The sequence below is a fragment of the Bacillus sp. Au-Bac7 genome (genome assembly GCF_021341655.1).
Lineage (GTDB): Bacteria > Bacillota > Bacilli > Bacillales > Cytobacillaceae > Niallia.
Genome location: NZ_JAJTTG010000010.1, coordinates 1 through 115,343, shown reverse-complemented (window position 1 = coordinate 115,343; position 115,343 = coordinate 1). Strand labels below are relative to the sequence as shown.

Below are 115,343 nucleotides of genomic sequence, written 5' to 3'. Positions count from 1 at the left end.
ATACTAGAAAAAAGAAGTGAAAACACAGTTATTATGTTAATTGAAAACAATGAAGAATTTTATAAAATTTTGAAGAAAAAGTACAATAAGCAAAGAAACATAATTATCATTCATGGATCTGCAGAGCATGTTCAACAATATCTATTGGAATATGGAATTCCTTATGCGGATTATATTGTTTCTGGTCTTCCATTTGCGAGCTTACCTAATTCTGTATCAAAAGGGATATTATCAAATACCTTGAAAGTGTTAAAAACAGGTGGGGAGTTTGTGACTTTTCAATATACTAAGGTTAAAATACCTTTTATGAGAAATTATTTTCCCAATATTACGCTAAAAAGAGAATTAAGAAATTTACCACCAGCTTATGTTCTTCAGTGTAAATTATAAGGGATATAAAAAGGAGTTAATTAATGCAACCCAAAATACTAATAATCGATGATGATAAAGAAATAAGGAATCTTATTGGTATCTACCTAGAAAATGAAGGTATGTTAACGCAAAAATTTGAAGATGCCATTGAAGCATTAAATTACTTACAAAGTGATGAAGTAGACCTTATTATTTTGGACATTATGTTACCTAAAATGGATGGAATTCAAGCATGTATGAAAATTAGAGAAGAAAGAAATATGCCAATAATCATGTTGTCGGCAAAGTCTGAGGATATGGATAAAATACAGGGACTTATGTCAGGTGCAGACGACTATTTATCAAAGCCTTTTAATCCATTAGAATTAATTGCAAGAGTGAAATCTCAATTAAGAAGAACGAATAAATATAATACGCAACCAAGTAAAGATAAAAAAATGATGGAAATAGGAGAATTAAAAATAAATTTTGATACGAGACAAGTCCATGTGCAGAATCAAGAAGTTAGACTTACTCCTAAAGAATTTGATATTTTAGAGTTCCTTGCTCGAAATAAAGGAATGGTAATGAGTGTGCAAAAAATATATGAAGCAGTTTGGAAGGAAGAATTCTTTCGATCAGATAATAATGTAATGGTACATATAACAAAAATACGAGATAAAATTGAACAAGATCCTAAACATCCTATTTATGTGAAAACGATATGGGGTGTGGGTTATAAAATATGAGGAATGTTAAAAGGATAAATAAGTTATCTACCCAATTACTGGGTGCAATTACTCTTAGCCTAATTGTGTCTTTCCTTGCTATTATGCTAGTTTCACGTTTAATCGGATACTTTATAGATAAACATAATCCTGAGAATCTAAGTATTGCTGTTTATTCCTCACTAGCTGTAATTATATTTTTAGTGTTGATTGTAACATTTATAGTTACTTTTATTATTTTAATTAGTAAAAAATTACGCTACCTTAAATTAATTTCCAACAAGATAGATAAAATTGCAAATGGAGAGATGGGGCTTACAATAGAATTGAGAGGTAAAGATGAATTGACACAACTTACTGAGAACGTCAATTATATGTCTAGAGAGTTACATCACAAATTTGAAAAAGAAAGAACGTTGGAACAAGAAAAGAACGAACTAATTACGAATATTTCTCATGATTTACGAACACCGTTAACATCCATTATCGGTTACATTGATCTTTTAAAAAAAGGTCATTATTCCAACCAACAACAGTTGCAGGAGTATTTAGAAATAACATATCAAAAATCAAATAGACTTAAAATGTTAATTGATGAGTTATTCGAATATACTCGATTATCCAATCAGGATTTTACTTTAAATAAAAATGTAGTGGATTTCGGCGATTTATTAGAACAAATAGTAGGTGAATACTTACCAATTATAGAAAAAGAACAATTACTTGTGAATAAATCAATTGAAGATGCTGCATTTCCAGTGTTAATGGACGTAGATAGGTTAGTTCGTGTGTTTGACAATCTTATAAGTAATGCTATTAAATATAGCGTTAAACCTTCAGTCATTATGATTAGCCTACAAAAAAAGGGGAATCATTCTTTATTTCAAATCATAAATAAAGTAGAAAAACCTCCTAGTGAGGATATCAATAAGTTATTTGAGCGATTTTATGTGGGTGATAAGGCGAGAATGGAGAAAAATGGATCCGGACTTGGACTTGCTATATCAAAAAGAATTTTAGAATTACATTCTGGGCAAATATCGGCAGATTTTCAAGATAACACAATCAGTTTTCAAGTTGAATTACCATTAGTTACGGATTATGAAACGAACCTTAAGAATTCTTAATAATTATCTGAAGTAATTCTTCATTTTTTTCTCTTATAATACTAGCATCGTTAATATTAGGAGATGTGAAAAAATGAAAAGAAAATTTACCTTTATTACCATTTTGATATTAGTCCTTTTATCTTTAGTATACTTTGACGTATTACATGTCGATATAGATACCATAAAACATTTTATTTCAGAGAAAAATGAATACGCATCATTGTTCTTCATTGGAGCATGGATAGTTAGACTGCTATTTCTTATACCAGGAACTCCTTTAATGATACTAGGAGGGGCTTCCTTTGGCCCTTTACAAGGTTCTATTTTATCAACTGTTGGATTAGTATTAAGCGCTAGCTTAATTTATTTTTTGTCTAGAAGCATTGTTGGAAAAGAAGTAAATATTTATATGCTTAAAAAGCATAAAGATTTAAATCAATTATTAAAAGTATATAATTTTAAAATTCTCGCTTTAGGAATGGTTTGTCCGATTGTTCCTTCAGATGTACTTTGTTTTTTATCAGCTGCCACTGGAATAAAATATTCTACTTACATCCTAACTCTAATTATTGCCAATGCACCACTAAGACTTTTGTATAGTTATATCGGGATTAATTTTGCCAAATCAACAGTTGGCTTAAGTTTAACATGTATATCTATAGGGTTAATTTTTATTGTGTCACTAAGAATTTGGAATACGTTAAAAACAAACATATCCATTCAACAATAAATAAAATTGCTTAGAAATAAATTAATAATGATTGGATCAGAGCTTTCCTTATATTAGGAAAAGCTTTTTTTTACCTTATTATAGTGTAAAAACAAGTATAAAAAGATTATATTTTGTGAAGCATTACACTTAAACTAACAGGGGCTTTCCTTAAATATAAGGTGCCTTTTCTTATGTTGCTAAAGAGGCAGGTTTGTGAAAGAAGGAATTACAAAAAACTAGGTAGGATTTTGTAAATATCAAAGGTGTATTGTCTAATTAATTTCTTTCTATGGGAAATTTTGTTGTCTTATTAGTTCCATTCCTTGATAATTAATGGGAAATGGAGATGTATTATGGGAAAAGAAATTAAAATAAATATTAAGTTTTTTGATTTGGATTTAAATAAAGAAATTTACTTTGCAGAAGAAATACTTTTGGCTGCTAATCCCTTATTAACTCCACAATTAATAATTAAAGATGGAACTAATTTGAATGGGTTACTTTTAACCTTCAAAAGTGTAGTAAAAAAAATAGTTGGAATAAAGGTTGAATTTGAAGATCATTTTTCTAGAATAGAGCGAACTATTACGATTGAGATAAAAGAAGAGCAATAAAGAATCTGAAAATATTTAAAGGAAAGTGCTCATAATTTTGAGTGCTTTTTATTTTGGAGAAAGAAGGATGATGAAATAAAGGGGCAGCTTCTTACCTCACATTTTCAGGAGATACTTATAGCGAGAAGTAAAGGTAATCAATTCGATTAGGTTTCTACATATCTTAAATTGTCCAATAAATAAAATGACATACGTATATATAATAAAAGAAGGATTAAGTAAAACTATCAATGCTAACTATTGATGGTTTTACTTAATCCTATAAATGATTGATTTTTGTCTAACTAAAAAAATAGAGTTTGTATCAGGATCTATGATTTCTAATAATCCATTTTCATGATTAAAGAAACAAAAGTGTATTTTACTGTTGTATATAACTTTTTGACCGAACGAGATATTACTAATATGGTCTAAATTCTTGGCTGTTGACATGACTATATTTTCTTAGCCCCCCTTCACTGTATAAAGGGAAGGTGACTAAGAAAAGTCTAATAGGACCCAATATAATATGTGATGTATTAAAACGGTAACATAGTACTTGCCTATAAGTAAATCCCGTTTTACTTATCAACTGATAGAAATTAAACTAACAAATAGTCTCGCATTTAGAATTATTTTTTACAAAAATGTGCAGTTTAGTGTGAAAAAATTCAAACATTTATAGTTTTAGTAAGTGTTTATGGAATGAAGTTAATATAAGAAAATACCCGACTCATGCTCTGAAGCTGCCTAGTGAGATAACTATGTCTATATTTAGTGGGTCAATTCAAAAAAAAGAACCCCCACTTAGATAGTGAGGGTTTCACGTGGAAAGGAATTTCCAATCAAACCTTCTATAACTTTCCTCACCTGTTCAGAAATATACTAAAATTATGGTTGGAAATTGTCTCTATGGCAGAAATGTGGCAGTTTTGTTTAAGTACATTTATTCACAAACTTTAATATGGTACTAAACGCATCGATGCTTATGAAGCATTTTTCCAGTAAAATAAAAATTTATTCATAATATTTACTAATGAGTTTTCTTTGTGATATGTAGTTATTTGAAAAGTAATAATGTTTGTCCATCAGTATTAAGCACACAGAGAGATTCTTAAGCAGGTTATATAAAAATTCTTGTCTAATATAAAGGGGAATATTTAGTATAAGTGTACAACCTTACTTATGGGAACAAAGCAAAAAGGTGTACATTTTAGTACACCTTTTTGAAAAGAAAATAAATGAGTTTACAGGATATAATATGTACATATAAGTATGTTGAACTGATTATTTAATCCATTTTAATAACTTTAAAAACCACTGATATTTACAGTGGTTTTTTATTTCTATCTTAACTGCTTCAAAAATGTGCTATTAACTAGAACATTATATAGAGTAGTGCTCAGACAATTTAATTAAAAACTCATATTATATTCGTATATAAAATACTTCCGAAAGGAGTAGATAGATGAGTTTATTAAATTTAATTACTAATAGTGGATTTGAAACAGGAAATTTAAATGGTTGGGTTTTCCCTGGGAATTCCACTGTTACAAATCAGTATTCTCATTCGGGAACATATTCTGCTTTGCTTGAACAGGGAATTGAACCGGCCTATATTGGACAATTTGTCCCTGCCGGAACAGGGGAGAATATAGAACTTATTGTATCTTTAGCTAAGGATAGTAATTTACAGGCTCCTGCAGTGTTAATTCAAGTTTTCTTTTTTGGACAAAATTTTGAGCTTATAGGAACTGGTTTATCGACCTATCTTCCGGCTAACAGGCTACCAAATGCACAAACTAGCGATTGGCAAGAAGTATATTTAACAACTAGTACAGCACCTGCGGGTACTACTCAAGCATATTTGCTTATAAACTTAATACCGTTAGCAGGTGCTTCTAATATTTTAATTGATGATGTAGCGCTGTTAACTGCCACTGGAATAATAGGACCAACAGGTCCAACGGGTCCAGCGGGATTAACAGGAGCAACAGGCCCAGCAGGAGTAGCGGGACCAACAGGAGCAACGGGTCCAGCAGGAGTAGCGGGGCCAACAGGAGCAACAGGTCCAGCAGGAGAAACGGGACCAACAGGAGCAACGGGTCCAGCAGGACCAACAGGCCCAGCGGGAGCAACAGGTCCAGCAGGAGCAGTGGGGCCAACAGGCCCAGCAGGAGTAGCAGGCCCAATAGGAGCAACAGGCCCAGCAGGAGTAGCAGGACCAACAGGAGCAACAGGTCCAGCAGGAGTAGCGGGGCCAACAGGAGCAACAGGTCCAGCAGGAGTAGCGGGACCAACAGGAGCAACGGGTCCAGCAGGACCAACAGGAGCAACAGGCCCAGCGGGAGCAACAGGTCCAGCAGGAGCAGTGGGACCAACAGGCCCAGCAGGAGTAGCAGGCCCAACAGGAGCAACAGGCCCAGCGGGAGCAACAGGTCCAGCAGGAGCAGTGGGGCCAACAGGCCCAGCAGGAGCAGTGGGACCAACAGGAGCAACGGGTCCAGCGGGAGTAGCAGGACCAACAGGAGCAACAGGTCCAGCAGGAGTAGCGGGACCAACAGGAGCAACGGGTCCAGCAGGAGTAGCGGGGCCAACAGGAGCAACAGGTCCAGCAGGAGTAACGGGACCAACAGGAGCAACGGGTCCAGCAGGACCAACAGGAGCAACAGGCCCAGCGGGAGCAACAGGTCCAGCAGGAGCAGTGGGACCAACAGGCCCAGCAGGAGTAGCAGGCCCAACAGGAGCAACAGGCCCAGCGGGAGCAACAGGTCCAGCAGGAGCAGTGGGGCCAACAGGCCCAGCAGGAGCAGTGGGACCAACAGGAGCAACGGGTCCAGCAGGAGTAGCGGGGCCAACAGGAGCAACAGGTCCAGCAGGAGTAACGGGACCAACAGGAGCAACGGGTCCAGCGGGAGTAGCAGGACCAACAGGAGCAACAGGTCCAGCAGGAGTAGCGGGACCAACAGGACCAACAGGACCAACAGGACCAGCCGGAGCAGTGGGACCAACAGGACCAAGTGGTCAACCATCTGCAACTGCATTATTTTTTGATCAGCCTGCTGCAACACTAGTAATTCCTGTAGGTGTAGAAACTACAATTAATACAGTAACACTCCCAGTGGCTGTAGGTAATGAAATAAAGATTGAGAATACTCAACAAATTGCTGTAATTACAGGAGCAAACTGGACTATTAATTTCAATGTTATAATTAGAAGAAATGGGACAATTATAAATACACTAACTGTAAGCAGAACAGGAAATAATTCAGGAACACAAAGATTTAATGTTGCTAATATCTATATCGACGTACCAACTACAACTTCGACAGATACCTATACAGTTAGTATCCTTACTACGACTTTAACCAGTGTCACTTCTGTTACAGCAGAAGTAAGACAATCTAGTGTCACTCGGTTTGTATAAGTTTGATGTATAAAACTTTTGTAATGGGGGCTTTAAGAATAGTCATCTTTTTCTTAACTTCTGAATAAGAGAAGCGCTAAATACGGAAGTATTTGCGAGTAAGGAGGAATAATATATAAGAGAGCATTAATCTATTAATGGTTAATGCTCTATTTTTCTGCAACCGTAATGTACATAAGCTTTTTTTATCAAACAGAGTCAGGTTGTTTTTCAAACCATCCATTTTTAACCGTAATATTGTAAGAAACGGAACCGTCCTCCATTACATTTGTAAATACTTTAGAATAGTTTACGATTAAATCTGTTCTGAAACTGGCACCTAACGAAGCTCCATAGTAAGTAAGGGCTGTTGTATATTCTATTTTTGCAGCATATCAGTAATAATTTAAGAGATCTTATTTATGTCAAAATCAGGGCAGCAATACTGTAATAATAGAAAACATAGCTTATGGAAGAAACGAGGCAGGTTTACTATAAGTACACTATTTCACAAACTAATGAATTTTTAGAATGAAAATCACTGAATAATAAAGTTATTAACTATTCAAACTGAAATATGAAACAAAACAAAACCATCAATGCTTAAATATTGATGGTTTTACTTAATCCTATAAATGAGCGATTTTTGTATAACTAAAAAAATAGAGTTTGTATCTGGATCTATTATTTCTAAAAATCCATTTTCATGATTAAAGAAACAAAAGTGTATTTTACTGTTGTATATAACTTTTTGACCGAAGGAGATATTACTAATATGGTCTAAATTCTTGGCTGTTGACATTACTATACCTTCTTAGCCCCCCTTCAATTTATAAAGGGAAGGTGACTAAGAAAAGTCTAATAGGACCCAATATAATAAGTGATGTATTAAAACGGTAACATAGTACTTGCCTATAAGTAAATTCCATTTTACTTATCAACTGATAGAAATTAAACTAAAAAAATAGACTCGCATTTAGATGTTACTAAAGTGGGAGGATAACTAAATAACATTTAAAAACAAAGAAAACCCTCGCTTAAATAGTGAGGGTTTTACGTGATAAGGAACAAAATCCAATCAAACCTTTTATAACTTACCCAACCTGGTCAAAATTATTCTATAATCACGATGCTTATAATTGAAAATCCTCCATATGGTAGAAACATGGCAGCATTCCTGTAAGAAATGAAAAAACTCTTATGGGGGAAACGAGGCAGTTTACTTTAAGTGCATCTATTCACAAAGTAGCTAAAAAAACCAGAAAGTACTGCTGTTTTAATGGGTGGATTCATTTTTATCAAGTGAGTAGAGAAAGTTGAATTTGGCTTAATAATTATATGTTAAAATATAGAAAAAAAGGTAGGGATGTGATGTAACTGGTTAATTATAAGATTTGGACAGTCGTAATGATTCAAAATGGGAACAAAGTTTTATTATTGGATCGACAACATGATAATTTCAAAGGTTTTCTTCCTCCTGGTGGTAAGGTGGAGTTTCCAGAGAGTTTTATAGAAAGCGCTATCAGAGAAGTGAGAGAAGAAACAGGACTAGAAATTATTAATTTAGTTTTTAAAGGGATTTCCGAGTTTGTAAATCCTACGAAGAAAGATCGTTACATAATGATGAATTATTGGACTAAGGACTTTACAGGGGAATTGATAAAAAATCCTCCTGAAGGTGAGTTGCATTGGGTAGATATTAATGAAGCAAAAGATTTACCGATGCAAGAGGATATAAAAATTAGATTTGATCTTTTTTTTGCACCTGGTACATTTGAAATTCAAACAGTATGGAATGAAGAAAAGAATCAACCAGAACAAGTTGTCATCAAAAAATCATAATAAACGAAGATTAAAGGAGCCAGCCATGTCGATACGTGTACAAGTATCTTGCATTGCACTAAGAGATAATAAAATTGCATTTATAAAAAAAACGAGTCGGAAGGACTTAGCAACAAACAATATGTTAATACCACCTGGAGGACATGTTGAACTACATGAATCTTTGGAGGAAGCATGTTATAGAGAGATGTCAGAAGAAACAGGTTTAATCGTGTCTGAATTAGAATTGAAAGGTGTTATCACATTTATTAAACATACAAGTGATTATCATTCAGTTTGTTTCTTTTACATTTCTAAAAATGTAAAAGGGGATATTGTTCAAATGGAAGAGAATATCTTTCCATGTTGGATAGATATTGATGAAATAAATTTAAATGAGTTAATTCCAGATTACCATAAGGGATTTCTAAACGAAGTTATTAATGGAGATAAGTTTGTAAATGCAAAAGTGGAATGGCTAAAACCAGATAACAGAGTTATTTGGACATTAAATTCGTAATAGATTAACATAACAATACTTATTAATTTGCTACGTTTAAGTAGCTTTTTGTTTCAAACATTCCTAAACATGGATTTTTTAAAGTCTTACTACAAATTAGAGGTACCAGAAAAGTAATATTTTCTAAATTATTCTATAGGATGGTTAAATTCTGGATAAATACGAAAAATCGTCTCTACAGTAGAAACGAGGCAGTTTTGTTGAAGAAGAATTAGCCGTATTTAAAAGGAGGGCTTTATATGAATATTACCATACGTAAGATGCACTACGATGATACAAAAAAAGTTCAAAGTATAGCGAAAACAACTTGGAATGCAACATATGAGGGCATTATTCCAATAGAAGTACAAAATAACTTCTTAAAATTAAATTACAGTGATAAAAGTATGAAACAACGTATAGAACGTTCTATTATTTATGTTGCAGAAGTTGAGGGTGAAATTGTCGGTTTTGCAAACTATTCCACAGTAAGGGTAGGTGGAAAGGTTGAATTGGCGGCTATTTATCTTCATCCGGAATTCCAAGGAAAAGGGATAGGTAGTGCTTTAATACAACAGGCTGTTAAAGAATTAATAGGTATAAAGGAAATTTATATAAATGTCGAAAAAGATAATAAGATTGGGATGAACTTTTATGAAGCTAAAGGATTCGAAATAGTTAAAGAATCTGATGTAGAGTTTGATGGACATATCTTAAAACAAGTTCGAATGGTAAAAAAAGTTTAACTATAAGCTAACTGGTTCTCTCCATTTAATAATGGAAGGCCTTTTTTATGTAGCTATCAGGGCAGTTTAATTAAAGAAGATTTAGAAAACCGAACTAAATTAAAGAGGATATTCTAACTTAAAAATTGAAATTCATTAATAATCCGTCTTAGAGACGGTTTTTTTTATTTAGGAAAAAATTAAAAATAATTGTAACCTTTAACCAAGTTCAAACGATTTATATTTGTATAAAAAAGGGGGGAGATTGTGTTTAATAATGACAATACCGAAGATGAAATAATAGAAATTTATAAACTTTATTATTTGGATGTATACCGATATCTAATTTGTTTTACAGGGAATCACAATGATACAGAAGATTTAACACAAGAAGTGTTCATTCGGGTTCTTAAAAATCTTACGGATAAAAATCGAATTCATCACTTAAAAGCTTGGATACTTTCTATTGCAAGACATACGGCAATTGATCATTATCGAAAAAAACGTTGGCAAGTATTGATTAATGAAAAGATTTTAAGAAATGTAGCAAGTGGACATCAACCAATAGACATTTTAGAGTTAGACGAATTAAAAAAAGGTATTCATGCTGGGATTGCTAAATTAAAACCCCATTTTAGGTCAGTTGTAATACTTAGAGCGATTAATGAATGCTCAATAAAGGAAACTGCTGAAATTCTTCAATGTAGTGAATCGAAGGTGAAGGTTGATTATCACAGAGCATTAAAAGAACTAAAAAAGATTTTAAATCCATTATCAATGGAGGTGCTAAGTAATGCAAGATGACAGAGAATTAACAGATTTAATTAAAAAATCTTTCTCACTTAATCCAAGGGAAGAGTTTGTTTTAGAAACAGAAAATTTATTAAGAGAAAAAGCAAGAAAATTAGAAAGAAAGAAGACATACAGTCGTTGGATTATTTCAGTAAGTGCATTGATTGCTTGTTTGTTTGTTTTCACTTATGTATTCCAAAAAGGTGAAGACCCCTTAATAAACTTATCTAATTCTACCCCTAACATAGAAAATAATATATCTTCATTTTCTAACTATAGTAAAGAACCACTTGTTTATATTTATCATACTCATAATGATGAATCCTTTATCCCCGAATTGAAAGCTGTAAATCCAAAAGGACAATTCGATCAGGAAAATAGCTATGACGAAAATATCAACATTACATTAGTCGGTCAAAGATTAAGTAAGGCTCTTAATAATAGACTTATTAATAATATTGTTGATACAACCAATAATATGAAGTTAGTTGAACAACGTGGGTTATCTAGAAAAGATGCTTATAACGTATCCAGAGAAAAATTAGTAGAAACTTTAACTAGATATAATAATATACAAATGGTTTTTGACCTCCACAGAGATACTACTCTAAAAAGAAATACCACTGTAGAGATTAACGGTAAAAGTTATTCAAAGCTTGCATTTGTTGTAAATCAAGAAGATGAAAAGTATAAGGAGAATATGGAATTTGCAAGAGAATTTCATGAAAAAGCACAAGAATTGTATCCTGGACTTTCTCGGGGGATATTTGGTAAGTCCACAGAGATGGCAAGTGATTATAACCAAGATATCTTAAACCAGTCTGTTATTATTGAAATTGGTGGGATAGAGAATTCATTAGAAGAGGGATACAATACTGTTGAAGCGTTAGCAGAAATTATTGAAATATTATTGAAAGAAAAAAAATAAATGTTGGACTTTTATTTTACTGCCTTTGGCAGTTATTTTTTTACGCAAAGAATTTTCATTGTAGGGAAAGTGATTTTCCTTGCTAAAGCAAAATATATACAGGAATTTCCAAACCGAAAAGAGAATTGCTTATAATATGGATTGAACTCGAGGGGGGAGAGAGTTATTAAATACTTGTACTTAAGTTTCTTTTCTATATTAGTTATATTTTTATGCTTCCAAGTTTTAAAAGTAAATAACGTATTGGTTAGCAACAATAATGAAGTTAAAAAGTCATTTACTCCAAATACAGTACCCGCAGGTAATCATGCTTCATACGATTTAAACATTGTAATGAGTGAAAAGGAAGAATTTGAAGTAAAAGCAAAAGTAAATGTACAGAATAAATCAGAAGATAATTGGAGCGATTTAGTCTTTTATTTTATTCCTAATATCTTTACCAAACAGCCCTTAGATAGTTTAGGTCAATCTTCTGCTCATCCTGGAACAGTTACAATTCGTACAATTGAAATTAATGGAGAAACAGTAGAGTTTTCATTAGAACAAGATACATTGAAAATAGATTTAAATAATGAGTTATCTCCAAATAGTGAAGTACATGTCAGCTTTACATACAATCTTACTCTTCCAGACAAAGGGTTGAGATATACAAAGAATAATGGGAACTATCACTTGGCTCAATTTTACCCAATGCTTGCTACCTATAGAAATAAGGAATGGAATAAAGAAGATTATCGATTTAAGGGGGAGACATATCATACTAATTTTAGTGACTTTAATGTAACCTATAAGTTACTAAATGGTTATACACTAGTTTCTACAAGTCCAAACGATCCCAAAGAAGTTAAACAAATTGGAACATTACAAGCAAATAACGTTAAAGACTTTTTTGCAGTAATCTTGAAAGAACATTTTCTAATCGAAAAAGAAGTGGGAAACACAAATATTAGATTATTTGGGTTTGGTGATGATAAACAGCTCTCTCAGGAGGTATCGGAAATAGCTTCAGAAGCATTTATGTACTTTGAAAAAACAATTGGGCCTTATCCTCATAATCAATTAGATATTGTGTTGGATGGTAAAAGTATGGAATACCCAGGGGTTGTAACAGCATACTCAATTGATGATCATGCTAAACTACCTCCTGCTTTATTAAAATCGACAGTTGTACATGAAATAGCTCATCAGTGGTTTTATGGAATAATTAGTAATGATCCATATCATGAAGCTTGGCTGGATGAAGGCTTTGCTGAGTTTGCTACAGGCCTATATTTTTATTCGAAATCAAATGAAGGTGTACCTTATAGCAATTTAAATGAAATGGTAAAAGGACTTGACCCATTGCCAGTAAACTTATCTTTGGATCAGTATGAACAGAATAATCAAAGTTCATATATTTATGGGAAATCCAATGTAATGTTATGGAAACTTTTTGAAAAAAAGGGTGAAATCAAAGAGGCTGAAAAATTCGTAAAGAAATACTATGATAATTATAAGTTTAAAGAGATAGATTCAGAAGAGTTTATTCGATTTACTAAATATTACTTTAACCTAGAGGATAATTCAGTTTTTAAAGATTGGTTAGAAGTAAAATAATTGCAACAACAGCTGCCATTGGCAGCATTTTTTGTTCCAAGTTATATAAAGTTTGTGAAGTATTACACTTAAACAATCTGGGGCTTTTGTTGAATAAGAGGATCATTCTATATGGCCAAAATTAATCGGTAACTCCCTTTGAATTTTTACTTTATTATGTTATCCAAATCTTACATGAAAAAAGTAAAAGTATGACCCGTATTTCAAGATGCTTAATTGTTTCGAGATGCATGCATCTTGAAACAAGAACGAATGATATTTCCATCAAAAGGAGAAAGTAAAATTGCAATATCTAGGTTCTTAAAAAGAAAAGAGAATAAGTTTAAACATACTATAAATAATAAATATATAAATCTACAAGTTTTCGTTAAGTAACTTTTTAACGAAGAGAAAAATATAGGAGATCCTACGCTTATGACTAGCTAGAAAGAATAATTTTACGCATCAAGAAATTTGATAAATACAAATATTGGTAATTAAGGGTTCTAAGAAAAGGTACTTCTACATATTTTGCTTTAGTAACAGATTGTAACCTCATGACCTTGTTTATGTTTTCCTAAATATTTATATGTTTCGAGAAAAAATGGTGAATTAAATGGAGTCTGAGAAACGTATTATAGTGAATTTAATGAGTCGTTCATCATGCTAACAAATTTAATTTCGTCTGAGCGAACGTAATTCTTAGTGAAATGCCCGTAAAACCTAATAGCTTCAAGGGTCTATGCGTGATTCGAATCGCTAAAAAATCTTGAGACATTCTTATTTCTCATGGCTTTTTTCTTCTGTTCATTGCTAACATGGGTAAATATCTGCGTAGTGTTAAAATTTGTATGTCCCATAAGCTGTTGTATAGTTACTAAGTCGGTTCCATCCCTTACCATGCCTGTTCCAAAGGTGTGACGTAATTTATGAGCTGTTAATTTCTTTTGCTCCAAGTATTGTTATTACTCAAAAGGCATTCTCTATTACTTTCTGCATTCTCCTTCTGGAAATTGTCACACCTCTTTTGGAAAGAAAGAACGCATTGGTATGATTAGATTTTGGTATAGGCAGGTAAATACGTTCATAATCCAAATACAATAACAGTTCATATAAAGGAACAGGAAGGAGACCTGCATAATAAAAAACCATCAAAAAATAATGGTTTTATTTAATCCTATAAATGAGAGATTTCTGTTTAACTAAGAATATAGAACGTGTTTCAGGATTCACTATTTCAAGTAAGCCATTTTCATGATTAAAAAAGCAGAAGTGTATCTTACTATCGTAAATAACCTTTTGACCGAACTTGATAATTCTAGTCACTGAATCATCCTTTGAGATTATTTCAAGATAACATAGAATTCATATACAGATTAAAAATGGTTGTGTTTTGTCTGTAAGGGAGTATACGTTAGTTGATACTTAAACATTACCATAGTAAAGTGTATGAGTATAGAGAGTAAAGGCAGGGAAATTATTCCTTATTTTCAGAGTTTCAATAGATATATGTTTATATCTTTATTAAGACAGCGTTTCGATAAAGAATGAAGAGGTTTATTTAGATTTTAGAATAAAATTCATAAATCAACTATGATAATTACCTAACGATTAAATAATTGGTTGATTTTTTTGTTAGTGTTAATAGTAATAGAGATAAGAGCTGCACTGAAAATGCTAGCAAGTATAGCAGAGCCAATACCCATCCAAATAATCGTTATAAGTTTTCCTTTATAGTTAGGCAGCATAATTAACCTCCAATAAGTAGCTTTTTTTTATATTCTCTCTAAGTCAAATTTTTATACCTTTCTGTAAGTTAATCACACACTAATAACATGTTAACGACAGGAATATCATGACCTGTAAAAGCAGCAAGATACTTTATTGATTTGCTAATCCAGGAAGGATTAGCACTATCATAGCAGCATTCTTGTAATAAACAAAAAGAACTTTTCTTGTCTAACGATTGTGTCAGGTTTGTTAAGCACATTTTTTTCACAATATCATTATTATTTATGCTTAGTAATCGTTGTAAAAAACTTGAAAAAAGTTTGCATCCAATCAATGATGTCTTCATTTAATAATTCTTCTTATTTTAGGGGAAATTAACTCGGATATTAGTTTGCATTGGAGGTTACTCAGTGAAAATAAAAATAAAAAAATATTCAAAAACAATGGCAATGTTAATTTTAATTATTCCTTGGTTAACAGTACCTTTATTAGGAAAAGAATCTATAAAGCGTTTTTTGCCCGCTGGAATATTTATATCTTTCATTGTTCACATGTTCAATTTTGTAGCCAAAAAGCGTAAATGGTGGTTTTGGTACCAAATACTATCTCCGAAGATAACTTGGGTATTCCCTTTTACATGGGGACCGTTTTTAGTCGGATCTTTATGGATACTAAAGTATACGTATGGGAAAATTTTTAGTTATTTAGTGTTAAATTTAATTGTAGATGGAGCATTCACGTATATATTTGTTTCTTTCTTTAAAAAAATAAAAATTTTTGCGTTGTCAAAATTTAAGAAATTTCAATTACTATGTATATTTATGATTGATACCTTGTTATTGTATTTATTTCAATTTGTTCTCGAGAAGCAAAAAGGGAAATGATCATTAAGTGAGCGTTAATTTAGAAATAATTAATGCTCTTTTTTCTGGCAATTTATTCTAATTGAATTTTCTTCTTAAAAATGAATGTTTAGAAGTAAGTGTGAAGTTCACTTATATAGACAAGAGAAGAAGTATTAACAAAGTATTTATGAATCTACAAGTCTGCGTTAAATTCTTATTAATGTTTAATAATATTCATGGTTTACTCTGGCATTAATGGTAGTTTAATTTAAATGAACCATGACATAAAAATATCTTATACTGGAATATTGTCTATCCTTATTAACATTTTCCTTTTTAGTGTATTCAGTTCGAAGTAATAAACGACTGAGGGGAATATAAAACCTATTGTTCCAGTTGTTTAAATTAAAGGATTTTTAATCTAATTTGTTAATATTAAAGGAATATAATCTGATAATACTTCCATTACTTCATCACGAGTAATATAAACATGATGCTCTAAATTTGGATGTGTCGTGCTATTGAAAAGGGGATTTTGATTGTCAAACCAATTAATGTATTCTGAGTTTTCCATTTTAAAAAAATATGCTTTTCCTTTTTCTTTTAAATTTGATTCATCAACCTCTAAATTATATAAACCAAACCTTCCTATCTCTGTTGTATATCTAAAGGACCAAACATAATATTCCATAGGTCCGTTTAATTGGTTATATACAATTTCCGTTATATTGTCGTCATAATCTTCCAGGATTATTTTAAAATAGTCATCATGTTTAATAATACCCCTAAAAAGAATATGAACAGGATGATTTGAGTTTAGGTTTGTTTGTGGTTGCCAAATTTTTAGACTCTCAACGTGCATATGCTTCTCCCCTTATTATTCATATGTAATCTTACCCCACGATTTCCCCTTACTAACTTGATATCTTGGTACCGGTTTTTCGGTTTCTCTGTACTCATGTACTTAATAAGTAAATGTTTTCCCTTCACTATTCATATAATTTTGGGGGCAATTGTGTTGTACGTTCTGCATTTTTCTTTGGGCTTGCTATTATAATTAATTATTATTCAATTGGTATTGTCTTTATTTAAAAAGTTGAAAGGAAAAAAATTTCTTCTAACAACATTAATGGGAAACATTAAATTATTGATTGGATAATTAGACCTTAACAAAAATTTCCCTTTTTCTGTCTATCTATATTTACCAATAGCGAGGGAGTGGCTATCAATAATATGACAGGCACCTCTAATAGAAATAGAGGTGCCTGTTCCATTTATTATTTGAATTTATCAGGAAACTGTTTTACAACTCCAGTTGAAATAGCATCTGCCATTATGATTATATGAGTTACACCCTCATCAATTGAGATGATTCTAGCATTCCAGTCTTTTTCCAGGCTTGCAGTTAAATCATTTGTGACTAATTGGAGATGCATAGCTAATAATTTCTTTAGCTCTTCCTTTTTGAGGAAAGGGTTGGCTTCACTGAGAAAAGCAGCTATATCATCTGCATTTCTAGCCCATTCTTTGTTTAGCTGAGTCACTGTAGTTTTATTTCCGCTTTTAGCTGCATCTATAATTTTTCCTGCTATAACAATATGCTCCTTAAGCAGCTCTGTCAGTTTGTTCCCTGCTTTCTCGCCGTAAACAGGCTTTATTGCATTTCCAATATCCTCTTGATTTTTTAGAAGTCTCGTCAGAACCTGTTTTTGATCCTCTGCACCTGCTGTAGTTGCGCTTGTAATATAGTTGCTTGTCCACAAAACATGATCTAACCAAAGCTTTCGGAAATTATTTTCAAAATCTACCTGTGATTGGCTAATGTGTTTTTCTTGCGGTTTAGCGTAAGTATTTGTTCCCGTCACCATGATTAAGGAAAAAAGCAAAATCCAGCTCATTAAAAATATCTTTTTCATCAAAAATTGCTCCTTATTAGTTAGTAATTGCTTATATTATTTTCAATAGTTTTGGATTTTTTATACATAATAAACGGATTTAATGATGCTGTTTAGAAGGATATTTTTTAAGCTACAATTGGTTCTTAGAAAAAATTTGTTCGGACAAGAGAGGAAGTATAAATAATGAATATATAAAGCTGCATTCTGCGTCTTATTAACGTTTAAAATGCTTAGTAAAAAAACTTCTAATCCTTGATAGAAGTTTTTTATTGCCAACGCCATTTTTCTACGTAAAACTGCGTTATTTAAAAGAGAAATTGTTACTCCCAAGTTATTGCGTGCTTCTGCACAAGACTTATCATACAGCTTATAGATGGTGACAACCATTTATCTTTGTGATAAGCCAAATAAGTGGATAGTGAATTTTGTTCTTTTGTAACTTCTTCTCCTGTGAAGATCCCGCCTTTAAGTTCTTCTTTTACAGAAAAGTATGGAACAAGTGATACGCCTAACCCAGCTTTTACACAGTGTTTGATTGCTTCTATACTTTGGAATTCTAGACTATCTTTAATATCTAATTGATTTAATGAAATATATTCGTCAAATACAGATTTATAACTGCATCTTAAATCGGAATATAGCGCTGTATTTAAAGCATCTTTTTTATTTTTAGGCTGGATGAAGACCATTCTTTCTTTTACTAATTCTCCTATATGCAACTCTTCTTGTTTCCAATTTTCCTTTTCTAATATTAAAGCTAAATCTATATCACCACTCTGGAGGCTCTTAGTAACATCATAATTTTCTAATGACTTAACGTGAAGGCTCACTTTCGGATATTTCTGCTTGAATTCAAGCAGAATCTGAGGAATTCGGCAAATGGTTAATGATTCCGATATTCCAATGGTTAATTCACCTTGAGGTTCCTTTTCAATAGTAAGTGACTGATTGTAAAGCTCAATTATTTGATTTGCATACGGAAGAAATTGCTTACCGAAGTGAGTTAATATTATTTTTTTTCCGAGACGGTCAAAAAGTGGATTACCTAATACCTTTTCTAGTTCTTTAACATGGGTAGTAATAGAAGACTGTGCGTAACCCAAGTGTTCTGCTGCTTTATTAAATCCGTTCTTTTCAACGATGGTTTTAAATGTAATTAAATGGCGAAGCTCCAAACTAACATCTCCTAATAATAGTTCAATATTTTTGAACTATCTTATCAAATATATTCGTTTTACTAAACTGTACTCTTCATTTAAGCTAATAACAGTAAGGATGTCAATTACTTAATACAACAGGAGGAAAATGACTTGGATAAAAGTATTTTGTTTCAATCTTTGATAATGAATAAAACAGAATTAAAAAATAGAGTTGGACTAGCACCAATGACTCGAATTAGTGCGACAGTAGACGGATATGTTACGGATAAGATGGTCAAATATTACCGTTCTTTCGCAAAAGGTGGATTTGGGTTAATTATTACAGAAGGTACGTATATTGATGATAAAAGTAGCCAAACGTATCAATATCAACCAGGTATTGCATTGGATGGACAAGCACAAGCTTGGAAAAAGGTTGTGGATGCCGTTCATGAAGAAGGCGGTAAAATTTTTATGCAGTTACAGCATAGTGGACCACTCTCACAAGGAAGTCACTTTTCAAAGGACACAATTGCCCCATCAGCAGTAAAGCCTAAAGGCGAACAGCTTAAATTTTATTTCGGAGAAGGGGAGTTTAATGTTCCGAAAGAAATGACAAAAGAAGAAATGAATGATGTGAAAAAAAGCTTCGTAAATGCTGCTCAAAGAGCAAAGGCTGTTGGATTTGATGGGGTTGAAATCCATGGTGCCAATGGTTATCTCTTAGATGCATTTCTTACAGAATATACAAACCTGCGCACTGATGAATATGGTGGAAGTACTGAAAACCGAGTAAGATATTTAGTTGAAATTGCATCTGAAGTGACTAAAGCTGTTGGAAATGATTTCATAGTTGGAATGCGAATCTCTCAATCACAAGTAAACGATTATTTCTACAAATGGTCAGGAAAAGAAGAAGATGCAAAAATTATTTTTACTTCCTTAGGTCAATCAGGCTTAGACTATATTCACGTCACAGAGTTCGAAGCATGGCAGCCAGCATTTGATGGAGGAGAGGAATCTTTAGTTTCTTTAGCGAAAAAATATAGCCAACTGCCCATAATTGCGAATGGTCAATTAGAAAAAATAGAAAAAGCTGCTGAAATCTTAAATAGCGGTGATGCTGATATTGTAACATTAGGAAAAGGTGCTTTAGCTGATCACGATTGGGTTAAAAAAGTGAAAAATAACGAAGCTTTATCAGTATTTAAACCAAATGATGTGCTTTACCCAGCAGCTAATATTAAGGATTTCGAGATTGAATAGAGGCGATTAAAGAAAACGGGCAACAGCAGGATCAACAATTCCCCATTTTATCTGATGTAGCAGTTGTTTTTATGTAAGCCAAAAACATGGCTTTGCAAAAGTAGGAGATTATGAATCAAATCGGAGTGAAGCATTTTGACAGTCAAAATTAAAGTTTATTCAGATTATGTGTGCCCTTTCTGTTTCTTGGCAGAAGCACCATTAGAAGAAGCGATAAAAGGAAAAGATGTAGACATAGAATGGATGCCATTTGAGCTGCGTCCGTATCCAAACGAAACGTTAAGGCCAGAAGGAGATTATTTACAAAGAACTTGGAAGCAGTCTGTTTACCCAATGGCTGATAGGATGGGAATTAAGATTGTCTTACCAAATGTATCACCACAACCTTATACTCACTTGGCATTTGAAGGTTTTCAATATGCTAAGGAGAAGGGGAGGGGAAATGAGTATAACATTCGTTTACTGCGTGCGTTTTTCCAAGAAGAACAAGATATTGGTAACATGGATGTTCTTACAAAGCTAGCAGGTGAGGTTGGCCTCGATGTACAAGCATATCGAACGGCGCTGGAAAATAGAACGTTTCGTGAAGAACACCAAAAGGCATTACAACATGCTTATACTGAAGCTAACATATCTGCAGTTCCTACCTTTATTATAGGAGATACAGTCGCTGCAGGTATTCATTCGAAGGAAAATCTAGAGAGAATCATAAATGAAGAAAAAAGCAAGCAGAATTCTAGTGAAATACCGGAAGGACTGGCTTGTGGAATGGATGGATGCTAAAAATTAGTTAATTTAAGATTCGTTTACTTTGAGCGATACTTCTAGTATCGCTCTATTCATTTGTTTGAAGGGACGGCGACTTCGCCTAAATCAAAGCGACACATGGGAAAATCTGAAGCACAATTCCTAACAGGCGAGCTTTTAAGAAAACTTTCTTTATTGCTTATTCTAAAACATTACATATCCGTAAATTTTAATACTTACTTGTGCTTTCAAAAAACGGCATATTACGATAATCGGATGGATTTCTGCCGGTTTCTTTTTTAAATTGACGAAAGAAATGTACTTCGGAAGAGTAACCACACATTTCTGAAATGTCATTCAATGTCAATTCTGTATGAGCAATGAGATATTTAGCTTGATCAATTCTGAACCGAATTACGTCTTTGTGGAAAGAGATGCCAAAAAGTTTCCTGTACAAATGCTGGAAATAGGAGGTGCTTATTCCTAAAGTAGAGGCAACGTTCTCTGCCTTGTACGACTGCATGACATCAGACTGAATGCGTAATCGTAAATCTCTTAATTTTGAATGAAAAGGACTATAGTTATCATCACTGCCTATTTCAAGATAGTAGGACATTAGTTTATTAATAAGGACTTGAAGAAGTATTGAAACATTTTGCTTCTTAAATTCTTCTCTTGAATAGTTATACTCCCAAATAATTTCTTGAAAGATAATATTAATATGCCTGGAATCAGCTAGATATATAAGAGTATTAAGAGGAAAGTTCATCTTGTCTAAAAGCGTAGGATCATGTGATTCAAAGCGCAGCCAGTCATCAATATACACTCCATCTGGATTCTCGTAATAATAAGGAGTGTTAGGACTAATAATTATAGCTTCGTTAGGTCGACCTTTCATGGATACACCGTTAACATTATAGATTGCATTGGATTTCAGTGATAATAAAACATAACAAGGGATACCATGGGGTTTTGACATTCTAAACGTTAAAGGATGACGCATATTTATTCCGCCATTTATTATCGAAAAAAGTTCGTTCATTTAGAATGCTCCTTCCTATAATGCGAGCGATACTAGTGATGAAGTAAGTTTAGAAGTATTGCTTTTAAGGAAACTTTTAAATTTTTGTATAAAGCTAAGTCTAGTGTCATGTCTACGTTAATTACATTCTATTTTCAGGGTCTATGCTTCACTTATATTTTAATAGTTGATTTGGCGCGTTTTGAAACGCTCACAAATATTTGAATTTATTATATTATAATCAGAAAATTTTTCATAGGGTTCTTGTTCAATTGTTCTAAACATGGCAGAAAACAAAAAAGTTAAAAATGTTAGTATTTATAAATTACGTAATTGTTTTTGAACTCGGTTTTAAATAAACTACAAATACAGTTTGGTACTGATTTTCCATAAAATCTTTCGAAAGGATCGAAAGATTTTTAAAGAAACCAAATTGTAAGCGTAACCATAAGCGTGATTATGTTTAAGCAGTAGATTTTTATCAGTGCGATAAAAATTATTAATTAGTGAAAGGGGAGAGAGGTACGAATGAAAAAATTAAAAAAGTTATGTTTTTTCACATTCCTTATTGTGTCAGTAGTATTAGCTGGTTGTCAGAACAATAAATCGAATGCAGTGGAGGATGGGACATTAACTATTTGGAGTACGTGGATGACGCCTAGTCCAACAGTCAAAAGCTATGAGGAATCACCTTTTCATCAAAATTTAGAAAAGGAATCTGGTGTTAAATTAAAATGGCAGTTTCCAACGGAAGGTTCAGACTGGAGCCAGGCGTTTAATTTAATGCTCTCTGAAAAACAATTACCAGACCTGATTTATTATGGCTGGATGGGAGTGGCTGATAAATACATTAATGAAGGGGCCATACGAGATCTGACAAAAGATATTGAGGAAAAAGCACCAAACTATTGGAAGTTTTTAAAAGAACATCCTGAGTTTGATCGTGCAATGAAAACGGATGATGGAAAGTATTATATGTTTGGCTTCTTTAGAGAACAGCCGTATCAAGCTTCTTACATGGGGCCAATGATTCGCCAAGATTGGCTAGAGGAACAGAACTTATCAATGCCCGAAAATATTGCAGATTGGACCAAAACTATTGAAATTTTCCATGAGAAATATGGTGCTCAATTAACCTTTCAAACTGGTTGGCGTATGAGTCCAGGATTTGCAGGGGCCTTTGATGCTCATGGGTCATTTGACACTCGTTATTTCATTGATAAGAATGGCCAAGTACAGTTAGCACAAGCTCAGCCTGAATGGAGAAATTATATGGCTTGGTTTAACGATTTATATAAGAAAAACTTAATTGATCCTGATTTTGCAACAATTGATGATCAAGGCGTGAAAACAAAGGCATCTCAAGATAAAACTGGTGCAACTATCATGAATGCCGGAACTTTATTAGCAATGAATACGGATGCAACAACAAATGAAACGGGTGCCGAGTGGGTAGGCGCACCATATCCGAATCAAGCAGATGGCACAAAATCAGCATCAATCTTCACAGAAGATTTATATAATGCACAAGGCATCGCAATCTCAACATCATTACCAGAAGAAGAATTGGATGAAGCGTTAAAATTTTTAGACTGGGCTTACACAGAAGAAGGAATGCAATACTGGAATTTTGGTAAAGAAGGCGAAAGTTGGGAAATGGTAGATGGGCAACCTACCTTTACTGACTTAATAACAGAAAATAAGTTAGGTAAAGATGAAGCAATTGCTCTTTATACAGGTAACTGGTTATCCGGACAAGGTGTTCAACTTTCACGATTTATTGAACAACGTTTGGATGAACCATCATTTAATGCTTCAAATTCATGGTCAGATGGTCAAGAAGAGGCAATCGACTCTATTTTCCCTGCAGCTGTTTCTATGACATCTGAGGAACGTAAAGAAGCTTCTAATCTTGAAAATACGATAAATACTTATGTAAAGGAACATGCATTAAAATTTGTGACTGGAGAGGAAAGCCTAGACAAGTTTGATGACTTTGTAAAGGAATTAAATAATCAAGGCTTGGAACGACTGTTAGAAATTCGTCAAGCTGTCTATGAACGTTATTTAAAGCGCTAAATATCCATAAGCTGATACCTGTTTTTGAAGGTTATCAGCTTTAAAATCATTATTACTATTAGGAGTGAAGAAGCTTGGTTGGAAGGTATCAAACGGAATTTGAAACGTATTTAGATAAATGTGTAGACAAATTAAAGTGGGTAAGTGAAAGGAATCGCAATGGAATTCCTTATTATGTATTAGAGGATGGTAAATACAACAATATGGATAATGCATATACCAAGTCAACCACAGGCGATGTTAGTTGGTGGACGAATGGTTTTTTTGCAGGTATGCTGTGGCAGCTTTACAACTATACTCGAGAAGAAAAGTATCGTGAATGGGCAAGAATTCAAGAAGTCAAATTGGATCGATGTTTTGATATTTTTCAAGGTTTAAATCATGATGTAGGTTTTATGTGGCTGCATACATCGGTGGCAAACTATCAAATGACACAGGATCCAAAGGCAAAAGTGCGTGCTGTCCATGCGGCTAATATTCTTGCTGGACGGTTTAATCTTAAAGGAAATTTCATACGTGCGTGGGGTGGGATAGATAATCACTGTACAGGGTTGGCTATCATTGATTGTTTAATGAACTTATCGTTATTGTATTGGGCAACAGAAGAAACCGGTGATCCTAGATTCGAACAAATCGCACGTGCACATGCGGATATGGCACTTGACCAGTTTATACGTGAGGATGGTTCAGTCCATCATATTGTAAAATTCGATGCTGCAACAGGAGAAGTAATAGAAGCGGAGCGCGGTCAGGGATATGAGGTAGGAAGCAGCTGGACTCGTGGTCAAGCTTGGGGTATTTATGGTTTTGTGAATAGCTTCCTTCATACAAAGGATGAACGCTACCTTGATGCGTCAAAAGAAATTGCAGATTATTTTATAAAGCACTTACCTGATTCGCATCTAGCACCTATTGACTTTCAACAGCCTGCAGAAGATGACTTTGAAGATAATAGTGCAACTTGTATTGCCATTTGCGGATTGTTGGATTTGGGAAAAGCACTCAATAAAGAAAAAACAGATGGAAACAAATATATTGAGGTTGCAGAAGAAATGCTAAAAGCTCTTTGTGAAAATCGTTTGTGTTTAGATTCGACTAGCGAAGCATTGGTGGAACGTTGCGCAGTTGCCTACCATTTTGACAAACATATAACAACGTTAATTTATGCTGATTATTTTCTACTGGAGGCATTACTAAAGGTTAACAATCAAGAATTAAAAATGTGGTAAGGGAACGACCGAACCACTAATGTTGTTGAATTGGAAGGATGTTCAGGATGTTGTAAAGTGAGTGTCTTTGGTCTAAACGATTGAACAACTTGGGGTGTCGCTCTTAGTTGGTAAAAGAATCGAAAATGGATGATTGTTGAAAGGGGGAAAAAAGTTGTCGGACAATAACCTAGCAATAAACAATAACCTACCAACAGAGAATAATCCGAAAATTAGTTTTTATAGTAAGTTAAAGAAAGATTTTCAACTTAATAAGATAAAGTATTTAATGGTATTGCCTGTAATAATTTACTTTCTTATCTTTGCTTATAAACCAATGTATGGGTTACTGATGGTTTTCCAAGATTTTAGTCCTCGTTTAGGTATATCGGGGAGTACATGGGTTGGATTTGAGAATTTTCAGCGCTTTTTTGCTGATCCGAGTGCTTGGCGTATCGTTAAAAACACATTTAACATTAGCTTTTGGAGTTTAGTATTTGGCTTTCCAGCACCAATTATTTTAGCGCTACTGATTAACGAAATTAGAAATAAGTTTTTTAAACGTATCGTCCAAACTGTTTCCTACATGCCTTACTTTATATCCATCGTAGTTTTATGCAGTTTAATTAAGTTTTTTACACAATCCGATGGACTAATTCCCGAATTCTTTAGCTATTTTGGGATTGAAAAGACTAATTTATTAGCAGAACCTAGTGCTTTTGTTCCGATTTATGTAATTTCGGATATATGGCAAACAATCGGCTGGGATTCTATCATCTATCTAGCAGCCTTAGCTGGTATTGATCAAGAACAATATGAAGCTGCAAGAATAGATGGTGCCAGCAAATTACAACAGATTTTCCACATTACTCTCCCAGGATTGAAAACAACGATTATTATCTTGTTAATATTGCGAATGGGAACGTTGCTTAACATGGGGTTTGAAAAGATATTGCTTCTTTACTCTCCATCCACTTATTCAGTGGCAGATGTAATATCAACTTATGTTTACCGTATGGGTATATTAAATGCAGATTATAGTTATGCAGCAGCAATTGGACTACTCAATACATTAGTTAACGTTACATTGTTGTTAATAACGAACCGCTTAGCAAAGAAATTCGCAGGTTCTGGCCTATTCTAATAGAAAGGTGGTTGAAGATATGCTTAGAAAACGAAAAGTTAGATCACTGAGAGAAAGTAAAGGCGACCGAGTTTTCTCTTATATTAATACTATTATCATGATATTAGTAATCATCGCTTGTTTTTACCCTATATGGTATGTAATCGTCGCTTCATTCTCCAGTTCAGCGGCGATTAATGCGAATATTGGAAAATTAATTTTCCCAAAAGATTTTACTCTAGGGGCCTATTCTAAAGCGTTAAGCCACCCGTTAATTATCTCTGGTTTTCGAAATATCTTTTTGATGTTATTAATCTCCTTGCCTATTAATATGTTAATGACCATTCTGTGTGGGTATTTTATGGCTTCCAAGAATGTATTGTGGAAAAATGCGATCGTTTCCTTTTTTATGTTTACGATGTTCTTCCATGGTGGCTTAATTCCGAGCTTCTTGAACCAAAAAGAATTGGGCTTATATAACAATATTTGGGCATTAATTATCCCAGGTGCACTGAGTTTGTTTAATGCCATAATTTGCAAATCTGCCATTGAAGGAATTCCTGATAGCTTGGTAGAATCAGCGAAAATAGATGGTGCTGGGGATTTTACCATTCTAGGAAAGATTCTAGTTCCAGTAATTAAACCGACTTTGGCAGTTTTGTTGCTGTATTATGGTGTTGGGTTATGGAATAACTGGTTTAATGCGTCCATTTATATTACAGATAATGATTTATTACCAATCCAAAACATTTTAAGGGCTGTTTTATTAGCAAATAATGCATCGCTAAATCAAGGGGCTGCAAGTGCAGATGTTGTTAACCAATATGCTGAGACGATTAAGTATGCAGCTATTTGTATCTCAACTATTCCAATTCTATGTATCTATCCATTCCTGCAAAAATACTTCGTAAAGGGTGTTATGATTGGGTCCGTAAAAGGTTAGGAGGTACTTAATGCTGAAGCATTTTATAGATTCAAATAGTAAAATTTATAAGTTTTCATCCTATCTAATGGATTTGTTTACATTAAATCTGCTGTTTTTAATTACCTGTTTACCAATAGTTACAATTGGTGCCAGCACATTAGCTCTCTCAAGAGTTACTATGAAAATGGCAGAAGGGAAATTGTCTTTTCCAACAAAAACTTATTTGCAGGAGTGGAAAGACAACTTTCTTCGTGGAACTACAATTGAGCTGATTTTGATCATTTATGGAGTTTTGTTAGTTGTTGCGATAAGGCTGTTACCAATTCTCCCAATTATATCCTTTGTTATTGTAGGTGTTGGTATTCTCTTAGCGTTAATTACCTTTGTAGTATTTTGCATCTTTATTTTTCCGTACAGTGCACGTTATGAGAATTCATTGCTAGGTAGCTTTCGTGTCGTATTACAGGTTTCTTCATTAAATCCTAAAATAACAGCTGGTTTGCTAATCCTTATAATTGCTGTAGCAGCAATAATGTCATTAGATCCTTTTTGGTTAATCTTTGTTTCTTTCTTCTTTTTTATGATTGGTTTTTCAACAGTCAGCCTTGGTATTTCTCATATTTCTTTAAAGCTTTTTACTCCTTATGAGTAGAAAAAAATCTGAAACTATATAAGATAATTCCAGTATGTTCATTGATTAATGCTAATCAGATTAATTTGTTATACCTGGATTGGTTAACCTACAAAAGCATTGGATGAAAACAGCAAGATAAGATGAGAGTGCAGTTCCTTTATTACTGTTTTTAATGATGTGATTAACATATCAAGTATATGTTTATACGAAAACAAAAAGGCATCGGTTCTTGTGAGCTTAGAGATGTCTTTTTGTTTTTTTTTGATTACATAACTTGTTAGTATATATGTTTTGTATAGTGTTTCGTTAAAACTATCGAGGGAAAATGAAGGGTTCTTTGCAACTTTTAAATGTTCTATTGTTATAAACATGACATGCAAATTAAGAAGTAATGGGATTCACTAAAGATAAGAAGTAGTGTAATATATTTAGGATAGTTTTTTAACAAGGAGGCAGACATCTTTTGATTACAGAAGGAAATCTTGCAAAAAAGGAACATAATGATGAAAATACTTCCTATTTAATGAAAATGAAAGGGGGAGGAGAAAAGAGCCCTCTGAAAGTAAATATAAATGATATTATAACAGGATTTATGGGTGGATCTATAACCATTTTTATTCTCGGTTTATTAACACGTTTTACCTATACTCCTTTGCTAATAGCTTCATTTGGTGCAAGTTGTGTATTAGCATTCGGACTCTGGAATTCACCATTATCACAGCCTAGAAATATTATAGGGGGCCATTTCATTTCCACTTTAATAGGATTAATTATTTATCATTTATTTGGTAATGAACCATGGTCATTGGCTTTGGGAGTTGGGTTAGCTATCGGTTTAATGATGTTAACGAAAACAACCCATCCTCCCGCTGGAGCAGATCCAATAATAATAATACTCGGCTCTTATTCATGGGAATATCTATTTACACCAGTATTAACAGGATCTATTGTAATTGTACTTTTAGCATTAGTTATTAATAATGTAAGAAGCAACAGGAAATATCCAGTTTTTTGGATATGAATTATTGGTTAAAAAATAAAGAATACGTTAATGTAAGGGCGACCGTCGAATCCACTGGTATAAATGGGGTTAGACGGTTTTTCTTTGTGAATTAATCAATCTAAAGAGGATTAATGCTTATATGGAGAGTTAACGCTAACTTATTGCATGAAAGTCTGTGTTTAAGAGAAAAATGTTTGTTTAGGAGGGAGATAAGTTTAATTACTTTATTTGGTAATAATGTTATGATAAGTATAAAAAGGCAATGGAAAGAGTGAGATTAATGAATCATGTCACTACCAGAAGACCATTATACTTTTGGCTATCCATCACCTTATTACTTTGTGGAATAGTTTCATGGATGCCATATTTAGCTTTTAAAATTCAGGAACCTTATGGATTGCTTACTTTAATCATTAACCCTGTTGGAATGATCCTAGGAATACTCTCAGCAAAAAAATGGGTTGCTTTAAGTAATTTAATTATGATATTTAGTATTTTTCCCGTAGCAATATTTGTATATCTGTCTAAAGGGTATATTCCTATGTGAGGGTTCTGTTTTTATTCAAAGCTTAATTAAACTATATCATCTCCAATATTCCAAATGATGGTGAAAAGGCTATTCTTAAAGCATATACAGTAGTAGGCTAGTTAAAAGCAGTTTTAGAAATTACTTATATGATTTTTACAAGCCCAAATGAATGAAGGCAACTTTTAAAATCTGTGTCCAGTAGAATCCGAAACACAGATCATAAAAGTTGCCTAAATATAAATTGTAGTTATGTTACTTATCTAGTTTTATTTAAAATATTTATTTAATGTATAAGCAATTCCGTCTTCTTCATTTGAACGCGTAACTTCATCAGCTACAGCTTTTAAATCGTCTACGGCATTAGCCATCGCAACTCCGATACCAGCATATTCGACCATAGTAGCGTCATTATGTCCATCTCCGAAAGCAATCATCTCTTCTTTTTTGTATCCTCTAGGAATTAGCACTGTATCTAATGCTTTTGCTTTATCAATTCCTTGAGCAGTAAATTCAAAGTAAAAGGGAGCTGTAAATACACAATTTAACGTATCTTTGAAAGGCTCCATCATCTCTTTGTAATGTTTCTGAAGATAATCATCAGATCCTGCAGTTAGGATTTTATTTAGTGGATAATCAGCAAATGCCGCCAAATCATCTACTTCACATAGTTTATATTTACCACCACGGGATTCGTATTTCATTATGTTAATATCATTACCATTATACTTTATTTCATTATTGAAGACATCAGTTACATACATATAGTTATCTTTATCAATCATAGGAATTACTTCAAATTTTTTCATATGCTCAAGCACGGCTTGACCTTGTTCAACAGTCATTGTTTCATTAAATAATACTTCATTGGTTTCACAATCCACGACTTTAGAACCGTTAAAAGAAACTAAAAGTCCATGATGCTTTTCCATTTCTAATTCTTTCGCAAAATCCATTAATCCAGATGTTGGTCTACCAGAAGCAAGAACTAAGATTGCTCCAGCTTTTTGTGCCTTTAGTAAAACCTCTTTTGTTTCTGCAGATATCGCTTTTTCATTATTCGTTAATGTACCATCCACATCCATAATAATTACTTTAATATCATTCACAATTGAATCCTCCCTTGAATTTACCGTATAAGTATTATTTATAATATCTTATATTTATTATCTCTTTATCAGTTCTCTTTCAATAGCAATATTATATTATTTATACTTGCGTTTTCCATCAAAATTGGGTTTAATATTATCAAAATCGTATTTTCTTTGGAGGCAATCATGAATTCAGTATTGGAAATATTTTCGGATTCATCTGAACGAGTAAACTATAATATACCTGATTTCCCTTTATATGTGCGAAAAGGAAGATTACTTTACTTTGATAAATATGTTGCACCAAGTCATTGGCATTCCGATTTAGAATTTATTTTAGTACTTGAAGGCTCTATGGAATATTTTGTGAATGGTCATACGGTTAGTATTGAAAAGGGAAATGGTATTTTTGTAAATAGTAAGCGTATGCATTATGGTTATTCTAACAATATGAATGATTGCCACTTTATTGTTGTAGTTATTCATCCTATATTGCTTGGTGAGCACACTCAAGTAGGAAAAGTCTACCTCGAGGAAAAATTCGGATTATCTACTGAAGACTATATATTATTGAATGAACAAGTTCAATGGCAACAAGAAGCACTGACGAAATTAAATGAAATATATGAAGAAATGCATGAAAACGCAAATCCACTTCGTTTAAATGCACAAGTTATGTCTCTTTGTGCAAATATAGGAGACCATATACAAAAAGTCCCTAGGAACCATGTTGATGACAATTCCTGGGGGACAGTCTGGAAAATGACAAATTTTATTCATGAACATTATGAAGAAAAAATAACACTGGATGACATTGCGTTTGCTGGCAATGTTTGTAGAAGTATATGCTGTAATTTATTTAGTAAATATATTGAACAAACTCCCAATAATTATCTAATAGGCTATCGAATTCAAAAAAGTTGCGAAATGCTAAAAGAAACAAATAGATCTATCAGTGAAATTGCAATTGCGTGTGGTTTTCAAAGTGGAAGTTATTTTTCCTATACTTTCCGTAAGAAAATGGGCTATGGGCCACAGGATTATCGAAAGCAAATTACAATAGCCAATCCTAGTTCTACTTACTAAAATTATAATTTAAAATGTTCTAATGTATTTTGTCACATCTAATTCAGAAGTAAGAATGAGGCTGAGTTATAAGTATGTAAATCTGCATAAAAACCGAACTATTTTATCGTTTTTGATAATTAGTTCGGTTTTTTGTGTTTTCGGTGTTAATACAATAATTAAAAATCTTAGTAGAATGGATGGGAGCGTTATGAAATGAACTAATTTTAAAGCCATATCCCAAATTTAGCTGAAATTACATTATTCGTGTTTAGATAGGTTATATATTGTTTTGTCTCAAACACTATTTTTATAGATTTTATGTACAAGACCTAAGTAGAAATATAAGGGACGATTCTTATGAAATACACGATTTCGAAAGAATGATATTTGATTTTGATGGAAGTGATCTATGTAAACATATACAATTTATTTATATTTAAAATAAGAAAGACGGGGTGTGAAGTGTCAAAACAAGAAAAGAAATCAAATAGTGAATTTAATCGTACCCTTAATCGTTCCTTGTTTTCGTTAGTATTACCAATAGCATTTCAAAATTTAATTTCAGCAGCTGCCATTGCGGTAGATGTTATAATGCTTGGTGTCATTAATCAATCTGTAATGTCTGCCGTATCACTTGCGGGACAAGTAACTTTTGTATTGTCGCTATTTTATATGGGTATTTCAACTGGAGCAGGTATACTCACGGCTCAATATTGGGGAAGGAATGACGTAAATGTAATTCAACGGGTATTTAGCATTACTAGTATTTTTTCACTGAGTATATCGATAATATTTTTTGTGTTTTCGTTTTGCTTTCCCGAAGTGCTAATGCGATTACTTACAAATGATACGGAGTTAATTTACTATGGAAAGATCTTTTTGCGTACTGTGTCGTTTTCGTATATCGCAATGGGACTATCTCAGGTTTATTTTAGCGTGATAAAAAGTATGGAGAACGCACGATTCAGTGCATGGATTAGTTCCATTTGTCTTTTTCTTAATATCGGCTTAAATGCACTTTGTGTTTATGTATTCTTTCCGGGTATGCCGGAAAAGGCCATTACAGGGGTAGCTGCGGCAACTGTATGTGCTAAGTTCGTAGAGCTTGGATGTTGTATCATTCATTCAATCAGATACAGCCAAGTTAAATTTCACCTACCATTAAAAGATAAGATTAATCGTCAGTTACGTAAAGACTTTCTAAAATATACAATTCCTATACAAGCTAATTATTTTGTATGGGGCGGTGGCTTAACAGTTGCTACATCCATAATCGGACATGTAAGTGCTGATATGGTTGCGGCAAACTCTATCGCAACCGTAGTTAGAAACTTAGCAGTTGTGTTTTGTGCAGGTATCTCTAGCGGAGGTGCTGTGCTTATTGGAAAATATTTAGGAAGCAATGACACAGTGATGGCAATAAAAGCATCCAAAAGAATCAATTTATATGCATTGCTTTTAGGTATTGTAGCAGGCGGGACTATATTGGTGATAAAGCCATTGGTGTTCCTTATAGTAGACCTAAACGTTAATGCCCAATCATACTTAGATGGAATGTTATATGTATGCGCTTACTATTGTATTGGAAAGTCCATTAATTCAACAATCATTGGGGGTTTTTTTCCAGCTGGAGGAGATGCGAAATTTGGGCTTTGGTGTGATATTGTTGTAATGTGGATTATAGTATTGCCATTAGGCTATTTGAGTGCATTTGTGTGGAATTTACACCCTATATTACTGTATGCAGTACTCAATTTAGATGAAATTCTCAAGCTGCCGTTGGCTGTATATCGTTATAGTCAATATAGATGGGTTAAAAATATTACAAGAGATGTGGCATCATAATGAATAATAGAATGAAAAGGAGAAATGACATATGACAATGAGAGAAAGAATCCATTCAGGAAAGTTATTTACTGATTATTGTGAAGGATTACCAGAAGATAGGATGCAAGCTAAAAGAAGAATGATGGAATTTAATGCAACAAGACCAGATGCATTAGCAGACCGAGTTCAAATAATGGCAGAAATATTCGGTAAGGAAACTAAAGCATGGATTGAACCACCATTTTATTTTTGCTATGGCACAAATATTGAAATTGGAGAAGGTACTTACATTAATTTTAATTGTAATTTTGTTGATGACACGAAAATTATCATTGGAAAAAAAGTGTTGTTTGGTCCGGCCGTAACAATTGCTACTGTTGGCCATCCAATCAATCCTAATTACAGAGAGTATATGTATGCTGAACCAGTAAAAATCGAAGATAACTGTTGGATTGGAGCAGGAAGTATCATATGTCCAGGGGTAACCATTGGTGAAAACAGTGTTATAGGGGCTGGAAGCGTAGTGACAAAAGATATTCCAGCTAACTCAGTTGCTGTTGGTAATCCTTGCAAAGTAATGCGAACAATAAATGAACATGATATGGAATACTACTATAAGGACAGAAAAATAACACAACAAGACTTAGATGAGGAAGCAAGCTTAAGGTAGTGTAAGATAAGCTAGGTAAAACGAGTGAGCAGTGAGTGGCGAAAAAAATTTTCCCACTCACATAAAAAAAATCTGCATTATATAATATTACATCGTTGTAAAAGCGAGGATCATAATGTTGAAATATCAGTATATTGCTTTGGAAATGGAAAGGTATATTACAGAAAATGCATTACAACAAGGAGACAAGTTACCTATAATTGAAACGTTAATAAGTCACTATAAGGTTAGCAAAAGTACTATTATAAAAGCACTTAAACTGTTGGAGGACAAAGGAATTGTTTTTTTGGTGAGAGGAAGTGGGATTTTTGTAAGAGGCCAAAGCAGACAAGGTTATTTTAATCTATTGCCATCCCAGAAATTTCAACAAGTTGATCATAATAGTTCTCCTGCTTTGCAAAAAGTAGTCGGCATGGAAATAGTAAGTGCATTACCAGAGGTTGCAGATGCTCTTGATATAGACAAATACTCAAAAGTATATTCCGTAAAGTTAGTTCATTATATGGAAAAGCAAGTGTTATGCACGGAACAAGTGTTTTATAATAAGGATATTATTTCTTATCTGGACAAAGAAATAGTTTCTAATTCAATTAATAATTATTTGAAAGACGTCTTAGGATTAAAAATAGGATTTCCTGATATTTATATAAATTTGGATAAACTGAACTCTGAAGAAGCAAGTTTTTTTGGATTGAAATTAGGGGATCCAATGCTGTGTAAAGAAATCATTTACCATCTTACAAGTGGGCAGCCATTCTGTTACTCAAAAGCAATATATCATTATAAACAAGCTAAATTCGTTATTAAAGGAAATAGTTTTAATTCCATATGATTTATGTTAAGTCAAAAATACATAAAATAATTGATTTTTAAAATGAATAATTTCACTTTTTTAATTCGTTTAATAAGTTGCTAATGATGAAAGTCCCACTTGATAAGGGATAATAGATATTTGATTAGTTGAAAGGAATACTCAAAATTAATTTGTGTTTGAGGTGCAGATTATGTTGAGAAGTCAGGTTATTGTTAATCTTCCAAGAGGACTACAGGCAAGAAACACATGTTATTTTGTTGCAATTGCTTCTTTGTTTGATTGTAAAATACATATTATTTATAAGGGAGTTACTAGTGGGATTGATTTAATGGATATTATGAATTTAAATGTTTTGGAGAAAGACGAAATAATTTTAGTTGCCAATGGAAAAGATGAACAGAAAGCTATTTCCACTTTGGAGAAATTTTTTAACGAAGGAAAGTTGGATAATAACTCCTTAATCATACCATAGCTGCACTTGGAAATGATAATAAATCATTAAGAATCCCTGTTCAGAGAAATGAATGAACTCTGTATAAACTCAACCGTCAATAAGCGATGATGAGTTTAGATTGAATTTAATATTAGTTGAATAATTTTCTTATCGTACATTTTATAGCCAAAATGTACGATTTTTTTATTTTATTGGAATGTTATTATTTTCTATATTTTAGGGGAAATTATCTCAGATTCGATGATTTGGAATGATGAATAATGTAGCCTATTCATTACTACAAAATTCTGCTCTTAGGACTATAAGGCATTAGATCTAGAAAATCATAGTTATATAGGAGAAGAACGTTGAAATTACTAAAAATAATAAAAAGGAGTGGGATAATGGCCGATTTTTCAGTAGTGAGACGCAAGTTGATGAAAGTCATGATTCTTTTCGCGATGATTCTTAGTCTTTCAACATTACCTTTATATGCATTTGCCAAAGAGTTTCCGTGGATGAACAAAGGTCTTTCTGCTGAAGAAAGAGCTCGTACTTTAGTCGGAAAAATGTCATTGGAGGATAAGGTAGACTTTATTACCGGAAACGTCAACAGTGATTACGGATTTTATAATCAGGGATTAGCAAAATACGGCATACCAGCCTTACAAATGGCAGATGGACCAGTTGGAGTCCGCATAGCTAATCCTGAAATTCAAAATAGACAATCAACTGCCTTGCCTTCTGCAATAAGCCTTGCAGCAACATGGAATATAGAGACTGCAAAAGAATATGGAAACCTGATTGGGAATGAAGCTTTTAATACGACGCATAATGTTATGCTTGGTCCTGGACTTGACATTGCCCGCATTCCTTTCGGCGCAAGAAACTTTGAATCTTTCGGTGAAGATCCATATTTGCAAGGACAAATGGCAACAAGCTATGTGAATGCTCTTCAAAGTAATAGTGTTTTGGCGACAGCCAAGCATTATTTATTGAATAATCAAGAGAAAGACCGCTTTACGATTGACTCTCAAGCAAGTGCACGAGCAATAAATGAAATCTATGCAAGACCATTTGCAAGCATCATTGAAAATGCTGATTTAGGAAGTGTCATGTGTTCATATAATAAGGTCAATGGTATTCATGCTTGCAATAATGTTGATTTACTAGCAGGTCTACTTAGAGAACGCTTAAACTATCAAGGATTTGTCATGAGTGACTACGGAGCTAATAACAGCACAGTTGATTCTATTAATGCCGGACTTGATTTAGAAACACCGGGAGAGCCTTCTGGAGTATGGGGAAATAAGCTTCTACAGGCTGTATATGAAAGGAAAGTAAAAAAAGAGACAATTAATCAAAGTGCTTATCGAATTCTTTACCAAATGTTTAAAAAAGGTTTATTTGATAACCCCACGCAGAACAATCCAATTGATATAAAAGCCCATGGGGAAATAGCTCGTAAAATCGCTGCTGAGACAATGGTATTGTTGCAAAATAAGAAGGATGTTTTACCATTAAATACACAAAAGCTGAAGTCAATTGCGGTCATTGGACCTGACGCGGATAATGCTTCAGCAGCTGGCGGAGGGAGTTCTCTTGTTAATCCTACTTATACAGTAAGTCCGCTAGAGGGAATAAAGAGACGTGCAGGAGCAAATGTACAAGTTGAATATGAGGCAGGGACAGATCCAGTTAATGCCGGTGATATTTTTCCTGGGCCTGATGCAGTTCCTTCTTCTTTCTTATTGCCAGCTGCAGGTTCAAAAGAGAATGGTTTAACAGCTGAATACTGGTCGAATGAGAATATGGAAGGAAATCCAGAATTTAAACATACCGCTAAACAAGTTAGCTTAAATCTTGGTTTCTATAATTATAAAGGTTTTAACGCACAATCAACTAAGTTAGACAAACTGCCAACTAGCTTAAATGGCAAGATGTCTGCAAGATATACCGGTGTAATAAATGTACCGAAAACAGATAAATACACCTTATCTACGACAAGTTATGGATCGAGTAAAGTGTATATTGATGGAAAGTTAGTGATTGATAATGCTGGTGAAGAACTGAAAACAGTACAACAGACAATTACTTTGGAAGCAAACAGAAATCATAATTTGAAAATAGAGTATAAAACAGACTACAAAGAGGCTCCTGGATATAAGAATGGCGGACAATTACGCTTTGGATGGAAAGCTTCAGACAAAATTATTGACAAAAATATCAAGCGTGCCGTTAACTTAGCGGAAAAATCAGATGTAGCGGTTATTGTAACAAGAACGTATGATAGCGAAGGTTACATAGATCGGTCAGATATGGAACTGCCTAATAACCAATCACAATTAATTAAAGAAGTCGCAAAGGTAAATAGAAATGTCGTGGTTGTTAATGAAAGTGGGATTGCTGTAAAGATGGGTGGCTGGAAAGATAAGGTCGCTTCTATTGTACAAGCATGGTATCCAGGTCAGGAACAAGGAAATGCTATAGCTGATGTATTATTCGGAGATGTTAATCCTTCTGGAAAGCTGCCAGTCACATTTCCTGTCGATGAAGACTCAACACCTGTTTCTACGGAAGAACAATATCCTGGAATTAATAAAGTTATAAAATATACAGAAGATATATTTGTCGGTTATCGTGGCTATGAACAAGCTGGCATTAAAGCAGCTTTCTCCTTTGGACATGGTTTATCCTACACTAAATTCGATTATAAAAATTTAAAAACAAAGGTTAAAAATTCGTCAGAATCCACTGATCCAATGGTTGAAGTTACTTTCAATATAATAAATACAGGTAGGGTGACTGGCTCTGAAGTAGTACAAGTATACATTGGTAAACTTCCTGCTAACATAGAGACATCTCCCAAACAATTAGCAGGATTTAAAAAAATTGAACTAAAGCCTGGGAACGAAAAGAAAGTAAGAATGAAACTCGATTCAAAAGCCTTCTCCTATTATGATGAAAAGAAAAACAAATGGATCTTTCCTTCAGGAGAAGTAGCTATATATGTAGGCAGCTCTTCAAGTGATATTCGTCTAGCAGGAAGTGTAACTATCTAAAGCGAAATCAACTTAAAAAGATAAAAAAGTCCAAATTGAGGGAAGGTGTTATCTTTTATCATTTAACGCTTAAGTAAATTTGGCAGCAAAACCGTCTAATCCTTGATATATAGGGAGTTAGACGGTTATTTTTTTTAAGCTTTTATCGCTTCCGTACAAAGTTTTTTTTGATTAATTTATTGCTGTATGTCACTGCCGCTACAGAAAAAAATCCAGTTCTTAAGAGACATTATGTATCTCTATGAATGATCCGCAATATTAAAAGAGAGAATGCTAATTTGAATCAGAAATTAAGATTTTTCTCCTTTCCGATGTTATTTTTCATGTATTGCTTTGGTGTAAAACCTGTAAACTTTTTGAACACCTTAGTGAAATAGCTTTGATCGGTAAAATTAAGCAGGGTATATATTTCTGATAAAGAGTAATTAGAAAATATCATTAATTTTATGGCTTCATCAATTTTAGATTGCTGAATATATTCCGTAACTGAAATCCCAACCTCTTTTTTAAATAAGTTTGAAAGATATTTTGGATTCATGGAGACATAGTCAGCAAGGACAGCGAGAGAAATATTTTCGTATATATATTTAAATATGTAATGCTTGCAATCAGTTATTGTTTTGGAGCTTTGCTGTCTTTTACCTTTATATACTCTTTCAGCAAAGTCCAAATAGGCACTTTCAGTAAGTGTCTCAACCTCTTTAATCGTATGAAGTTCCTCAATATCCTGAATATACTTATCTCCTAAAGTATAAGCAATTTCAGGATTTAAACCACCAGCAATTGCCGCTCGAGTAGCCAGCGTAATCCCTGCTATTTTTAAGTTCTTATGACTTCTCATTTCACACTGCTTTGACAATACTCCAAATTCAAAATCGGATCTTTGATGAAAGGCTTTATAATAGATGATTAGATCTTCTTTATTTCCATCCGTAATATATTGATACAATTTCTTTTCGGCAGCAGGGTCGTGATGAAAGGAGGAGTTTTGACGTAAATCTGAAATGCTTTTGTCTGATACTTGGTGTTGATGGAAATTATCTATTGAATAGAGATTTTTTTCCGTAATGTCGTTCATGTCAAATTTTTCTTTAAATAAAACATAAGAAAGAAGAATACTTGATTTAATTAACCTCCATCTACTTATTACAGGCAAGGAATAAAAATAGTCTTTTACTTTTGGGGTGAGTTCACCTAAATCATTTGCATAAAATATGTTGGTTAACATTGCTTCTGAAGGATTTGCGAATACCATTGGGCCTAAGAAAATTGTCCCGATGTACGTATGGTTTTCAACAATAGGAATTAGAACGAACTGTTCCTGAAATATAGTTGAACACATGATTGGAAGTGTTTTCTCTTTTTCTGATAGATTGATGCTTTTTAAATGCTCCTCATAGGAAGAAAACATTGGATTATGAGGTAGGTTAGATGAATGATTGAGTATTAATTTACCTTGTTTGTCTAGGACTGAGATTGGGATACTCGTTGTCTCATTAATTAAATTGCAGCCAAATTCCAAACCAATTTCCCTGAATGTATGATCCATTATAAAATCCCCCTTAACTATTTATAGTGAAATTTGTTAAAGCACAGTTTTACGGTTAAAAACAGGTTGCTCAAACTAGGGAGGATATGAAAGAGAAATTCGGAGAGAACGCAAGGTATCCTTTAAGAACGGACATGGAAAAGTAAGCCACTTGAAAGGAAAAGGTAAAAAAATATATTTTTAAAAATGATTAAGTACCATTTTAGTGGAAAATCTACCATAAAAATGCTCTGAATAAATATATAATTCTAACTAATCCTCCTTGTAATGCTGATTATTTTAAAATGAAAACGCATCCATTACAAGGGTATTATGTTCTAAACATTAAGGGGAGTGAGTGACAAGTGAGAAAGTATTGGTTTATTAGTTTTTTCATGATGATGTCTTTAATACTAGGTGCCTGTAGTAATAGTGTATCAAATTCCGAAGATCTGACCATTCCAGAAAACCCAGAGGATGTAAAAGGGGAAGTTACTGTATGGGCATGGGCGCTAGAAGCCAATTACTTAGAAAAAGATGTAACACCTGCGTTTAATAAGATTTATCCAAATGTAAAAGTAACAGTCGAAAATCTAGGGGTAGACCAAGTGTATCAAAAACTAAGTGCTGGATTATCAAGTGGTGGTAGTGGTTTACCTGATTTAGTCCAGGTTGAAAATAATCGTGTTCATTCATTTACTAATAAATTTCCTGATGCTTTCACAAATCTTAGTAAGCTAGGTTACAGCGAACATGAAGATAAGTTTTCGACCTCTAAGGTGGAAGGTTTGAAGGATCAAGACGGTAACATTATCGCTGCACCAAGAGACTTGGGTCCAGTAGGCGTAATTTATCGCAGAGATATTTTCGAGGAGGTAGGGATAGATCCTGAAAGTATCGAAACATGGGATGACTATATCGAAGCTGGTAAGAAAGTAGTTGCCCATACAGGCAAGGCATTTTTAGGGACTGATAGTGAGGCGCTTTTGCGGATTATGCTGCAACAACAAGGTAAATATTATTTTACGGAAGATGGAAAATTAGATCTTACTTCACCTGAAGCAGAGAAGGCCGCTGCTATCATCCAAAAGATGAAGGATGCAGGGATTATTACGTATACAACTAACTGGGATGGTCAAGTAGCTGCGATGAAAAACAGTGAGGTTGCGTCACATCCAGGGGCTGTATGGTGGAGTGGAACTATGCTAGAACAGATGCCCGAATTAGCAGGTAAGTGGGATATGTTTAGACTTCCAGCTGTTGAAGAAGGTGGAGTTAGGGCTGCAAATGATGGAGGATCTGCTTTAGCGATCCCAAGTTCGTCTGAGAATAAAGTAGCTGCTTACGTGTTTGCAGAATTTGCCACAACTGATGTGGATTCGCAAATTCTAGGATTAACAAATAGGGGGTTATTCCCATCATTATTAGAAGCATATGATAGTCCGATCCTAACGGAAAACCAAGAGTATTTTAACAATAAACCATTCTTTAAGAATTTTTCAGATACAGTAGCAGACATTCAACCGATTAACCATGCTCCAGCTGAACTAGAGGTTAGATCAATCATGACAAGTGAATTTCAAGCGTTTTTACTAGAAGATAAAGCGGCGAAGCAAATGTTAATTGATGGGGAAAAACAATCGAAGCAGCAAATAGGAATAGAAGTCTCAGAATAAAAAAGCTAATAGACTAGGCGGACTAGTCCTCCTAGTCTAATTCTAACTATATGGAGGAGTGATGATATTGCAAACAGGTCGTTCTTTAAAAGAGGAGTCGGAAGCCGTTATACAGCATAAAAAGAAGAAAAAGCTGCTTACCGCTAAAAGTACACCCTATTTCTTTATTGGGCCAGCTCTTCTGCTGTTTTTAGCTTTTACCGTTTATCCAATTATCGCTTCCTTCTTACTGAGCTTTAAGACAAAGGTTATGGGGGAGTTTACATTTTCTGGTTTGGCAAATTACACTAGACTGTTTAGTGACCCGCTATTTTATAAAGCTTTGGGAAATACATTCATTATTTTAATCGTTCAAGTTCCAATTATGTTGCTTATAGCAGTTATATTAGCTGTTTTCCTTAATTCAACATTACTAAAAATGAAAGGCTTTTACAGAGTAGCCTTTTTCACTCCAGCTGTTACTTCGTTAGTTGCAGCGTCTGTCATATTTGTTCTTATGTTAAATACAGATTATGGATTAATCAATTATTTATTAGCCTCTATTGGGGTGGAGAAGGTTGGTTGGTTAACAGATCCATTTTGGGCAAGGGTTTCCTTAATCGTCGTAACCACCTGGAGATGGACGGGGTATAATATGGTCATTCTTCTCGCAGGGCTGCAAAGTATCCCCCACAGTCTTTATGAAGCGGCTAGTATTGATGGAGCAGGCTCCATTCGTAAATTTTTTACGATAACGATTCCACAATTAAAGCCAGTATTATTATTTACTTTCATCCTCTCCACAATTGGATCATTCCAATTGTTTGATGAACCTTATAATTTAACAAGCGGTGGACCAAACAATGCAACACTTACTTTAACCTACTACTTATACAACCAGGCCTTTGGTTACTTTGACTTTGGGTATGCTTCTGCGATTGCTTATGTCATTGTAATATTTATTGCATTCTTTTCTTGGATTCAATTTAAAGTAGTGAGGAATGACTAATGGGAAATCATAAATTGCTGAAAAAAACGTCTTTACACATTTTTCTACTAATAGGGGTTGTCATATCTCTAGCTCCTTTTTATTGGATGGTGGTAGGAGCTACTAACCCATCTGGGGACGTGTTATCCTTTCCACCTAAACTGGTGCCAGGAGATTATTTATTTGAGAACTATAAAAACTTAAGTGAATCAATTGATATTGTTCAAGCAGTTCTTAATTCATCTGTCATTTCCATTATTTATGTACTTATGAGTTTATTAGTCTGTTCGACAGCAGGATATGCTTTTGCTAAATATAAATTTAAAGGAAATAATCTGATTTTTGCATCCTTCCTGCTTGCGATGATGATTCCATATCAAGCAACAATCATTCCATTATTCCAAGTATTTGGTTCATTAGATTGGATTAACACCTACCGGGCTGTTCTATTACCACAAATTTGCTATCCTTTTGCCATTTTTTTGATAAGGCAAAATATGAAGGGTATTCCAGATTCATTGTTAGAAGCAGCTAGGATAGATGGGGCAGGGGAATTGTATATATTTTTTAGAATAGTGTTACCAACCATGAAGCCTACTTTGGCTGCAGTCAGTATTTTCTTGTTTACACACCAATGGAATAATTTTATGTGGCCATTAATTGTCATGACAACACAAGAAAACTATACACTGCCTGTTGCGTTATCTACCCTTGCAGGACTTAATTCTATCGATTATGGACAATTGATGTTAGGTACAACTATTTCTGTACTTCCAATTATGATAGTTTTCCTCATTCTTCAAAAGCACTTTGTATCGGGGATTCTTGGAGGGTCTATTAAGGAATAGAAGGAGTTATGATTTTATGTAAGATAAAATTAAATCTATGGAGGAATAAATATGGAGAAAAGATTAGTAGAAAATAAATTAAAGCTTGGTGTATGCTACTATCCGGAGCATTGGTCAGAGGACCTATGGGAGGATGATTTTAAGCGCATGAAAGACCTAGGTATCACTTATGTTCGTATGGGGGAATTTGCTTGGACAATATTTGAACCGGAAGAAGGGACTTTTTCCTTTGATTTATTTGATCGAGCAGTAGCTAAGGCTCATGAATTTGGATTAAGTGTCATTATGGGAACACCAACAGCAACCCCGCCAGCTTGGCTAACTGAGAAGTATCCTGACGTACTAAATGTTGCTCAAGACGGTATTTCCTATCAACATGGTGCACGACGCCACTATAATTACAACTCGGAAAATTATCGAAAGCTATCATCGATAATCGTCACCCAAATGGCCCAACATTACGGCAGCAACCCAGCGATCGTAGGATGGCAAATCGATAACGAGTTAAATTGTGAAATTGATGTGTTTTATTCAGAAGCAGATCACCATGCGTTTAGAAAATGGGCAAAAGAGAAGTATAAAACACTGGATAACTTAAATAATGCCTGGGGAACAGTATTTTGGAACCAAACGTATACGAGCTGGAATCAAGTTTATTTAACTCGTAAAACTGTGCCGAATTCACCTAACCCTCATCATATGCTGGATGAAAAACGGTTTATTTCTGACAGTGCCATATCTTATGCTGCATTACAAGCAGACATATTACGTAAACATGCACCGAATCATTGGATTACAACGAACGGAATGTTCAAGCATATAGATAATCACAAAATGACAAATGAAATACTTGATTTCTATGCCTATGATTCTTATCCTAACTTTGGAAGGGTGATTGAAGACCATTCAGAAAAGCCGTTACGAGACAGAAAATGGAGCTGGAATTTAAGTGTTGTAAGGAGTATCTCACCAAACTATGCTATTTTTGAACAACAATCTGGTTCTGGTGGGTGGACGACGAGACTTGAACAGCCCTCTCCAAAGCCAGGTCAACTTAGACTTTGGACTTATCAATCTATCGCTCATGGTGCAGATATGGTGATGTATTTTAGATGGAGAACGGCTACAAAAGGAACGGAAATTTATTGGCATGGAATCAATGACTATCATAATCAACCAAACCGACGTGTAAAAGAGGTTGAACAGGTCAGCAGCGAGGTGCAGCAAATTGGGGAGAAGATAGCAGGTTCCTCTTATCAAGCAGAAGCTGCTTTAATTTCGAATTATGATAATGAATGGGATGGAGAGTTTGATCAATGGCATGGGCCATATGCTTCCAAAAGTAAAGATGCATGGATTAAAGCTTTTCAATATAATCATATCCCAGTAGATGCCTTTAACCTGCATTCAGAAACTACAGTTGATGATTTAAAGAGATATAAAGTATTAATTTATCCACATGCCGCAATTGTCACCAAGCAACAAGCTAATCTATTTAGTGAATATGTTCAGCAAGGCGGAAATATTATTTTCGGATGCCGTTCAGGCTATAAAGATGAAACGGGTCAAACATATATGAAGGAATTCCCAGGATATCTTGCTGACTTGGTGGGCATAACAGTAGAAGAGTTTACGAGAGTTGCTCCTTTTGAACAGGTACCGAGCATTAACTTTAAAGGAGCACATGATATTGAGGCGAATGATTTCAACGAAGTCCTGCAACTACAAGAAGATGCAGAGGTAATCAGTACATTCGCGGGCGCACATTTTGAAGGAAAACCAGCTTTAGTAAAACGTAATGAGGGATTAGGTAGTAGTTATTATTATGGTGGAGTATTTAATTTAGACTTGGCTTCCCTATTAATCAATGAATTTGAACTTAATAGCTATCAAGACAAATTTAAGCTGTCTGAAGAAATTGAGCTAGCTATTCGACAAAAGGATGGGAATGACTATATATTCTTATTAAACTATTCTGATAAACCACAAGAAATTGTTGTCAAAAAAGAGTTTAGAAATATGTTAACAGGTAATCAAGTATGTGGTGGGGTTACTTTAGAGCCTTATGGTGTATTGGTGCTGGAATCGAAGAATACCAAATAAGCTAATCATTGCTGGGAATATTAAATATAAATAATAAGTTATTTGGTAGGGGAGCTTCATTAACGTTAGCAAGTGATTCGAAGTGACTCCTATGTCAATTGGCTGCTTACTGGGGCATGAGTTCGATTTTTAATTGGACTCATGCCTTTTTAATTCCCTTAAATTCATATGTGATTAAATACGGGATAGAAAATTACTAGGTTTTCCATGATAGATTCCTTCTCATTACACAAAATTGTCATAGAAGTTAGTCGATTAACATCAATTTTATATAGTACTATCGGGCTTTTTTTATAATTAACAGAATGTTCAAAAATAAACCCGTATAGATGTGTTATATTTTCACTGAAACTCTAAATTAATTTAGATAAGGAGTGTCATTCAATGAAAGTATTTAATGTAAAGCGCATAAGGGGTGTAATGTTAACTTCCATCTTGTTAGCAGGGAGTATTTTACCGCATGTTTCTATTGCAAAAGAAAGTGCACTCCCCTTTATTGGAGAGTTACCGGAGAAGCTATAGATACAGCTTCTAATAATAGGGTGATGGATGATTTTATTAACGAAGATAATTCTGAGGAAGTATTGAAACAAATGGTAATGAAACTATTTGTTTCATAACTGATGAGGAGTTTATTAAGGCAGCTGAGCGTTCAGGAATTGAAATTTCTGCTGAACTTAAAAAAATGGCCAGAGGTGCAGGTGTTACAAAAGTTGTTTGGACTGGAGCGAAGAAAAACGGAAATGTACAATTATATCTTTCTAAAGTGGCTTTAACTACAATTAAAGGAATTGGCGTTGCAGGTTCAATGTGCTGGTATATAATAAATATGGCTTTTCAAAATTATGTTTTGGCCGCAAGGAGTATGGCTATGGCTATTGTGGGTACTATTTCAGCTGGCAATACTAAAAATGGACGAATATACACTGTTAAGAGTTGGAAATATAAAGGCTTCGTGAATCAATAATGGTCAGTTTATGGTCAAAAAGACAATCGTTAGCAGAACGATATAGAAATAACACCAGTAAATATACTAAAGCAAAATTATGGAGTTTCTTTTAATAATAATTATAGCGGTTATAGTAGTATCGCTTTTTGCGGATAATAATTCTTTTGTCAACAGCTTTGTGATGGATATACTAATATATCCTAATATATCCTATATATTGGATATTATATACGATAATTGCCATATTGGATATTCGTGGAAGATTGGATAATGATAGAAGAATAAATAAAGGCAACTGACCTTAGATAAGGAGTAAGTAAGAATCTTATTCTTTTGGGAAGTTACTTAATAGATGTAATAAAAGGTTAAATATTACATTTTTTTAGATGAACTTGTGAATAATTGCACATAAAAAGGATTTTCCTACTTTAGCGAGTGTTGATCGATGAAGGATTAATGCTCTTTTTTTGCTTTGGCATCAACCTTGAGCAAAGTTAAATAAGAAAATGAGCTATAAGGCCATAAAAATCCGCCAAAGACAGCATTATTAGATTCGGATAATTATGTCCTTCTATTAAATTTACATTATTGCTTTCATTCTTGAATCTTAAGCTCCAATCTTCCATTTTGATAGTCGAAAAAACCAATTGCATGGGTGTCCATAAGTTGTCTTTGTTTCCTAAAGTTTCACTTTAATACTTATTTTAGTAATATATTCTTCTTCATGTTTTGAAACCAAAGAATGAAGTAGATACTCTTCATATGCATCCCCATCTATAGTTAATTTCCGGAACGCTATTTCTTTTAACAAGTAAGAATAAGCGATTTTTATATTATCATATGATCCTTGATAATAATAGATAGCATACAAGCCAGCAGGTTTCTGAGTAGTTCCTGGTCCTTCCATCCGACAAAATAAACAATCAGCTTGTAGAAAGTTTTCACTTAACAGATTTTTCTTATTAAGAACAGAACCAAATGCTGCTGCTCCATTAACGCCTACTTCTTTTAAAAACTCATCATAAATATGCGATAAATCTTCCACAGAGGCTTCCCAATCAATATTCTTCGATGAACTGAAAAGAACAGATTCTGCGGGAAGCTCTTTTAGTATCAACTCCCCAATAATTACATTCTTCAACTCATTTGTTACTTCAATTAATCGAGAAAGAAATAATTGATTCTCCTTAAGTTTATTAATCTCGTTTTCAATATTTTCAACTTGTCTTGAAGCAAGTTCATTTAATTTAGGAACGGAAGGTGATTCGAAATAAGATTTTAAATCATTTATTGGAAAGTTAACGGAACGAAGTGATTGGATTGCGCTAAAGGTATCTAATTGCGGCAAAGTGTAATAACGATAGCCATTTGAGTGTATACCTGCCGGATTAAATAAGTTGATTTTATTGTAATACAGCAAAGTATCTTTTTTAACACCAAATAAATTTGCAAATTCTCCTGTTGAAAATGTTTTTATGTGATTATTTATCATCTTTATGAATCCTCTCTTTACTATGGAGTTACTCCACACTTTATAATAACACTCAGTCAAGTGAATTTCATTTTTAAATAAAAAGGATTGGTGTTAAATAAATGAAGGAACTTCTTAAGAATAGAGTATTTCTAATAGTACAGGGGGCAGACCTATTACAACAAATTGGAATTTGGACCCGTAATATGGCTTTGCTTTTTTATATTATGGAAAGAACGAATAATAATCCGACAGCAGTCTCTTTACTAACTACATTAGAATATTTACCTATATTTATCTTTTCTTTAATTGGCGGAACATATGCTGATAGGTGGAACCCCAAAAAGACTGTGGTCTATGGAGATGCTTTAAGTGCTCTTTCTATGCTGTTAATATTGATACTAATATCTAATGGAGTTTGGCAATCTGTTTTTGCAGCGACAGTAATATCTGCAATTATTAGTCAGTTTTCACAACCATCTTCGGCAGTCATTTACAAAAAACATATTCCAGTGCATTTGGTGGGTAGTGCTATAGGGATCAGCCAAAGTTTAATGGCGATATTTACTATTTTAGGTCCGGTGCTGGGAACATTTATATATACACAATTAGGGTTAGAAACATCCATTTGGGTATTGTTTGCCATTTTCACCTTAGCATCTGGACTACAATTGTTTTTACCGAAAACAGAGAAAAATAAATCAACACAGGAAAGAAAATCAGCATTAATAGACGTAAAAGAGGGACTTGTTTACGTATTTAAGCATAACAATTTGAAATATATTGCTTGCTTATTTTTTATTGTTGGTATTTCTTTTGGAATTACTCAACCATTAGATGTGTTCGTAATCATGGAAAGGTTAGGATTACCTAAAGAAAGTGTTCAGTGGTTTGCTGCTGCAGAAGGAATCGGGATGTTGCTTGGGGGAGGACTTGCGGTAACACTATCGTCGTTTGTTGAGAAATATAGCAAATATGTCTTAACAACAACCATAATAGCTCTTTCTCTTATTACCATTATTGAAATCTTGTCATTCTGGCCACTATTAACTGCAGCTGCGCGGATATTATCAGGACTGTCTGCTGCTTTTTTTCAAGTAATATTTAGTACAATGATGATGAAAGAAGTTGCTTCTGATTATATTGGCAGAACAAACGGGATTATTATGCCACTCATGATGGCAGGTATGCTTTTAGGCAGTGCTAGCTCAGGATTTATTGTGCTTAAAGTGGATTTATTTGGTGCTTATGTTTTATCAGCTATTTTAACACTTTCCTGTATTATTTTGACAAGTCGACTTCAATTAGAGAAGGTTGAATTAAGAACGAACTAATTAGATACAAAAAGGGGTTCTAATAAAGAAGGGGAGATATACCATTTTAATATTGTCTATCGGCATTTTGTAAGACAATTAAATTACACAACAAAGGCTGCCCTTAAAAAGGGCAGCCTCTGTAAAAATTTAGCCTTTAATTACTTTCAATTACTCTGTATTTTTATGGAGACTGGCTCGGGACGATTACATGTACTTTCCATCATATAATGTCTGCCGCTATCAGAGGAATCGTGGAAGCCATGCATTGCTTCTAACACATGATACGCTAACTTGCCATTGGCCCGGTAGTGACCACCATCCATAATCGCTTGGGCCATATCTGCCACGCCAAGTCCTCTGCTGTTTTGAGCGTGACCGTATTCTAAAGGCACCTCTTTAAATTCAATTTCGTCACGTTTTCTAATCTTAACAGGTCCACCAAATGTGTTTGGATCAGGAACTAGTAATGTTCCTTCGCTGCCGTATATTTCAATAGGTGGAAGAGATGTACCGCCAAATGCATCGAAGCTTGTGGTGATATTTCCAATCACCCCTGAGGCAAAATCTATAACACCTGAGATATGGGTTGGAATCTTTACATCAATCTTTGTACCTGCTTTTGGTTCGCTGAGTACCGTTCTTTCAGGATAGCTGATCCGTGTAAAACCGGAAATTCGCTTAATTGGTCCTAAGAGGGCAACCAAGGCTGTTAAGTAGTATGGTCCCATATCAAACATTGGTCCACCACCGACATCGTAATAGAAGGCTGGGTCTGGATGCCAATGTTCATGACCGCGGCAAATCATAAACGCAGATGCCCCAATAGGCACACCAATTTCACCTTGCTCTATTAATTGGATGGCTGTTTGAATTCCGGCACCTAAGAAGGTATCAGGCGCACTGCCAACAAGCAGATTTCTTTCTTTTGCTGCTTCTAAAATTTGTTTTCCTTCATCGCGTGTAACTGCCAGCGGTTTTTCCGTATATACATGTTTGCCTGCTTTAAGTGCTTGAATACAAACAGAGGCATGTGCTTTTGGTATGGTTAAATTGATCACAAGGTCGATTTCCGGCTCATTCAGCAGCTCCATCACAGAACAGGCTTTGGGAATATTAAACTTTTCAGCTTGAGAACGGGCCCGCTGTATATCTAAATCGGCACAGGCCACAACTTCGAGATGAGGGAATTTCGGGCAGTTTTCCATATAAATAGAACTTATATTTCCACAACCAATGATGCCAACTTTAAGTTTTTTCATAAGGGTCCTCCTAGATTTTAGTCTAAAGGCTTTTTTATTGGCTGTCTCCCATACCAGTATAGGTACGTACATTTTCGTAAGACGAAGCTACATCTACTTTTTCGGCCAGCGCCTTTCCAGCAGCGGCCCATAAAAATCCTCGGCGCATAATAAGTGAGACTTCCGGCATTGCAACAATATTGGCCTGATGACCTAACGAATTATAAAATACATTTCCATGGCCCCACCGTTTTGTCCAGACAACAGGCATATCTACTGCTTTGTTAGCTGAATGAGGGCCATGAAATACTGGGAAACGTGTAGTTGCTAACACTTCTACAGCTGGATCATAATGAAGGTAATATTGCTCACTAGCGACTTTGAAATCAGAAATATCCTTTAACAGCGGGCTAGACGAATGCTTAATGTTTACAGTGTATTCCACACCATCATTACCAGGATGAGCGACCCAATTTCCACCCGTCATAAACTGCCAGTCAACATTGTTTCGGAAAGAGTCACACATTCCACCATGGCATCCAGCTAAGCCGACACCTGCTGCCACTGCTTCAGAAATATTTAAGACATACTTTCTTTCAATTTCACCCATTGTCCAGTGAGGAACAATCAAGTCTAATGACTGTAACTTTTCCTTGTCTGCATAAGAGTCTAGTGAATTGGAGACTTCTACTTGGAAATTTTCTTCTTCGAGGATTCCTTTGAAAATGTTTGCAACTTGTTCAGGCTGATGGCCATCCCATCCGCCCCAAACAATCAAAGCCTTTTTTTTCATTTTCAACCACACACCTTCAACATTATTTTAAACATCGGAAATTTGAATCCATTGGCGTTTCTCAATCGATAAATCAACCGCTTCCAAAACTTGCTGGCACTTGACGCCATCACGGAAGTTTGGAACAGGCTGACGATTCTCACGGAATGCTTCCATAAGTTCTACTACTTCGTGAATAAACGTGTGTTCATAGCCAATCGTATGTCCCGGCGGCCACCAATTTTCAGCGAAAGCATGACTTGGATCAGTTGCTAAGACGCGGCGGAAACCCTGTACATCTTCATCATCATTAGTAAAATAAACTTGCAGTTCATTCATCCGCTCAAAGTCGAAAATAACACTGCCTTTACTTCCATTGAGTTCAAACGTATTCGTACAGCGATGGCCTGCAGCAAACCGTGTCGCTTCAAAGCTTCCTAATGCTCCATTGGCGAAACGAGCTAGAAATAAGGTAGCGTCATCCACCGTAACAGGTACTTTTTCCTCGCTATTGCTGCCTTTTGCAGTTAAACCGGACATTTGGGCAGGAACTGGCCGCTCTTTAATAAAAGTTTCGCTCATCCCAATTACTTCTGCTATATCACCAATTAGGTAATGAGCCAAATCAATCAGATGAGCTCCGAGGTCTCCGTGTGATCCTGAACCGGCAATTTCTTTCTGCAGTCTCCAGGCAAGCGGGAAGTTAGGATCAACAAGCCAGTCCTGTAAAAAACAAGCTCTGAAATGATAAATTTCACCTAATTTTCCTTCATCTAAAAGCTTTTTTGCCAATATAACAGCAGGAGCAAAGCGATAGTTAAATCCAACCATATGTTTAACCCCACAAGCCTCAACTACTTCAAGCATTTCTCTAGAGTCCTTTAATGTAAGCGCTAACGGTTTTTCGCAAAAAACATGCTTGCCTGCCTTTGCTGCAGCCAATGCGATTTCTTTATGTGCATCACTTGGGGCATTGATATCGATTAAATCAATATCGTCTCTTTCCAATAAAGTCTTCCAGTCGGTTGTATACTCCTCCCAGCCAAATTGTTTGGCAGCAGCAGAAACACCGCTTTCATCCCGGCCGCAAATGACCTTCATTTCAGGATGAACAATGTTCGGGAAGAACATGGGAAGATCCCTGTATGCATGACTGTGTGCCTTACCCATAAATTTATAGCCGACCATTCCAATTCTGAGTTTCTCCATAGTTATCTCCTTTTTTGATAGATGTAAAGACAAGGACAGAAATAGAAGGATAAACAAATCTTTACCATTTTCAAGAGCATTAGGAAAAGTGATAATCCCAAATATAACATTAGAGAAAAGGGGAGCATGCCCACGAGAGATAGACCAAAGCCTATTGTCTGTGTGTCTAATATTGGTAAATGTATCATTTTTTTGTTTGACACAACAAGATAAAACTTATATAATCCTAGACAAAATTTATCCTATTGGGAAAAGGTGAATCTCAAATGTTATTATATGAATCCCACCATTTTGATTTTATTTCAAACTATGATTCTAGCAATTTAAACTTTCCAAGCCATCTCCATCGTTGTTTTGAATTAATCTTTGTTGTAGGTGGCGAAATGGAAGTGATGATTGAAGAAAGAAATTTTCATTTACACACTGGACAATATTTACTAATATTACCGAACGAAATTCACTCTATTTCGACAGTATCTCAATCAAGGGCTAAAATTTGTATTTTTTCTCCTGATTATGTACCGACTTTTCAAAAGATGATCGAAAATCGTTCCCTTGAAAATCCAATTTTCGACCTTTCTGTCCAGGCAAAAATACTTCTTTCAAAAACACTCTTTAAAGATGACCTCAACTTGTTAGAACAAAAAGCTAGTCTTTATTTATTATTATCCGAGCTAATGGCCCAAACAAGCCTCATTAAAACAGAAAAAAAAGACTCAGCATTGCTTCATACCTTGTTAACATACATACAAGAACATTTTACAGAACCGATTACTTTACAGAGTTTAGCTGGCACACTTGGATATAGCTATAATTATTTATCGAAATATTTTAATGCCCGTGTCAAAACATCGTTCACAGAGTTTTTAAATGATACTCGGGTTAACTATGCTTGTCATCTGCTCAGAACAACAGAAAAAAACATCACGGAGATTGCTTATCTTTGTGGATATGAAAACATCCGCTCATTTAATCGTAACTTTATCAAAAAAACATTATGTACACCTAAAGAATACCGAAGTAAACTTCCATCGCTTTTTCTTGGTTTGCATCCTGTCCACAATATAAAAACTGCTGATGAAAAAGATACCGAGACTGACTAATATGGCCGAATATGAGTTACTCAAAGCAAAATAGATGTTTAGACATTTTTATACTGAGTGTTTAAAGTTTTATTATCTTTGGTGACTTACTTAATTCCATAAAAAAATCCAGAGAAAGGATAAGGTTTTATTACCTGTTTTCCTTTCTCTTTTCGTTATGCTTGTAAAGAAAGAGCGATTACCACACCTCTTATTACACAAAGTTGTCATGGATTTTGGTTAATTTACATCAATTAATAGATAGTAATATCGAACTTTTTAACTGGTTAACAGAATGTTCAAAAAATGAGTTAGGAAATTATGTTACCTTTTTATTGAACAACCACGTGACTTATTAAGTAACTGTTCAAGTAAACGCATAAAGAGGTGATAATAATCCCGAAATCAAACAGTCTAAATAATTTAGAATCCTTACTTTAGTAAGTGGAAATATATCTTTCTAAAGTGTCGCTAACTACAATTCAGAACTTAAGGTTACAGGTAATATGGTCGCGGTTTTATAATATATGTGGTTTTCTAATTATGTTGGTGTTACAACGAGTATGGTTAAGGTAGTTACAAATGCCTTTAAAGCATTCAGTATTAAGCATGGAAAGAAATATACTATTAAGAACTGGATATTCAAAGGAGCTGTGAATCAATAATGACCAGTTTATGGTCAAAAAGACAATCGCTAATTGAGCGATATAAAAATAACAGCAGTAAATATACAAAATTTTTAATATTTTGCAAATTGTTTTTGTAGTTGTTGTTACACTTTCCGTAATATCGCTTTTCAAGGACGAAGATTCTTCTATTCTCAACAGTGTTTTTTTAATAATTTTAGATACAGTTTTTGGGTTGCTTTATCTTATAGTATTAATCTTAGATATTCGTGGAAGATTGAAAAATGATAGGAAATATAAATAAAGGCAACATATCTAAGATAGGTAATAAGCAAAGTTGGGAAGGCTAACGGCATCAGACCCAATACCAAGGTTCTGATAATTAAAAATGACAATGTTCAACAGCATCCTTTGGATGCTGTTTTTTTAATAAATAAGATGGAGAGAAGTAATGAAACATACTGATTAAGAAGTTAAAACTTTACGCCCATTGGAAGTAGTAAGCAAAATTTGAATAGTTTCCTTGATATAAAAATACTATATCTAATTATTACGCTATATTAGATAATTATGCTAGTAAAAATAACTAAAAAGAGAGAAGGGATGGCTATGACAATTTTTAAAATATAATTTCTAAAAGGAATCTAATTTTACTTTCTTATAAATATATAGAGGCAGAAAAGTATTTCTAAAAAGTAGTATATACAGTACCCTTTAATGCTTATTAGCGTTAAATTAAACAACAGATGCTGGTGATAAATAATGAACGCTCAGTTTAAAAAAGGTGTACTTGATTTAATAGTCTTGTTAATAATAGATAAAGAGGATGAATACGGGTATTCACTAGTAAAAAAAATATCTACTAAAATAATCATTTCTGAAGGTACTGTTTATCCGATATTAAGAAGATTAGTTAGAGAAAAAAACCTAACCACATATAATAAGGAGTCTAAAGAAGGGCCATTTAGAAAATATTATAGTATTACAAAGGATGGGATTAATAAACTAGAAACATTGAAATATGAATGGAATGAATTTTTTCTAATAATTAACTGCTTTATTGAAGAGAATGATAAATATAAACAAGATTAATTTTTTTGGAGTATATGAATGAAATGAAAAAACAAAGAGTAGATATGTGAAATTTTAAAGGATTAACACTGTATATACTATATTATGCTTGGAAATAATGTTGGTTTTAAAAGTGTATTAAGTAATGTGTAGGCATGGAACCGGTAATGTACCGAGCTATGCCTTTTTTTTATTATAATCCTATTTATGTTAAGTAATTTCTATTACCCCATAGAGAGTACTATGCTTTAAACCATAATATACATAAGATACTACTTTATAAACAAAATATTGAACCTCCATTATTTCGATAGTATTTTGAGAATATACCAATTAAAAGGAATAGGAATTGAACACAGCTTTTAATAAGGAAACTAATGAAAATAAACAAATGGATCAAAGTTAATTCAAAATATGTTATAAGTATTACTTCATTAATAAAGGGTTAGAACTATCCCTTCGTTAGTTGCTGAGTAATGTTCCTTTAATTGGTATAAGCAATGTGTGTTCATGAAGTACCTTAGTAACTTATTGAGATTGGTGAAGGGGGAATGTGATTTTACTGCGATAAATGGTTCAAGCAATTAATTAACTATATCTTAAGAGAAATAGTAAAACGATAGCTTTAAATTATTCACCATTTGTATCATGCAGAAAGAACTAATACGTTATAAAGGAGAGGAAAACAATGAATAAAAAAAGAAATCTGTTAAATAAATTTGGTGCGGTTGCTTTATCGGCAGGTATTCTAACGGGCGGATTTTTACCAGTTGTAGGACATGCAGCTGAACCAGAAGTGACAGCTGAATCAAGAATAATAGAAAAAGATATTGTATTAAGTGATGAATCTACAGTTATTTTTAGTGATAATGTAAGTAGAGCCACAGTAACAATTAAAGGAAACTTAACAGGTTCCAAGCCACCTCTTTTAAAGCCTCGTGCAACAGCAAAAACTAGTACAAGTCAAAATGTGTATTCAATTAGAGCAAAAGTAGATAGTAATAATAATGGAACTAGTACTTCTTCATCTGGATGGAAAACGTTAAACAATACTTCTATAGCAAATAGTGGGCAACTAATAGCTAATACTACTAAAGCAAAATTTACTGGATATCATCAAATGAAAATTACTAGTTCTTCAAGCTGGTTTTCTACTGCTAATACTAGTTTAACTTATTGAGCTAGTCGTTAAAATGATGGGGAAATTTTCAAAAGGGAAGAAAATAGTTTTTTGTTTGCTAGTAATTACTATTTTCTTCTTTTCTTCTTATTATATTAATAAACAAAGTATAAAGCCCACTGAGCAATCTTCTGAAATGATTTCTGATACACCGCAAGACGTTTTAGATTTAGGGAAAGGTTATTCTCTTGGTGTTGATATTCCTATGAACAGTAATGCCAATCAAAGTATAGATAATGTTAATGGAAGAATTTTAATGGATACACCACAAGATATTTTAGAAGTTTCGTTTTCAAATAACTTAAGAGACGAACAATTTATCCTTAAAATTTTCTATGATTATGAAGAAATTAAATTTAAACCTTTGGATGAAAATAAGTTTGATTCATCATATATATTTGAATTAGAGACGGGAAATACCATTACATTACCCTTTGAGTTAAATGGAGATATATTAAAAGATAATAAATCACATAAACTTACAGTTGGTATATATGCTTCTCCAAATGAACATACTAAAATCCAAAAATTAATGACAAATTTTTTCGGGATGACTTTAGATTATGAAATTTTTTATGAAGATAATGGAACAATATCTTTAAAAAATCAAGATTCGACAATAAGTAAAACAGTTAATGATGTATCTTTTGAAGGGTTAGTAATTAATAATAATATTGGAAATGTGGACGAAGTTTTATTCCCACCATATTCAATAAAGGTAAAAAAAGAAGAGAGAATAGAACTAGCATATTTTGCAAATTTAACTCAATCTATACCTGAGGAAGTAGAAAATTATTTGATTTTATCTATGCTGGATTGGAAACAAATTAAAATGAATGGTCACTCCTATTTATTATTAGATAAAAATTCCATAAATCCAGAATATGGGACATATTATATCACTGCACCAGATAAAGCAGGGTTATATGAATTTGTTGCCTTTATAATACCTAATCCAGAAAATAGAAAAAATGAAGATAATTATTTTCCGATCGAAACCGCATATAAATTCACTATAGAAGTTGTTGATTGATTGGTTACTATCTGGATTACTTTTTTCTAAAAATGGCAGCATTAATCTAATAGGATTAATGCTCTTTTTTATTTAACCTCTGTTGAGCCAAACGAGAATGTTAGTTAAGTAAAAAACGGAAAGGGATTGTTAGAATAGGCCTTTGGTTGTTGTTATTGTTAGTTTTGTTCTTTTCTTAAATTTGCACATATATCTATAAAAATGTACGATACAAGATGTAGGTTTACCGATTAATATCAATGAGTATCCATTGTTCCAAATAAATAGATAAAGAGATGATTAGCATGAGTATTATATTGGCATTATTAGCAGCAGTATTTGCTGCATTAACGGGGATTCTAGCAAAGATAGGAATAAAAAATGTAAATTCTAATTTGGCTACAGCGATTAGAACTATTGTTGTATTAATCATGTCTTTCTTAATGGTTGTGGTTACTAATAACTTAGATAATATTTTTCTAATTAATTGGAAGGACTTTATCTTTATTGTACTATCTGGAATAACAACTGGACTATCATGGCTTTGTTATTTTAAAGCAATACAAATAGGGGATGTTTCAAAAGTAGTGCCTATAGATAAATCTAGTGTAGTAATGACAATACTCCTTTCATTTATTATTTTAGGTGAGCCTGTTACAACAATGGTTGTTATCGGTAATACTCTGATTACAATAGGTACATTTATATTAATAGGAAGACTCAAAAAAAATTCAAATACGTCCTATTCCAACTCATACATATTATTATCTTTCCTATCAGCAATCTTTGCCGCACTAACAGCGATTCTCGCGAAGATTGGTATAGAAGATGTAGATTCAAATACAGCTACTTTCATACGTACCATCGTAATTATTATTTTTGCTTGGGGGATTGTATTCTTTCAACGTACACATACTCAAATGAAAACCATAACTAGAAAAAGCTATATATTCTTAATCTTATCTGGTATGGCAACAGGGCTGTCATGGTTATGTTTTTTTGCAGCTATTTCCATCGGGAAAGTGTCTATAGTCACACCAATAGATAAATTTAGTGTGGTGATCACGATGATTTTAAGTATCATTATATTAAAAGAGAAGCCGACGAAGAATACCATATTCGGATGTTTTATTATCACAATAGGAACTATTTTTCTTTTATTCTGAGTTTATTTCATAATTGTTATGTCCCTTCATTTAAGGAAGGGTTTTTTTATGTCTAATAATGTTTTAATGGCTTCTAACTTAATTGAATTAAATGTTTCTAACTAACATTTATCTTATAGGTGTAAGAATTAACAATCGTCAGTCATCCCTTATATAAAATAGCTGATTCTTTCTTACAAGCAACGACCATGTACTTGCTTTAAAGTAAACTTCAAACTGTATAATTACTTTCCAAGTGCTTTAAATATTTTGGAAAGTAGGCTTGATACAAATGAGAAATTATCCAATTTCTATATTTATCTTAGCAATAGGAGCATTTGCTATTGGTATGACTGAATTTGTGTTAATGGGTATTTTGCCTGATGTTGCACAGGACTTAAATATACCCATCTCTAAAGCGGGGCACTTTGTTTCTGTTTATGCCCTAGGAGTTGCTATAGGTGGTCCAATTATGACCTTGCTTACATTAAAAATGCCTCGAAAGAAATTAATTCTCTTATTGATTCTTTTTTCTATGATTGGAAACCTTGGCTCGACATTTGCGCCTAATTATGAATCTTTAATTTTATTTCGTATCATCGCTTCGCTTACACATGGAACCTATATGGGTGCTTGTGCACTATTAGCAACTAATTTAGTTTCAAAAGAACGATCCGGACGTGCAGTTAGTTTTATTTTTGCAGGCCTTTTAAGTTCAAACGTTTTAGGAGTTCCAATAGGGACGTTTATCGGTCAACAATTAAGCTGGAGATATAGCTTTGCGGTTATTACAATTCTAGGAATCATATCATTTCTCGGAATTATAATGTTTGTACCTTCCAGTAAAAATCGAGCAGAATTTAATGTAAAAAAAGAAATTCTTGCTTCAATCAATCCACAAATAATTCTGGCATTGTTCATTACTTTTTTCGGATTTGGAGGAATGTATTTAGCGTTCACTTACATTACACCCATTTTAACAAACTTAACTCACTATGAATCGAGTAGTATCTCATGGATACTGTTAATATTTGGAGTAGGTTCAACTGTTGGGAGTATTATTGGTGGAAAACTGTCAGATTGGAGGCTAATGCCTTGGCTTAATATAAATATCGTTTTGCTTATATTAGTAATGATTTTATATGGGGTTGTTAGTTCAAATAAAATATTAGTTATTCCTATCACATTTATTTGGGGGTTAATTGCATATGCGCTTCTACCTACTATCCAGTCCCGGCTAGTACTTCTAGCAGCAGATGCTCCAAACCTTGCTTCCACTTTAACTAATACAGCTTTTAATATTAGTATCTCTTTTGCTTCCTTCTTTGGGGGAATCATTATAGATTCATTTAGTTTAGCTTATATTTTCTATATTGGTGCTCTTCAATCATTTGTAGGTCTAATACTTGCATATATTAGTTATTTGGTAGATAAAAGACTTACAATTAGAAAAAAACTACTAAAAATCTAATGTATGATGACTACTAGATATGGTTTTTTAGGTTGCGTTAAAGTTTACTTTAAAGTTTATACTGTTTACAGAAGCAGAATATAACACTCAAAAGTGAGGTTTCATTATGGCAGAGTATACGATTAAAGAAGTATCAAAAAAGATGAAATTACCTACTCATACTATACGTTTTTACGAAAAAGAAGGGTTATTACCATTCGTAAAAAGAGAGATAAAAATGGTTATCGTGTTTTTCGAGAAGAAGACCTTGGATGGTTAGATTTTATTGTTTGTTTAAAAGTAACTGGAATGCCAGTAAGTGATTTAAGAGAAATTATTACCCTAACAGTAAATGGAGAAAATAATTTTGATTCAAGACGGTCTATATTATTAAAACAATTTGCAGTTCTAAAAGAAAAACAAAGGCAACTAGATAAAGCCTTTGACAAAATAGAGGTTAAGTTAAAGTATTTTGATAACCTCGAGCAAGAATTTAATCAAAATTCTAAACACGAAAGTAGTTTAAAATCAGAAGTGTAAATTATAAATAATGAATAAAGTCTGCCATGTTGGAATTGGCAGACTTTTTCTTATATGTTCAGGTTCATACTCCCTTTACTTTTCATTCAACTTCGTAAATCTATCCTTTTTAGATAAATAATCAGCAATTAAATAAATAATAAATATTACGGGAGCCGAATAATACATTTTCCAATGAACAGGGTGATATATCCCAATGAACTTAAGAAATGGCAGGATGACAAAAGATACTATTAGTGATAATGCAAGTGCTTTAATATAGGGACTTGTATTAGGTTTTACTTGCAATAAGAACATGATTGAAACTGGTATTATGGAAATACTCCAAGGAAAATAATTATCTGTAAATGGTATGACTTCATAATGATAATGAAAAAAACCTAGAGAATTGCCAACTAGATCAAGTAAGGAGGATAGCAAGGCAGTAAAAGTTCCTACGTAAAGTAGGCGGTCTGTGCTATTTCTCTTCCTAAATATAATAAATATTACGATTGAAATGATAAGCAATAAAGCACCGAACCACCATTGGAATGTAAAAAGGGAATGATCAAACCACATTTGTAATTTTTCATCTTCTAGCTGTTGTTGTTTTTTAGCAAAATCGTCAAAAACATGATTGCTTTTCATAAGGAACTCCTTGTACATGTTGTCATATATATATTTTTAACGTTAATGGAAAATTATCCGTTGTTCTTGCTAAGAGGGAAATCCTTTAGAAAGCCCTTGTAACACGATTAGAAAAACTTCTTTTTCAGAGCTACAGTTGGTAAGGGAGTATGGAATATTAGCAACTAACTTTTTCTTTATATTGCTTACATGGTATTTCAGTTTATTATCCAATATAAAGGACAAAATAAATGTAAGTATATAAGTTCGTCAGAAAATATAAAGAAGTTGGAGAAAAATGAAAAGTAAAATAAAGATTTTAACAAAACGACTATCTGCTGCTCAAATAATTGTTTTTTATTACATAGTAGCTGTGATGATTTCAACCATTTTGTTGCTGCTGCCGATAACTCAAAAGCAGGATACAGAGCTCGCACTAATTGATGCGCTCTTCATTTCAATAAGTGCGGTAACAGTTACAGGATTAGCTACGGTAGATGTGAGCCAGCTGCTTAGTGTTCCCGGTACGTTTATATTTTCGGTCATCCTCCAGTTTGGTGGTATTGGAGTCATGGCATTCGGTACAATACTATGGCTTGTATCTGGAAAAAAGATCGGATTAAGAGCAAGAATACTCATGACAACAGAACAGAACAGCCCGACTTTTTCCGGAATCGTTCGGCTTATACGATTGATTTTCTTTTTCTTTGTCACGGTTGAGCTATTAGGGGCTATTGCCATCGGTACATATTTTCTGAAGTATTTCCCTACATGGCAAGAGGCTTATTTGCAAGGTTTCTTCGCTTCTGTTGCTGCTACAACCAATGCTGGTTTTGATATTACTGGAAAGTCACTAATTCCATTCGCAGATGATTATTTTGTGCTAACCTTTAATATTATCCTTTTTATTATCGGATCCCTTGGATTTCCTGTGTTAATGGAGGTAAGTCAGTGGGTCAGACATAAGGGGAAGAGCACATTCCAATTCTCGTTGTTCACAAAAATTACAACAGCAACTTTTTTCATACTGATTGTTGTTGGATTTTTTATCATCTACTTGTTTGAGTACAATCATTTCTTTGCAGATAAGAATTGGCATCAATCCTTTTTCCATGCTTTGTTTTATTCCATATCTTCAAGAACTGGCGGAATGGCGATCAGTAATGTGAACGAACTATCGCTACCTACCATTTTGTTAATGAGTATATTTATGTTTATAGGAGCATCTCCAAGCAGTGCTGGCGGGGGGATAAGGACCACAACGTTTGCTGTGATGCTGCTAACGATATACAATTATGCAAACGAAAATAGAACAATAAAAATATTTAAAAGAGAGATTGATGAGGAAGATATCATTAAGTCGTTCATTGTATTCACTACAGCTATGATACTTTGCAGTGTAGCAGTTGTCATTCTTACATGCATCGAATCAAGGTTTTCCTTAATGGAAATTTTATTCGAAGTTTCCTCTGCTTTTGGCACTGTAGGCCTTTCGCTTGGAATTACTCCAGATTTGAGTGCTGCTGGTAAGTGTGTAATCATGCTATTAATGTTTATCGGGAAGATCGGAATGTTTACCTTCCTATTCGCTATGGGAGGCAAATCAGTTAAACATCCGTATCACTATCCAAAAGAGCGTATCATTATAGGATAATAATGTTATATTTCTAAGAATGTATAAGAAGTAATAAATTTATCTGTTAATATTTCATTAACAATGTCATATAAGCTGGCTTTTTTTTCATACAATATTTTGGAGGTGGAAAAATGGCCAGAATAGCGTACAGAGATTCAGACATTGACTTAATGGCAAGAATGATGAGAGCTGAAGCTGAGGGTGAAGGAAATCAAGGCATGCTCTATGTTGGAAATGTCATTGTAAACCGTGTTGTCGCCAACTGTACAGACTTTAAAGATTTAAGAAATGTTCAACAAGTCATTTTTCAAGTTCAAGGAGGAAATTACTCTTTTGAAGCTGTTCAAAAGGGCAATGTGTTTTATCAAAGAGCAAGAGAGTCTGAAAGAAGATTAGCACTGCAAACGGTGAAGTTTTGGAGAGATCATCCAGCGAAATTTGCTTTATGGTACTTTAATCCAAGTGGTGCATGTCCCCCAACCTGGTATAACCAACCTTTTACGGGGCAATTTAAAGAACATTGTTTTTATGAACCAGCGGCTGGAACATGCGAAAGTGTTTATAGAGGATGAAATGAAAAGGAGCTGGAAAAATGCAAGTTTATTTTTGCATATTTTCGGCTTTTTTAATTTGGATGTAAATAGGGGTCAGTAACTGACCCCGTTACAATTAACAATGAACGTTAACCTTATATACTGTACGCTTCATCAATAGAATCTACAAAAATTCCAGGAAAGTTAATTTCTTTTACACAATTTTCAACCTGCATTCTTGAAGCTGGAGTGGAAGGATTAATAATGATTATCTTTTTAAAATTAGCCATCGCATATAATTTTAAAACGAATGTGATATCTTCCACCACATGACCAGCCACTTTTTCTTGACCGCGTCCATCAATAATTAGTTTATACCTTGAAGGGTTAATCGTATTAACGATGGTTTGAAACTCGCTTAAATATATTTTTGCATCTTCTTCTTTAAAGAAACCGCCGACTTTTACAAATAACGTGCTTTTTTCTTCATCCAACTCAAAGGTATATAGCTTCCCCATTTTTTCCTCCAATGTGTAAAAATAACTACTGGTATCATAATACATAAAACGACTACTTTCGACAATCCTGCTTTTTTTACCTCTTATGATACGTAATACTCTCAAAAAAACCATATGTCGAAAATTGCGGTTTTTTTCGTAATGTCTTCATTATTCTTTATCCCTTGACGATAGTATCAATATAGCACTCTAAAATTAAAGTGAACAGGAGAGATTATGAGAATCAAACATCGTAAGAAGAGTATTGCAACATCATTGATTTCGTTTGTTGTTCCTATTATTATCGTTGCGCTAGTCGTTATTTCGTCCATTGGATATACATTTTCCAAACAAATTATTAAGCGACAGTTGGACTATGCAATGAATACAAAGCTTGAGGAAACTGCTCAAGGTATTAACATTATTTTGGAAAAAGAGAATGGTTTAGCGCAAAGTCTTGCCAAAACAGTTGAAGTAAATTCAGATTTATTAAAGGAAAAGGATTATGATGATTTGTTGAAAAATTATGTTCCTATGTATAGTGAATCATTTGGTATGGGTGTTTGGTTTGAACCGAATGCCGTTAAAGGCAAGCAGAAATATGCACCATATGCATACAAGGATGGAGATAAGATTATCCTTGATGATTCATATACTGCTGGAGACGTTGATATTTGGTCGACAGAGTGGTATAAAGTTGGTTCTCAAACAGATGGTGGCTGGACGACAGCATATACTGACCCTGCTACTAATGTTTCGATGGTTACAACTGCATATCCATTTAACAATCAAAACGGTAACTTAATGGGTGTAGTTACAGTAGATGTGGATATTAGCAGTATTCAAAAATTAATTACAGAAGCAGAAATTGATTATGAAGGAAAGGCCTTATTGGTACAGAGTGATGGGGTACTTCTCGGTGGTGTAGATGAGAAGCGGTTAACAAAGGAAAGCATATTGGATGATCAGAATGATTCTCTTGCAGCTGCTTCTAAGTACATGTTAGCGAACGAAACTGGCAAAACAGAATATACAGCTGATAATGAAAAGTACTATTTCTACTTCTCGACTATTCCTAATACAAACTGGAAGATAGGGATCAGTGTAAGTGAAACACATCTCTTTAACAGCTTAAATGACTTGCTAAAAATATTCGTTATATCTAGTTTTGTCTCCATCGTGCTGGTAACTTTAGCGATAGTTGTTTTTTCAAACCGTATGGGCAGAACAGCTAGGAAATATAGCAAAATAGCAGAAGTTGTCGCTGATGGTGGGTTAGTGAACAAATTTGAAGAGAAAGATTTAGCTAGAAAAGATGAGTTGGGGGATATTGGAAGATCTCTTTGCAACATGCAGAATAACTTAACAGATGTTATTAATAATTTTCAAGCTAATGCATTAAGTATTGATGATCATGCTCAAAATCTGTCTTCTTTTTCTCAGCAAATGTCTGCCACTTCAGAAAATGTTGCGACAGCTATAACGACTGTGGCTGAAGGAGCAACAGAGCAACATCAGAGACTAAAAAGTGTAAATTCAGGGCTGAATGAATTTGGAACAAGCTTGGATTCTATGGCGCAATCCATTAATGATGTTGATTCTAGCACTAATTCCATACTAATGATGGCTAATGAAAGCAGTCAAGAAATGAATATGATGATTAAGGCTTTCGGCTCACAGAATGAAACGTTTAAAGAATTGATAGAACGAGTGAAATCAGTAGAACTAAACATCCGCAATGTAAACGAGATGACAGAAATAATTAATTCCATTTCTGAGCAAACGAACCTTTTAGCTTTAAATGCGGCGATTGAAGCAGCTAGAGTTGGTGATTCTGGAAAAGGCTTTGCGGTAGTTGCGAATGAAATAAGAAACTTGGCAGAAAAAAGCAGAGAGTCTTCTGAAAAAATTGATTCTATTATTAATGGTGTGTCTAAAGATACTACGCAAATGGTTAAATCAGCAGAAGATGTAAACAAAGAACTTCAATTACAAAGAGAACAGTTAGATACAACTATTCACTCTTTTGAAGGAATTATCCATGCAGTAGAGGAAGTATCTCCTAAAATAAAAGAAATTAAAGAATCGTCCATCAAAATTCAGAATGATAAGAGTAAAATAATGAAGGAATTGGATCAGACTGGAACGATTGCAGAAGATGTAGCTGCATCAGCTGAGGAAATTTCAGCATCAGCTCAGGAGATGTCTGCTTCAATTGAAAAGGTCAGTGCATCAGCTGTAAGCTTAGGTGAGATGACCACTGAAATGAAACATAAAATAAACTTTTTCAAAATAGAGAAAAGAAGTAGTAATTAATAAAAATATTATGTAAACAGGTGCGAAGCTTTATATTCGTACCTGTTTTTTTGTAAGTTAACATTGCCGATAATAGATAATTAAAAGGCTGTCTTAGAAAGTCTCGACTGCCTGCAGTACTCACTCATAGAGGCAAATATTCTTTTTCGTATACAGATTGTACTTGTCGTAAAACTTGAGATCCGTGCTGTTTAAATTTGAACGAAGCAGGCTTTCCTTTAGATATATACAATCCAGCTTCTTCCGGGGATCTGTTTAACCCAGAAAACAAATGGCTTGCTCCTACACTAGGATGGGGACCAAACAAATGAATGAACGGCTGTATAATCAGTGGCAAGCCGCCATTTCTGCCTTTACGCATTGTATTGTTATTGCCCGGATCAACGCTGATAATTGTCACGCCTTCTCGCTTCAGCACTGGTGCCAATGCATATGTCCACAACGTAATTGCCAGCTTAGTCGTTGCATAAGGACCAATCAGCTTCTGAAATTTAGGCGGGTTTGCCAATTCCTCCGGGACGAAAGATCTTTTAAATTTAAATGCCTCTGAACTAGTTTGGATAACGATAGCCGGTGATCCCTTTTTCAAAAGGTCAAGCAGTTCCATCGTGATAATGAAGGGAACGACTGTCTGGAGTTCATAATGCAATTCTCGTCCTTGCGGAGAAAAGAGGAGATTTGGGAAACTGCCTCCTGCATTATTGAAGAGAGCATCCAGCTTCGGTTCGTTCTCCTTTATTTGCCTTAAAGCAGATTTTAGTTTCGTAAAATCAGATAAATCGGCAGTATAAATTCGGATATCCTGTTGACGGATTTTTTGTTGGAGCTCCAGCTCTTCCTCTGGAAATTCAGAGCGTATTAAAGCAGCTACCTCCCAGCCATTCTCGACTAATTTCTTCGTCAGCTCCAAGCCTATTCCGCTGTTTGCTCCAGTAACAAGAGCTGTTCTTTTTTGTGTTTGCACCATTTTTTTAACCTCCTATTAATGAATGACTGTAGTATAAAACATGGAGCTAACTTCAGGTCAAGAGTAAAGATTATAGCTTGACCTGGAGTTGACTTCATGTTTTATAATTACATCTAAAAGAAGGAGGCGATTGTCGTGTATACAATCAAGCAGGCAAGCAAACTGACTGGGTTAACCATTGATACAATTAGATATTATGAAAAAGCAGGCTTGCTTCCTAAGATTAAACGGCTACCAAATGGACATCGTGCATTTTCACCATCCGATATTGAACGGTTGCACATGGTCATCTGTATGAAAAAAGTAAATCTTAGTTTAGAAGAGATAAAATTATATCTTGATATAACGGAATCAAGTAAAATGATTCCTGAAATGGTAACAGGTATGCTCGAGCATAAAGAAAAAATAAAACAACAGATGGCTCAATTGCAGACTGTATTAGATTTTATTGATGAAAAATTAGCTGAAGGAACATGGCTAAAGAAGAAAGCATAAGAGTTTGTATGCTAAAGAATTTGTCCATACATAAGCTGACTTTTTTGGCACAAAAAAAGAGCTTTTCCGCTCTTTTTCAAAGTCTACTATTAATGATGGTGCTCCTGACTTTCTTCTTGTACTTTGACATCCTTTTGTAAATACTCTAGTTCACTGTCCGAAAGCTCTCCGACAATAAATTGCTTTTGCGGCATAATGATTGAATCGTTATTACTAGCATGTAGCTTTACAAAATAAAGACCATCACTGTCGATTTTTACCGTTATACTATAAACTCCATTCCCTTCATTCTTAGCATCTCTCATATTTTTCTGGATAGTGCCATCTTGCTTCCATACCTCATAATGGACATAGTCTGCGTGTTCTACTTTTTCACCATTTTGAGTAAGTGTCACCTTTATGGTAGCTGGTTCTTTTGCTTTTAAAGAAGAGGGGATTTCTAATTGAGCTTCAAGGGGTGTTTCTTTTTTATATAAACCAGCTGCATCTTCCTTAAGTGAACATGCACTTAATAAGAGTAAAGTTAAAGCAACTACCAAGCTATTTCTAAACTTCTTCACGAATAAGCCACCTTTTCATTATCTTATTAAGCATTTAATACCTTTTTCATGGCCGGAATTCTTTGGATAATCAATAAGTCAAAAACCCATACAATAATAAGGGATAATCCCACTAAAGGAAACACAATGCCTAATATAATCAGTATGAAAAGAAGGTATCTCATTTTTTTAATACTTGGAGCCTTTGGTGCTCCTAATTCTTGTTTAGGTTTACGTTTCCACCACATATAAACACCGGTAATAGCTACAAGAATGGTACCAAGACATATTAGAAGGCTGATTAATTGGTTAATCAAACCAAATTCTGTGCCTTTATGCAAGGTAATACCGATAGCAATCAACTTACCCAATGGTCCGTAATGATCATAACGGTAATCAGCTAACACCGCCCCGGTATATTGGTCAATATGAATGGTCGCTTCATCTTTTGCTTTTGGCGGAAAGGCAGAAAATGTGTAAACACCTTCTTGGGTTGTTGGGAAAATAACAGAATAGCTAGGGTGCATTCCTTCTCGATTGGCAATATCGACCACATCATCAATAGAAAGAGGGGTATAACCTTGTATGTCTGATTTTGGCACATCTAACGTTTCAGCAGCCCAAGGGACTTCGGCAATATCTTTTGTTTGTACTGATGATGTTGGAGCACTTCCTACCCAAACTGATGGAGGATAGCCTTCTCCTGTATTAGTAACTAAAGATTGGAAATTAGTACCCCAGAACCCTGACCAAGGTAATCCTGTTAAGATTAAAAATAACAATCCGCCTGTTATCCAAAGCGCAGGCACGGCATGTAAATCTCTTCTGAAAATTTTCTTACCTTTATGCAGTCGCGGAAATAGTATTCCAGCAAAGCCTGTTTTCTTTTGTTGCGGAAACCATAAATATATTCCAGTGACAATTAATACAATTGCCCAACAAGCAGCTAGTTCTACTATTCTATCACCTAAAGTGCCAGCCATTAATTCTCCATGAAATTCTTCTATTCTATCCATAATTCTGTCTTCACTATTCAACTCGCCGAGAATTTTGCCTGTATAAGAATTAACAAATAGTGTTAAAGACTCGTCTTGGTAGTTTATATTCACTTCACTTGAACTTGTTTCACTATCCCCAGGCAGATAGCTTGTTATATTTGCACCGGGATATTCACTTTTCACGATGTTAATTTGCTCTGACGGGGTCATTCTGTCTTCTTGCTTCGTAACCTCGTAATAATCTTTATATAAAACTTGCTCAATCTGTGGTTTAAATAAGTATATAGATCCAGTGACAGCAAGAATAAGGAGAAACGGTGCAAAGATTATCCCAGCATAAAAATGCCATCTCCATACGGCTTTATATAAAGAGGCTTTTGTTTGTTTCGTTTTTTGTCCCTTTTGCACGGATTTCTCTGCTTTCATTGACTCCATTCTTTTCCTCCTATTTTGGACAGCAATTCGAGCTTTGCATGTGTGAGTTCAAAGCTGTAAATACTTGCTCAAAGTTATAGATGTCTCCTCCAAATCCTGTTTGAAACTTAATGGCTTCATCCATTGAGTTAAAAGTAAGAAGCTGTGGTTGACAGCAATTTGAATGAAGGTCTGGATTAATCAGAAAGAAGCCAGTTTTAGCACTCAGTGTTGTATCATGAAGAAAATCACGACATATGATTTGAGATATTTCTGCTTGAGTTTCTTGATATCTAAGCAATCCACAATGAATACAACATGTTTGTTCTACCTGGTGATTTGTTTTTATTAACTGCACAGATAATCTTGTGTTAATTCCTTTATAGCAATAGGAACAATGATTGGAGGGCGTAATGGTTTCTTTAGTCAGGGAAATGCCGTTCGATGTCTTTACAATTTTCTGTTGGTCAATAAGTTGTTTAATATCACGATATACCGTCATTTCCGATACATTTAATTTTCTGCTGATATCAGATACCTTTAATGTTTCTTCTTCCGTTAGCCATGATAATAGCTGTTTTTGTCGTTCTATTGGTAACATTGGTTTCTTCCACCATTCTTTCTAATAATTCAACCTAGAAACAGGGTAATTTATTTACTGGTTATTTGACAAGAGATAATATGATAAATAATGTTAAAATGATGTTAATAATAACAAATGTTCACAAAAAAGTCACAAAGTTAGGGAAAGGAGCATTTTAAGATATAGTTAGATTTGTTATGATTATGATTGTTAGTTACTAAGATTTATACAGTGTATAAATGGGAACATTTTAAAAGAGGAGTTGTGTATACATATGAAGAAGAAGCTTTTTGCGTTTTTATCAGCGTTTGCTGCCGTTTTTCTTATTGCACTTCCAGCAAGTGCACATGTAACTGTTAATCCTTCAGAGTCTGCAACAGAGGCTTGGGAAACATATACAGTAAAAATACCTGTTGAGAAGGACATTGCGACAACGAAGGTAACACTTAAGATAGCCGATAATGTGGATTTTAAAATGTACGAACCAGTAGATGGTTGGAAAGTAACAACCGAAACCAATGATAGTGATAAGGTAACTACTGTGACTTGGGAAGCAGAGAATGATCAATCAGCTATTCAGCCAGGTGAGTATAAGCGATTCAGCTTTACAGCACAAAACCCGTCTGATGCAGGAGAAGTTGTTTGGGATGCCTTTCAATATTATGCAGATGGAAGCATAGTAGAATGGACTGGAGATGCGGATGCAGAACTTCCTCATTCTGTAACAGAAATTGCTAAGTCTGATGCAACTACAGATAGCCATGGACATACACATGATGCTGATTCTGCTGATGAAGATACGGCAAGTGCAGAAGATGATCATGAGCATAGCTCTACAAGCACAGTGTTATCAATCATTGCCATTATCGTTTCTGTTCTTGCTATTATCTTGACTTTTGTGAGACGAAAATAACATAAATTAGGTAAGCTGCCTGGGTAGGCAGCTTTTTTTGTTATCTTCCTATTTATGGAGAGAAATAATGCATTATTAATTTTTTGCTGCTTAGAACCATGCCTTTGAAAGCAATATTACGCCTTCTTGAATCTTACTCTCATCCATACCAGCAAAACCAAGCAGAACTCGAGGATATTTTTGATCTGGTAATTGTTCATAGAAGGAGGAAACAGGATACACCAACACGCCATTCTTTTTAGCTGTGTCAATTAGCTCTTGCTCTGACATATCATTACGCGGCTCTATTACTATATGTAATCCGGCACCTGAACCCATAATTCTGACTTGATTGTACATGTTCGCTTTAAGAGATGTTAGCAATGCATTATGTCTTTTCTTATAGACATTTCTAACTTTATTCAGATGTCTTGACCAATGCTCGCTTTCCATAAAGAGTTTTAATGTATATTGATGCTGTCTGGAAACGGTTTGTTTATAACCAATATACTTCTCATGGTACGTAGCTAATAGATGTCTTGGAAGAACCATATAACTAAAATCCAAAGATGGAATCAGCGATTTAGCAAAAGTCCCCATATAGATAACTTTTTCATAACTGTCTAAGCTTTGAAGGGCAGGAATAGGCTTGCCTTCGTATCGAAATTCACTATCGTAATCATCCTCTATTATATAGCCATCTGAATCCTTCGCCCATTTAATTAATTCTAATCGTCTTTGGATTGGCATAACAATTCCAAGAGGGAATTGATGTGCAGGTGTGACAAAGACAGCTCTGACCTCGCTTGCTGTTAATTTCTTTATATCAACTCCATAACTATCAAGGGGAATCGGATGCACTGCTTTGCCATATTCCTGTAAAACAATACGGACTCTATTATAACCAGGCTCTTCAATCCCATATGTGTATTCTCTGCCAATGATTTTACATAACATACTTAACAGATATTGTGTTCCAGCTCCTATGATAATTTGATGCTCTGAGCATTTAACTCCGCGAGATTCATACAGATATCTTGCTATTTGCTTACGAAGATCTAGATCACCTTGTGGGTCGCCATATAGTAACAGCTTTCCTTGTTCAGCAAATATGCTTTTCATCGTTAATTGACTCCATAATTTAAATGGAAAATGCTTTAAATCTATTTCTCCATATTTAAAATCATATAGAATTCTTGAAGATTGCTCTTCTTGTTGACTGCAATTGTTATTCAAGATTTCATCATGGATAGCATGTGCGTTTTTGTCTAAAAACAGCTCATGCTTTATATCCTCAACAAATAAACCTTTTCTTTCTTCGCTTCTGATATAACCCTCAGCGAGGAGCTGCTGATACGCAGCATTAACAGTGTTTCTGCTTAAGTTTAAATGCACTGCTAATTTCCTTTGAGAAGGCAATTTACTATGAGGAGGAATATTTTCTGATTGTATTTCATTTTTAAGAAAACGATAAAGTTGTATATATACGGGTGCATCACTTTGAGTATCTAAAATGGGAGTTATTTCTAACATGGTTTTGACCTCCATCAAACTGGTACCTGAATAATTTTAATATCTGGCTCTTTTAATAGTTCCAGATTAATTACTATAATTAGTTTACAATGCGCATTTGAAAAAATAAAGGTTGATTACATACTAAATCTATAGGAGGAATATGAATGAAAACTGGTACTAATCGAGTAAAACGTGGAATGGCTGAAATGCAAAAGGGCGGCGTTATCATGGACGTTATTAACGCCGAGCAAGCGAAAATTGCTGAAGAGGCAGGAGCAGTAGCAGTAATGGCTCTTGAAAGAGTTCCTTCTGATATTCGTGCTGCAGGTGGAGTAGCGAGAATGGCTGACCCTTCTATTGTAGAAGAAGTTATGAATGCAGTATCTATCCCTGTTATGGCTAAAGCACGTATTGGACATATTGTGGAAGCTAGAGTGCTTGAAGCATTAGGCGTTGATTATATCGATGAAAGTGAAGTTTTAACTCCTGCAGATGAAGAATATCACCTAAATAAAAATGAATATACAGTACCATTTGTTTGTGGATGCCGGGACCTTGGCGAAGCAGCAAGACGCATCGGAGAAGGTGCTTCCATGCTCCGCACAAAAGGCGAACCAGGAACAGGAAATATTGTGGAAGCAGTCCGTCATATTCGAAAAGTAAATGCACAAGTTCGTAAAGTAGTTCATATGAATGAAGATGAGCTAATGACAGAAGCAAAATTATTAGGTGCTCCCTACGAGCTTTTGCTGGAAATTAAAAACTTAGGGCGCCTGCCAGTAGTTAACTTTGCAGCAGGAGGTGTTGCAACACCTGCAGATGCAGCATTAATGATGCAATTAGGAGCAGACGGAGTATTTGTCGGCTCAGGTATCTTTAAATCAGATAATCCAGCTCTATTTGCAAAAGCAATTGTGGAAGCAACTACTCACTACCAAGATTATAAATTAATTGCTGAAATCTCTAAAAATCTAGGAACAGCAATGAAAGGGATTGAAATTGCTAGTCTTGCTCCGGAAGCTCGCATGCAAGAGCGCGGTTGGTAAACTGATAATATAGTAAAAAAAGCCAAATTCACCAGTATGGGGGATTTGGCTTTTTTTGCGCTAAAGGAATAGCAGAGAAATAAAAAAGAGATTGGCAATGCATCAAGTTATTTAAAAAGATATATATATATCTTTTGCCAAGGAAGAAGTATAAAAATCTTTTTTCTAAGCCTTTCAGCCATACAGTCAAGACTATCGCAACCAGTAATTAAAGTATACCGTACTGTTTGAGAGGAATAGGTAATCATTTGATAGAAATGTGGTACCTATTCTTTTTTTATATAAAGGATAATGAAAGGGTTAAAACTTTTTTTGCTGATATTCCTTGCACCATCTGTGAATTATCCAGAAGTAATTTTTAAAATTCCTGTGTTGACTTAGAGTAACACGAATCTAGTAAGATTATGAAGTGCAAGGCAGTAAACTTTTAGGAGGAATATTAGATGGAAACTGTAACTTTATCAAATGGAATAATGATGCCTATTTTAGGGTTTGGAGTTTATCAAATTAATGACCTGGAAGAATGTGAGCGTGTAGTAGGCGAAGCAATAGCAGTTGGCTATCGATCAATCGATACTGCTCAAGCTTATGGGAATGAAGAAGCAGTTGGTAGTTCAGTACGTAAAAGTGGTATACCTCGTGAAGAGTTCTTTATTACTACAAAGGTATGGATTTCAAATGCTGGCTATGAAAAAGCTAAAGCATCAATGGATGAATCCTTGCGTTTACTGCAAACAGAATATATTGACCTCATGTTAATTCATCAACCATTTAATGATTATTATGGTACGTACCGTGCAATGGAAGAGTATTATAAAGCAGGTAAAATCAAAGCAATTGGCGTAAGTAATTTTTATCCAGACCGTTTGATTGATATTGCTCAGTTTAGTGAAATTACACCAATGGTTAACCAAGTGGAAACACATGTGTTCAACCAGCAAAAACAGGCCCAACAAATAATGGAAAAGTACGGAACACAAATTGAATCTTGGGGACCTTTTGCAGAAGGGAAAAATGACTTCTTTCATAATAAAACGTTAAAAGAAATCGGGGAGCAATATGACAAATCTGTGGCCCAAGTGGCTCTGCGCTACTTAATCCAGCGTAAGGTTGTTGTTATTCCAAAAACGGTAACGAAAGAGAGAATGGTTCAGAACTTTGAAGTCTTTGATTTTGTTCTATCACAAGAAGATATGAACAAGATTGAAAAACTTGACCAGGAAAAGAGTTTATTTTTCTCTCATTATGATCCAGAAACAGTTGAATTTTTGACAGGGCTAGTAAGATAACCTAGGATTTCACATAGTAAACTAACAGTAAAAACCCTAATGTCCTGCTTATAGGAAATTAGGGTTTTCTTATATATGGCTTTTTTACTTAGAATTTAAAGCACCAACCACAGGATGTGGAACATAAGGCTCTTCCAAATATGCAACTTCTTCAGTGGTTAACTTCACTGATAACGCACCGACTGAATCTTCAAGATGAGAAATTTTCGTAGCACCTATAATAGGAGCTGTTACTGGTTCTTTCTGAAGCAGCCATGCAAGTGCTATTTGGGATCTAGCTGCACCATGTTTTTCTGCTAACTCGGCAACTCGTTCCACAACTAAACGGTCGTTATGCTCTGTTGAACCGTATTTAGACTTTTGCGTTGCATCTGTTTCAGAACGGAGCGTATCTTCTGACCAATCACGTGTTAATCTGCCTGAAGCTAACGGGCTGTATGGAATTATGCCGATTTTTTCTTCTTTGCATAATGGAAGCATCTCTCGTTCTTCTTCCCGGTATATAAGGTTAAGGTGATTTTGCATAGAGATAAATTTCGTCCACCCGTTCTTCTCAGCGGTATGGTTCGCTTTCAAAAACTGCCATGCATACATGGCTGATGCTCCTATGTATCTTACCTTACCAGCCTTCACTAAATCATGAAGAGCTTCCATCGTCTCTTCAATCGGTGTGTTGTAATCCCAGCGATGTATTTGGTACAAATCGATATAGTCTGTTCCAAGACGTTTAAGACTTTTATCAATTTCACTCATAATATGTTTTCGGGATAGCCCTTTACTGTTTGGACCTTTGCTGTTTAAATCTTTGCCTAATGGGAAGTAAACCTTTGTTGCAATCACAACTTCATCTCGATTAGAAAAATCTTTAAGAGCACGTCCGAGAAATTCTTCACTCGTACCATCTGAGTAGACGTTGGCAGTATCAAAAAAATTAATGCCGGACTCAACCGCTTTTTTAATAACCGTACGACTGCTTTCTTCATCAATTACCCAAGGATGCATCCAGCGTTCCTTCACACCAAAACCCATACATCCAAGGCAAAGTCTAGATACATCTAATCCTGTGTTGCCAAGTTTCGTATAATCCATTGCAATTCCTCACTTTCCCAAATGTTTTTAATCTTTCATTACTAGTATAAAATTATACAGCATTCTTACAATTGTTAAATGATTGGAATATGTATATTAATGAACAGTTTTAACGGAAATGTACATTATCTTTGGTTGAAAGGGAAAAAAATTTTTGTTTATTTATATGTATAAGTATGGAAGAAATGGTCATAATAAGTGATAACAGTTTTATGCACAACACTGTTAACAGCCTTACTCTTTTTGAGTAGGGCGTTTTTTTTTATATGTGGGCGTTGGATGTATAGGAAAAAGAATTTTTCTATTAATAAGTGCAAGCGATTTTTCCTTCAATTATTACAGTTGCGAAACAAGCAGCAGTTTTTATTGCGTTATTATGGAGTTTAGGTGTGTTTGGTTAACATAAAAGAGAAAAGCTAAAAGTCAAAATGGTATAAAAATTTACAAATACGATAGAGATAAATAACTATTTATACTTTTTGGTTGAAAAACTTCTGAAAGCTAAATTATAATTAAAATTATAGTGGTACCTTAATTAAGTGGTTTTTTCATAAAGAACCTCAATTTAAGCATAATCAAATTTTAGGAGATAAAAATTATGAATACACCTGCAAGCCAAACAAATCAAGCGTTCACCAGAAATAACCCATTTCAAGCTAAAGTTCTTAAGAATATTAACCTAAATAGCACAGGTTCAAATAGGGAAACAAGACATCTGGAATTATCTTTAGAAGGATCAGGAATTACTTATAATCCAGGTGATGCTCTAGGTATATACCCGGAAAATGATTCAGTATTGGTAGAGTCCCTGCTTCAAGAAATGAAGTGGGATGGAAATCAAAACATTGTTATAAATAAAACAGGTGATCAGCTTCCTTTAAAGGATGCTTTAACAACATACTTTGAAATTACTTTATTAACTAAGAAAGTATTACAGAACTTTTCTAAAATGGTTGATAATGAGAATTTAAATAGTCTTGTTGCTATAGAAAATGCTTCAGCTTTAAAAGAGTATATGTATGGTCGGGATTTATTAGATATGATTCAAGATTTCGGACCATGCCAAATTGAAGCTCAAGAGTTTGTGACATTATTAAGAAAGATGCCGCCGCGCTTGTATTCGATTTCTAGCAGTCAATCGGCTCACCCAGATGAAGTTCATTTAACAATCAGTGCTGTGCGATATACATCCCACGGCAGAGACAGAAATGGTGTTTGTTCTGTTCAATGTTCAGAACGAATTTCTGAAGGAGATACACTTCCTGTCTACATTCAGGCGAATAAACACTTCGGACTGCCAGAGTCAAATGAGACAGATATCATTATGGTTGGCCCAGGAACGGGAATTGCTCCTTTTCGCTCCTTTATTCAAGAACGTTCTATTAACAAAGGCAGTGGAAGGACTTGGCTGTTCTTTGGGGCGCAACATTCACAAACAGATTTCCTTTATAAAGAAGAGCTAGAAAAACATCAAGAAAATGGGGTTCTTACAAAATTAACTACAGCTTTCTCTCGTGATACAGATGAAAAAGTTTATGTCCAAAATAAAATGCTGGAATCTAGCAAGGAATTATATGAATGGTTACAAGGTGGAGCGCATTTTTATGTTTGTGGTGATAAGGAATATATGGCTAAAGACGTTCATAACACTTTGATAGAGATATTCTCAAAAGAAGGAAATATGAGTCAAGAAGAAGCAGAAGAAAAAGTGCAAGAACTGCAAAAGACTAAAAGATACCAAAAAGATGTGTATTAATTAGTTGCGATAATGCTAAGTAAATGAGCGTATTTTCCGGGAACATTAATCTAAGATAGATTAATGTTCTTTTTTGTATTTAAAGTGTTGATAATATTGTTTTCTTGAAAGAGACCTTCAAGGTGGCAGGGAAAGCAAATGGGTATTAGCTGGTTTTTAAAATATGTAATAAATCCAATTGACACTCTTCGCTACTCGGTGATACAATGTACTTGTAATAAGTAATACTTAATAGCGAGATGGCCAAAGCTATTGAGTAAATAGGTTAGCTAAGGTACTAAGTGATACTGAATATAAGTCTTACATTATAGAGGAGGTGCCGGGCATCGAAAATTTAACGGAAATGCTGAAAGGTTCGTTAGAAGGATGCGTGTTGGAAATCATCAGCCGTCAAGAAACATATGGCTATGAAATTACTCGCCGCCTGAACGACCTTGGATTTACTGAAGTCGTCGAAGGAACGGTCTACACCATTCTAATGCGATTAGAAAAGAAGAAACTAGTGAATATCGAGAAGAAACCATCGGATATGGGACCACCACGCAAGTTTTATTCACTTAATGAAGCAGGCCGTCAGGAACTAACATTGTTTTGGAAAAGATGGGATTTTGTTTCGTCAAAAATTAATATGTTAAAGACAACTTAACGATAAGATATCACGTGTGCATTGTACTGCTTATTAAAAGGAGGAATAAACATGATGGAATTATTTAAAAAATTAATTGGTGATAAAAAAGAATACAAGATGATGATGGCAAGGGTAGAGGCACTTCCGGAGGACTACCAGTTTGTATTTAAGAAAATTCAAGACTATATGTGGAAATTCTCAGCGGGCAATGGTATGGATATGCTTCATATGCAATATGAATTAATTGATTTATTCGAAGCAGGCTCCGCAGAAGGAAGGCAAGTGCTAGAGATTACTGGGGAAGATGTTGCTTCCTTTGCTGACGAACTAGTGGCTAATGCTAAAACTTATGTCGCTAAATACCGTGAAGATTTGAATAAGAGCATCATTGATCGATTAGGAAAAAAATAAAATTACAAGCGATAATACAGACTGAATAGCTGGTTGAAATCAAAATTTGCCACCTTCGTTATTCAGTTAAATTTTTACCTCAGTACTAAGTATCACTGATTATCGGTCAGACTAAATAGCGGAGTATAATTGGTTGCCTCTACAAAATAACAGATTAATACTTCGCATTGTCTAAAAGGCAGCAGCTTGTGATTGTTGAACAAATCCTGCTGTCTTATAAAAGGAGGAAGAAGAATGAGCAATGCCGTTATTTCTGTAAAAGGATTAAAAAAATCATTTAAAGAGAAGGAAGTTTTAAAAGCAGTCGATTTTGAGGTGAAGCAAGGGGAAGTTTTTGCATTGCTTGGCTCAAATGGAGCGGGTAAGACGACAATAGTCAACATTCTCTCAACCCTGTTGAAATCTGATGAAGGGCAAGTGAGTATCTGCCAATTTGATGTCAGGAGTCAGCCGGAACATGTTCGCCGGAGTATCAGCTTAACAGGACAGTTCGCCACATTAGATGACATGCTCACTGGACGTGAAAACCTAATATTAATTGCCAAGTTGCGGAGAGTTTCTAATCCTTCCGAAGTTGCTGACAATCTGCTTGCAAGATTCAGTCTGCGTGAAGCGGCCAACCTTCGGGCAGATAAATATTCTGGCGGAATGAAACGCCGGCTTGACATCGCCATGAGTTTAATTGGAAAACCAGCCGTTATTTTTTTAGACGAACCGACGACAGGGCTTGACCCTGAAGCACGGCTTGAAGTCTGGGATACTATCAAGGAACTTGCTGGCAGCGGTACGACTATATTGCTTACGACCCAGTACCTAGAAGAAGCAGAACAATTAGCGGATCGTATCGCCATCTTGCATAGTGGAAAAATCATCACTACAGGTACTCTTACAGAATTAAAAGAGATGTTTCCACCAGCTAAAGTGGAGTATATCGAAAAGAAGCCGTCATTGGAGGAAATCTTTCTCACAATCATCGGTAAAAAGGAGGGCATTTAAATGAAAAATAATACTGGGGTGTTACTGGGGCGGTTAATGCGTAATATAATGCGCAGCCCTGACACAATTATTACAGTAGCAATTACACCAATAATGATGATGTTGTTGTTTGTCTATGTGTTTGGCGGAGCTATACAGACAGGAACAGACAATTATGTTAATTATTTATTGCCGGGAATCTTGCTTATGGCTATAGCAAGTGGTGTTGCCTACACATCTTTGCGGCTCTTTACAGATGTGAAAAGCGGTCTGATGGCTCGTTTCATTACGATGCCGATTAAGCGCTCCTCGATATTGTGGGCTCACGTGTTTACGTCTATTTTCTCTAATGCGTTAACAGTTGTGATAGTTATCTTCGTTGCACTCTTAATGGGATTCCGTTCAAGCGCTAATATCTTGGATTGGTTCGCCGTAGCTGGAATCCTGGGATTGTTTACACTAGCATTGACATGGCTAGCGATTATTCCTGGATTGAAAGCAAGTTCTATGGAAGGAGCAACAGCATACTCGTACCCGCTAATTTTTCTGCCGTTTATCAGTTCAGCTTTTGTTCCCACTGAGACCATGCCTAAAATTGTCCGTGCGTTTGCTGAAAACCAACCTGTTACTTCAATCGTGAATACGATTCGAGCTTTCTTATATGAAGAGTCTGTTGGCCACGATATTTGGCTAGCGCTAGCCTGGTGTGTCGGCATTATGGTCCTTGCGTACTTCTTTGCTAGTAAAGAATTTAAACGGAAGCTAGGGTAAGGTAAATATCATCTTACTTACAGTTCGCCAATACAACAGTTCAGTCAGAAAGACTCTTTAAAGCTTCAAATATTATAATTAACATGAAGGGAATTCATAATTTTCTCAAATGGATTCCCTCCTATTCTGGAGAAAGTGAAACATTTTACTGTTTTGAGTCGTCAATAGTTAAACCAACCAGAAGGAGATGTTTTATTGCGTAATGATATTAAGCAAAGAGGAATCCCATCCAAAGCGACGTGAGGAAATATTAAGAGAACTTATTGATCTCTATGCAGAAAGTATTAAAATGTTAGCTTATACATATGTGAAAAACTGGTCAGCTGCAGAGGATATTACACAAGACGTATTTATAAAGTGTTATGAAAAAATGGAAGGTTTCAGAGGGGATAGTACATATAAGACATGGCTTTATAAGATTACCCGAAATAAATGTAAAGATTATTTGAAAAGTAGATGGTATCGATCGTTTATTCCTACAGATTTTATGAAAGAAAAGATTGAAACAACGGAGGAACTTTCTACTGAAGATCAAGTAATAAACAAATTTGATGACTTAGAATTATCCCAAAAGGTATTAACCCTGCCGACTAAGTATCGAGAAATTATTATATTATTTTACTATGAAGAGTTAAAAATTAAAGAAATACAAACTTTAACAAATTTGAATGCTGATACTATTAAAACTAGGTTAAGGCGAGGAAAACAAATGCTTCAAAAGAATGTAGAAAGGGGTTAAGGGAATGAGTGAAGATTTGAAGTCTTTAAGAAGGAGTTTGAATAGTACTGTTCTAAAACATGGGAAAATGAGTATTACTGATAAGGAAAGATTGTATCAAACTGTTATTTATCATAAAGACTCAAAAAAACGTTTTTCTTTTGCACCCGTACTCTCAATTGCTGCTATTGCTTGTTTTGCTCTTTTTATTGGTAGTTTTGTATTTAAGCAAATGGAAAACACGGAAAATCAGCAAAATCAACTGGCTCTAATTAACAATCAAGAGGAGAATGAAGAAAAAACAAATAGTAAAAGGGAAGAACAAAAAGGTAATAATTCAAATTTAGCAAGTTTTTTATATGAACTAAACCTTAGGCTAAGTGATGCGGCTACAAGAACTCCGCTTGGAAAGGATTACGCAACCGAAGTGGGGAAGTTTGCCGAAAATCTTTCTGGTGAATATACTTCAAAGGAGAAAGAGACAACGATTGCAGATAAATTGATGGAAATAGGTTCACTAGGTAAAAGTCTACAAAATGCAGATAATGATGAAAAAAGAATGGAAGATATTGTAGAGCTAGAAAGAGTAGTTAATCAATTGATAGTGATCGCAGAAGCTCATGGAATTATAGATGAAAGAAATAACATTATAGAAAAAACTGAATTCGAAAACTTAGAAAGTTGGTTAAGCAGTTTAAAAGAAAGTATTCATGCTGATTCATATGAACCATATAGTGATCGCAGACAATACGAAAATCATATAGGCAATGCTGCTAAAGCATATGCTAAGCATTTTGCAGCGTTAGAGAAAAATACATCTGTAAAAGAGCAGTTAGAGGAAATCGCAGAAATATCCAATCAAATTGAGAAAGAAAAAGAAGATGAAAAGAGAACAACACTACTGAATAAATTGGATGGAATGGTTGAGCAACTGTTAGTAGATTAGTAATACAAGAGATTATATGTGGCAGTATAAGTGACAAGAAAAAACTATTATCGTTGGAAAGGCTGGTTTTAAATGGATATTTGGCATGTTGAATCAAGCCAATACAGATTGGATAATCTGTCAGATGAAGATATACATTTGGCAGAAGATTATTTTGGAGTTAAATTACCTGCTGATTACATCAAACTATTAAAAAAACAAAATGGTGGAACACTAATATATAATGCACTACCTTTAGCTTTAAATAGATGGGATGGAGATGACTATTTAGAAATAGATAATCTTCGTGGAATAAAAAAAGATAAAGGGATAATGGAAACAGATTATTTCAAACAAGAGTGGGGGATTAGTAAAAGTAATATTATTTTAATCAGCGGGGATGGTCATAGTTGTTTTGCCCTAGACTACAATCATGGCGAAGAACCAAAGGTTATATATATTGAAACAGATACAGAAAGAATCACCCAAATATATGATACTTTTCAAGAATTCATCAACCACTTATACGTACATGAGCATGATGAAGAGGAAGGCTTAAGAACAACGCCGCTTCCAACAATTGAGGATGCTAGAAAGTTAATTAATAGTACCGAAGAGGATCATATTATAGAGGGTTTTGATATATTTAATTCGTTTATATATGATGAAAGTATCCATGAGGAATATTTTGGTTATGTAATGAATTTGATAAAAAGTGGAAATGAAGATTTAAAAGATTATGCAGCAGAAGCGGTATGGAGAGTAGTAACTGCACAATATGTAATAGATAAATCTTTAATTGAGAAAGTTATTGTTGAACTTAAAAATGATAATGATCCGACCATTCAATATTTTCTTGAAGAAATAGAAGAAACTATTAAAGATATAAATTAACTTCTTAATACAAAAATAAATCTAGTTCATTATTGACTCGTAAAGAAACCACCCTCAACTTAAACGGGTGGTTCATAGTTTTATTAAACAGCTTTATCGTTCTTTTTATCTTCCTTTACCCAAAAGTCCGCATTTTTAATGCCTAAAGGTTCAGGATTAAACACAGGATCTAAGCCTTGCTTTTTCTGTTTTTCATAATCTTTTAGTGCAATAATAGCTGGTTTTGCCAGTATTACGATAGCGATCATGTTAAGCCATACCATTAATCCTAAACCAACATCTCCAAGAGCCCAAGCGAGGCTGGCTGTTTTTACAGTGCCATAAAAGGTTGTAGCAAGTAAAACCAGTTTCAACAAGTCTGAGAATAATCTATTATTTTTATTGCGAAGCAAATAAGTCAAATTTGTTTCTGCGATATAATAATAAGCCATAATTGTCGTGAATGCGAATAAGAAGAGGGCAATTGCTACAAAACCGGAACCAAACCCTGGGATTATACTGTCAATCGCAGCTTGGGTAAATCCTGGTCCTGCCTCTACGCCTTCCACATTATTGACGATCATTGTTCCATTGGGTGCTTCTGTATTGTACATTCCAGTAAACAAGATCATAAAGGCAGTAGCTGAGCAGACAAGCAATGTGTCGATATATACAGAGAATGCCTGTACAAGCCCTTGTTTTACTGGATGAGTAACTTCTGCAGCTGCTGAAGGGTGTGGTCCTGTTCCTTGACCTGCTTCATTCGAATAGATTCCCCGTTTAACTCCCCAGGCAATTGCCATGCCCATCATGCCGCCAAATGTAGCCTCAAGGTTAAAGGCGCTTTTAAATATTAGGGCAAAAACACCTGGCAGTTCTTGAATATTAATGACAACAATGATGATGGATAAAAGTATATAACCAAGGGCCATGATTGGAACAACTACCTGTGCTACATTAGCTATCCGTTTGACACCGCCAAATATAATAAATCCTAGCAGCACAACTATCAATATTCCTGTAATGTATGTAGGAAGATTAAAGGCATTCTTCATTCCAACAGCTATTGAATTTGACTGTACCCCAGGCATTAATATTGCCATGGAGATGATTGCTGCCCCTGCAAAAAGAAAGGCAAACCACTTTGAGCCAATTCCTTTTTCGATATAGTAAGCAGGTCCACCTCTATATTGCCCGTCTTGTTTTACTTTATATATTTGAGCAAGTGTTGACTCGATAAATGCTGTGGAAGCTCCAATAAATGCCATAAACCACATCCAAAACACAGCACCAGGCCCTCCAAAGGCAATTGCGGTTGCAACTCCAGCAATGTTGCCTGTCCCGACCCTTCCAGATAAAGCAATTGAAAGTGCTTGAAAAGAGGAGACACCTGCTTCTGAACTTTTTCCTTGGAACATTAGGACGATCATTTCCTTCACAAGTCGGATTTGAAGGAATCTAGAGACAAATGTAAAAATGAGGCCTACTATTAGTACAATATAAATGACTGGAGTACTCCATAATATCCCGTTAATAAAAGTTACTATTTCTTCCATAAACACACTCCTTTACCACTTTATTTTTTAAAATTCTGAATTATATTATATTTTACTAAAAGCTATAAAACAATAAAAATTATTGCCCTATTGTAAAGGTTGAAAACATTTTAATTATTTTTTGGAAAACAGCAAGAAAACCTCTCAATAAAAATACATGGAAGATTTTCTTGTTTATATTATCATTTTGTATGTAGTTATCATGGGTCTATATGGAGAAAGGGTTCATTACGATTATTTTTAATGTCTATTTATAATTAATACATTATAAACATATAGTTATAAAAGGGAGACTAACTTAAATATTTTTTTAAGTTTTTTTATAGATAAAAAGGGGTATTAAAGATAAGTACTTGAATGGAATTTGGTTTTAGGATAAAATGGGGCAGATAAGAATTGAAGTTACGAAAGTTAAATGATAATGTGAGTAAAAAATGGAGGAGCCTGTCACTAGGGGATAACTATGCCCTAATGACAGGCTTTTTTTATTGTACTTTTATAAAACTTTATTAACTCTAACATATTCTCTTGATTGAAAAGAGGCATGCATTTTACTTTGAAAAACCTTTTCTAGTTCATTAGTAGTTGGGATTAGTGCTTCCATTTCTAAAACATGAGTGAGTAAAGAAGTTTCACGTTTCTGCTTTTCAGCCAGTTGCCAAAAACTTAAAAAAAGTATAAAAATAGAGATGGATTTTTTCCATTTTATCCTGATCTGCACCACCAGTATTAGGTTTGGTTTATAGGCAGTAATTTATACAAATTACCAATCTATATAGGTTTTCACATATTTGGTTAGTCTGAAGAAAACACTACTAAAGAGTCACAACGTAGGATTATTAAGAAAAACATAATTTGCTTTTCCTGTTTATAACAATAGATATTTATATTAGGGGGGATTTCTTTGTCTTTGCTTCATTTAGCGGTAATTTCACCATTCTTACTTGCTATTTTTGTACCTATCCTGTTTAAGGTTTTTAGGGGAGTACATACGGGGTGGTTTGTTCTTACATTGCCAGTTCTTTTGTTCAGTTATTTTTTATCTTTTATATCAATCACCTCTGCTCAACAAACTGTCACCAAATCCTTTGCTTGGATTCCATCTCTAGGAATAGACTTTACGGTTAAGGTCGATGGTTTAGCTTTGTTATTTGCACTATTAATTACAGGTATTGGTTCTTTAGTGGTTCTTTATTCTGTGTATTACTTACAAAAGGATAAAGAACAGTTAAAAAATTTTTATGTATATTTGCTGCTGTTCATGGGAGCAATGCTCGGTGTTGTTCTGTCAGATAACTTGATTGTTTTGTATACTTTTTGGGAATTCACTAGCTTTTCTTCCTTTTTACTAATTGGCTATTGGTACAAACGTGAAAAGTCACGGTATGGCGCCCAAAAATCAATGCTGATTACTGTTTTTGGCGGACTTTCCATGTTAGGAGGTATCATTCTACTCTATGTAATGACAGGGACCTTCAGCATTTCTGCGATCATTCAGCAATCGCCAGAACTAATGACAAATCACTTATTTATACCAGCAATGCTTTGTATTTTACTTGGAGCTTTTACAAAATCAGCTCAATTTCCATTTCATATTTGGTTACCGGATGCTATGGAAGCTCCAACGCCTGTAAGTGCCTATCTTCATTCAGCAACAATGGTGAAAGCGGGGATTTATTTAGTAGCGAGAATGAGTCCAGTCTTTGCTGAAACGGCTCTATGGGTATGGTTAGTAGCAGGGTTTGGGATTGTCACATTGTTTTGGGGTTCTTTCTCAGCCGTTAAACAAACAGACTTAAAAGGCATCCTTGCCTTTTCAACGATTAGTCAACTCGGGATGATTATGACATTGCTTGGTATTGGTGGAGCTGCGTTACACTTCGATTCTATTAAAGACAGTTATTATATGGTCGCTACAGCAGCAGCTGTATTCCATTTAATTAATCATGCCACCTTTAAGGGTGCTCTATTTATGGTAGTTGGAATTGTCGATCATGAAACCGGAACAAGAGATATCCGTAAGCTTGGTGGATTAATGCCATTCATGCCAATTACCTTTACTGTTGCGATTATTGGGACGTTTTCGATGGCTGGTCTTCCGCCTTTTAATGGGTTCTTAAGTAAGGAAATGTTTTTCACTGCTATGGTACGTGTGTTAAGCATGGATATCTTAAATATGGAAACGATTGGAATACTGTTTCCTGTTATCGCGTGGATTGCTAGTATTTTTACTTTTGTGTACAGCATGATTTTAGTATTCAAAACGTTCACTGGCAAATTTCAGCCTGAGAAGCTTAAGAAAAAGCCGCATGAGGCTCCAATTGGCATGTTAATTCCACCGGTTGTTTTGGCTTCACTTGTTATTGCATTTGGATTTTTTCCTAATGTTCTTTCAAATACCATTATTTCACCAGCCGTTTCTGCTATCATGCCTGACTTTGCAGTCGATGTTCATATTTCATTCTGGCATGGTTTTAATACGGAGCTATATATGACTATTGGTGTTATTGCAATTGGTTTCTTGCTGTACAAGACTTATCCAAGATGGAGAGAGGTTTATAAGATTTTCCCTGAGAAACTGTCCTTAAACCATCTTTATGATGGTGCATTAAATAGGACAGAAAAGGTTTCTCGCAGAATAACCAGCAGTATCTTAACGGGATCCTCTAGAACGTATCTTCTCTACTTGTTTATATTTTTTATTCTTATTCTAGGAGCTACGTTATTTATAAAGGATGCCTTTAAGTTTGATACAAGTAATATATCAAACATTCATATTGCTGAGGTCATCCTTGCTGTCGGTATTTGCATTGTAGCGATAAGCATTCTTTTCGTTAAATCACGATTGACTTCAATTATTTTATTGGGAGCGGTTGGCTATTCTGTTTCCTTATTTTTTGTGATATACAGAGCTCCTGATTTGGCATTAACTCAACTTGTTATTGAAACAATATCTGTTGCGTTATTTTTGCTTTGTTTTTATCATTTGCCAAAGCTAAAGAAGCGCGAAGAACGAATTTCGTTTAAATTAACAAATGCCCTTATTTCTATAGGGGTCGGAGCCATTGTTATTCTGATTGGCTTATCAGCACACAGCAATAAGTTATTTGATTCGATTGCACACTATTATATTGAAAACACGTATAAAGAGGCAGCGGGGAAGAATATGGTAAATGTCATCTTAGTTGATTTCCGCGGACTTGACACCATGTTTGAAATTACTGTCCTGGCAATTGCTGCAATTGGTATTTTTGGATTAATTAAGCTACGCCTTAAGGGAGGGAAGAAAACTGAAAACAAATGATGTAATTTTACAAACCACAACGAAAATCGTATTATTTATCATTCTTATCTTCTCTGTGTTTATTTTCTTCACAGGTCATTACACACCAGGAGGAGGCTTCGTAGGGGGGCTATTAACATCTGGAGCTATTGTATTATTACTATTGGCTTTTGACTTAAAGACGGTAAAAAAAATATTGCCATTTAATTATATGTACATGATTGCAACAGGGCTTCTTTTTTCCATTGGAACAGGAGCAGGGGCATTGCTTTTCAACATTCCCTTCCTTACGCATGCGTATACGCATATAGATATTCCAATCTTAGGAGACCTTTCCCTGCATACAGCTACGATTTTTGATTTAGGTGTTTTCTTAGTAGTTGTAGGAGTAACAATGACTATTATTCAAACGATTGGAGGAGATGAATAATGGAAATAATCATGATCTTTGTTATTGGGATATTGTTTATGTGTGCAACCTATTTAATGCTTTCCAAAAGTTTGCTGCGCATTATTGTAGGAACTGGGTTATTAAGTCATGGAGCTCATTTGCTTATTTTAACAATGGGAGGCTTAAAAAAGGGAGCTGCGCCATTGCTTGGGGAAAATGCAGAAACCTATACAGACCCAATTCCTCAGGCATTAATTTTAACGGCTATTGTCATTAGTTTTGGGGTAACAGCCTTTTTCTTAGTTTTAGCCTATCGTGCGTATCAAGAGCTTGGTACTGACAATATGGAAAAATTGAGAGGAATGGATGGCAATGATTAATTTTTTACTTTTACCCATACTAATTCCTTTAATTACGGGAGTTATAATGATTTTCTTTTCGAAAAACGTTATCGCTCAAAGGTGGATTTCAGGTATATCCTCCATTTTAAATGTAATTGTATCTGTCCTATTAGTACAAAAGATTAGACAGGATGGTATACAAACACTGGATGTTTCTAGCTGGGAAGCTCCATTCGGAATTACGCTCGTATCTGACATGTTATCAGCATTGCTTGTGCTTACTACTAGTATTGTTGCATGTACTACTCTCCTTTACTCTTTCCGAAGTATTGGAGAAGCGCGGGAAAGGTTCTATTACTATCCATGTTTTAACTTTTTAATTGTTGGCGTAAATGGTGCATTTACAACAGGAGATATTTTCAATCTGTTTGTATTTTTTGAAGTGATGTTGATGGCATCTTATGCCCTTATTGTACTTGGAGGAACAAAAATACAACTGCGTGAATCTATAAAATATCTTCTTGTGAATATTATTTCTTCTGCTTTATTTGTTATCACAGTTGCTTATTTGTATTCAGTTGTTGGGACACTGAATATGGCCCATATTTCGGAAAGAATTAGTGAAGTGGGGCAGCCGGGAATTGTAACAGTCATTGCTATTTTATTTTTAGTAGTTTTTGGGTTAAAAGGAGCGGTTTTCCCCTTATACTTCTGGCTTCCAGGTTCTTACTATGCTCCGCCTATTCCCGTAATGGCGTTATTCGGGGCTTTGCTGACAAAGGTAGGGGTATACTCGATTATGAGAACATACACTTTACTTTTTTATCATGATACTGGCTATACTAGCAAGATTTTAGCCATTCTGGCCATATTGAGTATTATCTTTGGTTTAATTGGTGCACTTGCTTTTTCGGACATCAAAAAAATTATTATTTACAATATTATAATTGCAGTTGGCGTTATTCTATTTGGTATTTCTGCGATGACACCAGATTCGCTTACAGGTTCGGTGTTTTATTTAATTCACGATATGATTATTAAAGCCACGCTATTTCTATTAGTAGGTATTATGATCAGTATTACTGGAACTAGTAATTTAAAAGAGATTAGTGGACTGATTAAACAATACCCTGGTTTAGCCTGGACCTTTTTCTTAAGTGCATTATCCCTTGCAGGAATTCCTCCTTTAAGCGGTTTTATCGGAAAGCTTTTAATTGTAAAAGGTGGTTTTGAAGCAGAGAATTACCTTGGTGCTGCTATTGTATTACTATCTAGTCTTCTAATATTGCTTTCGATTATGAAAATTTTTATAAATGGATTTTGGGGTACACCTCGTTCCTATGATGGGGAGGAGAAAGTACCAGTGAAGACTTTAATGATTGCACCAATAATCCTAATTATGATTTCGATTCTTTATGGTGTTGGAGCTGAAGCGGTTTATCCGTATATCTCACAGGCAGCTGAGACATTGGTTAAACCAGAAATTTATATTGATGCAGTCTTAAAGGAGTGATAACGTGGCATTTCAACTATTATTAAACGTGCTTCTTGGATTTATGTGGATGGTAATGACTGTATCGTTTGAACCTGTTGCTTTTTTAAAAGGATATCTTTTTGGTTTGCTAATCCTCTATATATTCAGGAATTTCTTTTCATCTCGATTTTACCTTTTTAGAATACTTGCTGTATTGAATCTCACATATATTTTTATTAGAGAATTAATCAGCTCAAACATAGCAGTTGTAAAAACGGTCTTAAAGCCAAAGTTGGATATGAAGCCGGGTATTTTTGCATATCCCACCATTTTAGAAAAGAATTGGGAGATAACCATTCTAGCAAATCTGATCACCTTGACACCTGGAACTTTAGTGATTGAAGTATCTCCTGATAACAAAATATTATATGTGCATGCTTTGGATATTAATGATGCACAAGAATCCATTGACTCTATTAAAAACACATTTGAGAAAGCAATTCTGGAGGTGGGGCGATAATGTTTGAAACATTTATGTATATTGCAATATTGTTAATCGTCATTGCTATGATAGGATTTACCTACAGAGCAATTAAAGGCCCAACAACACCTGATAGAGTGGTTGCACTAGATGCTATCGGTATTAGCTTAGCAGGTCTTACCGCACTAATATCCATTGTATTAAATACGAGTGCTTTTCTTGAAGTTATTTTAGTCATTGGTATTCTGGCATTCATTGGTACTGTAGCCTTTTCTAAGTTTTTAGAGAAGGGAGAGGTGATTGAAAATGACCGAGATAGTTAAGGTGATTGTTGGCTTATTAATTGCCATTGGAGTTCTTCTTCATTTAGTAGCTGCTTTAGGTGTTATAAGACTTCCAGACGTATATACAAGGAATCACGCAGCATCCAAAGCATCAACACTTGGAATCATGGTTATTCTACTTGCTACTTTTCTATATTTTTATTTTATTAATGGTCATTTTAATTCAAGGATTTTACTGGGGATTGTTTTCTTCTTTCTAACGTCACCTGTTGCAGGGCATTTAATCGGTAGAGCTGCCTATAATTCAGGCGTAGAGCTATGGGATAAAAGTATACAAGATGATCTAAAGAGTAGTAAAGACGAAAAGAGACTTCAGAAATAAGGAATATAAATAACTCAAACCCTTCCGTTTAAATAGATGGAAGGGTTTTGGAGTTTCCAAAATAAGCTAACTGTTTTAACTTACTGTATTGTTTGATTTATTAGCTTTTGTTAAAAAGTACGCAGTTACCCAAGCAGTGATAGGAATAACAATCGCAACTCCAATACCAGAACAAAGTATGGTAATCATTTCGGAGCTGAAAATTTTTGAATTTACTACTTCTCCAATAGAATAAGCCAAATCTTTAAACCAAATTAACAAAGCCAAATATCCTCCGACAAAGGCGAAAAACAACGTATTTGTACTCGTTCCTAATATATCTCTTCCAATACTCATACCAAAAAGGAATAACTCTTTTCGGCTTATGTTTGGGTTATGATATTGCATTTCTCGCATAGGGGAAGAGACGGCTATAGCGGTATCTGTTATCGCACCTATCGTACTCATAATAATGACAGATGCTGCAATTTTTACAAAATCTAAGCCTATGTAAAAGGAAAACATACCAAGCTCTGCAATTTCTTCTTCACCAAACCCTTGAATCATCGCCTTATTAGTTGTGTAAATAATAATTATCAGCAATAAAACTGTAGAAATAAGTGTTGATATAAAGGCCGGCTTTGTCTTATTATTGACTTCGTTTATATAGAACAAATTGATACAGCTAATTATGACACATGCAACAATAGTTAAAATAACTGGATTGAAATTTGCGTCGTTCATTAGTATAACCGTGAAAATAATGACACCAAAGTTCAAAAATATAGCAAAAAAAGACTTTACACCCTTTCTTCCACCAAAAATGAACATTAAGAGAAATAATATAACGGCAAGCAATACTAATACATTCATAGACTTTTCCTCTTTCGATTCACAAAAAATATAGTTGTGTATAGGCCAATAGGAATTGTTAGTACTATTCCTATGCCCCCGGCTAAAGCTCTAGCAATTTCTAATGATAGGTTCAGGGAAAGAGTATAGCCAAATGGTGAGCCATTTTTAAAATAGAGAATGAGAAGAGGAATCGAACCGCTGACATACGCAAAAAACAGAATATTAGTCATCGTCCCCATAATATCTCTGCCAACTTCCATGCCAGATTTAATAAGAGCCTTTATCGGTATATGATTGTTTTTATCATACAATCCAAAAACGGTAGAGGACATTGTAATGGCTACATCCATTACAGCTCCTAATGAACCAATGAATAAACCAGCCATAAAAACCATTTTGTATGGGCGCGTAATAAATTGCAGTTCCTCATAGCGAAGTCCCTTCTCACCAGTTATGAAAAGAACTAGATACGTAATTAATAAGGAGCTAAAGGTTCCAAGCAGAGTGGCAATAATAGCAGCATATGTCTTTTCATTAAATCCATTTACTAACAATAAAGTAACTATAGTAAATAATATAACGCTAAAGACACAAATCCAGACTAAGCTCAAGGTTGAATTATTTATGTATAAATCTAATGCGTAAGATAAAAGGAAAGCATTAACAATTAAACTGATAATGGACAGCAGCCCTTGCTTTTTTCCAATCAAAAGTAAAACTATTATAAAGACCCATGCAATCATCAGTAAATATTTATCACGTTTCACATCAAGAATCGTGCCAGTTAATTTACCGTTATGGTTATCATGGAGAGAAACAAATAAATCATTACCTGCATGAAGTTTATTATCTAAAGCTTTAAAATCTGAATATTCATTAATCAAATATATCTTTTTACCTTTGTCACTGCCATTTTGTAATTCAGCAACGATATTTTGTACATGTATCCGATCTTCATTATTTGCATCTTTTACTGCAGTCACTTCCTCTATATTTGTTTTCATGACCTTAGCAATAGGTTTTTCATATAAGGAATAGTTATTTTGAACAAAAATAATAGAGAGTACAAAGGAAAGTAATAAAAGGGTATACAATACCTTATTTTTAGTTGGCATCTGTTTAGATAGTCTACTTAACAAGCATCTTCACCACCTTATAAAGTGTTAGTAAGTTTGACTGAGTTTCAAAATGTTTAGTGAAGGAAACATTTTGCCTATAGATACAATAACACTACTCAGTAGATAATTACAAAGAAGAATAAAAAAGAAAAGATTCCTAATTCTCTGTGAGATAGGGATTCATTTCTAGTAATAAAATAAGTAAGCTATGTTTTCACTTTGGTCTTAGTTTACTTCTTGTATTAATCTTACCACCGGTACACATATTAAAAGTAAAGTATAGATGATAGGTGATAATATAATGAGTCAAATATTATGGTGGTCCTTACTAATTTTACCGTGGATACTATTGTTGTTTTTTGATAAGCAGAAGGTAAAAAGATTCTTTCCAGTATTGTTATTATCCATTGTTTTAAACTCAGTCGTATATCAGTTAGCACAAAAACTAAATTGGTTTACTGTTACGAAAAATTTGCCTTTTTTAACTAATATATCTCCATCAGTTTATGGGATGTTTGCTGTAGGGACTTTATTGATTTTTTATTTTACATATGGAAATTTCCTGTTGTATTTTATTATTAATTTGCTATTTGATATCTTCCAGAGCTATATTGTAACCCCCTTTTACGGGAAGCTTCATTTATTTGAACGGCAAGAAATGAATGGATTTGAATCAGTGCTTTTGATGACTGTCATGTCTCTCATTATGTATGTATATCAAAGGTGGCAAGATACGGTACTGAGAAGTGAATAATTATTCTTCAAAGATGATAAGAGGATTTAATTGTTTAAGACCTTACAAATATTATTAGTCACTTGATTACAGGTGTATTCTGGGGAGATAGAATTATGAGGTACTTAAATTGTTTTTCCCTTCTATGTTTACTTTTTCTTTTAACAGGATGTTGGGATAGAAATGAAATGTCAAAGCTTTCTATTGTTACAGGTATAGGAGTTGATAAAGGAGAGTCACATAAATATAGACTAACGATAGAAACAACAGAAGCAAGAGAAATGACAACCCAAACAGCAACTGGTTCGGCTCCGTCAAATGTTTCCTCGTTGGAAGGCAATACTGTGGCTGAGATTGCTTCTAAATTTAATATTGTTAATGCTACTCATCCTGTATTCTCACATACGAGATTGTTAGCGATAAGTGAGGAATTAGCCAAGGATGGCATCCTAGATTTTATGGACTTCTTTGATCGAAACAGAGAAATTCGAGATGATTTTGCGATCGTCGTCGTAAAAGGAAGCAACGCTGAAGATATATTAAAAGTAACTAATATGTACAAAAAAAGCCCTTCGCTTAAATTATTTACACAATTAAACACGATGCAAAAGGAGTGGGGCGGGGCACCAGATATTAAGCTTAACGATTATGTTCGTATATATAATTCGTTTGGACAAGCTCCTGTTTTGCCTGCAGTTCACATACAAGGAGATCCTAAAAAGGGCGGAAGTACTGATAACTTAAAAACAGAGGTACCAGATAGTCAAATAATAGTAGATTCTATGGCAGTATTCAAAATGGGCAAACTTGCCGGGTATGCGAATTTAAATGAAGTTAGGGATATGCTCTTTGTACAAGGGAAGATAAAAAATACAGTGCTAACGGCAAAATGTGAAAAGAGTGAAAAAAGGTTTGGTTATCATATTACACATACTAAAACAAAAATTACGGCAAAGGAGACAAACGGAATACCAAAATTTTATATAAAAATAAAGACAGAGGGATATTTGGAAGGTAATAATTGCCTAGAGGATATTAGTGAAGCTGGTGCCTTTGAAGGATTAGAAAAAGCGATGAATGATATGATGGAAGAAAGCATTAAGAAATTAATTGTTAAAACAAAAGAAGAGTTTAATGCTGATATTTTTGGATTAGGAGAAAGCCTTAGAGAACAAGACTATCAACATTTCAAGAAGTATAAAGATACTTGGGATGACGGGTATGCAAAAGCCGAAATATATATTGATTTTAATTCTGAAATAAAAAGAGCAGGCTTAAGAAAAAATCCATACTTAATGAAAAAGTAAGTATTAGTGTAAATTACTTCTTATATAGTAATGTGGTTGGAAGATGAATACCAACATTAAAAAGCATATCTGAGAAGAACTGATATGCTTTCCTTGTCGCTGATTATTTATGTCTGATTTACTTTTGTTTCGATAACAGCAGCCTTTTTAGGCATAAAGCATGCTACAACGAGTGCTATAAAGGATAATACTAACATAAATAAATAAGCATCACTTGAGCCATAAATAGAGGCTAATTTAGCAAGCATTGCAGCAGACGTATTTTCATCTTTTATGGCCAGCTCTGTAGCATGTGAACTTGCCTGTACTGTATAGACAGTAATGACAACGGCTGTTCCGATGGCACCAGCTAATTGACGAATTGTATTATTAACTGCTGATCCATGTGAACCTAAGTTTCTAGGTAAAGCATTCAATCCTGCCGTATTTAAAGGCATTGTAATACAACTCAGTCCGATTCTTAAAATAATAGTCCGAACCATTAAATACATATAAGTAGTTGATTCACTTAAATCGATAGCTCCCCACATAGAAATAATGATAAATACTAAACCAGTTACAAAGAGAGGTCTAGCCCCGTATTTGTCATACATTTTACCTGTGACTGGAGATAAAAACGCATTAATCACAGCTCCAGGCAACAGTAACAGGCCAGCTTCAAATGCACTAAACCCTCGTCCATTTTGAAGGTAAATAGGTAAAAGAATAAGGTCTGCATACATAATCATAGTAATCAGTATGTTAATAAAGGATGTAAGGCTAAAAATTCTATACTTAAAAACAGTTAAATTGAGTAAAGGGTCGTTAGCTCTTAATTGACGCATACAGAAAAGGGTAGTCACAATTATTCCAATTACAAGAGTAGTCAGTATCACTGGATGATCCCAGCCTTTGCTTCCTGCGCTGCTGAATCCAAATAAAATACACCCGAACCCTAGCGTTGATAAAGTAACACTGAGTATATCTAATTTTGCTTTTGAAGTTTCTGAAACATTCATCAAAAATTTGAATGCTAACAATATCACCAAAACAACAAACGGAACTAATCCAATAAACAGCCATCTCCATGACACATATTCAATGATAAACCCAGATAAGGTCGGGGCAATTGCAGGAGCGAAAATCATTGCAAAACCAATGGTTCCCATAATGCTTCCACGCTTTTCAAGAGGATATAAATATAAAATAACTGTCATCATCTGAGGCATAATTATACCTGCTCCAATAGCCTGAATCATTCGTCCAACTAGCAAGATGCTGAAATTCGTGGCTATTCCGCATAATATCGAACCAACCAACAAAAAGAACATAGAGCTAATAAATAATTGTCTAGTAGTAAACCGCTTCATTAAAAAAGCAGTAATAGGAACTAAGACGCCATTTACTAGCATAAAGCCCGTTGATAACCATTGAATAGTGGCAGCATTCACCTTAAAGACATCCATTAAACTGCTTAGTGCAACATTTAATAAAGTCTGATTTAAGGTAGATAAAAAACAGCCTGCAATGAGCACAACCATTAAAATCTTTTTATTTGTATCTGTTATTTCCATTTGCATTTCATAACTCCTTTGTTTCATAATTAGTTTTACGACATCGTGTCGATAAAGTTCATAGTATCAAAATAAGTATTCCATGACCATGAACAGATTTTTAGACTTTGTCTATTACTCGACAATCATAACTTTAAGTGTCGATGAAACTAGCAGAAAAACTACAAAGGAGTTAAAAATGACTATATATAAAAAGGAAGATCCTCGCTCCATTCGTTCTAAAGAAATGATAAAAAATGCCGTTTTTGAACTATTAGCTGAGAACCATTCTGTTACAGACTTAACGATAAAAAAAATTACAACGAAAGCTAACTTAAACCGCACAACTTTTTACTTACATTATCAGGACATTCAAGATTTACTTGCACAAATCGCTGATGAGCTTCTAAATAGCCTTTCTGAAAAAATCACGGCACTTACCCACACAAAAGATTTATCAGAAAAACAGAAACTAACCCAAATGCTTGATAATCTTTATGCTCATCGTATTTATTTGCTTCGATTATTTAGTATGGATGACTTTGAAGAGCAGCTATTTGGCATGCTAAAACATTTAGTAGAAACGAGAAGGGACAACTCCCATACAGATTTACCAGAAGATTATGTAACAGTTGAGATTAAAACAGCATCTTTGGTAGGAATTATTATGTGGTGGATAAGAAATGGACTTCAATATAGCTCAGAATATATTGCAAAGCAAATTAGCTTGCTGTACAGAGGGTAATATTTTGAAATTATAAAATATTCAGTTGGGATATATTTATCTTCAAGGATAGCAGATTCCTTATGTATTGCTTTCATTGAGGTATAAAGAGTATTAATTAAAACATAATAAAGCTAGGAGTGTCTGAATAATTTAGGAATTTCTTTTATTATGTCATTCAAATTAGAAAATGTCCTAGAACTGAAAGACAATGAGAAGAAGAGCTATGGTAAGTAAAGGGCTATAGTAAAAACGGAGGGAACTACTTTGGAAAATCATCATATTCGTCTCACATCATCTGAAATTGGTGGATTATGGGCCAATTATCTTAGTGATTCTCTTTACATTTGTGTGTATAAGTATTATTTAGCAAAAGTAGAAGATGCAGAAATCAAAACAGTGTTGGAACATGCATTAGATTTGTCACAACAGCATGTAAAAGTTATCTCAGACATATTTAAAGAAGAAGGTCATATTATACCACATGGTTTTACAGATGAAGATGTTAATGTAAATTCTCCTCGGTTATTTTCTGATGAATTTTTCCTTCTATATACAAGACAGATGACTAAGGGAGCTTTAGCAACTTACAGTGTCATATTGCCACATACCTTTCGTAAGGATGTGAAGGAACATTTTATGTCTTGTATTTCTTCGACTATGGAGTTGTTCAATGAGGCGGCAAGTTTATTATTATCTAAAGGACTTGAAATTCGTTCTCCCTATATCCCTTATTTAGAAGAAGTAGATATGGTAGAGCAACAAGGGTTTATAGCAGGATGGTGGGGAAAGCAAAGACCATTAACAGCTAGTGAGGTTACTCACTTATTCTCAAATATCCAAACGAATCATATGGGGTCAGCAATGGCTACTACTTTTGGACAAGTAGTCAAATCAGACGAAGTAAAAAAGTATATGAAACGAGGAAAGGAGATTTCTAAGAAACATGTGGAAATCTTCAGTAAGTATTTAATTAAAAATGATTTGCCTGCTCCTACAACTTGGGATGCACATATTCAGCCAATAAAAGAGCCTCCTTTTTCAGATAAATTAATGATGTTTCATATCTCCTTAATGGTTGCTGCTGGCGTTGGTAATTATGGGACAGCACTCTCTGCTTCAATGAGGCGTGACATAGGTGCTGATTACACACGCTTGTTAGGAGAAATTGGTCTCTATGCAGAGGATGGTATGAATCTGCTTATTAAAAATGAATGGTTAGAGAGACCGCCATTTGCCGCTGACCGAAATCAGTTAATGAACTAACCCTTTACTAAAGAGGAAGGTTCAGTACATAAATATGCAAAATAACCCTCTTTACGAAATGTACAGGCCTTATTAATAAGTTAATCTAATTGTTAATGCTGGTTTATATCTTATTTTTTTGACTATAAAAAGCCATATAACAAAGAGTAGACATGTTGTTATATGGCTTTTGGTTGTCTGAATAATTCAAGGATTGGAATGATATATCAGCTTTGTCTGTTTTTTTCAGGATGTGCGGGTACACCCTATATGTGCAAACTAAAGGAAAATTAGTTATTAATAAATATTCATACTCATTGTGAAGCATACTTATAATACAAAACCGAAGGGCGTATTTCAAATTTTCAAATTCTTAATTATTTCTGAGGTTGTAAGCCTGAGTAAATTCGTGGAGGAACCTCTATGACTAAAAAAGTTCGTCGCAAACTAGCCAAGATAAGTATTTGGGGCACAACCTATATCCATCCGAGAAGCCCTTATATAGTAGCTTTGTGGTCTGTTACTTTTCCTGGCTATGGGCACTTATTACTTCATAAATATATAAGAGGATTTGCCCTTATTATTTGGGAAGTATTTATTAACCAGAAATCTCAATTAAACCTCGCAATGGCCTATTCCTTTATGGGAGAAATTCAGTTAGCAAAAGATGTATTAAATGTTAATTATGTGTACATGTATATACCTGTTTATTTGTTTGCCATATGGGACAGTTACCGTGCAACGGTAGAATTAAATAATATTTATTTATTAGCTGAAAAAGAAGAACCACCAATTGAAGCGATCACTGTAAAACCCTTTGAAATAAATTATGTGGATAAAAGAGATCCACTCATCGCAGTCATTTGGTCATTAAGTATACCGGGTATGGGTCAGTTATATTTGCATCAAATATTTTCAGCCATCTTCGTCCTTATAACAACTGTCTTCTTTGTACATTTTTCCCATGTAATTGCTGCATTTCATTACTTATTATTAGGAGATATTCATAAATCAACAGATATCTTAGATAAACAATGGTTCTTTTATTTGCCGTCATTATATTTCTTTAATATTTATGAAACGTATTTAAATACTGTTGAGAATAATAAACTCTTTGCAGCAGAACAAAAGATGTTTTTAATAAATAATTATCAATCCTTTAACTTAAAATTTAAAAGTAACCGGGTGAAATAACGATGCAAGTTTTTTCTACTTTTGAATATTCTCTTCAATTGGAACTAGCAATAAGAGAGATTGAACAAAAAGGTATTCATAATATTTTAACTGTCCCTTTAGATTCTATTAATACAGAGAGCGTTGGGCTTTTTGATACAATCCATCAGTCAGATGGAGTCTCCTTAATAAATAAAGGAATCGTTTTTTCTGTGTTTTTTTCTGTGTTAGGAGCAAGCAGGGGATTTGAACTAGAGTGGGGGCCAATTTATTGGGGGTTAATTGGAGCGATATCTGGTTTTATTTTTGGTTTAATTATCGATTTATTTATCCACCGGAGAAAAAAAGTAAGCGTTAGAGTAAAAGGCAAAAAAACGGAAGTTCTTCTTATAATTGAATGTATGGATTCAGAACACAATGAAGTGGAGAAAATTCTTTGGAAACACTTTGCATTAAGTGTGGGCAAAGTAAATTAACAAAAGAAATCCAGAAACATCAAAGCAGAGAGGTTTAAAAACTAGCTGCCTAAAGCATAGTCCTACTAGAACTTTTCATCAAGAAACCAGATGATCTAAAAAAATAGGTTGAAAAGTGATCCACAATCATGGTATTCTACTAACTATTGTGACAAAAAATAAATTAATATCTTCTTATCAAGAGAGATGGAGGGACTGGCCCGATGATATCTCGGCAGCGGAACTTAACATTTAAGTTGCTGTGCCAAATCCAGCAAGCACCAGCTTGAAAGATAAGAGGAGTGTTTTATAGATAAATATAAGACCTCTTCTTGTCGTTCAAGATAAGGTCTTTTTTGTTGCAAAAAAACGTTTTATTTCATATTCTTTGGAGGTTTTTGAATGAACAAAGGGAATCCATGGGCGTTGATTCCATTTGTTGTTTTTTTGATTTTATTTATTGGTTCAGGGGTTATTACAGGTGATTTCTATGCTTTTCCTGTCCTAGTAGCCATCGTTATTTCGGGTGCTGTGGCACTGGCGATGAATCGTAAGGAAACTTTTGAACGAAAAGTTGATATATTTTGCAAAGGAGCAGGAAATTCCAATGTAATGCTGATGGTTGTCATTTTTCTCTTAGCCGGAGCATTTTCAGAAGTAGCAAAAGGTATGGGAGCGGTGGACTCCACTGTTAATCTGACTTTATCCTTTGTTCCGCAAAACTTGCTTGTCGTAGGTATATTTATCATTGCCTGCTTCATTTCCCTATCAATGGGTACTTCAATGGGAACAATTGTTGCACTAGCACCAATTGGTGTTGGGATAAGCGATCATACCGATATTTCCATGGCTTTAGTAATGGCTGGTATTGTTGGCGGTTCAATGTTTGGCGATAACTTATCCTTTATTTCCGATACAACCATTACGGCTGTTCGTTCACAAGGTGCAGAAATGAAGGATAAATTTAAAGTTAATTTTTGGATTGTATTGCCAGCAGCTATTATAACGAGCATTATTTTAGGAGTTATTACAATCGGGGGAACGTCGCAAGTTGAGCATTTAAGCTATAGTTGGGTAAAAATCGTTCCATACCTTCTAGTTATTATCTTTGCATTAGCAGGTATGAATGTATTCCTTGTTTTAGCATTAGGGACTGTTCTCGCCGGAGCCGTTGGTTTATTAGATGGCAGCTATCAAATAATGAGCCTTCTGCAAAAGATTGGAGAAGGAATGGCCGGCATGTATGAAATAGCCTTTCTGGCAATATTAATAGCTGGAATGGTGGAAGTTATTAAGTTTAACGGTGGTATCGACTTTCTGCTGCATCTCGTGACTAAGAGAATTAAATCCAAAAAGGGTGCAGAATTTGGTATTGCAGGTTTAGTGAGCTTAGCCGATATATCAACGGCTAATAATACTATTGCTATATTAATTACAGGTCCTCTCGCAAAAAATATCGCTGATCAGTATGGAATAGAACCACGAAAGTCTGCAAGTATATTGGATCTCTTCTCATGTACGTTCCAAGGTCTTCTACCATACGGAGCTCAAATACTGGCAGCGGCAAGCGTAGCCGGAATATCTCCAGTGAGTATCATGCAGTATTCATTTTATCCTATTCTCATCGGCATCTGCGGTATTATTGCTATTCTTATTGGCTATCCGAAAAAAAAGAAGATATAAACATCAGTGATTTTCACATAAAATAGCTGCCAATTTGGCAGCTATTTTTTTAGCAATTTAGTGACCTATAAGAACCGCTTATGAATGTCTCATTAAGTAAAGTCAAAGCCTATGTAAATCAAGTGTGAAAAAAGGAGAAGACAGTAGTTATTTTGCAGTAATATCGGTGGCAGATATTTTCCGTGAAAACTTCGCGTTTGCGCAAGAAACTCTTAGTATATAGTGGAATTATGCAAACAGTTATGTTAACAGGAGATAATGGCAGTATGAAGTGATACAGAAGCTGCTATGATCGTAACTTTAAATATATTGCGATTATTGCGAACAAAAAGTTAAACTAGAAATGAGATATCTATATACGACATAGAGGGAGGAAAAAATGAATAAAAAAGACATTGAATATAAAATTCTGGAATTGAAGAACGAATATTTACAGGTTCAAGATAATTTAGAAAAATTGGAGTATGTAAAAGGAAACTTAGCTCCTTTACAAAAAAGGCTCACTGAAATGGAGGAAGAATTAAAATCACTTAATCAGATGTTAAGCAAAGCTTAAAAGAATGTAAGTTCCAAGATTAACGAAGGTAATTACAAAGCCATCCCTTTTACAAGTGGATGGCTTTTAAAGTAATAAGATAATGTCAGAACTCAGCTCTTATCCTTAATGATCTGATTGCGGTCTTCCATTTGAGGTGGTTCCTCAAACCATCCGTGCTTAATTTTAATTTTAATGCCTTCTTGAGCGAAAAAATATACATCTTTCGCAAGCATAATCGACTTCATTGAAAGATCATTTCTTAAACTAAAGAAAGCACCTGTCCCTGCTCCAACAAGTCCAAATCCATTAAGTATGTAGATACAATGCATCATAAGCTTGTCAGAGAAGGGCGGAACTGTTGATGTGGTGACCGAACCTGCAGACGAGGTGGAAAATGAAACATCACCTTCTCGAAGAATTTCCTCCATCATTTTTATTTGTTTCTTCGCAAGTTTCTTGCCTCTTTGGAAGTAATGTCTTGCTTCATTATTTTGTGCACATTGTGCAAAGCCGGTAATCAGCTGAACCCCAATGTTATTGGACTGAAGATTATGATGCAGAATGCCGATTTCTAGATCGTTTAAAGCTCTTTTATCACCAGTTAGCTTAAAACCCTCCAGATATTTTTTACTTTCGATATATTCGGTTTTTTTCGGCAATGTCACTTGAGGAGGAAGGGAAAGAATTCCTTTTTCAAGCAAGTAACATGTCGAAAGCTTGTAAATCTTTTGAGTTACAGTAGTAAGTCCTTCATATATTTGCATCACTCTTTTATTGTAAGACATGTTCATATTTAATGTATATAATCCCATACTTACTTCCTTTAGCACACGAATAAACATAATATCAAACCCATTATCATATAACTTAGGAGCTTCCAAATTTACATCTTCTGAAGTAAATCCTACTGGCTTTACTATTCCTTGCTCGGAAAAAAGCTCCTCTATTTCCATAACAAAAAAATTAAGTTCTTGCCATAAGCCACCTAGGATGTTTCTAGCTTCCATATCATCTGATTTTTTAATAAAGTACTCTAAGATCCTCATAATTAATGTTTTTTCTTGATATGTTTGCCACAGAGATCCTATTTCTGAAACACTTATCGTTTTGCTTTTGTTCAAGAAGTATACCTCCCATCCTGTATAATCAGTTAATATATAATCTTTGCAATAATGAAGAGAAAATACTAAATTTTAAAGGAGATTTATTCATAAAAAAGAGGCTAGTTGGTATCGTTCTTTTTAGTATCATCTTAACAGCATGTGTGTGGGGAACGTCTGATGATTCTTTCCAAACTTCTTCAGATTATTCAGGTGCAAAAAACAGTTGAGGAGGAAGCATAACAAAATTACTTAACTGCGGGAGCAATACCAGATGGACAGCTTATTGGATTTACTTCCCAACATCATGATAGGGAAGTATGAATGAAGCAATTGATTTTTGGGAAAGCACTATAGAAATAATGAAAATGAAGTTCTATGATGGAATTGCATCGTATCCTAATAATTCAAGTATGAAATTTACGGTACAAAATGTAGATGATAAAGTGATTAAGACAGAAGAATTATGGAAGTAATAAATCGTAAGCTGTTAGGAAGTCTGGCTTTTTGTTATAGTGTATACATATTAATGGAACGATTGGAAAAAGGAAAATGACAGTGAAAGCATTATTTTCTAGCATCATAAAAAATAATAATTATGTTCATATTTTTAATAATATAACAGACCAGAAAGAATATTTAAATAAGGTGATTGATTATATCCTCTCTGCCATAGAACAAGAAAAGCATATTTTAGTCTTCGAAAGTGAAAAGTTAATACTTGATCTACACAAGGAGTTAGAAAACATATTGACGAAAGAACAATTATCATATGTGCATACTATAAATAATTTTGATTATTATTTTTCAACAGGAAGCTTTCAACCTTCTGTAATCTTCAATAATCTTACAAAAATACTGTCTCCTTTTGTAGAGAAAATATATCCATAAAGTGTTGGGCACATGTGGAATGGGGCGAGCAGGAAGGAATTTTTAATATATTGAAAGAGTTTGAAAAGGAAGCAGATAATTTTGTGAGACTAGGTGGTATGAGCTTAGTATGTGCTTATGCGGCGATTGAATTCATACGCTTCACACTTCACTAATGACTTCACACAAATTTATTATTATTGAAAATAAAATAGTAGAGCCAGAATTATATTTATTGGATGAAGCTGACTAGTCCTATATAAATCCAGCAGCCAGCTGGTAGTGCAAGACGATATATAAAAGGTACAGAAGTAATTTGGTCATAAGTCGTTTAATACCTGTTATATTCGTTTATACATTATTGATTAACAGGTAGAAGAATTAAATTATCTAAAATGTAAATCGTAATTATTGCGATTTACATAATATCCGTGTATAATGCAATAGTAGTTGTTATTGTAAGGAGTGAAAATTTTTGAGTAATAAAAAAATCCCGGTAATGGTATTAAGCGGATATCTTGGTTCAGGTAAGACAACACTGCTTAATCATATTTTATCTAATAGAGAAAATCTTAAAGTTGCTGTTATCGTAAATGATATGAGTGAAATTAATGTTGATGCATCATTGGTAAAGCAGGGAGGATTTTCGAGAACAGACGAGAAGCTGGTAGAAATGCAAAATGGCTGTATATGCTGCACACTTCGCGAGGATTTAATAATAGAAGTGGAAAAACTCGCCCAAAACGGTGATATTGATTATATTATAATTGAATCCAGCGGTATTAGTGAGCCAATCCCGGTTGCGCAAACATTTACATATGTGGATGAGAGTATGGGGATTGATCTAACTGAATTTTGTAGACTGGACACTATGGTAACGGTAGTAGATGCTAATCGGTTTTGGCATGATTATGGTTCAGGGGAAAGCTTGCTGGATCGTAAACAAGCTGTTGATGAACTGGATGTTCGAGAAGTAGCTGATCTGCTAATAGATCAAATAGAATTTGCCGACGTTATCTTACTGAACAAAATGGATTTAATTTCAAAAGAAAATCAAGAAAAATTAACAGCAATCATTAAACAATTTAACCCTGAAGCGAAAATATACAGAAGTGAATTTTCACAAGTTCCACTCGATAAAGTGTTAAATACAGGCCTTTTTGATTTTGAAGCTGCTAGCCAAAGTGCAGGTTGGATGAAAGAACTTAATGAGGAACATATACCTGAAACAGAAGAATATGGAATATCTTCTTTTGTATATCGGAGAAAGAAGCCGTTTCATCCAGTTAGACTAATGGCTTGGATTGAAACATGGCCAGCAGAAGTGGTACGTGCTAAAGGGTTTATATGGCTAGCGACTAGGAATAATGATTCTGGGCTGTTATCACAAGCAGGCACATCTTTATCGATTCAAGGAGCTGGGAAATGGGTAGCTACATACCCGGATACGGAAATTAACCAAATTCTAGAGGAAGATGCTGTGCTGCAAAAAAGATGGGATCCTGTGCATGGTGACCGAATGACAGAGTTAGTTTTGATTGGCATTGGAATGGATCAAAAGCAACTAGAAAATGATTTAGATAAGTGTCTTCTTACAGAGATAGAAATGGCTAAAGATTGGACCAAATTTTTAGACCCATTTCCATCATTTAACGTCTAATAAAAGAATCAGGAGGAACAAAAATGAGAGTGAATATTACATTGGCATGTACAGAAACAGGAGACAGAAACTATATTACTACAAAAAACAAACGAAATAATCCAGATAGAATAGAATTAATGAAATATTGCCCACGTTTAAAAAGACGAACTTTGCATAGAGAAACAAAATAAGTATTGATTAATTAGTTATAGTTTTTAAATCGTAATAGTTTCGATTTATAAAAGGAGGTTAAAATAAGTGGCAAAAAAATCTAAAGTAGTAAAAGAGAAAAAACGGCAAGCTATGGTGGAAAAGTATGCAGCTATTCGGATCGAATTAAAGGAAAAAGGTGATTATGAAGGACTTAGAAAACTTCCGAGAGATTCCTCTCCAACACGCCTAAAAAACAGATGTGAAGTTACTGGCAGACCTAGAGGGTACTTAAGAAAATTTAAAATGTCCCGCATTGCCTTCAGAGAGTATGCTCATAAAGGGCAAATTCCAGGTGTTAAGAAAGCAAGTTGGTAATAAGTTAATAACCAGAGTAATGCCCCCCTATTTTTGGAGTAGGGGGGCATTTATCATTAACTTGTTAAGATTATGGTGGCGGATAGAAAAACTTCTCATAATTGGTGTACATATACCGTATACTGCTCCACTTTCATTTTGGCTTCATCTTTATTGTCTGCATCAACAATTGTACAGTTTTTATATAAAGTGAATGATATGATTACCTGCTACTAAGCATAATCCAAGTAAAATCGCTGTTAGTGATTGTTGACCTATAAGTTTAAAAGCTTGTATAAATCCTAACTCTTTCCATATTGTAGCCAAGGTTACGACACATGATGTCAATGTAGAGGCTAAAAACACTAATAAGAATAATTGGAAATTAGTAAGGATAGAAAACAGCGCGCCATTTCCTTCATTTAAAATAAGGATTCCATCTTTTCTTATTATTGAAAAAGCCAAAGCTGCTGCGCCTTCTACTGGCAAATGGAAAAGTTGTAATAAAGGATGAAACAGTAAAGCAATAAACGAAATGATATTCATATATTGCAACAGACTAGCAGTAATGCAAATAAGTAGAAAAATAGGCATTGCCTGCTTAAAAAATTGCGCTAAGTCACTACTTACTTGAAGCTTTATCGTTTTTAATTTTGGTTTTTGAATAAAAGCTTTTCTAGTAATAGTTGATGGAGGGAATGATTGCTTTTTAAACCACAGATAATTGTGAATGATACTCCCTGTAAGTAACAGGAAAATATAGGGAAAGAAAAGCCACACAGCATGGGCTGAATTAAAAATCGATAAAGTTGCACCAATTTGATAACTGCATGCAGACCCAAAAGAGATAAACGAGATACATTGGGACCTGTTGCAAGTATGACAACCTCTGCTTTGAAAGACTGCAACAACATTACAGCCAAACCCAGTGATGATCGGTAGTATATCTCTGCCAGTTAAACCAATTTTATATAACATTGGTTCCAATGTATCTACTATGCGATCCTTTATGCCGGATTCTTCTGTCATTGCTTTACTGCAGCTAATCATCAACACAACTGGAAAGGCCCAAATAAAGGAATAAATTCCGAGTGTTAATAGTCCATAGTTCCCTACGAAAATTTCTTTAATAATGCTGGGAGCACTAGTAAAGAATAGTGTAAGTTGACTGAGTATATACTTTTCAATCAACGGCTGTAACAAGTTAGAAAACTGGTATGCGACGATAACAGGAAACAAAAACATGGCTACTAAACTTAATAAAGCAACGAAGCTTTTGCCAAAGTAACTTTTTTCAAAAAACAGAGTAGGTGGGTCTACTTTAGAAATCGGTAAGTTTATAAGTTCCTTTAGTTGTGATTGATTTATCGTATCATTTTCCTTTAAACACTCTTTAAATAAGTTAACAGTATCCTTTTCTACTTTTCGGGTATCTACAATAAAGATAGGCAGCTTTTTTCTTGTTATTTGTTTAAGAAGCAAACTCTTACCTTCAGGAGACATTTTATCTGAAAAGGTAACAAATAAAAGAATCTTTTTGGTTGCTTTTTCAATATAAGGAAACAGCTCTTCCAATTCCTCTGCAAAATGTGTACCTCTTACTACAAGAATAATAGTAGAAGCACTATATATATCTTCATAAAGTTTTGTCTGTATTAGTGAATTTGCGTTATTAATGCCGGGTGTATCAATTAAATTTCCATTCACAAAATAAGTACTTTCATTATGGATAGTTGATCCTTTCACATTTATTTCATTACCTATCGACCTACCAGCTAACTTAGTAAATAAGGTTGATTTTCCAGAAGATTCAAAGCCTAAAATTAATGAATTTAGGCTTTGGGTTTGAATTTTCTCCTCTAACACTCACAATTCACCTCGCAACAAGATAAATCGTCTAAAAACAGATTGTTTTTTCGGTATAAATCAAAAATTTCGGTTGGATATTGGAAATTAGTACGATCAAGTATTTCTTTAACAATCACAGCAAATCTTTGGCGGAATTTATATATATAGCAGAAAATAACCTGCTGATGCCTAACATTTGGTCCTGCTAAAAATACCCCTGCAGTAATAGTAGATTCATCTTTATCTGTTAATTTAGGCGACTGTTCATTTTCCCACTCAAAAAGAGAATAAATTTGTTTAACACCAGGAATAAAACCAGCAGCTAAAATTGGTCGGGTTTTTGAAACATGAGTAGTTCCATCAGACAAAAATAATACATAGTCATCATCTCTTTTAGAGATTTTTAAAACCTCTACATCAAGCAGTTCTAACCGACCTGTCTCATCAGCAATTTCTAATCTTTCCTTTGTAAAAGGAGACAAGGATTTACTCGGATCAGCCTCAACATTGTCCCATGGAGCACTTCTAGAAATGACTGTAACATTCTTTTCATTTGCTGTAAGATGATAGGCAGCATCTATTCCGCTTTCGTATCCGCCTATAACGGTGAATTCATCTCCTTGCAAGTTATCCCACGATTTAACTAAACTGTTATGAAGAGCAAGCTCCGCACCCTCAAAGGGTTTTAAATTAGGTGTTTGATATTCACCTGTTGCCCAAACTAAAAAAGGTGCTTCTATCATTTGCTTGTCTGTATATAACAGAAATTTATTTTTATCTTTAACTACTTTATCAACATAAGCCTTCTTTATTGGCAATTTATAGTGGTGAGCTAATAATTGAAGATAATCTGCATATTCATTGCCTGTTAAGTGTTCTTTCCCGAAAGTAAACGCTGGAGAAGTTTCAGGAGTCAGGGCATTCAAATCTAACATCCCGAATCCATGCCCTGTAAAGGAAGGGGTAATCAGCTTCATTTCCTTTGGCCATTTTCGAAAACTGGCACCAATTTCTTCCTTTTCTAAAATCACAAAGTCCTCAAAGTTCATTTTCTTTAATAAGATACCTAAGCCAATTCCAGATGGCCCTGCACCTACAATAACTAATTTCATTGAAAAGTCATCTCCTGATTAAATATAAGAGAGCAAATTTAATATAGATTGCCTCGAATGTTATGTAAATAGTAATGATTACGATTTGTATTATAAATTAATATAAATCGTAATCATTACGTTTTATATTAAGCATTTTAAAAAAATAAGTCAACTAATTACTTCTAATTATTTTAAAAAGCTAAGGAGTTTTAATAGAGTTAGCTAAGGTAGATAGGATGTGAGCAATCGTTAAAAGTTAGAAAGGGGGAGGACCGCTATTAAGTTGGACCTCCAGTGTTATGAGTTTGCTTATGTACATTGTTCTTACAATAAACTACAACTTAAGAACGAATTCCTGCAAAGGCGTTTTCTACTAAATGCTGGACATATGTTTCATCCAATGTATCTCCAGTAACAAGCAATCGATAAAAAATCGGCCCATAAATGAGATCAATGCATATGTCAATGTCGAGTCCTTCTTTCAATTCTCCTTGTGCGATTGCCTGCTCCAAAAGACCTCTTGCCTCCAGTCGGCGAGGGCGAAAAAAACGAGTTCGATAGGCTTCTGCCAATCCTGAATCAAACTGTCCTTCACCTAGTAACTGCGTTATGATTGTCCCTTCTCGACTGGTTAAAAAATTGGTTAAGTTAGTAGCGTGAATGACAATATTATCTAATGCTGAACCAGTATCAGGCACAGGCAACCTAGCAGTGGCAGCATCTAGGAAACTCTCCATTATTACAGCAGCCTTATTCGGCCACCACTTGTAAATCGTTGCCTTGCTGACTTGAGCACGCTCGGCTATTTTATCAACCGTAACGGCTTGGAAGCCGTTTTCTAATAATAATTCATAAGAAGCGGAAAGAATAGCCTTATGTGTTTCCACATTGCGGGGCCGGCCTCTTTTTCCATTCATGAAGATCTTCCTTTCATTCATTAATTCTATAAAAAAACTATACGTTCAGTATATCAGTTAAGTATCCAAAATAAAATCCGGTTTGCCTATTTACAAAACTAAACGTTCAGTATATTATTTAATCATTAATTAATGAACTAAACGTTTAGTATTTAAAATTAAAAGGAGAGGGACTAAAACCAAGTTCCAAAAGAAGTAGCAGGAATGAATAAAACCATATTTTATAAGGAGTTGTTTGAATGTCTATTTTTAAATCTCAATCAATGGAAAAAAATATCCCGTCGTGGTTAACCATACTAATAGCTGCAGCATGCGGTATTATTGTTGCTAATCTCTACTATGCACAGCCACTAGTGGGAATCATCAGTGAGTCCATCGGATTGTCTGCAACCAGTGCTGGTTTGATTGTAACTTTAACACAGTTTGGTTATGTTATAGGTTTGTTATTTATAGTGCCTTTAGGTGATATTATGGAGAACCGAAAATTAGTTTTTTTCGCGCTGCTTCTCACCGGGATAGCCCTTGCCATCACTTCAGTAACAAAGCAGGAGGCCCCATTTTTAGCAGCTTCCTTTTTCATCGGTTTAGGATCAGTCGCAGCACAAGTACTTGTGCCTTTTGCATCATACCTTGCATCCGATTCTTCTCGAGGCCGTGTTGTCGGCAATGTGATGAGCGGTTTGTTACTAGGCATAATGCTTGCCCGTCCATTATCAAGCTTGGTAGCTGACTATTTTGGCTGGAATTTTGTTTTCGCTTTTTCTGCAGCAGCAGTAATGCTTTTGGCTTTCGTACTATTAAAGGTGCTGCCAGAAAGAAAACCTACTACAAACACAAGCTATAAAGCTTTGCTCGGTTCGATGTGGTATTTGCTGAAAACAACACCAATATTAAGACGAAGAGCTGCTTATCATGCATTTGTCTTTGCGTCATTTAGTTTATTTTGGACAACAGTGCCAATGTTTTTAGCAGGTCCAACATTTGATTTTTCACAAAAAGAGATTGCACTATTTGCACTTGTCGGTGTAGCAGGTGCAATTGCTGCACCAATAGCTGGGCGGTTGGCAGATAGGGGGTGGACCAGACCAGCAACAGGAGTGGCACTCGCCACCGTCATCATCTCCCTGCTGTTGCCGCTGCAGATTCATACTGGTTCCAATACAGGAATAGTTATACTCGTCGTTTCTGCGATTCTATTGGATGCAGGTGTATCGGCAAATCTTGTTCTTGGACAGCGCACTCTCTTCTCATTAAGTCCAGAAATCCGCAGTCGTTTAAATGGGTTGTTTATGGCTATTTTCTTCTTCGGAGGCGCTATCGGCTCTGCGGTTGGAGGTTTGACATACGCAAAAGGCGGCTGGAGTGCTGTGTTATGGATTGGAGCGGCATTTCCAATTATCGCAATACTTTATTTTGCCACTGAAAAAAAGAAAAAAGACTTGTTGCATGCGAGAAAGTGACGCCATATATAATAGATGAAAAAACCATCCCATGACGAAAAGGGGATGGTTTTTCATCTATTACAGACTTCCTTGTAAGACACAGAAAATCATGTAATGAGAAGAAAAGAAACCCTTTAAATAAAAAATTCACAGAATATACAAGAGAATATTGCAATTATGTGAAGCTTACTAGTACTTTTTATTCAATAGAAAAAAACATGCTACAATAACAGTGTAGTAAAAACATACAAGATCTTGTGAAGTAGTGAACAAATGAAAATAGAGGAGCTGGAGTAAAATGTTAGACCTATTAAGAAAAAATAATATCGCAGCAGGTATTTTAGCAGTATTCCGCATTTATCTTGGTTATCAATTTATTCATGCTGGTTATGGAAAAATAGTGGGCGGCAGCTTTGATGCAAGTGGTTTCCTTCAAGGAGCCATTGCTTCTAGCACAGGCGATCATCCTGCGGTACAAGGCTGGTGGGCAGCATTCTTAGAAAACGTTGCATTACCGAATGCCGGTCTGTTCACATTCCTAGTACAATGGGGAGAACTACTTGTAGGTATTGCCTTAATTCTAGGTTTATTCACTAACTTTGCAGCCATTATGGGAATGATGATGAACTTCTCTTTCTTATTCAGCGGTACAGTAAGCACAAATGCCCAAATGATTCTTCTTGCAATCTTCGTCGTAGTAGCAGGAGCAAATGCAGGTAAATTCGGATTAGACAGATATACAATGCCTTATCTTAAAAATGTTCTTACAAACAAAACAAATAAAAGAAAAAAAGATGCAGCAGTTGTATAAGTAAAATGATAGTAAAGAAGTCAGGCAGCGATGTCTGGCTTTTTTTGTATCTTTTTTTAAGCTAATAATAATTAATTAGAACGCTTTTTTGGCTATGTAATTGAAATAATTCTTTCGATAAAATAGAAATAAATTGAAAGGAGGCTGCAATGAATACTAAATGGAAATGGGTCGCTTGCATTTTTGGTGTGTTTATCATTTGCTGTTATTTTCATACCAGTTGAATTGAAGAAAGATCAGAAACGAACAATTTATGATATAAACAGGATTCGTGCAGAAGAAACTTTTAATCAGGAAGAAAAGGAATATATCGTGTATTTTTGGCAGAAAACTTGTTCTTCTTGTAAAGAAATAGAACAAACAGTATTAGAGTATAGGGAAAAGTATCCCCTTTATATTGTCGATATGGAAAATGATAAGAATAAAGCTGCTTGGTATGATTGGGAACAGCATCATAAAGAATACGACCAGGTTATTGGCGAGGTTAAAAATGGCAAAGAAATAATAAATGGACATGTGAATATGGATGAATTCTTGTATGATCGTGAGGTTGAGTGGTCCATTGAATTAACAGAGGATGAAAGGATAGTAGCTGTTCATAACACACCACTTGGTAATACAAAACCGATTGTGAGTGCAGAAATAGAAATTACAGGTACACCGACTATGATAAAAGTTAAAGAAGGAAGAACGGAAGAATTTAGTGTTGGGACTATCGAAGCTTTAGATTTATTGAAGTGAAGGACTTATATTTATTACCAATTCTTCCAGTGTTATGGCTATTAATTGAACTTTTCTATTAATTCAATTAATTTGAAAAAGATATTGATATACTTTGTTAGAAGCCAAATAAATGGAGGTATATCAATGAAAAAAATGAAAAAACTAATTGTATTAGTGGTAATTATATTATGTTTAGGGGCTGCTTTACCTAAATATAATCAAAGTGTTTCTGCGGAATCAATCGTAAGCGCTTCAAGTGACGAAAATGATTTATTAGGTATTATGGAAGAAATAACTGATGAGCAATTTAATAGTAGTGTACAAGCAATAAATGATGGGATTACTATTGAAAATGGAGTGTACAAGTTTGACAAAAACCTAGTTAAAGATACAACCTTAACTGAAAAGGAGATTGAAAATATTGATGCATTATTTTCAAACTTTCTTACTCAAGGGGAAATTGCTGAAGTTGATAAGGTTGTGGTTGACGATGAATTAGCAAAAGACGACATTAAAAAGAATGGTAGAGCTATACCAGCTGTACTACTAGCAGCAGCTACAACAGTTGCTGCATTTGTTGCCCTTGCTATTATTGTGAATATAATAAATGATTTGTATAAACTTTCAATGTCAGGATATTGTAGTAAATGGAAAAAGTATTCTCAGATCAAAAAGGCTTGTAAACAATTAGGATATTTAAAATGATTATCCCTATAATTATAATTATTGGATTTGGGGCTACTACCTTAGGAGTGTTGTTTTTTGGAATTTACTTTTTCTTAAAGTATTTTAAAAATTTTTGGAAAGAATGAAATTTATAAATAACGTAAACGAAAGAACTTTTGCAACTACGTACTGTAGTTTAATTTAAAACTTTACCTAATAAACCCAACAGTCTTCAAACTGTTAAGTTCGAAAACTGCTGGGTTTATATTGTAATAAAAAAGGAGGATTTAAACTTACACATATCTGTCCAAAGTCACTTTTCCTGATTTTCTCAATATATTAGGTTCATCTATCTTTGCGATTTTCTCTATCTCTTTTAAAAGGGAAGATCTTAGCCATAGAGTTTTTAAAATGGATACGGTTGCCTCAATAATGGGAATCAATATAATTTCTGTTAGCCTTTGTCTTCTGAACATAGTTGGTTAACTCATAGGTTTTTTTATGCTTTGTTTAATATAATGAATATATACTCAACAATTGTAGTTTAATCATTTTAAGGTTATAAAGGGCAGCATTCCTGATTAATTAAAACTAGCTTATGGCAGAAACGGGGCAGCATTCCTTTAATAAATGAAGAGAACCTTTCTTGTGTCACAATCATGGCAGTTATGTTGAAGAAGGATTTTTCTATGTCTTGGCGAATTTTTGGTTCAATAGCACAAGAACGAGTTGCCATTTAAGTAGCAATTTTTAGGGAGAGTAGATGTTGACATGAATCAATTATATTTGTCATTAAATGAAGCTGGATTGATTTTTAAGGGGCAAGCAGCACTTGCTCAAGAGGAAGTTGATTACATTTTGCTTGAAACCTATGAGAACGGAACAACAAATTCAGTGGATGTGAATACATTCGAAACGCTTTTTGGGGATGCAAAAGGTAATCCGACCTATGAAGCCTTGTCAGGAACTCATACTTTTAAATTGGGAGATGAAAATTACACAATGACTGCTGAAGAAATGGGCTATCAAAAGTATTTCGACCAATGGAAAGAAAAAGGATTGTTTAAATCTTTGTCGACTAACAGGAGAAAGATTTAATCAGCAAGAGTTATCATCTGGTTGGTACTACATCACTACATCGGCAACATTCCTGTAATACATGAAAACTTAGCTTATGGAAGAAAC

110 protein-coding genes and 1 riboswitch (1 of these 111 running past the window's edge) are annotated in these 115,343 nt (G+C 34.4%); of the genes, 81 read left to right on the top strand and 29 right to left on the bottom strand.

From position 1 onward, the window contains the following. The 6 genes from LXM54_RS21500 to LXM54_RS21475 all read left to right on the top strand — a co-directional run. Positions 1–390 carry the 3' portion of a class I SAM-dependent methyltransferase gene (locus LXM54_RS21500; RefSeq protein ID WP_233317286.1) on the top strand. 168 nt of this gene lie to the left of the window's left edge, so 390 of the gene's 558 nt are visible here — the last part of the coding sequence; its start codon lies beyond the left edge, outside the window; the stop codon is at positions 388–390. A 23-nt stretch (positions 391–413) separates the two neighbouring features. Further along, complete coding sequence (locus tag LXM54_RS21495) at positions 414–1,100, top strand: response regulator transcription factor (protein WP_233317285.1); 687 nt, start codon at positions 414–416, stop codon at positions 1,098–1,100. Then, the gene (locus tag LXM54_RS21490; RefSeq protein WP_233317284.1) at positions 1,097–2,206 is read left to right on the top strand and encodes a sensor histidine kinase; all 1,110 of its coding nucleotides are present in this window, start codon (positions 1,097–1,099) and stop codon (positions 2,204–2,206) included. Before LXM54_RS21495 ends, LXM54_RS21490 begins: the two co-directional genes overlap by 4 nt. A 73-nt stretch (positions 2,207–2,279) precedes the next feature. Next, on the top strand, positions 2,280–2,918 hold the full coding sequence (locus LXM54_RS21485) for a TVP38/TMEM64 family protein (RefSeq protein WP_233317283.1): 639 nt from the start codon (positions 2,280–2,282) through the stop codon (positions 2,916–2,918). A 335-nt stretch (positions 2,919–3,253) separates the two neighbouring features. Next, positions 3,254–3,514, top strand: a complete 261-nt coding sequence (locus LXM54_RS21480; protein ID WP_233317282.1) for a hypothetical protein — start codon at positions 3,254–3,256, stop codon at positions 3,512–3,514. Between the two features lie 1,447 nt (positions 3,515–4,961). Next, positions 4,962–6,920 (top strand): NTTRR-F1 domain, encoded by a 1,959-nt coding sequence (locus tag LXM54_RS21475; protein WP_233317281.1) that lies wholly within the window; start codon positions 4,962–4,964, stop codon positions 6,918–6,920. 188 nt (positions 6,921–7,108) lie between these two features. Here the strand turns inward: LXM54_RS21475 and LXM54_RS21470 are convergent, their stop codons facing one another. Next, positions 7,109–7,282 carry a DUF3231 family protein gene (locus LXM54_RS21470; RefSeq protein ID WP_233317296.1) on the bottom strand — a complete coding sequence of 58 codons (174 nt, stop codon included), beginning with the start codon at positions 7,280–7,282 and terminating at the stop codon, positions 7,109–7,111. Between the two features lie 1,024 nt (positions 7,283–8,306). Between LXM54_RS21470 and LXM54_RS21465 the strand changes: the two genes are divergently transcribed. The 6 genes from LXM54_RS21465 (at position 8,307) to LXM54_RS21440 (ending at position 13,260) form a co-directional block, all read left to right on the top strand. After that, the gene (locus LXM54_RS21465; RefSeq protein WP_233317280.1) at positions 8,307–8,741 is read left to right on the top strand and encodes an 8-oxo-dGTP diphosphatase; all 435 of its coding nucleotides are present in this window, start codon (positions 8,307–8,309) and stop codon (positions 8,739–8,741) included. A 25-nt stretch (positions 8,742–8,766) separates the two neighbouring features. Continuing rightward, complete coding sequence (locus LXM54_RS21460; protein ID WP_233317279.1) at positions 8,767–9,240, top strand: NUDIX hydrolase; 474 nt, start codon at positions 8,767–8,769, stop codon at positions 9,238–9,240. A gap of 239 nt (positions 9,241–9,479) precedes the next feature. Further along, positions 9,480–9,965, top strand: coding sequence for a GNAT family N-acetyltransferase (locus tag LXM54_RS21455; protein WP_233317278.1), 486 nt, complete (start codon positions 9,480–9,482; stop codon positions 9,963–9,965). Between the two features lie 246 nt (positions 9,966–10,211). Beyond that, positions 10,212–10,748 carry an RNA polymerase sigma factor gene (locus LXM54_RS21450; protein ID WP_233317277.1) on the top strand — a complete coding sequence of 179 codons (537 nt, stop codon included), beginning with the start codon at positions 10,212–10,214 and terminating at the stop codon, positions 10,746–10,748. Continuing rightward, positions 10,738–11,664 (top strand): stage II sporulation protein P, encoded by a 927-nt coding sequence (locus tag LXM54_RS21445; RefSeq protein WP_233317276.1) that lies wholly within the window; start codon positions 10,738–10,740, stop codon positions 11,662–11,664. The genes LXM54_RS21450 and LXM54_RS21445 overlap by 11 nt, the downstream gene beginning before the upstream one ends. Positions 11,665–11,838: 174 nt before the next feature. Continuing rightward, positions 11,839–13,260, top strand: a complete 1,422-nt coding sequence (locus LXM54_RS21440) for a M1 family metallopeptidase (protein ID WP_233317275.1) — start codon at positions 11,839–11,841, stop codon at positions 13,258–13,260. A 719-nt stretch (positions 13,261–13,979) separates the two neighbouring features. Here LXM54_RS21440 and LXM54_RS28590 read toward each other — a convergent pair. Together LXM54_RS28590 and LXM54_RS21435 are read right to left on the bottom strand one after the other, a co-directional pair. Continuing rightward, positions 13,980–14,195, bottom strand: coding sequence for a tyrosine-type recombinase/integrase (locus tag LXM54_RS28590; RefSeq protein WP_442780521.1), 216 nt, complete (start codon positions 14,193–14,195; stop codon positions 13,980–13,982). A gap of 648 nt (positions 14,196–14,843) precedes the next feature. After that, the gene (locus LXM54_RS21435) at positions 14,844–14,987 is read right to left on the bottom strand and encodes a hypothetical protein (protein ID WP_233317274.1); all 144 of its coding nucleotides are present in this window, start codon (positions 14,985–14,987) and stop codon (positions 14,844–14,846) included. 393 nt (positions 14,988–15,380) lie between these two features. On the opposite strand from LXM54_RS21435, the gene LXM54_RS21430 reads away from it, so the two are divergent. Further along, positions 15,381–15,854, top strand: a complete 474-nt coding sequence (locus tag LXM54_RS21430) for a hypothetical protein (RefSeq protein WP_233317273.1) — start codon at positions 15,381–15,383, stop codon at positions 15,852–15,854. Between the two features lie 382 nt (positions 15,855–16,236). Here LXM54_RS21430 and LXM54_RS21425 read toward each other — a convergent pair whose 3' ends face one another. The 3 genes from LXM54_RS21425 to LXM54_RS21415 all read right to left on the bottom strand — a co-directional run bounded on the left by LXM54_RS21425 (position 16,237) and on the right by LXM54_RS21415 (position 18,888). Further along, complete coding sequence (locus tag LXM54_RS21425) at positions 16,237–16,677, bottom strand: hypothetical protein (protein ID WP_233317272.1); 441 nt, start codon at positions 16,675–16,677, stop codon at positions 16,237–16,239. 415 nt (positions 16,678–17,092) lie between these two features. Continuing rightward, a complete protein-coding gene (locus LXM54_RS21420) occupies positions 17,093–17,731 on the bottom strand; it encodes a glycosyltransferase (RefSeq protein WP_233317271.1) in 639 nt (212 codons plus the stop codon). Between the two features lie 302 nt (positions 17,732–18,033). Further along, the gene (locus tag LXM54_RS21415) at positions 18,034–18,888 is read right to left on the bottom strand and encodes a LysR family transcriptional regulator (protein WP_233317270.1); all 855 of its coding nucleotides are present in this window, start codon (positions 18,886–18,888) and stop codon (positions 18,034–18,036) included. A 135-nt stretch (positions 18,889–19,023) separates the two neighbouring features. Here LXM54_RS21415 and LXM54_RS21410 point away from each other — a divergent pair, with 135 nt between their 5' ends. Together LXM54_RS21410 and LXM54_RS21405 are read left to right on the top strand one after the other, a co-directional pair. Further along, entirely contained in the window at positions 19,024–20,118 is a 1,095-nt protein-coding gene (locus LXM54_RS21410) for an NADH:flavin oxidoreductase (RefSeq protein ID WP_233317269.1), read from the top strand. Positions 20,119–20,253: 135 nt separating this feature from the next. Further along, positions 20,254–20,901: a DsbA family oxidoreductase gene (locus tag LXM54_RS21405; protein ID WP_233317268.1), complete on the top strand. Its 648-nt coding sequence runs from the start codon at positions 20,254–20,256 to the stop codon at positions 20,899–20,901. Between the two features lie 193 nt (positions 20,902–21,094). Here the strand turns inward: LXM54_RS21405 and LXM54_RS21400 are convergent, their stop codons facing one another. Beyond that, positions 21,095–21,907 carry an AraC family transcriptional regulator gene (locus LXM54_RS21400; RefSeq protein WP_233317267.1) on the bottom strand — a complete coding sequence of 271 codons (813 nt, stop codon included), beginning with the start codon at positions 21,905–21,907 and terminating at the stop codon, positions 21,095–21,097. Between the two features lie 507 nt (positions 21,908–22,414). Here LXM54_RS21400 and LXM54_RS21395 point away from each other — a divergent pair. From LXM54_RS21395 to LXM54_RS21370, 6 genes are all read left to right on the top strand, one after another. Further along, complete coding sequence (locus LXM54_RS21395) at positions 22,415–23,965, top strand: extracellular solute-binding protein (RefSeq protein ID WP_233317266.1); 1,551 nt, start codon at positions 22,415–22,417, stop codon at positions 23,963–23,965. 74 nt (positions 23,966–24,039) lie between these two features. Next, on the top strand, positions 24,040–25,194 hold the full coding sequence (locus LXM54_RS21390) for a glycoside hydrolase family 88 protein (RefSeq protein ID WP_233317265.1): 1,155 nt from the start codon (positions 24,040–24,042) through the stop codon (positions 25,192–25,194). A gap of 154 nt (positions 25,195–25,348) precedes the next feature. Next, entirely contained in the window at positions 25,349–26,317 is a 969-nt protein-coding gene (locus tag LXM54_RS21385; RefSeq protein WP_233317264.1) for an ABC transporter permease, read from the top strand. A 19-nt stretch (positions 26,318–26,336) separates the two neighbouring features. After that, positions 26,337–27,239, top strand: a complete 903-nt coding sequence (locus tag LXM54_RS21380; protein WP_233317263.1) for a carbohydrate ABC transporter permease — start codon at positions 26,337–26,339, stop codon at positions 27,237–27,239. Between the two features lie 10 nt (positions 27,240–27,249). Continuing rightward, positions 27,250–27,873, top strand: a complete 624-nt coding sequence (locus LXM54_RS21375; RefSeq protein WP_233317262.1) for a YesL family protein — start codon at positions 27,250–27,252, stop codon at positions 27,871–27,873. Positions 27,874–28,378: 505 nt separating this feature from the next. Further along, on the top strand, positions 28,379–28,876 hold the full coding sequence (locus LXM54_RS21370; RefSeq protein ID WP_233317295.1) for an HPP family protein: 498 nt from the start codon (positions 28,379–28,381) through the stop codon (positions 28,874–28,876). Between the two features lie 777 nt (positions 28,877–29,653). Here the strand turns inward: LXM54_RS21370 and LXM54_RS21365 are convergent. Then, the gene (locus LXM54_RS21365; RefSeq protein WP_233317294.1) at positions 29,654–30,469 is read right to left on the bottom strand and encodes a Cof-type HAD-IIB family hydrolase; all 816 of its coding nucleotides are present in this window, start codon (positions 30,467–30,469) and stop codon (positions 29,654–29,656) included. 192 nt (positions 30,470–30,661) lie between these two features. Here LXM54_RS21365 and LXM54_RS21360 point away from each other — a divergent pair, with 192 nt between their 5' ends. The 6 genes from LXM54_RS21360 (at position 30,662) to LXM54_RS21330 (ending at position 38,349) form a co-directional block, all read left to right on the top strand. Beyond that, on the top strand, positions 30,662–31,561 hold the full coding sequence (locus LXM54_RS21360) for an AraC family transcriptional regulator (protein WP_233317261.1): 900 nt from the start codon (positions 30,662–30,664) through the stop codon (positions 31,559–31,561). Between the two features lie 444 nt (positions 31,562–32,005). After that, complete coding sequence (locus LXM54_RS21355) at positions 32,006–33,388, top strand: MATE family efflux transporter (RefSeq protein WP_233317260.1); 1,383 nt, start codon at positions 32,006–32,008, stop codon at positions 33,386–33,388. Positions 33,389–33,419: 31 nt separating this feature from the next. Continuing rightward, complete coding sequence (locus LXM54_RS28075; protein ID WP_282581451.1) at positions 33,420–34,040, top strand: sugar O-acetyltransferase; 621 nt, start codon at positions 33,420–33,422, stop codon at positions 34,038–34,040. A gap of 115 nt (positions 34,041–34,155) precedes the next feature. Beyond that, positions 34,156–34,872, top strand: coding sequence for a GntR family transcriptional regulator (locus tag LXM54_RS21340; protein ID WP_233317259.1), 717 nt, complete (start codon positions 34,156–34,158; stop codon positions 34,870–34,872). Between the two features lie 172 nt (positions 34,873–35,044). Beyond that, positions 35,045–35,326, top strand: a complete 282-nt coding sequence (locus tag LXM54_RS21335; RefSeq protein ID WP_233317258.1) for an HPr family phosphocarrier protein — start codon at positions 35,045–35,047, stop codon at positions 35,324–35,326. Positions 35,327–35,691: 365 nt separating this feature from the next. Then, positions 35,692–38,349, top strand: a complete 2,658-nt coding sequence (locus LXM54_RS21330; RefSeq protein ID WP_233317257.1) for a beta-glucosidase — start codon at positions 35,692–35,694, stop codon at positions 38,347–38,349. A gap of 283 nt (positions 38,350–38,632) precedes the next feature. On the opposite strand, the gene LXM54_RS21325 is transcribed toward LXM54_RS21330, so the two are convergent. Then, positions 38,633–39,898, bottom strand: coding sequence for a helix-turn-helix domain-containing protein (locus tag LXM54_RS21325; protein WP_233317256.1), 1,266 nt, complete (start codon positions 39,896–39,898; stop codon positions 38,633–38,635). Positions 39,899–40,242: 344 nt separating this feature from the next. On the opposite strand from LXM54_RS21325, the gene LXM54_RS21320 reads away from it, so the two are divergent. The 6 genes from LXM54_RS21320 to LXM54_RS21295 all read left to right on the top strand — a co-directional run bounded on the left by LXM54_RS21320 (position 40,243) and on the right by LXM54_RS21295 (position 46,438). Then, positions 40,243–41,553 (top strand): ABC transporter substrate-binding protein, encoded by a 1,311-nt coding sequence (locus LXM54_RS21320; protein WP_233317255.1) that lies wholly within the window; start codon positions 40,243–40,245, stop codon positions 41,551–41,553. Between the two features lie 61 nt (positions 41,554–41,614). Beyond that, positions 41,615–42,541, top strand: a complete 927-nt coding sequence (locus tag LXM54_RS21315; protein ID WP_442780520.1) for a carbohydrate ABC transporter permease — start codon at positions 41,615–41,617, stop codon at positions 42,539–42,541. Beyond that, positions 42,541–43,368: a carbohydrate ABC transporter permease gene (locus LXM54_RS21310; RefSeq protein ID WP_233317254.1), complete on the top strand. Its 828-nt coding sequence runs from the start codon at positions 42,541–42,543 to the stop codon at positions 43,366–43,368. The genes LXM54_RS21315 and LXM54_RS21310 overlap by 1 nt, the downstream gene beginning before the upstream one ends. Positions 43,369–43,419: 51 nt before the next feature. Next, complete coding sequence (locus tag LXM54_RS21305) at positions 43,420–45,471, top strand: beta-galactosidase (protein ID WP_233317253.1); 2,052 nt, start codon at positions 43,420–43,422, stop codon at positions 45,469–45,471. A 384-nt stretch (positions 45,472–45,855) separates the two neighbouring features. Next, entirely contained in the window at positions 45,856–45,993 is a 138-nt protein-coding gene (locus tag LXM54_RS21300; RefSeq protein ID WP_233317252.1) for a hypothetical protein, read from the top strand. A gap of 163 nt (positions 45,994–46,156) precedes the next feature. Then, the gene (locus LXM54_RS21295) at positions 46,157–46,438 is read left to right on the top strand and encodes a hypothetical protein (protein WP_233317251.1); all 282 of its coding nucleotides are present in this window, start codon (positions 46,157–46,159) and stop codon (positions 46,436–46,438) included. A gap of 661 nt (positions 46,439–47,099) precedes the next feature. Here LXM54_RS21295 and LXM54_RS21290 read toward each other — a convergent pair. Beyond that, entirely contained in the window at positions 47,100–47,912 is an 813-nt protein-coding gene (locus LXM54_RS21290) for a MerR family transcriptional regulator (protein WP_233317250.1), read from the bottom strand. Between the two features lie 101 nt (positions 47,913–48,013). Here LXM54_RS21290 and LXM54_RS21285 point away from each other — a divergent pair, with 101 nt between their 5' ends. Then, a complete protein-coding gene (locus LXM54_RS21285; RefSeq protein ID WP_233317249.1) occupies positions 48,014–49,225 on the top strand; it encodes an MFS transporter in 1,212 nt (403 codons plus the stop codon). A gap of 146 nt (positions 49,226–49,371) precedes the next feature. Here the strand turns inward: LXM54_RS21285 and LXM54_RS21280 are convergent, their stop codons facing one another. Genes LXM54_RS21280 through LXM54_RS21270 form a run of 3 tightly spaced genes read right to left on the bottom strand, consistent with a single transcriptional unit; the run spans position 49,372 to position 52,426 of the window. Then, a complete protein-coding gene (locus LXM54_RS21280; RefSeq protein WP_233317248.1) occupies positions 49,372–50,466 on the bottom strand; it encodes a Gfo/Idh/MocA family protein in 1,095 nt (364 codons plus the stop codon). A 34-nt stretch (positions 50,467–50,500) separates the two neighbouring features. Further along, positions 50,501–51,238, bottom strand: a complete 738-nt coding sequence (locus LXM54_RS21275) for a ThuA domain-containing protein (RefSeq protein ID WP_233317247.1) — start codon at positions 51,236–51,238, stop codon at positions 50,501–50,503. Positions 51,239–51,265: 27 nt separating this feature from the next. Further along, positions 51,266–52,426, bottom strand: a complete 1,161-nt coding sequence (locus tag LXM54_RS21270; RefSeq protein WP_233317246.1) for a Gfo/Idh/MocA family protein — start codon at positions 52,424–52,426, stop codon at positions 51,266–51,268. A gap of 266 nt (positions 52,427–52,692) precedes the next feature. On the opposite strand from LXM54_RS21270, the gene LXM54_RS21265 reads away from it, so the two are divergent. The 8 genes from LXM54_RS21265 (at position 52,693) to LXM54_RS21230 (ending at position 60,532) form a co-directional block, all read left to right on the top strand. Beyond that, positions 52,693–53,529: a helix-turn-helix domain-containing protein gene (locus tag LXM54_RS21265; RefSeq protein ID WP_233317245.1), complete on the top strand. Its 837-nt coding sequence runs from the start codon at positions 52,693–52,695 to the stop codon at positions 53,527–53,529. Positions 53,530–54,896: 1,367 nt separating this feature from the next. Then, complete coding sequence (locus LXM54_RS21260; RefSeq protein WP_233317244.1) at positions 54,897–55,226, top strand: PadR family transcriptional regulator; 330 nt, start codon at positions 54,897–54,899, stop codon at positions 55,224–55,226. A 667-nt stretch (positions 55,227–55,893) separates the two neighbouring features. Continuing rightward, positions 55,894–56,385, top strand: a complete 492-nt coding sequence (locus LXM54_RS21255) for a hypothetical protein (RefSeq protein WP_233317243.1) — start codon at positions 55,894–55,896, stop codon at positions 56,383–56,385. Between the two features lie 13 nt (positions 56,386–56,398). Beyond that, complete coding sequence (locus LXM54_RS21250) at positions 56,399–57,418, top strand: hypothetical protein (RefSeq protein ID WP_233317242.1); 1,020 nt, start codon at positions 56,399–56,401, stop codon at positions 57,416–57,418. Between the two features lie 284 nt (positions 57,419–57,702). Then, on the top strand, positions 57,703–58,563 hold the full coding sequence (locus tag LXM54_RS21245; protein ID WP_233317241.1) for an EamA family transporter: 861 nt from the start codon (positions 57,703–57,705) through the stop codon (positions 58,561–58,563). 271 nt (positions 58,564–58,834) lie between these two features. Then, positions 58,835–60,013 carry an MFS transporter gene (locus tag LXM54_RS21240; RefSeq protein ID WP_233317240.1) on the top strand — a complete coding sequence of 393 codons (1,179 nt, stop codon included), beginning with the start codon at positions 58,835–58,837 and terminating at the stop codon, positions 60,011–60,013. A gap of 106 nt (positions 60,014–60,119) precedes the next feature. Further along, positions 60,120–60,272 (top strand): MerR family DNA-binding transcriptional regulator, encoded by a 153-nt coding sequence (locus LXM54_RS21235; RefSeq protein ID WP_233317239.1) that lies wholly within the window; start codon positions 60,120–60,122, stop codon positions 60,270–60,272. 29 nt (positions 60,273–60,301) lie between these two features. Further along, positions 60,302–60,532 (top strand): hypothetical protein, encoded by a 231-nt coding sequence (locus LXM54_RS21230; RefSeq protein WP_233317238.1) that lies wholly within the window; start codon positions 60,302–60,304, stop codon positions 60,530–60,532. 75 nt (positions 60,533–60,607) lie between these two features. Here the strand turns inward: LXM54_RS21230 and LXM54_RS21225 are convergent, their stop codons facing one another. Next, the gene (locus LXM54_RS21225) at positions 60,608–61,159 is read right to left on the bottom strand and encodes a CBO0543 family protein (RefSeq protein ID WP_233317237.1); all 552 of its coding nucleotides are present in this window, start codon (positions 61,157–61,159) and stop codon (positions 60,608–60,610) included. 277 nt (positions 61,160–61,436) lie between these two features. Here LXM54_RS21225 and LXM54_RS21220 point away from each other — a divergent pair, with 277 nt between their 5' ends. Continuing rightward, positions 61,437–62,792, top strand: a complete 1,356-nt coding sequence (locus tag LXM54_RS21220) for a TrkH family potassium uptake protein (protein WP_233317236.1) — start codon at positions 61,437–61,439, stop codon at positions 62,790–62,792. A 113-nt stretch (positions 62,793–62,905) separates the two neighbouring features. Beyond that, a complete protein-coding gene (locus LXM54_RS21215) occupies positions 62,906–63,346 on the top strand; it encodes a cell wall hydrolase (RefSeq protein WP_233317235.1) in 441 nt (146 codons plus the stop codon). A gap of 116 nt (positions 63,347–63,462) precedes the next feature. On the opposite strand, the gene LXM54_RS21210 is transcribed toward LXM54_RS21215, so the two are convergent. Beyond that, positions 63,463–63,825 (bottom strand): hypothetical protein, encoded by a 363-nt coding sequence (locus LXM54_RS21210; protein ID WP_233317234.1) that lies wholly within the window; start codon positions 63,823–63,825, stop codon positions 63,463–63,465. 216 nt (positions 63,826–64,041) lie between these two features. Between LXM54_RS21210 and LXM54_RS21205 the strand changes: the two genes are divergently transcribed. Further along, a complete protein-coding gene (locus LXM54_RS21205; RefSeq protein ID WP_233317233.1) occupies positions 64,042–66,120 on the top strand; it encodes a methyl-accepting chemotaxis protein in 2,079 nt (692 codons plus the stop codon). 124 nt (positions 66,121–66,244) lie between these two features. Here LXM54_RS21205 and LXM54_RS21200 read toward each other — a convergent pair whose 3' ends face one another. Further along, positions 66,245–67,087, bottom strand: a complete 843-nt coding sequence (locus LXM54_RS21200) for an SDR family NAD(P)-dependent oxidoreductase (RefSeq protein ID WP_233317232.1) — start codon at positions 67,085–67,087, stop codon at positions 66,245–66,247. Positions 67,088–67,222: 135 nt separating this feature from the next. Between LXM54_RS21200 and LXM54_RS21195 the strand changes: the two genes are divergently transcribed. Continuing rightward, positions 67,223–67,582 (top strand): MerR family transcriptional regulator, encoded by a 360-nt coding sequence (locus LXM54_RS21195; RefSeq protein ID WP_233317231.1) that lies wholly within the window; start codon positions 67,223–67,225, stop codon positions 67,580–67,582. A gap of 89 nt (positions 67,583–67,671) precedes the next feature. Here the strand turns inward: LXM54_RS21195 and LXM54_RS21190 are convergent, their stop codons facing one another. Genes LXM54_RS21190 through LXM54_RS21180 form a run of 3 tightly spaced genes read right to left on the bottom strand, consistent with a single transcriptional unit; the run spans position 67,672 to position 70,134 of the window. Next, positions 67,672–68,142 carry a FixH family protein gene (locus LXM54_RS21190; RefSeq protein WP_233317230.1) on the bottom strand — a complete coding sequence of 157 codons (471 nt, stop codon included), beginning with the start codon at positions 68,140–68,142 and terminating at the stop codon, positions 67,672–67,674. A 26-nt stretch (positions 68,143–68,168) separates the two neighbouring features. Beyond that, positions 68,169–69,545 carry a PepSY-associated TM helix domain-containing protein gene (locus LXM54_RS21185; protein ID WP_442780522.1) on the bottom strand — a complete coding sequence of 459 codons (1,377 nt, stop codon included), beginning with the start codon at positions 69,543–69,545 and terminating at the stop codon, positions 68,169–68,171. A gap of 19 nt (positions 69,546–69,564) precedes the next feature. After that, a complete protein-coding gene (locus LXM54_RS21180) occupies positions 69,565–70,134 on the bottom strand; it encodes a DeoR family transcriptional regulator (RefSeq protein ID WP_233317228.1) in 570 nt (189 codons plus the stop codon). A gap of 256 nt (positions 70,135–70,390) precedes the next feature. Here LXM54_RS21180 and LXM54_RS21175 point away from each other — a divergent pair, with 256 nt between their 5' ends. Continuing rightward, positions 70,391–71,029 carry a YcnI family copper-binding membrane protein gene (locus tag LXM54_RS21175; RefSeq protein ID WP_233317227.1) on the top strand — a complete coding sequence of 213 codons (639 nt, stop codon included), beginning with the start codon at positions 70,391–70,393 and terminating at the stop codon, positions 71,027–71,029. A gap of 90 nt (positions 71,030–71,119) precedes the next feature. Here LXM54_RS21175 and pdxR read toward each other — a convergent pair whose 3' ends face one another. Further along, positions 71,120–72,541: a MocR-like pyridoxine biosynthesis transcription factor PdxR gene (pdxR, locus tag LXM54_RS21170; protein WP_233317226.1), complete on the bottom strand. Its 1,422-nt coding sequence runs from the start codon at positions 72,539–72,541 to the stop codon at positions 71,120–71,122. Positions 72,542–72,687: 146 nt separating this feature from the next. On the opposite strand from pdxR, the gene pdxS reads away from it, so the two are divergent. Next, positions 72,688–73,569: a pyridoxal 5'-phosphate synthase lyase subunit PdxS gene (gene pdxS / locus LXM54_RS21165; RefSeq protein ID WP_233317225.1), complete on the top strand. Its 882-nt coding sequence runs from the start codon at positions 72,688–72,690 to the stop codon at positions 73,567–73,569. A 443-nt stretch (positions 73,570–74,012) separates the two neighbouring features. Then, positions 74,013–74,858 (top strand): aldo/keto reductase, encoded by an 846-nt coding sequence (locus LXM54_RS21160; RefSeq protein WP_233317224.1) that lies wholly within the window; start codon positions 74,013–74,015, stop codon positions 74,856–74,858. A gap of 84 nt (positions 74,859–74,942) precedes the next feature. On the opposite strand, the gene LXM54_RS21155 is transcribed toward LXM54_RS21160, so the two are convergent. Then, on the bottom strand, positions 74,943–75,947 hold the full coding sequence (locus LXM54_RS21155) for an aldo/keto reductase (RefSeq protein ID WP_233317223.1): 1,005 nt from the start codon (positions 75,945–75,947) through the stop codon (positions 74,943–74,945). Between the two features lie 598 nt (positions 75,948–76,545). Here LXM54_RS21155 and LXM54_RS21150 point away from each other — a divergent pair. From LXM54_RS21150 to LXM54_RS21115, 8 genes are all read left to right on the top strand, one after another. Continuing rightward, a complete protein-coding gene (locus tag LXM54_RS21150; RefSeq protein WP_233317222.1) occupies positions 76,546–77,703 on the top strand; it encodes a sulfite reductase subunit alpha in 1,158 nt (385 codons plus the stop codon). A gap of 325 nt (positions 77,704–78,028) precedes the next feature. After that, positions 78,029–78,349 carry a PadR family transcriptional regulator gene (locus tag LXM54_RS21145; RefSeq protein WP_233317292.1) on the top strand — a complete coding sequence of 107 codons (321 nt, stop codon included), beginning with the start codon at positions 78,029–78,031 and terminating at the stop codon, positions 78,347–78,349. Positions 78,350–78,400: 51 nt separating this feature from the next. Continuing rightward, on the top strand, positions 78,401–78,742 hold the full coding sequence (locus LXM54_RS21140; RefSeq protein ID WP_233317221.1) for a DUF1048 domain-containing protein: 342 nt from the start codon (positions 78,401–78,403) through the stop codon (positions 78,740–78,742). 234 nt (positions 78,743–78,976) lie between these two features. Further along, complete coding sequence (locus LXM54_RS21135) at positions 78,977–79,738, top strand: ABC transporter ATP-binding protein (RefSeq protein ID WP_233317220.1); 762 nt, start codon at positions 78,977–78,979, stop codon at positions 79,736–79,738. Further along, positions 79,739–80,488, top strand: coding sequence for an ABC transporter permease (locus LXM54_RS21130; RefSeq protein ID WP_233317219.1), 750 nt, complete (start codon positions 79,739–79,741; stop codon positions 80,486–80,488). 202 nt (positions 80,489–80,690) lie between these two features. Then, complete coding sequence (locus LXM54_RS21125) at positions 80,691–81,227, top strand: sigma-70 family RNA polymerase sigma factor (RefSeq protein ID WP_233317218.1); 537 nt, start codon at positions 80,691–80,693, stop codon at positions 81,225–81,227. Between the two features lie 4 nt (positions 81,228–81,231). Next, positions 81,232–82,152 carry a hypothetical protein gene (locus tag LXM54_RS21120; protein WP_233317217.1) on the top strand — a complete coding sequence of 307 codons (921 nt, stop codon included), beginning with the start codon at positions 81,232–81,234 and terminating at the stop codon, positions 82,150–82,152. 72 nt (positions 82,153–82,224) lie between these two features. Next, on the top strand, positions 82,225–83,025 hold the full coding sequence (locus LXM54_RS21115) for an SMI1/KNR4 family protein (RefSeq protein WP_233317216.1): 801 nt from the start codon (positions 82,225–82,227) through the stop codon (positions 83,023–83,025). 83 nt (positions 83,026–83,108) lie between these two features. Here the strand turns inward: LXM54_RS21115 and LXM54_RS21110 are convergent, their stop codons facing one another. Then, positions 83,109–84,560, bottom strand: a complete 1,452-nt coding sequence (locus LXM54_RS21110) for an alanine/glycine:cation symporter family protein (protein WP_233317215.1) — start codon at positions 84,558–84,560, stop codon at positions 83,109–83,111. A 904-nt stretch (positions 84,561–85,464) separates the two neighbouring features. Between LXM54_RS21110 and LXM54_RS21105 the strand changes: the two genes are divergently transcribed. Genes LXM54_RS21105 through mnhG form a run of 7 tightly spaced genes read left to right on the top strand, consistent with a single transcriptional unit; the run spans position 85,465 to position 91,196 of the window. Then, positions 85,465–87,864 carry a Na+/H+ antiporter subunit A gene (locus tag LXM54_RS21105; protein WP_233317214.1) on the top strand — a complete coding sequence of 800 codons (2,400 nt, stop codon included), beginning with the start codon at positions 85,465–85,467 and terminating at the stop codon, positions 87,862–87,864. Beyond that, the gene (locus tag LXM54_RS21100; protein ID WP_233317291.1) at positions 87,851–88,273 is read left to right on the top strand and encodes a Na(+)/H(+) antiporter subunit B; all 423 of its coding nucleotides are present in this window, start codon (positions 87,851–87,853) and stop codon (positions 88,271–88,273) included. The genes LXM54_RS21105 and LXM54_RS21100 overlap by 14 nt, the downstream gene beginning before the upstream one ends. Next, complete coding sequence (locus LXM54_RS21095; RefSeq protein ID WP_233317213.1) at positions 88,273–88,614, top strand: Na(+)/H(+) antiporter subunit C; 342 nt, start codon at positions 88,273–88,275, stop codon at positions 88,612–88,614. Before LXM54_RS21100 ends, LXM54_RS21095 begins: the two co-directional genes overlap by 1 nt. After that, entirely contained in the window at positions 88,607–90,088 is a 1,482-nt protein-coding gene (locus LXM54_RS21090) for a Na+/H+ antiporter subunit D (protein ID WP_325169592.1), read from the top strand. The genes LXM54_RS21095 and LXM54_RS21090 overlap by 8 nt, the downstream gene beginning before the upstream one ends. Before the next feature lie 4 nt (positions 90,089–90,092). Next, positions 90,093–90,569 carry a Na+/H+ antiporter subunit E gene (locus tag LXM54_RS21085; RefSeq protein ID WP_233317211.1) on the top strand — a complete coding sequence of 159 codons (477 nt, stop codon included), beginning with the start codon at positions 90,093–90,095 and terminating at the stop codon, positions 90,567–90,569. A gap of 14 nt (positions 90,570–90,583) precedes the next feature. After that, entirely contained in the window at positions 90,584–90,853 is a 270-nt protein-coding gene (locus LXM54_RS21080) for a Na(+)/H(+) antiporter subunit F1 (protein WP_396953849.1), read from the top strand. Beyond that, a complete protein-coding gene (mnhG, locus tag LXM54_RS21075; RefSeq protein WP_233317209.1) occupies positions 90,837–91,196 on the top strand; it encodes a monovalent cation/H(+) antiporter subunit G in 360 nt (119 codons plus the stop codon). Before LXM54_RS21080 ends, mnhG begins: the two co-directional genes overlap by 17 nt. 75 nt (positions 91,197–91,271) lie before the next feature. Here the strand turns inward: mnhG and LXM54_RS21070 are convergent, their stop codons facing one another. Both LXM54_RS21070 and LXM54_RS21065 read right to left on the bottom strand, forming a co-directional pair. Next, a complete protein-coding gene (locus LXM54_RS21070) occupies positions 91,272–92,048 on the bottom strand; it encodes a YibE/F family protein (protein WP_233317208.1) in 777 nt (258 codons plus the stop codon). Then, the gene (locus LXM54_RS21065; protein ID WP_233317290.1) at positions 92,045–93,145 is read right to left on the bottom strand and encodes a YibE/F family protein; all 1,101 of its coding nucleotides are present in this window, start codon (positions 93,143–93,145) and stop codon (positions 92,045–92,047) included. The genes LXM54_RS21070 and LXM54_RS21065 overlap by 4 nt, the downstream gene beginning before the upstream one ends. Before the next feature lie 304 nt (positions 93,146–93,449). Here LXM54_RS21065 and LXM54_RS21060 point away from each other — a divergent pair, with 304 nt between their 5' ends. Together LXM54_RS21060 and LXM54_RS21055 are read left to right on the top strand one after the other, a co-directional pair. Further along, entirely contained in the window at positions 93,450–93,902 is a 453-nt protein-coding gene (locus LXM54_RS21060; protein WP_233317207.1) for a hypothetical protein, read from the top strand. A gap of 95 nt (positions 93,903–93,997) precedes the next feature. Continuing rightward, complete coding sequence (locus tag LXM54_RS21055; RefSeq protein ID WP_233317206.1) at positions 93,998–95,188, top strand: Ger(x)C family spore germination protein; 1,191 nt, start codon at positions 93,998–94,000, stop codon at positions 95,186–95,188. 107 nt (positions 95,189–95,295) lie between these two features. Here LXM54_RS21055 and LXM54_RS21050 read toward each other — a convergent pair whose 3' ends face one another. After that, a complete protein-coding gene (locus LXM54_RS21050; protein ID WP_233317205.1) occupies positions 95,296–96,747 on the bottom strand; it encodes a DHA2 family efflux MFS transporter permease subunit in 1,452 nt (483 codons plus the stop codon). Positions 96,748–96,919: 172 nt separating this feature from the next. Here LXM54_RS21050 and LXM54_RS21045 point away from each other — a divergent pair, with 172 nt between their 5' ends. From LXM54_RS21045 to LXM54_RS21020, 6 genes are all read left to right on the top strand, one after another. Continuing rightward, a complete protein-coding gene (locus LXM54_RS21045; protein ID WP_233317204.1) occupies positions 96,920–97,465 on the top strand; it encodes a TetR/AcrR family transcriptional regulator in 546 nt (181 codons plus the stop codon). A gap of 246 nt (positions 97,466–97,711) precedes the next feature. Further along, entirely contained in the window at positions 97,712–98,710 is a 999-nt protein-coding gene (locus LXM54_RS21040; protein WP_233317203.1) for a DUF3231 family protein, read from the top strand. Between the two features lie 402 nt (positions 98,711–99,112). Further along, entirely contained in the window at positions 99,113–99,883 is a 771-nt protein-coding gene (locus LXM54_RS21035; protein WP_233317202.1) for a hypothetical protein, read from the top strand. A 2-nt stretch (positions 99,884–99,885) separates the two neighbouring features. Continuing rightward, positions 99,886–100,338: a hypothetical protein gene (locus tag LXM54_RS21030; RefSeq protein ID WP_233317201.1), complete on the top strand. Its 453-nt coding sequence runs from the start codon at positions 99,886–99,888 to the stop codon at positions 100,336–100,338. A 171-nt stretch (positions 100,339–100,509) separates the two neighbouring features. Beyond that, positions 100,510–100,617, top strand: a riboswitch (SAM riboswitch). 102 nt (positions 100,618–100,719) lie between these two features. Continuing rightward, positions 100,720–102,000, top strand: coding sequence for a Na+/H+ antiporter NhaC family protein (locus tag LXM54_RS21025; RefSeq protein ID WP_233317200.1), 1,281 nt, complete (start codon positions 100,720–100,722; stop codon positions 101,998–102,000). A 379-nt stretch (positions 102,001–102,379) separates the two neighbouring features. Beyond that, on the top strand, positions 102,380–102,556 hold the full coding sequence (locus LXM54_RS21020; RefSeq protein WP_233317199.1) for an SE1832 family protein: 177 nt from the start codon (positions 102,380–102,382) through the stop codon (positions 102,554–102,556). Between the two features lie 92 nt (positions 102,557–102,648). On the opposite strand, the gene LXM54_RS21015 is transcribed toward LXM54_RS21020, so the two are convergent. After that, positions 102,649–103,659, bottom strand: coding sequence for a DUF3231 family protein (locus LXM54_RS21015; RefSeq protein WP_233317198.1), 1,011 nt, complete (start codon positions 103,657–103,659; stop codon positions 102,649–102,651). Between the two features lie 531 nt (positions 103,660–104,190). Between LXM54_RS21015 and LXM54_RS21010 the strand changes: the two genes are divergently transcribed. From LXM54_RS21010 to rpsN, 4 genes are all read left to right on the top strand, one after another. Beyond that, entirely contained in the window at positions 104,191–104,529 is a 339-nt protein-coding gene (locus tag LXM54_RS21010; RefSeq protein WP_233317197.1) for a hypothetical protein, read from the top strand. Between the two features lie 478 nt (positions 104,530–105,007). Further along, the gene (locus LXM54_RS21005) at positions 105,008–106,168 is read left to right on the top strand and encodes a GTP-binding protein (protein ID WP_233317289.1); all 1,161 of its coding nucleotides are present in this window, start codon (positions 105,008–105,010) and stop codon (positions 106,166–106,168) included. Positions 106,169–106,191: 23 nt separating this feature from the next. Further along, entirely contained in the window at positions 106,192–106,341 is a 150-nt protein-coding gene (gene rpmG, locus LXM54_RS21000) for a 50S ribosomal protein L33 (RefSeq protein ID WP_233317196.1), read from the top strand. Positions 106,342–106,408: 67 nt separating this feature from the next. After that, a complete protein-coding gene (gene rpsN, locus LXM54_RS20995; protein ID WP_233317195.1) occupies positions 106,409–106,678 on the top strand; it encodes a 30S ribosomal protein S14 in 270 nt (89 codons plus the stop codon). Between the two features lie 180 nt (positions 106,679–106,858). Here rpsN and LXM54_RS20990 read toward each other — a convergent pair whose 3' ends face one another. From LXM54_RS20990 to LXM54_RS20980, 3 genes are all read right to left on the bottom strand, one after another. Then, positions 106,859–108,523 carry a nucleoside recognition domain-containing protein gene (locus tag LXM54_RS20990; RefSeq protein WP_233317194.1) on the bottom strand — a complete coding sequence of 555 codons (1,665 nt, stop codon included), beginning with the start codon at positions 108,521–108,523 and terminating at the stop codon, positions 106,859–106,861. Continuing rightward, positions 108,517–109,617 carry an NAD(P)/FAD-dependent oxidoreductase gene (locus tag LXM54_RS20985; RefSeq protein ID WP_233317193.1) on the bottom strand — a complete coding sequence of 367 codons (1,101 nt, stop codon included), beginning with the start codon at positions 109,615–109,617 and terminating at the stop codon, positions 108,517–108,519. Before LXM54_RS20985 ends, LXM54_RS20990 begins: the two co-directional genes overlap by 7 nt. A 323-nt stretch (positions 109,618–109,940) precedes the next feature. After that, positions 109,941–110,516 carry a TetR/AcrR family transcriptional regulator gene (locus tag LXM54_RS20980; RefSeq protein WP_233317192.1) on the bottom strand — a complete coding sequence of 192 codons (576 nt, stop codon included), beginning with the start codon at positions 110,514–110,516 and terminating at the stop codon, positions 109,941–109,943. Between the two features lie 239 nt (positions 110,517–110,755). Between LXM54_RS20980 and LXM54_RS20975 the strand changes: the two genes are divergently transcribed. The 5 genes from LXM54_RS20975 to LXM54_RS20955 all read left to right on the top strand — a co-directional run bounded on the left by LXM54_RS20975 (position 110,756) and on the right by LXM54_RS20955 (position 115,256). Further along, positions 110,756–111,976, top strand: a complete 1,221-nt coding sequence (locus LXM54_RS20975) for an MFS transporter (protein WP_233317191.1) — start codon at positions 110,756–110,758, stop codon at positions 111,974–111,976. Between the two features lie 280 nt (positions 111,977–112,256). After that, positions 112,257–112,769, top strand: a complete 513-nt coding sequence (locus tag LXM54_RS20970; RefSeq protein ID WP_233317190.1) for a DoxX family protein — start codon at positions 112,257–112,259, stop codon at positions 112,767–112,769. 186 nt (positions 112,770–112,955) lie between these two features. Next, positions 112,956–113,510 carry a thioredoxin domain-containing protein gene (locus LXM54_RS20965; protein WP_233317288.1) on the top strand — a complete coding sequence of 185 codons (555 nt, stop codon included), beginning with the start codon at positions 112,956–112,958 and terminating at the stop codon, positions 113,508–113,510. 126 nt (positions 113,511–113,636) lie between these two features. Beyond that, positions 113,637–114,197: a hypothetical protein gene (locus LXM54_RS20960; RefSeq protein WP_233317189.1), complete on the top strand. Its 561-nt coding sequence runs from the start codon at positions 113,637–113,639 to the stop codon at positions 114,195–114,197. Between the two features lie 732 nt (positions 114,198–114,929). Continuing rightward, entirely contained in the window at positions 114,930–115,256 is a 327-nt protein-coding gene (locus LXM54_RS20955; RefSeq protein WP_233317188.1) for a hypothetical protein, read from the top strand. The last annotated feature ends 87 nt before the right edge of the window (positions 115,257–115,343 follow it).

Excerpts from the sequence above, each read along its gene's own strand:
- LXM54_RS21495 (WP_233317285.1), top strand. The coding sequence starts at position 414 with ATGCAACCCAAAATACTAATAATCGATGATGATAAAGAAATAAGGAAT.
- LXM54_RS21490 (WP_233317284.1), top strand. The coding sequence starts at position 1,097 with ATGAGGAATGTTAAAAGGATAAATAAGTTATCTACCCAATTACTGGGT.
- LXM54_RS21485 (WP_233317283.1), top strand. The coding sequence starts at position 2,280 with ATGAAAAGAAAATTTACCTTTATTACCATTTTGATATTAGTCCTTTTA.
- LXM54_RS21480 (WP_233317282.1), top strand. The coding sequence starts at position 3,254 with ATGGGAAAAGAAATTAAAATAAATATTAAGTTTTTTGATTTGGATTTA.
- LXM54_RS21475 (WP_233317281.1), top strand. The coding sequence starts at position 4,962 with ATGAGTTTATTAAATTTAATTACTAATAGTGGATTTGAAACAGGAAAT.
- LXM54_RS21465 (WP_233317280.1), top strand. The coding sequence starts at position 8,307 with ATGATTCAAAATGGGAACAAAGTTTTATTATTGGATCGACAACATGAT.
- LXM54_RS21460 (WP_233317279.1), top strand. The coding sequence starts at position 8,767 with ATGTCGATACGTGTACAAGTATCTTGCATTGCACTAAGAGATAATAAA.
- LXM54_RS21455 (WP_233317278.1), top strand. The coding sequence starts at position 9,480 with ATGAATATTACCATACGTAAGATGCACTACGATGATACAAAAAAAGTT.
- LXM54_RS21445 (WP_233317276.1), top strand. The coding sequence starts at position 10,738 with ATGCAAGATGACAGAGAATTAACAGATTTAATTAAAAAATCTTTCTCA.
- LXM54_RS21435 (WP_233317274.1), bottom strand. The coding sequence starts at position 14,987 with ATGCTGCCTAACTATAAAGGAAAACTTATAACGATTATTTGGATGGGT.
- LXM54_RS21425 (WP_233317272.1), bottom strand. The coding sequence starts at position 16,677 with ATGCACGTTGAGAGTCTAAAAATTTGGCAACCACAAACAAACCTAAAC.
- LXM54_RS21420 (WP_233317271.1), bottom strand. The coding sequence starts at position 17,731 with ATGAAAAAGATATTTTTAATGAGCTGGATTTTGCTTTTTTCCTTAATC.
- LXM54_RS21400 (WP_233317267.1), bottom strand. The coding sequence starts at position 21,907 with ATGAACGAACTTTTTTCGATAATAAATGGCGGAATAAATATGCGTCAT.
- LXM54_RS21395 (WP_233317266.1), top strand. The coding sequence starts at position 22,415 with ATGAAAAAATTAAAAAAGTTATGTTTTTTCACATTCCTTATTGTGTCA.
- LXM54_RS21380 (WP_233317263.1), top strand. The coding sequence starts at position 26,337 with ATGCTTAGAAAACGAAAAGTTAGATCACTGAGAGAAAGTAAAGGCGAC.
- LXM54_RS21375 (WP_233317262.1), top strand. The coding sequence starts at position 27,250 with ATGCTGAAGCATTTTATAGATTCAAATAGTAAAATTTATAAGTTTTCA.
- LXM54_RS21370 (WP_233317295.1), top strand. The coding sequence starts at position 28,379 with ATGAAAATGAAAGGGGGAGGAGAAAAGAGCCCTCTGAAAGTAAATATA.
- LXM54_RS21365 (WP_233317294.1), bottom strand. The coding sequence starts at position 30,469 with ATGGATGTGGATGGTACATTAACGAATAATGAAAAAGCGATATCTGCA.
- LXM54_RS21360 (WP_233317261.1), top strand. The coding sequence starts at position 30,662 with ATGAATTCAGTATTGGAAATATTTTCGGATTCATCTGAACGAGTAAAC.
- LXM54_RS28075 (WP_282581451.1), top strand. The coding sequence starts at position 33,420 with ATGACAATGAGAGAAAGAATCCATTCAGGAAAGTTATTTACTGATTAT.
- LXM54_RS21340 (WP_233317259.1), top strand. The coding sequence starts at position 34,156 with ATGTTGAAATATCAGTATATTGCTTTGGAAATGGAAAGGTATATTACA.
- LXM54_RS21335 (WP_233317258.1), top strand. The coding sequence starts at position 35,045 with ATGTTGAGAAGTCAGGTTATTGTTAATCTTCCAAGAGGACTACAGGCA.
- LXM54_RS21330 (WP_233317257.1), top strand. The coding sequence starts at position 35,692 with ATGGCCGATTTTTCAGTAGTGAGACGCAAGTTGATGAAAGTCATGATT.
- LXM54_RS21325 (WP_233317256.1), bottom strand. The coding sequence starts at position 39,898 with ATGGATCATACATTCAGGGAAATTGGTTTGGAATTTGGCTGCAATTTA.
- LXM54_RS21315 (WP_442780520.1), top strand. The coding sequence starts at position 41,615 with ATGATATTGCAAACAGGTCGTTCTTTAAAAGAGGAGTCGGAAGCCGTT.
- LXM54_RS21310 (WP_233317254.1), top strand. The coding sequence starts at position 42,541 with ATGGGAAATCATAAATTGCTGAAAAAAACGTCTTTACACATTTTTCTA.
- LXM54_RS21305 (WP_233317253.1), top strand. The coding sequence starts at position 43,420 with ATGGAGAAAAGATTAGTAGAAAATAAATTAAAGCTTGGTGTATGCTAC.
- LXM54_RS21300 (WP_233317252.1), top strand. The coding sequence starts at position 45,856 with ATGAAAGTATTTAATGTAAAGCGCATAAGGGGTGTAATGTTAACTTCC.
- LXM54_RS21295 (WP_233317251.1), top strand. The coding sequence starts at position 46,157 with ATGGCCAGAGGTGCAGGTGTTACAAAAGTTGTTTGGACTGGAGCGAAG.
- LXM54_RS21290 (WP_233317250.1), bottom strand. The coding sequence starts at position 47,912 with ATGATAAATAATCACATAAAAACATTTTCAACAGGAGAATTTGCAAAT.
- LXM54_RS21285 (WP_233317249.1), top strand. The coding sequence starts at position 48,014 with ATGAAGGAACTTCTTAAGAATAGAGTATTTCTAATAGTACAGGGGGCA.
- LXM54_RS21280 (WP_233317248.1), bottom strand. The coding sequence starts at position 50,466 with ATGAAAAAACTTAAAGTTGGCATCATTGGTTGTGGAAATATAAGTTCT.
- LXM54_RS21275 (WP_233317247.1), bottom strand. The coding sequence starts at position 51,238 with ATGAAAAAAAAGGCTTTGATTGTTTGGGGCGGATGGGATGGCCATCAG.
- LXM54_RS21270 (WP_233317246.1), bottom strand. The coding sequence starts at position 52,426 with ATGGAGAAACTCAGAATTGGAATGGTCGGCTATAAATTTATGGGTAAG.
- LXM54_RS21265 (WP_233317245.1), top strand. The coding sequence starts at position 52,693 with ATGTTATTATATGAATCCCACCATTTTGATTTTATTTCAAACTATGAT.
- LXM54_RS21260 (WP_233317244.1), top strand. The coding sequence starts at position 54,897 with ATGAACGCTCAGTTTAAAAAAGGTGTACTTGATTTAATAGTCTTGTTA.
- LXM54_RS21255 (WP_233317243.1), top strand. The coding sequence starts at position 55,894 with ATGAATAAAAAAAGAAATCTGTTAAATAAATTTGGTGCGGTTGCTTTA.
- LXM54_RS21250 (WP_233317242.1), top strand. The coding sequence starts at position 56,399 with ATGATGGGGAAATTTTCAAAAGGGAAGAAAATAGTTTTTTGTTTGCTA.
- LXM54_RS21245 (WP_233317241.1), top strand. The coding sequence starts at position 57,703 with ATGAGTATTATATTGGCATTATTAGCAGCAGTATTTGCTGCATTAACG.
- LXM54_RS21240 (WP_233317240.1), top strand. The coding sequence starts at position 58,835 with ATGAGAAATTATCCAATTTCTATATTTATCTTAGCAATAGGAGCATTT.
- LXM54_RS21235 (WP_233317239.1), top strand. The coding sequence starts at position 60,120 with ATGGCAGAGTATACGATTAAAGAAGTATCAAAAAAGATGAAATTACCT.
- LXM54_RS21230 (WP_233317238.1), top strand. The coding sequence starts at position 60,302 with ATGCCAGTAAGTGATTTAAGAGAAATTATTACCCTAACAGTAAATGGA.
- LXM54_RS21225 (WP_233317237.1), bottom strand. The coding sequence starts at position 61,159 with ATGAAAAGCAATCATGTTTTTGACGATTTTGCTAAAAAACAACAACAG.
- LXM54_RS21220 (WP_233317236.1), top strand. The coding sequence starts at position 61,437 with ATGAAAAGTAAAATAAAGATTTTAACAAAACGACTATCTGCTGCTCAA.
- LXM54_RS21215 (WP_233317235.1), top strand. The coding sequence starts at position 62,906 with ATGGCCAGAATAGCGTACAGAGATTCAGACATTGACTTAATGGCAAGA.
- LXM54_RS21210 (WP_233317234.1), bottom strand. The coding sequence starts at position 63,825 with ATGGGGAAGCTATATACCTTTGAGTTGGATGAAGAAAAAAGCACGTTA.
- LXM54_RS21205 (WP_233317233.1), top strand. The coding sequence starts at position 64,042 with ATGAGAATCAAACATCGTAAGAAGAGTATTGCAACATCATTGATTTCG.
- LXM54_RS21200 (WP_233317232.1), bottom strand. The coding sequence starts at position 67,087 with ATGGTGCAAACACAAAAAAGAACAGCTCTTGTTACTGGAGCAAACAGC.
- LXM54_RS21185 (WP_442780522.1), bottom strand. The coding sequence starts at position 69,545 with ATGAAAGCAGAGAAATCCGTGCAAAAGGGACAAAAAACGAAACAAACA.
- LXM54_RS21180 (WP_233317228.1), bottom strand. The coding sequence starts at position 70,134 with ATGTTACCAATAGAACGACAAAAACAGCTATTATCATGGCTAACGGAA.
- LXM54_RS21175 (WP_233317227.1), top strand. The coding sequence starts at position 70,391 with ATGAAGAAGAAGCTTTTTGCGTTTTTATCAGCGTTTGCTGCCGTTTTT.
- pdxR (WP_233317226.1), bottom strand. The coding sequence starts at position 72,541 with ATGTTAGAAATAACTCCCATTTTAGATACTCAAAGTGATGCACCCGTA.
- pdxS (WP_233317225.1), top strand. The coding sequence starts at position 72,688 with ATGAAAACTGGTACTAATCGAGTAAAACGTGGAATGGCTGAAATGCAA.
- LXM54_RS21160 (WP_233317224.1), top strand. The coding sequence starts at position 74,013 with ATGGAAACTGTAACTTTATCAAATGGAATAATGATGCCTATTTTAGGG.
- LXM54_RS21155 (WP_233317223.1), bottom strand. The coding sequence starts at position 75,947 with ATGGATTATACGAAACTTGGCAACACAGGATTAGATGTATCTAGACTT.
- LXM54_RS21150 (WP_233317222.1), top strand. The coding sequence starts at position 76,546 with ATGAATACACCTGCAAGCCAAACAAATCAAGCGTTCACCAGAAATAAC.
- LXM54_RS21140 (WP_233317221.1), top strand. The coding sequence starts at position 78,401 with ATGATGGAATTATTTAAAAAATTAATTGGTGATAAAAAAGAATACAAG.
- LXM54_RS21135 (WP_233317220.1), top strand. The coding sequence starts at position 78,977 with ATGAGCAATGCCGTTATTTCTGTAAAAGGATTAAAAAAATCATTTAAA.
- LXM54_RS21130 (WP_233317219.1), top strand. The coding sequence starts at position 79,739 with ATGAAAAATAATACTGGGGTGTTACTGGGGCGGTTAATGCGTAATATA.
- LXM54_RS21125 (WP_233317218.1), top strand. The coding sequence starts at position 80,691 with ATGATATTAAGCAAAGAGGAATCCCATCCAAAGCGACGTGAGGAAATA.
- LXM54_RS21120 (WP_233317217.1), top strand. The coding sequence starts at position 81,232 with ATGAGTGAAGATTTGAAGTCTTTAAGAAGGAGTTTGAATAGTACTGTT.
- LXM54_RS21115 (WP_233317216.1), top strand. The coding sequence starts at position 82,225 with ATGGATATTTGGCATGTTGAATCAAGCCAATACAGATTGGATAATCTG.
- LXM54_RS21110 (WP_233317215.1), bottom strand. The coding sequence starts at position 84,560 with ATGGAAGAAATAGTAACTTTTATTAACGGGATATTATGGAGTACTCCA.
- LXM54_RS21095 (WP_233317213.1), top strand. The coding sequence starts at position 88,273 with ATGGAAATAATCATGATCTTTGTTATTGGGATATTGTTTATGTGTGCA.
- LXM54_RS21090 (WP_325169592.1), top strand. The coding sequence starts at position 88,607 with ATGATTAATTTTTTACTTTTACCCATACTAATTCCTTTAATTACGGGA.
- LXM54_RS21080 (WP_396953849.1), top strand. The coding sequence starts at position 90,584 with ATGTATATTGCAATATTGTTAATCGTCATTGCTATGATAGGATTTACC.
- mnhG (WP_233317209.1), top strand. The coding sequence starts at position 90,837 with ATGACCGAGATAGTTAAGGTGATTGTTGGCTTATTAATTGCCATTGGA.
- LXM54_RS21070 (WP_233317208.1), bottom strand. The coding sequence starts at position 92,048 with ATGAATGTATTAGTATTGCTTGCCGTTATATTATTTCTCTTAATGTTC.
- LXM54_RS21065 (WP_233317290.1), bottom strand. The coding sequence starts at position 93,145 with ATGCCAACTAAAAATAAGGTATTGTATACCCTTTTATTACTTTCCTTT.
- LXM54_RS21060 (WP_233317207.1), top strand. The coding sequence starts at position 93,450 with ATGAGTCAAATATTATGGTGGTCCTTACTAATTTTACCGTGGATACTA.
- LXM54_RS21055 (WP_233317206.1), top strand. The coding sequence starts at position 93,998 with ATGAGGTACTTAAATTGTTTTTCCCTTCTATGTTTACTTTTTCTTTTA.
- LXM54_RS21050 (WP_233317205.1), bottom strand. The coding sequence starts at position 96,747 with ATGCAAATGGAAATAACAGATACAAATAAAAAGATTTTAATGGTTGTG.
- LXM54_RS21045 (WP_233317204.1), top strand. The coding sequence starts at position 96,920 with ATGACTATATATAAAAAGGAAGATCCTCGCTCCATTCGTTCTAAAGAA.
- LXM54_RS21035 (WP_233317202.1), top strand. The coding sequence starts at position 99,113 with ATGACTAAAAAAGTTCGTCGCAAACTAGCCAAGATAAGTATTTGGGGC.
- LXM54_RS21030 (WP_233317201.1), top strand. The coding sequence starts at position 99,886 with ATGCAAGTTTTTTCTACTTTTGAATATTCTCTTCAATTGGAACTAGCA.
- LXM54_RS21025 (WP_233317200.1), top strand. The coding sequence starts at position 100,720 with ATGAACAAAGGGAATCCATGGGCGTTGATTCCATTTGTTGTTTTTTTG.
- LXM54_RS21020 (WP_233317199.1), top strand. The coding sequence starts at position 102,380 with ATGAATAAAAAAGACATTGAATATAAAATTCTGGAATTGAAGAACGAA.
- LXM54_RS21010 (WP_233317197.1), top strand. The coding sequence starts at position 104,191 with ATGACAGTGAAAGCATTATTTTCTAGCATCATAAAAAATAATAATTAT.
- LXM54_RS21005 (WP_233317289.1), top strand. The coding sequence starts at position 105,008 with ATGGTATTAAGCGGATATCTTGGTTCAGGTAAGACAACACTGCTTAAT.
- rpmG (WP_233317196.1), top strand. The coding sequence starts at position 106,192 with ATGAGAGTGAATATTACATTGGCATGTACAGAAACAGGAGACAGAAAC.
- LXM54_RS20985 (WP_233317193.1), bottom strand. The coding sequence starts at position 109,617 with ATGAAATTAGTTATTGTAGGTGCAGGGCCATCTGGAATTGGCTTAGGT.
- LXM54_RS20980 (WP_233317192.1), bottom strand. The coding sequence starts at position 110,516 with ATGAATGGAAAAAGAGGCCGGCCCCGCAATGTGGAAACACATAAGGCT.
- LXM54_RS20975 (WP_233317191.1), top strand. The coding sequence starts at position 110,756 with ATGTCTATTTTTAAATCTCAATCAATGGAAAAAAATATCCCGTCGTGG.
- LXM54_RS20970 (WP_233317190.1), top strand. The coding sequence starts at position 112,257 with ATGTTAGACCTATTAAGAAAAAATAATATCGCAGCAGGTATTTTAGCA.
- LXM54_RS20960 (WP_233317189.1), top strand. The coding sequence starts at position 113,637 with ATGAAAAAAATGAAAAAACTAATTGTATTAGTGGTAATTATATTATGT.
- LXM54_RS20955 (WP_233317188.1), top strand. The coding sequence starts at position 114,930 with ATGAATCAATTATATTTGTCATTAAATGAAGCTGGATTGATTTTTAAG.